This window comes from Pseudomonas lactucae (assembly GCF_036688725.1).
Classification (GTDB): Bacteria; Pseudomonadota; Gammaproteobacteria; order Pseudomonadales; family Pseudomonadaceae; genus Aquipseudomonas; species Aquipseudomonas lactucae.
The window spans coordinates 1-115,343 of sequence record NZ_JAQQPT010000017.1 but is presented as its reverse complement, the minus strand read 5'-3'; the positions used below and the strand labels follow the sequence as shown (position 1 = coordinate 115,343).

The 115,343-nt window shown below is 60.2% G+C and carries 90 protein-coding genes and 3 pseudogenes (1 of these 93 running past the window's edge); 49 read left to right on the top strand and 44 right to left on the bottom strand.

All coding sequences use genetic code 11. From position 1 onward, the window contains the following. Positions 1 to 627, bottom strand: partial view of an NAD(P)-binding domain-containing protein gene (locus tag V6M90_RS20050; RefSeq protein ID WP_223271419.1) — the start only. Its footprint begins 1,236 nt before the window's first position; the window shows 627 of its 1,863 coding nt (coding positions 1–627); the start codon lies at positions 625 to 627; its stop codon lies off the left edge, out of view. Between the two features lie 119 nt (positions 628 to 746). Between V6M90_RS20050 and V6M90_RS20045 the strand changes: the two genes are divergently transcribed. After that, positions 747 to 1,607, top strand: a complete 861-nt coding sequence (locus tag V6M90_RS20045; protein WP_056859940.1) for a LysR family transcriptional regulator — start codon at positions 747 to 749, stop codon at positions 1,605 to 1,607. A 1-nt stretch (position 1,608) separates the two neighbouring features. Here V6M90_RS20045 and V6M90_RS20040 read toward each other — a convergent pair whose 3' ends face one another. Continuing rightward, complete coding sequence (locus tag V6M90_RS20040; RefSeq protein WP_223271418.1) at positions 1,609 to 3,021, bottom strand: MFS transporter; 1,413 nt, start codon at positions 3,019 to 3,021, stop codon at positions 1,609 to 1,611. Positions 3,022 to 3,288: 267 nt separating this feature from the next. Here V6M90_RS20040 and V6M90_RS20035 point away from each other — a divergent pair, with 267 nt between their 5' ends. Beyond that, positions 3,289 to 4,047 (top strand): SDR family oxidoreductase, encoded by a 759-nt coding sequence (locus V6M90_RS20035; protein ID WP_056860326.1) that lies wholly within the window; start codon positions 3,289 to 3,291, stop codon positions 4,045 to 4,047. Positions 4,048 to 4,126: 79 nt separating this feature from the next. Next, a complete protein-coding gene (locus V6M90_RS20030) occupies positions 4,127 to 4,633 on the top strand; it encodes a nuclear transport factor 2 family protein (RefSeq protein WP_078828237.1) in 507 nt (168 codons plus the stop codon). Positions 4,634 to 4,693: 60 nt separating this feature from the next. Here V6M90_RS20030 and V6M90_RS20025 read toward each other — a convergent pair whose 3' ends face one another. Continuing rightward, the gene (locus tag V6M90_RS20025) at positions 4,694 to 6,088 is read right to left on the bottom strand and encodes a heavy metal sensor histidine kinase (RefSeq protein ID WP_056859942.1); all 1,395 of its coding nucleotides are present in this window, start codon (positions 6,086 to 6,088) and stop codon (positions 4,694 to 4,696) included. After that, complete coding sequence (locus tag V6M90_RS20020; RefSeq protein ID WP_056859943.1) at positions 6,061 to 6,756, bottom strand: heavy metal response regulator transcription factor; 696 nt, start codon at positions 6,754 to 6,756, stop codon at positions 6,061 to 6,063. Before V6M90_RS20020 ends, V6M90_RS20025 begins: the two co-directional genes overlap by 28 nt. A gap of 215 nt (positions 6,757 to 6,971) precedes the next feature. Between V6M90_RS20020 and V6M90_RS20015 the strand changes: the two genes are divergently transcribed. From V6M90_RS20015 to V6M90_RS20000, 4 genes are all read left to right on the top strand, one after another. Then, positions 6,972 to 7,583, top strand: a complete 612-nt coding sequence (locus tag V6M90_RS20015) for a hypothetical protein (protein WP_056859944.1) — start codon at positions 6,972 to 6,974, stop codon at positions 7,581 to 7,583. Between the two features lie 71 nt (positions 7,584 to 7,654). Continuing rightward, positions 7,655 to 8,278, top strand: coding sequence for a cytochrome b/b6 domain-containing protein (locus V6M90_RS20010; protein ID WP_056859945.1), 624 nt, complete (start codon positions 7,655 to 7,657; stop codon positions 8,276 to 8,278). Further along, positions 8,271 to 9,041 (top strand): molybdopterin-dependent oxidoreductase, encoded by a 771-nt coding sequence (locus V6M90_RS20005; RefSeq protein ID WP_056859946.1) that lies wholly within the window; start codon positions 8,271 to 8,273, stop codon positions 9,039 to 9,041. The genes V6M90_RS20010 and V6M90_RS20005 overlap by 8 nt, the downstream gene beginning before the upstream one ends. A 951-nt stretch (positions 9,042 to 9,992) precedes the next feature. Continuing rightward, positions 9,993 to 10,385, top strand: coding sequence for a RidA family protein (locus V6M90_RS20000; protein WP_332847019.1), 393 nt, complete (start codon positions 9,993 to 9,995; stop codon positions 10,383 to 10,385). A gap of 154 nt (positions 10,386 to 10,539) precedes the next feature. Here V6M90_RS20000 and V6M90_RS19995 read toward each other — a convergent pair whose 3' ends face one another. From V6M90_RS19995 to V6M90_RS19955, 9 genes are all read right to left on the bottom strand, one after another. Further along, positions 10,540 to 11,481, bottom strand: a complete 942-nt coding sequence (locus V6M90_RS19995) for an AraC family transcriptional regulator (RefSeq protein ID WP_056859947.1) — start codon at positions 11,479 to 11,481, stop codon at positions 10,540 to 10,542. A gap of 26 nt (positions 11,482 to 11,507) precedes the next feature. Further along, positions 11,508 to 12,341 carry an oxidoreductase gene (locus V6M90_RS19990; protein ID WP_332847018.1) on the bottom strand — a complete coding sequence of 278 codons (834 nt, stop codon included), beginning with the start codon at positions 12,339 to 12,341 and terminating at the stop codon, positions 11,508 to 11,510. Positions 12,342 to 13,547: 1,206 nt separating this feature from the next. Further along, positions 13,548 to 14,516, bottom strand: a complete 969-nt coding sequence (locus V6M90_RS19985) for a toll/interleukin-1 receptor domain-containing protein (RefSeq protein WP_408637328.1) — start codon at positions 14,514 to 14,516, stop codon at positions 13,548 to 13,550. A gap of 1,322 nt (positions 14,517 to 15,838) precedes the next feature. Further along, entirely contained in the window at positions 15,839 to 17,614 is a 1,776-nt protein-coding gene (locus tag V6M90_RS19980) for an SIR2 family protein (protein WP_332847017.1), read from the bottom strand. A 316-nt stretch (positions 17,615 to 17,930) separates the two neighbouring features. Then, positions 17,931 to 18,539 carry a His-Xaa-Ser repeat protein HxsA gene (gene hxsA, locus V6M90_RS19975; protein WP_332847016.1) on the bottom strand — a complete coding sequence of 203 codons (609 nt, stop codon included), beginning with the start codon at positions 18,537 to 18,539 and terminating at the stop codon, positions 17,931 to 17,933. Next, positions 18,536 to 19,765, bottom strand: a complete 1,230-nt coding sequence (gene hxsC / locus V6M90_RS19970) for a His-Xaa-Ser system radical SAM maturase HxsC (RefSeq protein ID WP_332847015.1) — start codon at positions 19,763 to 19,765, stop codon at positions 18,536 to 18,538. The genes hxsA and hxsC overlap by 4 nt, the downstream gene beginning before the upstream one ends. A gap of 4 nt (positions 19,766 to 19,769) precedes the next feature. Next, positions 19,770 to 21,257, bottom strand: coding sequence for a His-Xaa-Ser system radical SAM maturase HxsB (hxsB, locus tag V6M90_RS19965; protein ID WP_332847014.1), 1,488 nt, complete (start codon positions 21,255 to 21,257; stop codon positions 19,770 to 19,772). Next, entirely contained in the window at positions 21,254 to 21,553 is a 300-nt protein-coding gene (hxsD, locus tag V6M90_RS19960; protein ID WP_214918101.1) for a His-Xaa-Ser system protein HxsD, read from the bottom strand. The genes hxsB and hxsD overlap by 4 nt, the downstream gene beginning before the upstream one ends. Before the next feature lie 356 nt (positions 21,554 to 21,909). Next, positions 21,910 to 22,824 (bottom strand): LysR substrate-binding domain-containing protein, encoded by a 915-nt coding sequence (locus V6M90_RS19955; RefSeq protein WP_141064678.1) that lies wholly within the window; start codon positions 22,822 to 22,824, stop codon positions 21,910 to 21,912. A 247-nt stretch (positions 22,825 to 23,071) separates the two neighbouring features. Here V6M90_RS19955 and V6M90_RS19950 point away from each other — a divergent pair, with 247 nt between their 5' ends. The 4 genes from V6M90_RS19950 to pgm all read left to right on the top strand — a co-directional run bounded on the left by V6M90_RS19950 (position 23,072) and on the right by pgm (position 29,372). Then, complete coding sequence (locus tag V6M90_RS19950; RefSeq protein WP_003174024.1) at positions 23,072 to 24,094, top strand: zinc-dependent alcohol dehydrogenase family protein; 1,023 nt, start codon at positions 23,072 to 23,074, stop codon at positions 24,092 to 24,094. Positions 24,095 to 24,801: 707 nt separating this feature from the next. Further along, complete coding sequence (locus V6M90_RS19945; protein WP_332847013.1) at positions 24,802 to 26,226, top strand: hypothetical protein; 1,425 nt, start codon at positions 24,802 to 24,804, stop codon at positions 26,224 to 26,226. Next, positions 26,223 to 27,629, top strand: a complete 1,407-nt coding sequence (locus tag V6M90_RS19940) for an aminotransferase-like domain-containing protein (RefSeq protein WP_332847012.1) — start codon at positions 26,223 to 26,225, stop codon at positions 27,627 to 27,629. Before V6M90_RS19945 ends, V6M90_RS19940 begins: the two co-directional genes overlap by 4 nt. A gap of 96 nt (positions 27,630 to 27,725) precedes the next feature. Then, positions 27,726 to 29,372 (top strand): phosphoglucomutase (alpha-D-glucose-1,6-bisphosphate-dependent), encoded by a 1,647-nt coding sequence (pgm, locus tag V6M90_RS19935; RefSeq protein WP_332847011.1) that lies wholly within the window; start codon positions 27,726 to 27,728, stop codon positions 29,370 to 29,372. A gap of 63 nt (positions 29,373 to 29,435) precedes the next feature. On the opposite strand, the gene V6M90_RS19930 is transcribed toward pgm, so the two are convergent. Next, positions 29,436 to 30,131: a pirin family protein gene (locus tag V6M90_RS19930; RefSeq protein WP_332847010.1), complete on the bottom strand. Its 696-nt coding sequence runs from the start codon at positions 30,129 to 30,131 to the stop codon at positions 29,436 to 29,438. Positions 30,132 to 30,349: 218 nt separating this feature from the next. Here V6M90_RS19930 and V6M90_RS19925 point away from each other — a divergent pair, with 218 nt between their 5' ends. Continuing rightward, positions 30,350 to 32,797, top strand: a complete 2,448-nt coding sequence (locus V6M90_RS19925; protein WP_332847009.1) for a UvrD-helicase domain-containing protein — start codon at positions 30,350 to 30,352, stop codon at positions 32,795 to 32,797. Between the two features lie 56 nt (positions 32,798 to 32,853). Here V6M90_RS19925 and V6M90_RS19920 read toward each other — a convergent pair whose 3' ends face one another. Then, the gene (locus tag V6M90_RS19920) at positions 32,854 to 33,126 is read right to left on the bottom strand and encodes a DUF1652 domain-containing protein (RefSeq protein WP_003174017.1); all 273 of its coding nucleotides are present in this window, start codon (positions 33,124 to 33,126) and stop codon (positions 32,854 to 32,856) included. 335 nt (positions 33,127 to 33,461) lie between these two features. Further along, complete coding sequence (locus V6M90_RS19915; protein WP_141064684.1) at positions 33,462 to 34,247, bottom strand: helix-turn-helix transcriptional regulator; 786 nt, start codon at positions 34,245 to 34,247, stop codon at positions 33,462 to 33,464. A gap of 199 nt (positions 34,248 to 34,446) precedes the next feature. Here V6M90_RS19915 and V6M90_RS19910 point away from each other — a divergent pair, with 199 nt between their 5' ends. The 10 genes from V6M90_RS19910 (at position 34,447) to V6M90_RS19865 (ending at position 51,255) form a co-directional block, all read left to right on the top strand. Continuing rightward, positions 34,447 to 35,811, top strand: a complete 1,365-nt coding sequence (locus V6M90_RS19910) for an APC family permease (RefSeq protein ID WP_332847008.1) — start codon at positions 34,447 to 34,449, stop codon at positions 35,809 to 35,811. Positions 35,812 to 35,820: 9 nt separating this feature from the next. Beyond that, complete coding sequence (locus V6M90_RS19905; RefSeq protein WP_305427172.1) at positions 35,821 to 36,927, top strand: DmpA family aminopeptidase; 1,107 nt, start codon at positions 35,821 to 35,823, stop codon at positions 36,925 to 36,927. 361 nt (positions 36,928 to 37,288) lie between these two features. Then, entirely contained in the window at positions 37,289 to 38,722 is a 1,434-nt protein-coding gene (locus V6M90_RS19900; protein WP_003174012.1) for a serralysin family metalloprotease, read from the top strand. A gap of 49 nt (positions 38,723 to 38,771) precedes the next feature. After that, positions 38,772 to 39,140, top strand: coding sequence for an AprI/Inh family metalloprotease inhibitor (locus tag V6M90_RS19895; protein WP_003174011.1), 369 nt, complete (start codon positions 38,772 to 38,774; stop codon positions 39,138 to 39,140). A gap of 103 nt (positions 39,141 to 39,243) precedes the next feature. Continuing rightward, positions 39,244 to 40,995: a type I secretion system permease/ATPase gene (locus tag V6M90_RS19890; protein ID WP_332847007.1), complete on the top strand. Its 1,752-nt coding sequence runs from the start codon at positions 39,244 to 39,246 to the stop codon at positions 40,993 to 40,995. Next, the gene (locus V6M90_RS19885) at positions 40,992 to 42,293 is read left to right on the top strand and encodes an HlyD family type I secretion periplasmic adaptor subunit (RefSeq protein WP_141064689.1); all 1,302 of its coding nucleotides are present in this window, start codon (positions 40,992 to 40,994) and stop codon (positions 42,291 to 42,293) included. Before V6M90_RS19890 ends, V6M90_RS19885 begins: the two co-directional genes overlap by 4 nt. Before the next feature lie 2 nt (positions 42,294 to 42,295). After that, positions 42,296 to 43,639, top strand: a complete 1,344-nt coding sequence (locus V6M90_RS19880; protein ID WP_003174008.1) for a TolC family outer membrane protein — start codon at positions 42,296 to 42,298, stop codon at positions 43,637 to 43,639. 18 nt (positions 43,640 to 43,657) lie between these two features. Further along, positions 43,658 to 46,615: an autotransporter serine peptidase EprS gene (eprS, locus tag V6M90_RS19875; RefSeq protein WP_332847006.1), complete on the top strand. Its 2,958-nt coding sequence runs from the start codon at positions 43,658 to 43,660 to the stop codon at positions 46,613 to 46,615. A gap of 49 nt (positions 46,616 to 46,664) precedes the next feature. Beyond that, positions 46,665 to 49,775, top strand: a complete 3,111-nt coding sequence (locus tag V6M90_RS19870; RefSeq protein WP_332847005.1) for an autotransporter domain-containing protein — start codon at positions 46,665 to 46,667, stop codon at positions 49,773 to 49,775. 55 nt (positions 49,776 to 49,830) lie between these two features. Then, positions 49,831 to 51,255, top strand: a complete 1,425-nt coding sequence (locus tag V6M90_RS19865) for a polyurethane esterase (protein WP_332847004.1) — start codon at positions 49,831 to 49,833, stop codon at positions 51,253 to 51,255. A gap of 158 nt (positions 51,256 to 51,413) precedes the next feature. On the opposite strand, the gene V6M90_RS19860 is transcribed toward V6M90_RS19865, so the two are convergent. Beyond that, positions 51,414 to 51,638: a YgdI/YgdR family lipoprotein gene (locus V6M90_RS19860; protein ID WP_042944708.1), complete on the bottom strand. Its 225-nt coding sequence runs from the start codon at positions 51,636 to 51,638 to the stop codon at positions 51,414 to 51,416. Positions 51,639 to 51,825: 187 nt separating this feature from the next. Between V6M90_RS19860 and V6M90_RS19855 the strand changes: the two genes are divergently transcribed. Next, positions 51,826 to 53,475 (top strand): VRR-NUC domain-containing protein, encoded by a 1,650-nt coding sequence (locus V6M90_RS19855; protein ID WP_003174003.1) that lies wholly within the window; start codon positions 51,826 to 51,828, stop codon positions 53,473 to 53,475. Next, positions 53,472 to 55,724, top strand: a complete 2,253-nt coding sequence (locus V6M90_RS19850; protein WP_332847003.1) for an ATP-dependent DNA helicase — start codon at positions 53,472 to 53,474, stop codon at positions 55,722 to 55,724. Before V6M90_RS19855 ends, V6M90_RS19850 begins: the two co-directional genes overlap by 4 nt. An 80-nt stretch (positions 55,725 to 55,804) precedes the next feature. Here the strand turns inward: V6M90_RS19850 and V6M90_RS19845 are convergent, their stop codons facing one another. Both V6M90_RS19845 and V6M90_RS19840 read right to left on the bottom strand, forming a co-directional pair. Next, positions 55,805 to 56,755, bottom strand: a complete 951-nt coding sequence (locus V6M90_RS19845; protein ID WP_003174001.1) for an alpha-E domain-containing protein — start codon at positions 56,753 to 56,755, stop codon at positions 55,805 to 55,807. A gap of 3 nt (positions 56,756 to 56,758) precedes the next feature. Beyond that, complete coding sequence (locus V6M90_RS19840) at positions 56,759 to 58,168, bottom strand: circularly permuted type 2 ATP-grasp protein (protein WP_332847002.1); 1,410 nt, start codon at positions 58,166 to 58,168, stop codon at positions 56,759 to 56,761. A gap of 447 nt (positions 58,169 to 58,615) precedes the next feature. Here V6M90_RS19840 and V6M90_RS19835 point away from each other — a divergent pair, with 447 nt between their 5' ends. The 3 genes from V6M90_RS19835 to V6M90_RS19825 all read left to right on the top strand — a co-directional run bounded on the left by V6M90_RS19835 (position 58,616) and on the right by V6M90_RS19825 (position 59,588). Beyond that, positions 58,616 to 59,161: a hypothetical protein gene (locus tag V6M90_RS19835; RefSeq protein WP_141064696.1), complete on the top strand. Its 546-nt coding sequence runs from the start codon at positions 58,616 to 58,618 to the stop codon at positions 59,159 to 59,161. A 68-nt stretch (positions 59,162 to 59,229) separates the two neighbouring features. Further along, a complete protein-coding gene (locus V6M90_RS19830) occupies positions 59,230 to 59,442 on the top strand; it encodes a hypothetical protein (protein WP_003173998.1) in 213 nt (70 codons plus the stop codon). An 11-nt stretch (positions 59,443 to 59,453) separates the two neighbouring features. Next, entirely contained in the window at positions 59,454 to 59,588 is a 135-nt protein-coding gene (locus V6M90_RS19825; RefSeq protein ID WP_003173997.1) for a hypothetical protein, read from the top strand. A 47-nt stretch (positions 59,589 to 59,635) separates the two neighbouring features. Here V6M90_RS19825 and V6M90_RS19820 read toward each other — a convergent pair whose 3' ends face one another. The 4 genes from V6M90_RS19820 to V6M90_RS19805 all read right to left on the bottom strand — a co-directional run bounded on the left by V6M90_RS19820 (position 59,636) and on the right by V6M90_RS19805 (position 67,796). Beyond that, the gene (locus V6M90_RS19820; RefSeq protein WP_332847001.1) at positions 59,636 to 64,612 is read right to left on the bottom strand and encodes a glycosyltransferase family 32 protein; all 4,977 of its coding nucleotides are present in this window, start codon (positions 64,610 to 64,612) and stop codon (positions 59,636 to 59,638) included. Between the two features lie 218 nt (positions 64,613 to 64,830). After that, positions 64,831 to 66,072, bottom strand: coding sequence for an EAL domain-containing response regulator (locus V6M90_RS19815; RefSeq protein ID WP_332847000.1), 1,242 nt, complete (start codon positions 66,070 to 66,072; stop codon positions 64,831 to 64,833). Between the two features lie 9 nt (positions 66,073 to 66,081). Then, positions 66,082 to 66,465 carry a response regulator gene (locus V6M90_RS19810; RefSeq protein WP_332846999.1) on the bottom strand — a complete coding sequence of 128 codons (384 nt, stop codon included), beginning with the start codon at positions 66,463 to 66,465 and terminating at the stop codon, positions 66,082 to 66,084. Next, a complete protein-coding gene (locus V6M90_RS19805) occupies positions 66,450 to 67,796 on the bottom strand; it encodes a sensor histidine kinase (RefSeq protein ID WP_332846998.1) in 1,347 nt (448 codons plus the stop codon). The genes V6M90_RS19810 and V6M90_RS19805 overlap by 16 nt, the downstream gene beginning before the upstream one ends. Positions 67,797 to 68,136: 340 nt before the next feature. Between V6M90_RS19805 and V6M90_RS19800 the strand changes: the two genes are divergently transcribed. From V6M90_RS19800 to xylB, 5 genes are read left to right on the top strand one after another with little or no spacing between them, the layout of a single operon-like run. Then, positions 68,137 to 69,669, top strand: a complete 1,533-nt coding sequence (locus tag V6M90_RS19800) for a sugar ABC transporter ATP-binding protein (protein ID WP_078824680.1) — start codon at positions 68,137 to 68,139, stop codon at positions 69,667 to 69,669. After that, complete coding sequence (locus tag V6M90_RS19795) at positions 69,662 to 70,639, top strand: ABC transporter permease subunit (RefSeq protein WP_141064697.1); 978 nt, start codon at positions 69,662 to 69,664, stop codon at positions 70,637 to 70,639. Before V6M90_RS19800 ends, V6M90_RS19795 begins: the two co-directional genes overlap by 8 nt. A gap of 34 nt (positions 70,640 to 70,673) precedes the next feature. Continuing rightward, entirely contained in the window at positions 70,674 to 71,606 is a 933-nt protein-coding gene (locus V6M90_RS19790; RefSeq protein WP_332846997.1) for an ABC transporter substrate-binding protein, read from the top strand. A 29-nt stretch (positions 71,607 to 71,635) separates the two neighbouring features. Beyond that, on the top strand, positions 71,636 to 72,628 hold the full coding sequence (locus V6M90_RS19785; protein WP_003173989.1) for a LacI family DNA-binding transcriptional regulator: 993 nt from the start codon (positions 71,636 to 71,638) through the stop codon (positions 72,626 to 72,628). Between the two features lie 16 nt (positions 72,629 to 72,644). Further along, the gene (gene xylB / locus V6M90_RS19780; RefSeq protein WP_332846996.1) at positions 72,645 to 74,105 is read left to right on the top strand and encodes a xylulokinase; all 1,461 of its coding nucleotides are present in this window, start codon (positions 72,645 to 72,647) and stop codon (positions 74,103 to 74,105) included. 83 nt (positions 74,106 to 74,188) lie between these two features. On the opposite strand, the gene V6M90_RS19775 is transcribed toward xylB, so the two are convergent. Beyond that, entirely contained in the window at positions 74,189 to 74,632 is a 444-nt protein-coding gene (locus V6M90_RS19775; RefSeq protein WP_078824676.1) for an Lrp/AsnC family transcriptional regulator, read from the bottom strand. Between the two features lie 109 nt (positions 74,633 to 74,741). Here V6M90_RS19775 and V6M90_RS19770 point away from each other — a divergent pair, with 109 nt between their 5' ends. Further along, positions 74,742 to 75,647, top strand: coding sequence for a DMT family transporter (locus V6M90_RS19770; protein ID WP_305427156.1), 906 nt, complete (start codon positions 74,742 to 74,744; stop codon positions 75,645 to 75,647). Here the strand turns inward: V6M90_RS19770 and V6M90_RS19765 are convergent. Then, positions 75,625 to 77,604 (bottom strand): peptidase U32 family protein, encoded by a 1,980-nt coding sequence (locus V6M90_RS19765; protein WP_332846995.1) that lies wholly within the window; start codon positions 77,602 to 77,604, stop codon positions 75,625 to 75,627. The two genes, V6M90_RS19770 and V6M90_RS19765, sit on opposite strands and share 23 nt — an antisense overlap. Positions 77,605 to 77,754: 150 nt before the next feature. Here V6M90_RS19765 and V6M90_RS19760 point away from each other — a divergent pair, with 150 nt between their 5' ends. Both V6M90_RS19760 and V6M90_RS19755 read left to right on the top strand, forming a co-directional pair. Next, positions 77,755 to 78,402 (top strand): hypothetical protein, encoded by a 648-nt coding sequence (locus V6M90_RS19760; protein WP_141064700.1) that lies wholly within the window; start codon positions 77,755 to 77,757, stop codon positions 78,400 to 78,402. 59 nt (positions 78,403 to 78,461) lie between these two features. Next, on the top strand, positions 78,462 to 79,016 hold the full coding sequence (locus V6M90_RS19755) for a DUF6308 family protein (protein ID WP_332846994.1): 555 nt from the start codon (positions 78,462 to 78,464) through the stop codon (positions 79,014 to 79,016). Between the two features lie 16 nt (positions 79,017 to 79,032). Here V6M90_RS19755 and V6M90_RS19750 read toward each other — a convergent pair whose 3' ends face one another. Together V6M90_RS19750 and fabF are read right to left on the bottom strand one after the other, a co-directional pair. After that, positions 79,033 to 79,413 (bottom strand): RidA family protein, encoded by a 381-nt coding sequence (locus V6M90_RS19750; RefSeq protein WP_003173981.1) that lies wholly within the window; start codon positions 79,411 to 79,413, stop codon positions 79,033 to 79,035. Positions 79,414 to 79,484: 71 nt separating this feature from the next. Beyond that, on the bottom strand, positions 79,485 to 80,753 hold the full coding sequence (gene fabF, locus V6M90_RS19745) for a beta-ketoacyl-ACP synthase II (protein ID WP_332846993.1): 1,269 nt from the start codon (positions 80,751 to 80,753) through the stop codon (positions 79,485 to 79,487). A gap of 108 nt (positions 80,754 to 80,861) precedes the next feature. On the opposite strand from fabF, the gene V6M90_RS19740 reads away from it, so the two are divergent. The 3 genes and pseudogenes from V6M90_RS19740 to V6M90_RS30235 all read left to right on the top strand — a co-directional run bounded on the left by V6M90_RS19740 (position 80,862) and on the right by V6M90_RS30235 (position 82,840). Continuing rightward, positions 80,862 to 81,362 carry a winged helix-turn-helix transcriptional regulator gene (locus V6M90_RS19740; protein WP_305427153.1) on the top strand — a complete coding sequence of 167 codons (501 nt, stop codon included), beginning with the start codon at positions 80,862 to 80,864 and terminating at the stop codon, positions 81,360 to 81,362. Between the two features lie 122 nt (positions 81,363 to 81,484). Next, positions 81,485 to 82,252, top strand: a pseudogene (locus V6M90_RS30240) (PAS domain-containing protein); the annotation flags it as partial. 3 nt (positions 82,253 to 82,255) lie between these two features. After that, on the top strand, positions 82,256 to 82,840 hold the full coding sequence (locus tag V6M90_RS30235; RefSeq protein WP_232291326.1) for a methyl-accepting chemotaxis protein: 585 nt from the start codon (positions 82,256 to 82,258) through the stop codon (positions 82,838 to 82,840). Between the two features lie 48 nt (positions 82,841 to 82,888). Here the strand turns inward: V6M90_RS30235 and V6M90_RS19730 are convergent, their stop codons facing one another. Next, positions 82,889 to 84,211, bottom strand: coding sequence for an OprD family porin (locus tag V6M90_RS19730; RefSeq protein ID WP_003173976.1), 1,323 nt, complete (start codon positions 84,209 to 84,211; stop codon positions 82,889 to 82,891). Positions 84,212 to 84,551: 340 nt separating this feature from the next. Next, on the bottom strand, positions 84,552 to 85,421 hold the full coding sequence (locus V6M90_RS19725) for an isocitrate lyase/PEP mutase family protein (protein WP_003173975.1): 870 nt from the start codon (positions 85,419 to 85,421) through the stop codon (positions 84,552 to 84,554). 302 nt (positions 85,422 to 85,723) lie between these two features. Here V6M90_RS19725 and V6M90_RS19720 point away from each other — a divergent pair, with 302 nt between their 5' ends. Next, positions 85,724 to 86,680 carry an ABC transporter substrate-binding protein gene (locus V6M90_RS19720; RefSeq protein ID WP_332846992.1) on the top strand — a complete coding sequence of 319 codons (957 nt, stop codon included), beginning with the start codon at positions 85,724 to 85,726 and terminating at the stop codon, positions 86,678 to 86,680. Between the two features lie 23 nt (positions 86,681 to 86,703). Continuing rightward, the gene (locus V6M90_RS19715) at positions 86,704 to 88,023 is read left to right on the top strand and encodes an LLM class flavin-dependent oxidoreductase (protein WP_332846991.1); all 1,320 of its coding nucleotides are present in this window, start codon (positions 86,704 to 86,706) and stop codon (positions 88,021 to 88,023) included. Between the two features lie 68 nt (positions 88,024 to 88,091). Here V6M90_RS19715 and V6M90_RS19710 read toward each other — a convergent pair. From V6M90_RS19710 to V6M90_RS19650, 13 genes and pseudogenes are all read right to left on the bottom strand, one after another. Further along, positions 88,092 to 88,250 (bottom strand): annotated as a pseudogene (locus V6M90_RS19710) (SRPBCC family protein); the annotation flags it as partial. 29 nt (positions 88,251 to 88,279) lie between these two features. Further along, positions 88,280 to 89,332 carry a hypothetical protein gene (locus V6M90_RS19705; RefSeq protein ID WP_332846990.1) on the bottom strand — a complete coding sequence of 351 codons (1,053 nt, stop codon included), beginning with the start codon at positions 89,330 to 89,332 and terminating at the stop codon, positions 88,280 to 88,282. A 14-nt stretch (positions 89,333 to 89,346) separates the two neighbouring features. Beyond that, positions 89,347 to 91,173 (bottom strand): hypothetical protein, encoded by a 1,827-nt coding sequence (locus tag V6M90_RS19700; RefSeq protein ID WP_332846989.1) that lies wholly within the window; start codon positions 91,171 to 91,173, stop codon positions 89,347 to 89,349. Between the two features lie 3 nt (positions 91,174 to 91,176). Next, positions 91,177 to 92,463, bottom strand: a complete 1,287-nt coding sequence (locus V6M90_RS19695) for a hypothetical protein (protein WP_003173970.1) — start codon at positions 92,461 to 92,463, stop codon at positions 91,177 to 91,179. 13 nt (positions 92,464 to 92,476) lie between these two features. Then, complete coding sequence (locus V6M90_RS19690; RefSeq protein WP_003173969.1) at positions 92,477 to 93,418, bottom strand: hypothetical protein; 942 nt, start codon at positions 93,416 to 93,418, stop codon at positions 92,477 to 92,479. A 67-nt stretch (positions 93,419 to 93,485) separates the two neighbouring features. After that, positions 93,486 to 95,915 (bottom strand): hypothetical protein, encoded by a 2,430-nt coding sequence (locus V6M90_RS19685; RefSeq protein ID WP_141064709.1) that lies wholly within the window; start codon positions 95,913 to 95,915, stop codon positions 93,486 to 93,488. Positions 95,916 to 95,927: 12 nt separating this feature from the next. After that, positions 95,928 to 97,115 carry a hypothetical protein gene (locus V6M90_RS19680; RefSeq protein WP_332846988.1) on the bottom strand — a complete coding sequence of 396 codons (1,188 nt, stop codon included), beginning with the start codon at positions 97,113 to 97,115 and terminating at the stop codon, positions 95,928 to 95,930. Next, positions 97,094 to 98,533: an alkaline phosphatase family protein gene (locus V6M90_RS19675; protein WP_332846987.1), complete on the bottom strand. Its 1,440-nt coding sequence runs from the start codon at positions 98,531 to 98,533 to the stop codon at positions 97,094 to 97,096. Before V6M90_RS19675 ends, V6M90_RS19680 begins: the two co-directional genes overlap by 22 nt. Continuing rightward, complete coding sequence (gene eboE, locus V6M90_RS19670; protein WP_332846986.1) at positions 98,523 to 99,761, bottom strand: metabolite traffic protein EboE; 1,239 nt, start codon at positions 99,759 to 99,761, stop codon at positions 98,523 to 98,525. Before eboE ends, V6M90_RS19675 begins: the two co-directional genes overlap by 11 nt. Beyond that, a complete protein-coding gene (locus tag V6M90_RS19665) occupies positions 99,758 to 100,642 on the bottom strand; it encodes a TatD family hydrolase (protein ID WP_003173964.1) in 885 nt (294 codons plus the stop codon). Before V6M90_RS19665 ends, eboE begins: the two co-directional genes overlap by 4 nt. A 51-nt stretch (positions 100,643 to 100,693) precedes the next feature. Then, on the bottom strand, positions 100,694 to 101,455 hold the full coding sequence (locus V6M90_RS19660) for an EboA domain-containing protein (RefSeq protein WP_332846985.1): 762 nt from the start codon (positions 101,453 to 101,455) through the stop codon (positions 100,694 to 100,696). Continuing rightward, a complete protein-coding gene (locus V6M90_RS19655; RefSeq protein ID WP_078824657.1) occupies positions 101,452 to 102,336 on the bottom strand; it encodes a UbiA family prenyltransferase in 885 nt (294 codons plus the stop codon). Before V6M90_RS19655 ends, V6M90_RS19660 begins: the two co-directional genes overlap by 4 nt. Beyond that, positions 102,333 to 104,216 (bottom strand): 3-dehydroquinate synthase, encoded by a 1,884-nt coding sequence (locus tag V6M90_RS19650; protein WP_332846984.1) that lies wholly within the window; start codon positions 104,214 to 104,216, stop codon positions 102,333 to 102,335. Before V6M90_RS19650 ends, V6M90_RS19655 begins: the two co-directional genes overlap by 4 nt. Before the next feature lie 340 nt (positions 104,217 to 104,556). Between V6M90_RS19650 and V6M90_RS19645 the strand changes: the two genes are divergently transcribed. From V6M90_RS19645 to V6M90_RS19620, 6 genes and pseudogenes are all read left to right on the top strand, one after another. After that, on the top strand, positions 104,557 to 104,952 hold the full coding sequence (locus tag V6M90_RS19645) for a VOC family protein (protein WP_141064712.1): 396 nt from the start codon (positions 104,557 to 104,559) through the stop codon (positions 104,950 to 104,952). 356 nt (positions 104,953 to 105,308) lie between these two features. Beyond that, the gene (locus V6M90_RS19640; protein WP_141064713.1) at positions 105,309 to 106,676 is read left to right on the top strand and encodes an epoxide hydrolase family protein; all 1,368 of its coding nucleotides are present in this window, start codon (positions 105,309 to 105,311) and stop codon (positions 106,674 to 106,676) included. A gap of 62 nt (positions 106,677 to 106,738) precedes the next feature. Continuing rightward, positions 106,739 to 107,812 (top strand): alpha/beta fold hydrolase, encoded by a 1,074-nt coding sequence (locus V6M90_RS19635; protein ID WP_332846983.1) that lies wholly within the window; start codon positions 106,739 to 106,741, stop codon positions 107,810 to 107,812. 24 nt (positions 107,813 to 107,836) lie between these two features. After that, entirely contained in the window at positions 107,837 to 108,346 is a 510-nt protein-coding gene (locus V6M90_RS19630) for a cytochrome P460 family protein (protein WP_141064715.1), read from the top strand. A gap of 24 nt (positions 108,347 to 108,370) precedes the next feature. Beyond that, on the top strand, positions 108,371 to 109,147 hold the full coding sequence (locus V6M90_RS19625) for an alpha/beta fold hydrolase (RefSeq protein ID WP_003173956.1): 777 nt from the start codon (positions 108,371 to 108,373) through the stop codon (positions 109,145 to 109,147). A gap of 44 nt (positions 109,148 to 109,191) precedes the next feature. Further along, positions 109,192 to 109,449: pseudogene (locus tag V6M90_RS19620) on the top strand (aldehyde dehydrogenase family protein); the annotation flags it as partial. A gap of 239 nt (positions 109,450 to 109,688) precedes the next feature. On the opposite strand, the gene V6M90_RS19615 reads toward V6M90_RS19620, so the two are convergent. Both V6M90_RS19615 and V6M90_RS19610 read right to left on the bottom strand, forming a co-directional pair. Next, a complete protein-coding gene (locus V6M90_RS19615; protein ID WP_332846981.1) occupies positions 109,689 to 110,900 on the bottom strand; it encodes a cytochrome c biogenesis protein DipZ in 1,212 nt (403 codons plus the stop codon). A gap of 30 nt (positions 110,901 to 110,930) precedes the next feature. Continuing rightward, positions 110,931 to 111,191 carry a DUF2790 domain-containing protein gene (locus tag V6M90_RS19610; RefSeq protein ID WP_332846980.1) on the bottom strand — a complete coding sequence of 87 codons (261 nt, stop codon included), beginning with the start codon at positions 111,189 to 111,191 and terminating at the stop codon, positions 110,931 to 110,933. Positions 111,192 to 111,495: 304 nt separating this feature from the next. Between V6M90_RS19610 and V6M90_RS19605 the strand changes: the two genes are divergently transcribed. The 3 genes from V6M90_RS19605 to V6M90_RS19595 are packed head-to-tail and all read left to right on the top strand — an operon-like array spanning position 111,496 to position 113,984. After that, positions 111,496 to 112,236, top strand: coding sequence for a response regulator (locus tag V6M90_RS19605; protein WP_032897330.1), 741 nt, complete (start codon positions 111,496 to 111,498; stop codon positions 112,234 to 112,236). Next, positions 112,233 to 113,540, top strand: a complete 1,308-nt coding sequence (locus V6M90_RS19600) for an ATP-binding protein (protein ID WP_003173950.1) — start codon at positions 112,233 to 112,235, stop codon at positions 113,538 to 113,540. Before V6M90_RS19605 ends, V6M90_RS19600 begins: the two co-directional genes overlap by 4 nt. A gap of 12 nt (positions 113,541 to 113,552) precedes the next feature. After that, the gene (locus V6M90_RS19595) at positions 113,553 to 113,984 is read left to right on the top strand and encodes a DUF1810 domain-containing protein (RefSeq protein ID WP_332846979.1); all 432 of its coding nucleotides are present in this window, start codon (positions 113,553 to 113,555) and stop codon (positions 113,982 to 113,984) included. Positions 113,985 to 115,343: the final 1,359 nt, after the last annotated feature.

Sequence of the window (115,343 nt, the reverse complement as noted above, 5' to 3'; positions counted from 1 at the left end):
GCAGGCGAACAGGGTCTGGGTCATGAGGTTGACGAAAATCGAAGGTGTCAGTCCGTGGCGTTGAACGAGTCCGCTAGCTTCGCCCAGCGACTGGATGGCTTGAGTGATCATCATGTTGCCGGCGATTTTCGCGATACACGCGTGTTCAGGCTGATCGCCCAGATACCAGGTTTTTTTCCCGAGCAGGTCAAACAGCGGTTGAACCGTCGAGACAGCTAGCTGCGATCCGGCCGCCAGGATGTTCAACTCGCCGCTCGCGGCCACGGCGGGCACGCCGAAAACCGGTGCCGCGACCAATGCCATGCCGATTGCATCATGCATGCCCTGCAACTCGACCATGAGTGAAGGCGACAAAGTCGACATCACGACATGCACGCAGGCCTTGTCTGCATTTTCCAGAGCAGCGCTGGACAGCAGCACTTCCCTGACGGCGGCATCATCGGCCAGCAGGCTGATGACGACCTCTTGCTGAAAGGCCGAGGACGGGGATTCGAGAACGCTTACTCCCTCGAGATCCATAATCGCAGCGTGACTACGGTTCCATGCCGATACGTGATGGCCGGCCCGGATGAGCAACGGAATGATCGCTCTGGTCATGCTTCCCACACCGATAAAGCCAATCTTCATTTGCAGTCCCTCGGTTGGTGTTTCGACGAAGGTGTATGCAGAGAAGTATGTCGAGCCTGGGATTGCTACGGCACTGCCATTACTGCACTCTCACTGTTCATTTTTGTACGGGGTAGAGTATGGACTGGAGTGATGTGCGGATCTTTCTCGCGATTGCCCGCAGTGGGTCATTGGGCGCTGCTGCCAAGCTGTTGGGTGTTAGCCATCCGACCGTGGGGCGGCGCTTGCAGGTGCTTGAGCAGTCCAGTGGCCAGCCCATTTTCCTGCGTACCACCCAAGGTTTGGTACTGACCGACAGCGGAGAGAAGCTGCTCAGCCTAGCGCAGGAAATGGAGCAGAGTGCGTTGGCCATCGAAAGGCGCCTGGCGGGCGACAGCGCCCAGCCAGAAGGTGTGTTGCGCATTTCTTGCGCTGACTGGTTTGCCTGTTATGTGCTGGCCCCCGTCCTCAGTGAACTGGGGCGACGTTACCCTCTGATTGTGCCTGAGGTTATCGCCGGGCATCGATTGTTTGACCTGGCTCGTCGCGACGCCGATATCGCGTTTCGAATCGTCCCTTTCACCGAACCCGATATTGTTCACCGCAAGCTGATCTCCCTGAGCTATGGGTTATACACGGCCGTCGGATCTGCTGATCCCGAGCCACAGGGCGAGGGGGTTGGTTTGATTACCATGAGTGTTGCCCAGTCTCATTATCCCGATGTGCAGTGGCTGCAGCAGCGTTACCCTCTGGCGCGTACCTTGTTCACCAGTAGCAGCCGCACAGTCCAGGCGCAAATGTGCACGCAGGGGCAGGGCGTTGCCGTATTGCCCCGCGCCTTGGGTGACCAATTAACGGCGCTGCGGTTGATTGATCCGCACGAGCCGCCACCGGGTCGCGACATATGGATGGGCTACCACCAGGACATGCGCCAGATGGACAGCCTTCGTGCTCTTGCCGATCTTGCTTCCATCATGATCGGCAATCAGGCATGCGGTTGACTCACTCTGCTGGGTGCATGGCCGCCGTTTGCGGATCAGTAGCAGGTTGGCGCGTCAGGGTAAGGCTCAATCCCGCGCCTACCGCCAGGCATGCTGCGATGCAGAGTATGGAGACGGTGAAAGCGTGGGTGATGGCAGCCGCGTCCGTATCCGTGCCTAGAAGGGTGTAGAAAATGCCGCCTATTATTGCCACGCTCAGTGACGTGCTGATTTGCAGGGTGGAGCTGGTAATGCCTGCAATCATGCCGGAGTATGCGGGTGCCACACGTCCTGTGATCATGCGCATCAATGTCGGAAGGGCTAATCCTTGTCCGAAACCGATCAGAAACAGAATGACGGCAAGGGGCAGCGCAGCGGGGCTGGCGGACATCGGCGTGTGCGCCACGAGCCAGGCCAAGAGCACAAATCCCAACACTTCAAGCCCCATTCCGACGGGATTGACGTATGCCCCCAGAAAACGCCTGAACTGAGGGGTGGAAAGCGGTCCCAGCAAAAATCCCGCGCCGAAAGGAAGGAAGACGAGGCCTGCATTGAGTGGGCTCGTGTGCAGCGCTCCCTGTAGATAAATGGAAAGCAGCAGGAAAAACACGCCGATCGCGTAAAAGGTGAGGGCGACGAGCAGTGCCCGGGCAAGACCGGGCGCGCGCAGTGCGGCAGGATTCAGCAACGGAGCACCTTGCGCTTGATGCAGGCGGGCTTCGTAGCGCCAGAACAGCCAGGCCAGCAGCGGCACCGCTGCAAGCGACAGCCAGGCCCACAAAGGCCAACCCGATTCACGCCCCTCGATCAGAGGAATGATCAGAGCCGCAAGCGTCACCATCGACAATAGCGTTCCGCCCAGATCCAGCTTGCTTGTCTGTGGTGCGTGGGTTTCCTTGACCACTGGAATGGCGACAAGGATGACCAGTAACGCAATCGGTAAATTCACCAGAAATATCGCCCGCCAGCCCAGGTTCATCAGGTTGAGCGATATCAATATTCCGCCAAGTGCCTGGCCGACTACCGAAGCCAGACCAAAGACCGCGCCATACAGGCTCAGTGCCAAGGGCTTTTCGGAGTCGGGGAATATCGCCTGCACTGATGCGAGTGCCTGAGGTGCCATGATGGCTGCCGTCACGCCTTGCAGCGAACGTCCGGCGATCAACACCCAGGGTGACTCGGCTACACCGCAGATCAGTGAGGCAACGGCAAAGCCAACCAGACCAACGAAGAACATTCTCATGCGGCCATAGATGTCACCCAGCCGTCCACCGGTAATCAGTGTCACGGCATAAAGCGCCGCATACGAGGAGATGATCAACTGTTCGGCGGAGGAGGCCGTGCCTAGCGATTGCTGAATTGAAGGCAGCGCTACGTTGACGATGAAAAAATCCAGCGGCGGTAAAAATGCACCGACCAACAAGATGGTGAACATCAACCAACGCCGCGGTTCCGGGGGGGCGACTTTTGTCTTAGGCATAAGGTCTCCTTCCTGGAACCCTTCGGTTCCAGAATATTCTCGATTGCAGGTCATGCTCTGAATCAGCTGACTCCAATCTAAACGATCAAACCTTCCCTTACGCCTCACATAAATGAACGGCCAATGTTCATTTATGGTAGTGCCGCTCAGCCCCTGACTCCTCTCAAAATGGCCGCACTGTGGTTCCAGTCGAGCCACACAATCGAGACTGAGGAGTCAGATATGTCAGGCAAATTCGCTAATCAGGTTGCAGTCGTCACCGGGGCATCCACAGGGATCGGGTTTGCAATTGCGCAAGGTTTGATTGCCGAGGGAGCCAAGCGTGTTTACATCACGGGTCGTTCTGCAGCCACGCTGGAGGCGGCGGTGGCGAAGCTAGGCGACAGAGTCGTAGCGGTCATTTCCGATGTCGCCAGCCAGGCTGATCTCGATAAACTCAAAGCTACAATTGAGGCGCGCGACGATCAGCTGGACTCAGTGTTTGCCAACGCGGGTATTTGCGAAAAGAACCCGCTGGGCGAGACCACCGAGGCGGCTTATTTCAACATGTTCGACATTAACGTGAAGGGGGTTTTTTTTACCGTTCAAACGTTGATGCCATTGTTGAAAAACGGTGCGTCGATCGTGTTGACGGCCTCTATCTGTTCCAGCAATGGGATGGAAGGACTGAGCCTCTACAACGCATCCAAGGCCGCAGTACGGTCCTTCGCCAGGACTTGGGCCAACGAACTCAAAGGTCGCAAGATTCGAGCGAATGTCCTGAGCCCTGGCTTCACCCGCACGCCTCTGATGGATAACGGCTTGAAGATGAGCGAGAGCGACATTGCCGCGCTGCGCCAACACGTCGAGCAGATCACTCCGCTGGGGTATATGGCCCAACCTGAAGAAATCGCCTCGTCGGCGCTGTTCCTTGCATCTGCCGATGCGAAATATGTCAACGGTGTGGAGCTGATGGTCGACGGCGGCCTGTCGCAGATCTGAACACGTGCTCAACCGTAGCGCAGCCCTCGCGGAGGGCTGCCTTCGTCGCTTATGCGAAGCCTCAGCAGGAAACCCCATCATGAACATGGAACAACTGACCGCCCGACTGGACGCCCTGGAAAGTCGCGCCGCCATCGAGTCGCTGATAAACGCCTACGCCAATGCCTTCGACCGCATCGACGCCTCGCTCCTGAGCGGTATCTGGCACGAAGAATCAACACTGGATCTACCGGGTTTTGGCCAAGCCGGAAACCGTGACGAAATCCTCGCGATGGCGCAAAACAGCTGGCGCCAGATGCCACATATGCATCACTGGATGGCCAACCCGCTGATCGATATTAAGGGTGACAGCGCGGTGGGTACGGTGGCTGCGGATTGCCTGTTTCACGACATTGAAAAAGGCCCGGTGCAAGTCAGCGGGCTGTACCACGACAGGTTTGAACGTCGGGACGGAAGATGGGCGTTCTTGTCACGTCGTTTTGAACTGCACTTTCTTACACCTTTGAAGGACTGGGTACCCGTTGCTGGCGAAGAAAAGTATGCGCCGGTCGAGCACCAGAGCCTGGGCAAGCCCTCAGACAGTTGACCTGCGCGCATGAGTTTCAGTTGGGGGCAGCGAACGACAAGCACTGTCCGCCGACGTCGTTCAAGCTCCAGGGAATGACAGCGAAAAACAGATAACCCCGGGCTTTGGCTGTTCGACACGCACGTGACCTTCATGCAGTTGCATGATTGCCACGACGATGGCGAGGCCAAGGCCGTAGGAGTCAGAGTTCTGGTGGCGAGACGCATCGCCGCGGTAAAAGCGGTCGAAGAGTTTGCCCACGGTTTCATCACTCAGCACAGGCCCTTGGTTCTTCACTTCAATGCGGGCTCCGCCGGGGGTTTCCATCACCCGGATCTGAATCTCGGTGCCCTCGTAGGCATAGCGAACGGCGTTTGCCACCAGGTTGCTCAAGGCTCTGCGCAGCAGCAAAGGGTCAGCGAGCACGTTTCCATCGCCTGTTATCTGTACGGTCATTCGCCGCTCTTCAGCCAAGCCTTCAAAATAGTCGGCAATGCGCTGCGATTCGTCATGTAGCGATAGTTGCTGGCGCTCCACCAGTGCGTGCGCTTCATCGGCGCGCGCAAGGAACAGAATGCTTTCGACGATGCGCGAGATCCGTTCGAGCTCTTCAAGGTTCGAAGCGATCAGTGCCTGATAGTCATCCTCGCTGCGGCGCTGGCGAAGGGCGACCTGGCAATGCCCCATCAGCGACCCCACCGGCGTGCGGATTTCATGGGCAAGGTCAGCGGAAAATTGCGTCAATCGTTGATAACCCCGGGCAAGACGATCGAGCATCGCGTTATAGGCGTCACTCAGCTGTTGCAGTTCAACCGGCGTATCGGAGCTGTCCATACGGCTGTGCAGACGCTCGGGTGTTATCGCTGCCGCATGCGCGGCCATCTTGCGTAACGGACGCAGCCCTCGACGCAGTACCAGGTAACCCAGCAACGCGGTGGCCAGAAACGCAAGGGCAACGGCCAGGTAGATACGTTCGCGATACGCCGCGAGCATAGCCATTTCCTTGCCCATGAGGTGCGCGGCGGTCAGGCGCACTTCACGTCCCCCCGACGTCGTGACGACGGAGGCGGCGCGCAGCATTGTTCCCGAGTCGGTCACGCCGCTACGCAGGTCACTGACGCTCAGCTTTGTATCCTGGCCGATCACGGGCAGTTCAGGCAACGTGACGTTCAGTGGATTTACCTGGATTACCGGTTGCTGTCCGGGCTCTTCAATGATGAAGATGTCGTCTTCGCTGTCGAGCATGTTCTTGAAAATCTGCGGGCTGTCGCGCAGCTTTTCGATGGCGAGCTCGTAGTGCAGCAGCTTGCGAAAATGTTCCAGGCGGCCCATGACCGCATGATCGCTGTACACCAATACCGAGGCTTTCATCGTCTGATACAGATAAACGCCTGCACCGGCCACGGCCAGCATCGCTACCATGGAAAACGCCACGGTCGATCGCAGGGTCAGAGAGGGTTGGCGTCGGGACCGCATGGCCTCACCTCGCAGACATAGCCGATACCGCGAATGGTATGGATCAGCTTGATAGGGTAGGGCTGATCGACCTTGCTGCGCAGGCGCTTGACCGCTACGTCCACCACGTTGGTATCGCTGTCAAAATTCATGTCCCAGACTTCCGAAGCGATCTGTGTCCTGGACAGCACATCGCCTGCCCGGCGCAGAAATAGATGCAGCAGGGCGAACTCCTTGTTGGTCAGCACGATCACCTGCTGCTGGCGTGTAACGCGGCGCCGGACCAGATCCAGCTCGAGGTCGGCGAGGTGGAAATGGTCGGCTTCGCGCACGACACCACGACGCAAGATGGTGCGGATGCGTAACAGCAGTTCAGTAAACGAAAAAGGTTTGACCAAGTAGTCATCGGCGCCCAGTTCCAGGCCGCGAATGCGGTCCTGCAACTGGTCGCGCGCGGTCAGGAACAGCACGGGGACGTCTTGTCTGGCGCGCAAAAGCTCGATGATCTGAAACCCGTCAATCCCGGGCAACATCACGTCCAGCACGATCAGATCGTAGGTCGTATGCAAGGCCATGTGCAGGCCGTCGGCGCCGTGCTGGGTCCAGTCGACGTTGTAACCGGACTCGCCGAGCCCCTTTTTGAGGTACTCACCTGTTTTGGTGTCATCTTCGATTAGCAGGATATGCATCGTGAGGCGCGCTCGGGTCTCTTCATGACAGGATTCAGCCCGCGACATCGGTATCTCGGCTGTGCAGTGTAACGGGATGAGCGGGCGCAGTCGGTTACATTTCTGTCATTCATGGGCAGGGCTGACGAATGACAAAAATGTCATTCGGCGGTCATCGTGACGTCCCGGTCTGCGGTCGAGGATGGCGGCACATCACCCCATGAGGAATCGTCACCATGCAACTAAAAAACGCCTTGTCTACCACATTCGGTTTGTTGATGCTCAGTGCTGCCGTCATTGCTACCGCGGCTGACATGCCGGTGATCAAACCGCTGCGTGGCACGGTGGAAAGCGTCAGCAACAATACGCTGACATTCACTGTCCGCTCCGGCGCCCAACAGACTATCGGACTGACTGACAAGACCGGTATCAACCGGGTATCGAAGGCCAATATCGAATCGATCAAATCCGACAGCTTCATTGGCTCGGCGGCCATCCCGCAGGCCAACGGAACATTGAAGGCGCTGGAGGTGACGGTTTTTGACGCCAGCCTGAAGGGCAGCGGCGAAGGTCATTATGGCTGGCAGAACGCGGATGGCAGCACAGGCACCATGACCAACGGTACAGTGGGGAAACTGTCCAAAGCTGACGGCCGCACATTGACCGTCAACTACAAGGGTGGCGAGAAACAAATCGTCGTACCGGACGATGTGCCAATTGCCTACGTCGAGCCAGGCAAAGCCGATGAACTGGTCAAAGGTACGAAAATTGTCGTGTTCCCCGCCGCAGATGGAACCACCGCGCGCGGCATTGCAGTTGGCAAGGATGGCTTCCAGCCACCGATGTAATCACCTGAAAAGGCAGGGGCGCTGCCGCTTGGCAACGCTCCGCTACATGGCTGGTTTCGAGGGGGAAACACGTGAGACAGAAAAAGCTTCATCCCTGGCCGGTTCGCCTCACCCACTGGCTCAACGCCGCCTGCATGGTCTGCATGTTCATGAGCGGTTGGGCCATTTACAACGCCTCGCCACTGTTCGGCTTCAGGTTTCCAGTGTCGGTAACCGTGGGCGGGTGGTTGGGTGGGGCGCTGGCCTGGCACTTTGCATTCATGTGGCTGCTGCTGATCAACGGAGCAATCTATGTGCTGTATGGCGTCGTCAGTCGCCATTTCAAACGTGAGTTGCTGCCCATTGGGCTTGTCGCATTGAAGCGTGATTTTACGGACGCTTTGCGCTTCCGGCTCGTGCATGAAAAGGGTGTCTATAACGCTGTGCAGCGCCTGATGTACTGGATGGTGCTGGCAGCAGGCGCACTCGTCGTCATTTCGGGTGTGGCGATCTGGAAACCCATTCAACTTCAAGAGCTGGTCGCGCTACTGGGCGGCTATGACGTCGCTCGCTACGTACATTTTGCGGCGATGGCGGTAATTGCTGCATTCGTCGTGATTCATCTTGGGTTGGTAATGCTGGTACCCAAAACCCTGCTGCCAATGATTTCAGGTGGGGTGCGGTCGCTTGATATCAGGAGAAATGGCCATGACTGAATCCAGAAAAGGAACTGTTCAGCGCGTCAGGCTTGAACCTGCGCAACAGCTTGAGTTGGAGAATATCCAGCGCCGGCATTTCCTTCGTGCCGGCTTGACCGTGGGTGCGATGTCGATGCTGACCGGCTGCAACCTGCAGGACGGCGATCAGGTTGACAAGGTCCTTTGGGCCATGTCGCGCTGGAACGATAGGGTCCAGGCATGGCTGTTCAGCGGACAGAAACTGGCGCCGACCTTCACCCGCGCGCAGATCACTACGCCATTTCCGTTCAACGCATTCTATGGCCAGGACGATATCCCTGAAGTGGACCTCGCCAGTTACTCGCTCGCCGTCTCCGGCCGGGTCAGGGACAAGGCTCCATGGACACTCGAAAGCTTGCGCAAACTGCCGCAACGTAGCGATATCACCCGTTTGATCTGTGTTGAAGGTTGGAGCGCCATAGGACAATGGGGAGGTGTACCGCTCAAAACCTTTCTGGAACACATCGGTGCCGATACCACAGCGAAATTCGTCGGTTTCAAATGTGCTGATCGCTATTACTCCAGTCTGGACATGCCGACGGCCTTGCACCCACAGACACTGCTGGCGCTGGATTACGCTGATGTCGCGTTGCCGCCCGAGTACGGCTATCCGCTGCGGGTTCGAGTACCCACCAAATTGGGCTTCAAAAACCCCAAGCATGTTGTCGAGATTTTCGTGAGCAACGACAACCCGGGCGGGTATTGGGAAGACCAGGGATACAACTGGTTCAGCGGGATCTGATGGCGCAAAAACTGAACAGCCACGCCAGGAATGCTGGCGAGACTCATGACACCAGACCTGATATGAGGCGTCCCCATGACCTATATATCTGCGGTACCGCCAGCTTCATCAGTGTTACCGACTTCAGAAAACAAGAAGCGGGCAACGACCCATAGTGCAGATTTCCAATCCCAATTGCAGGCTCAGTCCAGATCACCTGTGCAGGAGCCGGATACAACCCGCGCTCATCTGTTATCGGAATCGACCACAAACCTGTCATGCCGGCCGGAGATGCGAGCGCTGCTTCAATTGTTGCCATGGCGAAGGAACGCCGACGGTTCTTTCAGCAGACCGGGCCGATCAGTGCCAGGTACGCGAGCCAGTGGCTTGGATATTGCGGACTTCAACTTCCCTGATCGAAACATTCTGGATAGCAGTGAGATTATCAAACACACCTGCGGAAATGAGGAGGGTAGACGGCCCTACTCAAAGTCCTTTGATGAGCGAATCGTGTGTACTTTCAATGGCGAGGAAAGCGAATTCTCTTCTGATGTGATCTGCAAAGAGGGATTGAATGCGTTCGCTACCGCAGTGGCTCTTTCCCCGATAACCCTCACCTGGTTACCGATTGAGATTGTTAGAGCACCGCTACGGTCGCCTGGCGTACGGATTTTTCGCCGTCGCAAGTCCTCTTCAGTCGAGAGCCACCTTCTCGACAAGTCAATTTCAGAGTAAGGGCGTTAAACGGGCGGATCTCGATAGCTCTTTCGCCGCGGGGCTAGTATTTCTATCGAGAAAGCAGCTACGCCAATGCGCGTCTTTATTTATTAGTGGTCTGTCGTTCGCTTACTGGCCAGGGTTTCTAGAGTGGCGAATGCGGTTTTATGAGGCTGAGTCCCAGTGACCCGATTGGACGCCGTTCTGGCACGTGAGTTAGCTTTCGTATCCGTTTATATTTTGGGCTCCACAACCATGACTGATCGTCAGATCATTGTTCCAGATGGCATGAGATTGCTCTGCGAGCATGCTGGTTATGCACCAGCTGTAAAGGTAGGAAAGACTCTTTACTGCGCTGGTCAGGTAGGCCGGACGCCGGAATTATCAGTTATCGAAGACCCAGAGCAGCAGTTTTTGGCAGCTTGGGACAATCTCTGGCTCGTCTTGGAAGCCGGCGGGTGCGAATTTGAAGATGTCGTCGAAATGACAACTTATCACGTCGATATGCACCGCCACATGCCAATTTTTAGACGCGTGAAGGATAAAGTCTTTCCTCGGAGTACTTGTGCATGGACATGCATAGGTGTCGGTGAACTGGCTCGCCCCGGCCTTCTCGTGGAGATCAAATGCATCGCCGTAGAGCGATAGCTTTTCTGATAGGCCCCTGAATATACAAATCCTGGATGGGTGTTTATCTATGCGGCAGCAGATGTGACACTTCACTCGCCCGTTGTGTCGGCAGGCACGCCATCCGCACGTTCCCACGCCTACTGGCGACGGGCAAGACAGGATTGTTTGAAACTCAGTGTGATGACACGAAGGGCGACGGGGTTGTCGGTGCCGGCAACGTATAAGCCTGCTTCATCCGCGCCACCTCCGCTATTGGCGTGCGTCCGAAGAGGCGCTTGAAATCGCGGCTAAATTGCGAAGCACTTTCATAACCCACCAGAAATGCCGACTTGGCCGCTGTCAGGTCGTTACGCAGCATCAGTAATCGCGCTTGATGCAACCGCGTCGACTTGAGGTACTGCATAGGCGAGGAATCGGTCACCTTGCGAAAATGCAGATGAAAGTTAGGCACGCTCATCTGCGCTTCCTGGGCGAGGATTTCTACATCCAGATGCTCGTGGTAACAGCGGTGGATTTTGTGAATGGCGCGCGTCACCTTGCCGAACTGACCCTGCTGGGCGATAGCCGCGCGTAGGGTACCGCCTTGTTCGCCAGTGAGAATGCGGTAGTAGAGTTCGCGCAACATCGCCGGTCCGAGGATTTGCGCGTCGGTGCAGTCGCCCATGACTTCCAGAAAACGCAGGGTCGACTGGCGCAGCGGTTCGTCCATGGGCGAGGCGTACATACCCATAGGCTGAGCCACGCGGATGTTCCATACCTCATCTACCTGCTGAATCAGCTCGCCGGCCAGATTGAAATCCAGACGTATGTACACCGCCAGCATTGGCTCCGCCTCGCTAGCGTCGGTCTCCATTGTAAAAGGCACTGGCACTGACACCACCAGATAATGCTGGGCGTCATAGATGTAAATTTCATCACCCAGATAGCCGCGTTTCTGCCCCTGACAGAGGATGACGATGCCCGGCTCATATAGAACCGGGGTGCGCTTCAGCGGCCGGTTGGAACGCAGAAAACGCACATCATCCAGCGGACTCAGGTTGTAACCCTCCAGCGGTGCAAGCTGGCCCATCAACTGCACCATACGCGCAGTGCTCGGGTCCTTGGATTTCGGCATCGATTGTACGTTCTCCACTTTTATGCTCAGCCGTCCGTGGAACAGCTCAGCGCTTCCCATTGCTCAATACTCTCCGCCGTCCGCTGCAGCTTGTCACGCACCAGAGCCAGGGCGTCGCTGCCCAGCAGCAGTTGAGCCGGCGGATTAGGGCTGGTGATAATAGTCATCATGGCGCGTGCGGCTTTCTGCGGGTGGCCCAGTTGAAGGCCGCTTTTTTCCTCACGGGCTTTTCGCACCGGGTCGAAAGTCGCATCGTAGTCACTGATGCTGCGCGGCGTACGCTGCATCGAACGACCTGCCCAGTCCGTTCGGAAAGACCCCGGCGCCACGGCCGTTACAAAAATCTTGAAGGGCGCAAGCTCTTTGTTCAACGTATCAGAGATGCCCTCCAGGGCAAATTTGCTGCCGCAGTAGTAAGCAATACCTGGCATGGTGATATAGCCACCCATGGACGTGATATTGAGGATACGTCCCGCCCGCCGCTGGCGAAAAAAGGGCACAAACGCCTTGGTCATCGCCACCGCGCCGAATACATTGACGTCGAACTGACGGCGCATTTCCTCCAGCGACGACTCCTCGAAAACCCCTTCGTGGCCATAACCCGCGTTGTTAACCAGCACGTCCACCGGGCCATACTGACCCTCAATAGCGGCGACGACGGCGTCGATGGCATTAAAGTGGGTAACGTCCAGCACCACGCCATGGGCTCTCTCAGGCAAGAGCGCCTGGAACGTTGCCAGAGAGGATTCGCTGCGAACAGTGCCGATCACTCGATGGCCCTGAGCGAGAGCTTCCTTAGCCAGGGCCTGGCCAAAGCCGCTACTAACGCCCGTGATAAAAATGGTTTTTTCTGCACGCATGGGGCGCACTCCTGAATATATAAGGTCAGGCTATGCTAGGGCGGAGAGTGGGTGGGAACTATGCCTGATTCGATTTTAGTATTGCCTGATTCTATCGGAGTGCTCGGTGAGCAACCTGAAATCTGCTGGCAAAAAACGAGGCCAAAGGAAGAAAAACGACGGGCTTATTTACCTGCTCTAATGTCTGCTTCGTGTCGCAAGTCGTTTTTCGGTAACGCTGATGTGCATGCGGTCTGGCCGAAGGTGTCGCACCTGCGCTCCAAGGTTTTCGCATTGGCAGTAAAGGCTGCGCGCGCAGTTAATCGCCGAACAGATCGAACATCAGGTGCCTGAACCATTTATTGACGGGGCGCGGTTGTATTTGCTGGGCCAGAATAAATTGATGGCGATTTCGGTGAGGCAACGGGACTGGCGGGCTTGCAAATGAATGGATCTCCATGCCCATGAAAAGCCAGAAATGCTCAGCTAAACAGCCTGCCAGACGAAGCCTAAAGGCTCTCAGGGGCGCCAAAAAACATTTTGACTGGGCTCTAGGGCGGTAGTTGCAGCCTGAAAAAATAGAATTGTGCCCCCAGTTTTGCCCCCATTTGCACCGGGTGTGCGAGCGATCGCGAATGGCGATTTCTGAAGCGGGGCGGGGTGGACGTGACTGGTATTCAGTGCGCCTCCGTATATTGGATGACCAACCAGAATCCGGCAAATCCTTGGTGGTTCGATGAGTCGATATGCGAACTACTTAGCCCGCCCAGATGAGACATATGGTGTGACGTCTCTGTCTTCTACCGCCTGAAGCTTGAAGTACTGCTCTTTGGCTTTCAGCGCATGGATGATGCGACATTGGGCATAAGCGGTGCCGTATGAGGTGCTCGGGCCTTGGATGTTGAGTACCAGTTCCCCTCCGTAGCTTCGCTCGTACCTCAATTCTCTCAAGGCTCCCGCCGCTTCACCATTTGCCTCGGCGATTTCGATCACCAATTCCCTTAAGGCCGATTGGTCGGTGTCTGGTAGCTCAGCGGAAAACTTGACCTGGCGTTGGCTTTGAAAGCCTCCGCCACTGGCCTAGCCTATTCGGTTAAATGTGATGTGGGCGAGCAGGACTACTTCCATGGTCTGAACCTTCTATGTGAGTCTTACTTCTTTGTCGTAGGGGGCAGCGTCAAGGCCAAGTGCCCCCTGGGTTCTTTCTAATTCGCACCCAACAATGATTTACCGATTGCGTTGTAGCGGTGCGATGAGAAGGCCCCAAAGCGTCTCGGCACCGCCTTCTTGGGAAAGCTTCTGGTCTTGCCGAGTGTGGAACGCCATGCCGAAGGTCTTCAGGTACATGGATTGGTCGTCCGTATTTACGGTGAGCGCCTCGTTGTACGAGCCGCCGCCAAACGAGTCTCCATGGCTGTAGTAGATACCGGCGCCCATCTGGCCGCCGGTGAACACTGCCGCTTTTGCAACGTCGTGGCCGTCCTTGTAGATATTCGCAGAAAAGCGATTTGCATCTATCCGACGGAACACCCCTTCATACCCTGAGTTGCGCGCTTGGAGCTCCAGCAACGAGTTCTCAAAATAGCGGGCGATGTACTCGAAGCTGTCGAGCAAGAAGCGGTCTTTGTCTAGCTGGGTGAAGCTTTTAGCCATTCGAAGGTTGCTAGACCTAGGGCCAGCCGGGGCGATAAGGGAGGGCGCTGAACCTCCATTGAAATCGTTGCGTTCGGCTCGCGGAGCAGTGTTCGGTTGGCCACGGCTGCGTCGCTCGGCGGCCTTCCGAACCTCCTTCGCAACCTGCAAGAATGCTTCGTCCCGATCAGGCCAAAGGGTCACTGGCTTACCATCTTGGGGCGTACCAAGCAGCTTGCCGAAGGGGGCATGATGCCAATCGCATGGGCGAAGAATCACAGGAATGACAGTCGCTTCTTTAGCGGCATGGCGCTCCATCGCGCGAGCCATCTCGATGTTGTAGCAATAGTCGGAAGCGATGAAATCCGGGCTTACCAGCAACAGGATAATTTCGTCGCTGTTGATGTGATCATCAATGGCAGCATCGATCTCTTGGCCTGCTCCGATTCTGCGGTCGTGCCAAGTCTCAATGACGCCTTGGCGCTTGAGCATCGAAAGCTGCTTTTCCAACTGGTCGCGCAGCGCCTCGTCAGCATGGCAATAAGAAAAGAACACGTTCGGCAAAAGGGTCACTCCTACTCGGATAGGTGCGATGTCGATCTTACGGGCAGCTTGGCTGCGAAGTACAGACGTGGGCTGGCTTGACTGCTGATAGGATGCCCTTCAGTTGAACCTGTCAGCCAAAAAACAACGGTGCTCGAGTCGTGACATGGTGGTAGATCATTTGGGCTCGCTCGTAATGAATGATGTGCTTGCCGTGAGGCGTTGGCCACACGAACTGACGGATCTCAAGTGGCGCAAATGTAAAAGAAGGTGGAAGGCCTAGGCGTCTCTTAACCGCGCCGTCAGCACTGTTGCATTGCTCGCAGATGATGACAGGAGCAAATGTGGTGATCCGATGAGGTTCTCCAAGAAGCGGTTTTCGTACGTAAAGGTCGGTTCCATGGTCATGGTGAGTATGGAGACCTACAGCCCAGCCTTCTCGCCTATGCGGTTTGTTCGGGTAAAGCATCGTCCAACGTAGCAATTGGTATCGTGTCCGTTCGCAGCACGGGCATCGCCAATGATCATCAAGCTTCGCCCATAGCTGGTGGCAATGGGCTCCATCAAAGCTCAGGTATTCCTCCCAGCTAGGAATGCGCCGGAGCAGATTGCTATTCAGCGTTTTCTCTCTGTTAGCATTCTTGATTTTGGTATCGTCGCAGGCCAAACAGTAGCCATTGGCCGAAAACTCGGGCTTGTAGGGACAGAGTTTTTTGGTCATCAGAGCGTCTCAGTCTGTCGTTGGGTTAACCCCCGTGATGGCCGCGCGCCAGGCATTTGTGCCGGAGTTACTGGCAGCCACCATCATTTGTAGCTGCTAACGGTATGCGGGTCTCTGAGGGTCTCATCTGTCCACGCAAGGCCAATGCAGAACTTCAGGGTCAAGGAGGCGTAGCTGATCACTGCATGTACTCCTCCTGCACTCACATCATCAACTGCTAGGTAGCACCATACAAGCAGATCACCAATCATCGTCCCCAACGCAGCCCTACAGGCAGTCAGCAAGCTACCTACTTCGTTGATGAAGAACGTGTGCACTTCCCGCGACCTTCCAATGAGATGAAAGGATCGAAACGTCACCCTAAGCGTGAAGATGCTGACGATAGCGAATGCTATGAGCAGGTACACGTAGTAAGCCATGAGCTCGGGGGGCAGTAGCGCGGTCACCAAAACGCTCACCTCTTCTGGTGAGGTGGTCAGGAGTGGCAGTGACCCGATGAAGAACGCATAAATCACCCTCCCTCGATGCCCGCTGCCAGAATCCAAACTTGCCCTAGGTTTTCAGCAGCAAACGCATGTACCCCATTTGAATCGTATTTGCATTAATTGGAATGCGTGAGGCGTCAGTACCTGGACAGCCGCTTCAGTCCTTCAAGCATTTGCTCCAGGTAGCTTTGCGACCCAAGTGCGAACCCTGCTGCCAGCAGCGGGGCCCTGTACTCTTCGGTCGCATATTCGTGAGCGAAGCGGTTGATGGTCTCTGAATGCCAGGAAAGCCGGCCCAATGCGATTCTCTTGAAATCGTGGTTTTTCACCGCATCCGCGAGCGATTCTTCACTGACTCCGCGTTGCTCGCAGAAGAACAGGAAACTGAAAAACTCAAACCGTTCGTAAAGCAGCCCGTGATCCTGTAGACCTGCGAAGTCAGGCGCCCACCGAGGCGCAAGACGGTCATGGAGTCGGTTGCACAAGGGGGTAAGAGCTCTACTTTGGTCTTCGAAGCTCCTCCATAATTCAAGCAGGCCATTGGCTCCCTCAACGTAGAACGGTGATAGATCAACTCCCACAGGGAAAGGCATTTCGCGCCGGTTGATAAGGGTCGTGTTAAACAGCTCGTTTAGCTCGCTCAGGCGATTGGCCCGTACAAGTCCCATGCCATACGCATAGGTAACAAGTGCTATCGGGTAACTCTTCAATGCAAGTCCAGCTACCCAGCCTGACGGCTCGACCTGCGACGCAGCGTGCAGGCCCTTGATCGCATCCAAAACGATCGAATGCTCAACACCTGCACCCCATCGTCCTAACACTGCACAAAGGCGTGCTAGTGGCTCGATGGCCGCTTCGTATACCTCAACCAGATCGGTAAAGTCCTTGGACGTGCTGCCCTGAGGTCGTTCTGTGAATAGAGGAGCCAGATGGCTGATCGCTTGATGAGCCTGGCTTGTCACTAAATCATCGAGCTGAATCCTGTGTTCGGGCCTGGCCATAAAGCGTTTGGCCATAGCGAGAGTCAGCTCGATGCCGGCTGGGTTCTGCAGGCGGGATTGCTGGATGGTTTCCAGTTTGAGGTTCAGCCCATCGAAGAAGGTGTCGGCATCCAGGCCCGTCACGACGTTGGCGCGCCGCTGAGTGATGAGCTCTTGGCCACGCTCGCTCAATTTTCCTCGCGAAAGCCAGTAGGTCGGGTAGCGACGGGAGGGCGCCCTCAAGAACGCCGCCCTCAGCGCATGATCCCACTCACCTGACCAGCCCGCGACGATCAGCCCAAACTCATCGATGACGCGGTCAAGCAACGTATTGAATGCTGGCGGATACTTGCCCAGCTCCCCATCGGTATTGAGGATCCTGGCATCCTTGTAATCACCATGGATCTTCAGGATGTAGCAGGACGCATGAGTGAGTGGCTCCGCTCCTCCGAGGGTGTCTTCTGAGCTGACGACAGTTGGCTCAACGCAGACATCGCGCAGTGCATTTTCCATGAGTCGGTCGAAGTTCGTCGTGATGATCACGCGCACATAACCCGCTTTGACCATCGCAGCGATCGCTCGATGTGCGGGGGTAGGCAGTTTAAGGCCATCCTCTAACTCGTCTTCGCTAGGTTCCAGAAAGCCTTGAATGATCGCTCGCCGTTCAGTCTGGGTTGTCGCTAGGCGTTCGAGCAGCGTGGAGTAATTGGGCTGCTCTCCTGTTTGACGTACGTACCACGCGAGCCAATCTTCCTGTTCGCCGGCACCAGACGCTATGCCCCATCGTTTCACCAGCTCCATGGTGATTTCCCAGCCGGTCGGTATTCCCGCCGAGCGTGATACCCCCGAGCCAAGAAGCACAGCGTAGACGCCTTTGTTTTCAAACATTGAAAACGCGATTTGGGCTGTTGAATCACTGATGGCAGCAGTCATGCACATTCCTAAATTTCAGCCGGGAGGTAAGGTTTCTGCGCGAGCATCGGCTTATCTAACAGTAGTCAGATCCGTGTCGGTCGGTGGCAGCGACGGTGGCTGGTGACGACTTGCTGCATCTCCAGCCAATCGACCTATTTGCGGTGCAAGATAAGCCCACGATTGTCGGCGCTGATGCGATTTTGACCCAGGTTGCTGATTTTGACTGACCCACACGCTGCCTCCGAAATCACCCGCAAGGTAATCATTTCTTGAGTACTCGGGTGGGTCAATGAATTCCGGTAGCCGGCATAAAAATCGCTTCAGCGCCAACAACTTATGGAATCTTGATACCCAACGCATTCAGCGATGGTGTATCCATCCGGCCATTCACGGTCAGCCCACTGTCCATCTGAAAGGCCATCAACGCACCACGTGTTGCTTTGCCCATCACCCCATCAATGGTGCCTTGGTAATACTGGCGCACCATCAGCGCGGTCTGCACACGGGTGACCAGGTTGCTTTTCTGCTCATTGGTCGCGCGGCTCTTAGAAGTGCTCGAACTTGTCCCGCTGCTAGTGCCAGACGACTGATAAAGGCTGTTGCTGCTTGGAGTACTGCTCGAAGTACTCGGCGCGCTGTAGCCTCGGGTACTAGTAGCGGGTGGGCTGTAGTAGCGAGGTGCGCTATAGCCACCCGAGCCGCTGTAGTGAGAACTGTGCGAGCTGTGGGACCGGTGAGAACTGTGCGAGCGATGCGCCGCATAGATGTTGACGGTGTTTGGCGCATTGAGCGTATCGGCAAATACCGGGGGCTGTAGCTTGTCGTTGGGTTGCCAGTTCGCATCGGCGAGCGACAGATGGCCCGCCTGTGCCAGGGTGGTACCTGCCATTGGCAGCAAGCTGATCCCACTGATCAGGACTTTCCAGCGGTCGAGCAATTTCACTGTGCGCTCCTTGCATAGGCGCTAAAGGCCTCGGTCGATAGTAGTTGTACGCCGCGGCTCTGCCAGCGGTCGGTGTGGGATTTGAAGAAGCCAGAGCAATGTTTGACGGCAGCGCATTGTTGGCAGGTATCGATGAACAGATTCTTCCAGTCCGAGATGCTCTGGCGGGCGAAACGCGAGAGGTGGGCCGGGACCAGGCACAGGGGTAAGTTGTAGATCGAAACCGGCACTCCGCGGTTGAACAGGAAATACACGGCCTGGCTTAACGACTCCTGATAGTCCAGCGGGTCAATCCACAGTTCTTCGTAGTTTTTCCTGGCCAGGCCGGTGCTTTCGATACCCATCAGCGCAACATGCCGCACGAAGGGCAGGTTCCTGAACACGTAGTGGGCGAGCTCGGGCAAGCGTGGCGTGGTCAGGCGATTGAGTACCACGCGTATCTCGATGATCTGGTTGGCGCGCGCCAGGTTGTAAAGACCTTGCAGGGTTTCGCTGAACGCGCCTGGAGCCTGCACCACATGGTCATGGTCTTCGGCATTGTCGGCATACAGGGGGATGCCCCAGCTCAACTGAGGGTGGCTGATGGCAGAGAGCGCTGCGATCCAGCTCGGGTCTTGGAACAGACGCCCGTTGCTGAGTACATGAATGGATTTCTGTGGCAAAACGGCTTTGCACTTGGCCAGCATTTCGAGCAGGCCGTCGCGATAAAGCGTGGGTTCTCCGCCGCTGATTCCCAGATTTTCCTCGCCCGAGTCCATCAGGTCGATCAGCCGTAGGTTCTCCTCGATGTGCCAACGGTCATCGATATCTTTGGGCGGCTGCGAGCACATCAGGCAGAGGCTATTGCAACGATCGGTCATGAACAGCAGGTTGCTGTCTGAGCCTCGTCGATAGAGCACTCGCACCAACGCGCTGCCTGGAGTGATGGCAATGACATCGCCGGGCTGCACGACATCCGCATCTTTGGGGGTGTGCAGGTATGGCCGCGCGCTGTCGAAGTCGCCGATCACTGGCTCCGGGATCAGGAATCCTCCCACTGGTAATGAGAGCAGATGCGGGTTCCGTAGCCGTTCTTCGTTTGGCAGCCAAAGCAGCAGGTCACCGAACTCAGCGCTTCCGGCACATACTGCCAGGCCTTGTTCGATGAACTCATCCAGAGTGATGACCTTGAGCAGTTTCGGCTCATTCAGGTGATGGATTTCGAAGCGGGTATCTTTGCGCAGCATCGCATCAGCCCCTGTAACCCGGAAATCGAACATCGTTGTAAGAGCGCCTGCTCAACCAAGACAGCAGCACTCTCTGCACGTTGTCGTCGCCATCGCAAAGCAGGCCGAAGAGATGCTTCAGCAACCCCATATTTTTCCTGCAGAAGCTGCTGAACACTCGGTGTCCTATCGGGTCAGCTTGGCGGGCATAGTGTTCGATGGGGTCAGCACCACAGTACGGGACAAGTGCGCAGTCGGAGCAGCCCGGCAGCGCCTCTGCTACACCACTGGCGAGCAACGCATCCATAACGGGCGATGTGAGTAATTCAGACAAGGGTTGCTGTACGGTGCCGAGCCTCAAGCCGTCTTCACCCATCTCCAGCAACATTCGGGCTTCGTCCGAAGGATAGACGTAACCGTCATAGTTGTAGACCACCGCCGCAGTGCCTGCGCCAGCGGGGGAGCGCAGGTCTACGTAGCCGGAGGAGAAGGGTGTCAGGATATTCTTCAGCAACAGGCTCGTATAACTCTCTGAGAGGTATACGCCCTGTTGGTTGATATGCAGCAAATAGGTCAGTGCCTTCTTGTAGAAGGCCAGGTATCGCTCAATAGGGTAATCAAGTCGATGGGCAATCTTGGTGGCAAACCCATAAGGGCTCAGAGGCCGAAGCGAGATGCTGGAAAAGCCCTGGCTTACATACTCATCGATGATCGCTTCTGGTTGTTCGAGGCTTCTTGAAGTCAGCGTGGTCAGCGCGGAAACTGCATCATGGCCAAGGCGTTCACGGACCCACTGGATGCCTTTTACAGTGCGTTCGTAGGAGTCTCGTGACGGGGTAGGGCGGTTGGCATTGTGCAAGGGCGCGGGCCCATCGAGCGAGGTCGAAAACTGGATGCGATTTTGTTCTGCGAAGTCGAGTATTTCCTCCGTCAGGTGGTGCAGCGTGGTGGTGATGACGAACTGGATATCCCGTTGTTCGACCACGTTTCGTTCAATGATCCATTCGACAATCTGGCGGACGCGCTCGAAGGCCAGAAGCGGCTCGCCACCCTGAAACTCCACAGTCAGGGCGGGAGCGTTCGATTCGAACAGGCGATCGACCGCCGCCTGTGCATCCGCTTCCGACAGGTCGTGGCCGGATCCTCCCAGAGGGGCACGCGACACCTGGCAGTACTGGCAGGTGTGGTTGCAACGCAATGTCACTACGAACAAGTGCAGTGCAGGGCCCTGGAAGAGGAAGTCCTTGCGACTGCGATACTGCGCGGCCATTTCCGGGAACGGGTCGTGGCGGCCTGGTTCGTAGATGAAGTGGCGAGCCAGCAGGTCCTTGTAAAAAGGTGTACTTGCTTGAACGTCGAAGTAACTGAGGGCTCGTAACTGCGCGTCGTTCACGTACATGTACTCACCGGTATCGGAGGTGAGCAGGATGTCACGATCACGTCCCGTGTTCATGCGCATGAATCGAAAAGGCAGCAAGTGGTAGTGCTTGGCGTCTGTCGCTATCAATGTCACTGCGAAACCCCACATCCAGCGAGCGCAGCTCGGGCCAGGATTTCACGTAACCCTGCTGTTTCGCGGTTGATATGGTCGCGTAGGGCGAAGTCGTTCAGATGCTGAAAGATCAGCGAGTGAGCCTGCGTCGGGGAAAGCGTTAGCTTTGCTTCAGCGGGGTGGGCCGTGAGGCTTATCTGATTGGCTTCAATACCGACCTGGATCGTGACAGTGTCGGCCAGGGAATAAGCGGCGCGTTGCACCACGCTGAGCGGGTAGGCTGCGCTGTCGAGCTTCAGCGTGACTGGCCATGTCATCGGAACCGCTCCTTCAAATCCGTTGGGAACGTGTGGATATTGCTGGTTTCCGGGGCATTGTGCCATCATAATTTTTTATATTTGCACGCATCTATCCAACTGATGGCGGAGAATCAGTCAAATGTTCATCGGCTGCATGTTCACCGTTCCGCTGCGGTATAGCGACTCGCGGAGAGTCCGGTCGGAGCTACCCTCATCAATAGCTTGCTTGGCCTTAGGCTGGGGGCATCCTTTTCAAACCATCCAAAGCATGCCCTCAGATGTGCCCCCAATGTAGCAATCCACTGGAAGTGAATGGAGCTCCATGGTTTGTGGAAAGGCAGAAATGATCAGATGAACAGCTCGCCCGGCGAAACCTAGAGACTCTCAGGATCCCCAAAGAACATCTGAATCCGCGACCTCAACCACCGCTCCCCAGGGTCGTTGTCCTGCGACCCGCGCCAGGCCATGTGCAGCTCGAACGAGCGCACCGGTAAGGGTGGATCTTCCGCTCGCAAGCCGCCCGCTGAGGTCAATGCCTCGGCCGCATAGTCCGGCACTGTTGCAAGAATATCGGTGCCCGCCAGCAAGGTGCCGAGGCCGTTGAACTGCGGCACGGCCAGTACGACGTGGCGTTTGCGATCGAGCTTTTCCAGTTCCTCATCGATAAACCCGCTCAGGTCGCCGGCAAAGGACACCAAGGCATGGGGGCGGGCGCAGAAGTCGTCCAGGCTCAGGGAGCCCGGTACGCTGTCGGCACGCAGCAATTTTGGCATGCTGCGGCGCAGCACTTTGCGTTTGGCGTTGGCCGGCAGGTCGGCGGTGTAGCTGACACCGATGGAGATTTCGCCGGAGGCCAGCAGGCCGGGCATCAGGATGTAGTTGACGCGGCGCACCACCAGCACGATGCCGGGGGCTTCGGCGCGCAGGCGTTTGAGCAGTTGCGGCAGCAAGGCGAATTCGACGTCGTCGGACAGGCCGATGCGGAACACGGCGGTGCTGGTCGCCGGGTCGAACTCGGCGGCGCGGCTGACCGCGGTGGAAATGGAATCCAGGGCCGGGGAGAGCAGGGCGAAGATCTCTACCGCACGGGCAGAGGGCTCCATGCTGCGACCGGTGCGCACGAACAGCGGGTCATCGAACAGCCCACGCAGGCGCGACAGCGCCGCGCTGATCGCAGGCTGGCCGAGGAACAGCTTCTCGGCGGCGCGGGTCACGCTGCGCTCGTGCATCAAGGTTTCGAATACGATCAAGAGGTTAAGGTCGACACGACGCAGGTCGTTACGGTTCATCTTGTGTCCTGGAAGAGTCAGCAAACTTGACGAGAGCGGTCATATGAGAACAATGCCCGGCATGAATCTTACGGGGAAAGGCTGGTACTCTGCACAGGATAATTGAGTTTTCCTACAAGACTTGGTGTCTGTTCCTCAGAAGCTGAATCAATGACAGGCATGTCGACTATTAACGGTGACCGGTGGTCTTACCCCTAAAGCCCAGATAGAGTTCAGGGCATTAGAAGTTACTTTGACGAGGTTTGCGATGTCCCGCACGATCCGTTTTCACAAGTTTGGTCCGGCCGAGGTGCTCAAATGCGAAGAGCATGCAGCCGCGCAGCCCGCACCGGGCGAAGTGCAGGTGCGTGTCGAGGCGATTGGCATCAGCTGGTACGACATTTTGTGGCGCCAGAACCTGGCGTCTTCCCATGCACGTCTGCCCTCGGGGCTGGGGCATGAGATGGCCGGCGTGGTCGTGGCCGTTGGCGACGGTGTGGATGATTTGGCCGTGGGCGACAAGGTGGCCAGTTTTCCGGCCGAGAGTCCCAACGATTATCCGGTATACGGCGAACGGATCGTATTGCCGCGTTCGGCCCTGACCCGTTACCCGGATGTCTTGAGCCCTATCGAAGCGAGTGTGCACTACACGCCGCTGCTGATCGCATATTTTGCCTACATGGACCTTGCGCGGGTCAAGCCTGGGCAATTTGCCCTGGTTACGGATGCCAGTCATTGCGCCGGTCCTTCTTTTGTACAATTGGGCAAGGCCCTGGGTGTGCGGGTGATCGCGGCGACCAAGGACAGTACCGAGCGTGAGTACTTGCTCTCCCTCGGCGCCGAGAAGGTCATCGTCACCGAAGAACAGGACCTGCTGATGCAGATCAACAAGATCACCGATAACCGCGGCGTCGATGTGGTGTTCGATGGCTTGGGCGGCCCGCAGATGTCATTGCTCGGTGATGTGCTGGCTCCCCGTGGCAGCCTGGTGCTGTATGGCCTGCAGGGCGGCAACCAGACGCCATTCCCGGCATGTGCGGCGTTCCAGAAGAACATCCAGTTCTTTGTGCACTGCATTGGCAACTTCACCGGCAAACCGGAACTGGGCATCATCCAGGACCATGTGGCCTTGCAGCGAGCGTTGCGCGATATCAACCAGCTGACCGCCGACCGCGTGCTCGTGCCATTGAAAACCACGGTGTTCCCGTTCAACCAGTTCGTGGAAGCGCACCGCTATATGGACGAATGCCCGTGCCGCGAGCGCGTGGCCTTGCAGGTTGAAGCTGTTTAAGATGTAGGAATATTCGCAAACAAGTCGTTATAGCCCTTGGCGCATGAGGCAAATGCGCCATTTCACAGGGCTTAAACCGCGCGCGCCTTGGCGCGTAGGCTGGGCGCCCGAGCCCCTGAAACCAGTACTTTTTCCCTGACGCCGCCCTGTATTGCAGTGCGGCGTCTTCGTGTGCGCGTCCTTTGCGCATCCCGCCGTCACCCATCTGCACTGCTTTCAGGCCAGGTTCTGTATCTATTAATCATTATTCCAGCACTGATAATTACCGCTTCAACTTTCATCTCAAGGAACGAGCAATGATTGATTCTATGACGCAGCTGCCAATAGTTGACTCTACCAAGCGCAAGGCCCTTTCAGGGGGGCAGGGATATAGGCTCTGGCATAAAAAGTCACTTTCCAATAAATGGGAAAGTTACTTAAGTTTATTTGTCAGATGCTTCCTTAAATGAGGGTTAAGAATGTGTAGGAGTATGTCGGAACCATCCTAGGGCCACTACCTTATCCCGTAATCCCAAGGGTTCAAGGGGGACGTGCATATTTTGTGGGCAGGATGCTCACCCCGCCGCCGCCTGTCATTTTGTTGCTCGATGCTAATGTCTATTTATCGACACAGAGCACCCCACGCAACTCTCCTGCACACGCAATAGGTCGAGCAAACGCTCTCGGCAGTTGCTTGAAACTGATATTTCAACTTAGGTAGTAGAACCATGAGCACTATTCACGAACAAGCTATGAATCACGTTTATCAGCAAGTTCTGCAGCGTTTAGTTGGGCACTTCAGCCGCTCGGGGCGTACGGCACTCCAGCTATTGATCCAGCGTATCGTCGTGGCGGCCGGGGGCATGGAGCAGGTGGGAGAATACAAAGTGCTGGTCACCCATGGTGGCGGTGAAGTCAGCAGCTATACCCTGGCGCTGCTGCGTGCTGCCCAATTGACGATTGCCGGGCGTGCGCCGCGTACCTTTCACCTGCGCGTGGCCACGCTGCGCTATGCGGGGATGACCGATGAGCAGCTCGACACCCTCGATCGCGGTTACAGCCGACTGTTTCTGCATGATGATCCGCGCGTCGAGTTGTTGATGGTAGAGAACCAGGAGATACAACCCTTCAATTACTTGCGTTCGTCGTCGCTGGTCGCTCGCGAAAAGAGCCAGCGCAACCGGCTGATGGTGGGTCACGTGACCTCCGGCGACTGTCGCGAAACACTCTGCAATGAAACATACCTGGCCCTGGGGGATTTCTACCAGCGTGTCACCACTTGCAACGGTGGTGTGCATGCGCTGGTCACCGGAGACTCACCGCGCAAGCAAAGCCAGTTTCTGGCCTGGGTCAAGAAAACCGCCCAGGGTGCTGGCATTCCTATCGCCAGGACCCGGCCGCTGATGCTGCACGAGTTGTTTGCGCGCATGGACGAATGGAGCGCCGGGTATTACCGCGATGTGTATGGCGAGCACTATGTGGCTGACGACAACCCCAGCAAGGTCGGCCATCGCCATCTGGCCTATATCGGCATCGCGGACCTGCTGGAAGATGTCGACCTCGCATCATCGTCCCTGCTGAGCGAGTTCATGGCCTATGCGCCCGATCCGCTGGGCTTTCACTTCAGCCACCCGGCGTACTCCTACCCGTTGCTGATGGCACACTTGCGCGGCCTGCAGGCCGAATGCCTGCGCGAGCTGGACTACGAAGACGGTGTCGATAGCTTTATCCAGCAAGCCAGCCAGTACCTGCATCACTTGCGGATGCCGGAAGAACTGCTCGCGCGGGCCACGACTCAGGAAGGGCGCATTCAGGCGAGTATCCAGGCCCAGCAGTTTTTTGGCCTGGATGAAACACAGTTGACCTGCCTGTTGTTTTCGCCGTTTATCCACCATGGCGAACGACTCGAAGGCTTTTTGCGCCAATGCCACCCAGGCATGCTGGTGGCCTTGCCCGAATTGCACAAGGCGCTGCAGGGCAAGCCCTCGGCCGAGATGCTGCAGCAGTGGGTGATGGACATCAGCGGTCTGTCGATGCCGTTACTCCAGCACTTGTACAAGCGGCGGCCGGTGCTGCCGCGCCGCGCCAGGCTGCGCACGGCCTGCGCCGCGGACGACGGTGCCGCACAGGCCTTTCAATTGTCCGAGCGATGACCCTGCGCGGCGAGCGGCAGGCGGACTTTGCGTATCAGGCGGTCTATCGCTACATGATCTGCCTGATCAATGAAGTCAGTACCGACACTCGGGTAAAGCTGCCGTCCTTGCGCCAGTTGGCCGAGCGCCTGAATGTATCGATCTCGACGATCCAGTACGCCTATTCGTTGCTGGAAAAGGAGGGCCGGGTCTATTCAGTCGCCAAGTCGGGTTATTACGCCTGGCCGGTCTCGACCAACGCACTGGCGTGGAGCGGCGGCGATCTGCTCGATCGGCTCTATGCCGCGGCGCGACGTCCCGGCATGGTGGTACTCAGTGGTGACGAGCCGGCGTTACTGGCCTCCCTGGACAGCACCTTATTGCGACTGGAGCGTGAACTGGTGCGCCAGTATCCCGGGCATCTCCAACCCTGGTCGCAGCCTTGCGGCGTGTGGGAGCTGCGTACGGCGCTGGCGGCACGCTATACCTCATCGCCTACGCGCTGCTGGCATGCGGATGATGTGTATGTCGGCGCCGACTTGCGCGGCGTGCTGGACATTCTGATCGACGTGCTCGCCCTCAGAGGGACCACGATGATCGTCGAGTCGCCCTGCGACTGGTTGATCCTGCGCTTGTTGCAGGACGTCGGAGTGCGCATTCTCGAACTGCCCTGGACAGCGGAAGGCGGCCTGGACCGCGACAGCCTGGAGCGGCTGTTGCGTGATGAGCCCGTGCGCCTGGTCTTGCTGTCATCGGCGGTGAGTTTGCCGGCGGGCGTATGCATGTCGGCCCACGAGCGCCTGGAGGTGGCGCGCCTGCTGGAACGCTACGGCTGCTGGCTGCTGGAAAACGACACCTTTGGCGACTTGAGTTTCGAGGCCACGCACGCTGCGTTGCGCGAACTGGTGAATCCGGAACGGCTGGTAGTGTTTTCATCGTTCGAGAAAATACTGGGACAGGAAGCGCCCTATGGCTACCTGCTGTGCCGGCGCATGAGTGGTGAACTGCAGCGTCAGTTCCTGCTGCGTTCATTCCGTCTGTCATCGATTCGCCAACGCGCCATCGCGCGGTTGTACCAGAGCGGCCGGGTTGACCAGCACCTGCACGCGCTGCGCGATCAGTTAAGTGAACAAGCGGCGCGCATGGACCAGCGTCTGGCCCGGCACCTGGAGGGGCAGGTGACGTATCGAATGCCGGCGGCCGGAGCGACATTCTGGCTCAGGTCCACGCACGCAGTGGATATGCGCCAGGCTTTCCAGCGTTTGCTGGCGCGCCAGATAGTGGTGGCACCGGGTGAGTTGTTCAGTGCCAGTGGCTTGCATCACCAGAACCTGCGCTTGAGCCATACCTTTCATGGGCAACCCAACCTGGACGTCGCGCTCGCAGCCCTGAGCGAGGCATTGCGTCAGGCTGAGACCGGATGAGATTTCTCTTAATGTTGTAGGATTTATAACGTCGCGCGGTAGTCCAACTCCCAGTAAACTGACACTTTTCCGAATCCTTCTTCTCGAGGTTTATGCATGACAATCAGTCCTTTTGCGGGCAAACCGGCCCCGGCACACCTGCTGGTGGATATCCCGCGACTGGTCACGGCCTATTACACCGGCCAGCCTGATGCAGCGATCTCCACCCAGCGCGTGGCCTTCGGTACCTCCGGTCACCGTGGCAGTTCGTTCGAGCTGAGTTTCAACGAATGGCACGTGCTCGCCATCAGCCAGGCCATCTGCCTGTACCGCGAAGCCAAAGGCATCGACGGTCCGCTGTTTGTCGGCCTGGACACCCATGCACTGTCGACGCCTGCCGGCGCCAGCGCCCTGGAAGTGCTGGCCGCCAATGGCGTGCATGTCATGCTTGCCGAAGGCGATGAGTACACGCCAACCCCGGCGATTTCCCACGCCATCATCTGCTACAACCGCGGTCGCACCAGCGGCCTGGCCGACGGTATCGTCATCACGCCGTCCCACAACCCACCGCAAAGCGGCGGCTATAAATACAACCCGCCCAACGGCGGCCCGGCCGACACCGATGTCACCAAGTGGATCGAAGCCAAGGCCAACGAACTGCTGACCAACAAACTGGCCGGGGTCAAGCGCATCAGCCATGCCCAGGCCCTCAAGGCTGACACTACACACCGTCACGACTATATGAACACCTATGTGGCCGACCTGATCAATGTGATCGACATGGACGCCATCCGCAGCGCAGGCCTGCGCCTGGGCGTTGATCCGCTGGGTGGAGCAGGGGTGCGCTACTGGTCGGCGATTGCCGAGCACTATCGCCTGAACCTGGACGTGGTGAACACCGAAGTCGATTCCACCTTTCGCTTCATGAGCGTCGACTGGGATGGCCAGATCCGCATGGACCCGTCCTCCAGCTACGCCATGCAAGGCTTGATCGGCCTCAAGGAACGCTTCGATGTGGCCTTCGCCTGCGACCCGGACCACGACCGCCACGGCATCGTCACCCCGTCCGGCGGCCTGTTGGCGCCGAATAACTACCTGGCGGTGTCGATCGATTACCTGTTCCAGAACCGTCCCGAGTGGCGCGCCGATGCGGCCGTGGGCAAGACCGTTGTCAGCAGCGGCCTGATTGACCGCGTCGCCGCGCGCATTGGCCGTCGCCTGTACGAAGTACCGGTGGGGTTCAAGTGGTTTGCCGATGGCCTGTTCGAAGGCTCGCTGGGCTTCGGCGGCGAAGAGAGCGCCGGCGCCTCGTTCCTGCGCAAGGACGGCAGCGTATGGAGCACCGACAAGGATGGCCTGATCCCGGCCTTGCTGGCGGCGGAAATGACTTCGCGCAAAGGCCGGGACCCAAGCCAGCTCTACCGTGGCCTCACCGAGGTGCTGGGCGAACCGTTCGCCATCCGTGTCGATGCCAAGGCCACGCCGGCGCAGAAGGCATTGCTGGGCAAACTGTCGCCGCAGCAGGTGACCTCCACGGAACTTGCCGGTGAGCGCATCCAGCAGGTCCTCAGCCACGCGCCGGGCAACAACCAGGCGATCGGCGGGCTCAAGGTCATGACCGAAAACGGCTGGTTCGCCGCGCGGCCATCGGGCACCGAGGACATCTACAAGATCTACGCCGAGAGCTTTATCGGTGAAGACCACCTCAAGCAGTTGGTGGAAGAGGCGCAAGTGCTGGTGGACGGCGCAATCAGCTCCAACTGACACTGCTGTAAAAATGTGGGAGGGAGCAAGTCGAATCGTCGCACCGCCCCTCCCACATTTCGATCAGGCTAAATCGACCAACACGATCTCGCTGTCCTCAACGGCCGTGACCCGCAACACCTGCTCATCCTCAACCGCCACACCGTCTCGCACCTGCGCACGCAGGCCATTGACTTCAATCACCCCCGTGGCCGGCACCAGATACGCCCGGCGTCCGTGATCCAGCCGATATTCGGCACTCTCCCCGGCTTTCAGGTTGGCCGCTACCAGACGTGCATCGGCGCGAATGCGCAGGCTTTCGCTGTCGCCGGCCTTGCCGCTGGCCAGGGTCACAAAGCCCTCGCGGTTGCCCTGAGGAAACGGTTTGGCGCCCCAGGAAGGCGGCAGGCCGGCTTCATTCGGGATGATCCAGATCTGAAAAATCTTCGTCGGCGTGGCTTCCAGGTTGTACTCGCTGTGGGCGATCCCGGTGCCGGCGCTCATCACCTGGACATCGCCCGCCTCGGTGCGGCCTTTGTTGCCCAGGTTATCGGCATGGCTGATCGCACCTTCGCGCACATAGGTGATGATTTCCATATCGCGGTGCGGGTGCTGCGGGAAGCCCGTGCCCGGCGCGATGATGTCGTCGTTCCACACCCGCAGGTTGCCCCAGTGCATACGTTTGGGGTCGTGGTACTCGGCGAACGAGAAGTGGTGGTGAGCGTCAAGCCAGCCATGATGGGCGCCGCCCAGGGAATTGAAAGGTCGAAGTTCAAGCATGATTGCCTCCTGTTGATGGCCCTATCATCCGACAGCCCATCATCGATAAAAAGCGTAAAAAATGCCTGATTCCTATCGGTTAAATTGATGTTTTATTGAGGTTTTAACTTTCACTTCATCGCCTAACCGCATGACTGCGCAGCAATTGGCTGGAACTGAGGGGCGTTTCCGGCGACCATGGCGCACTTGTCAAAGCCAAGCTCATCGCAGGAGTCCGCGTGCCGCAACAAAAGCCTGATCTGCCCCCTGAACTGCGCCCATTGGCCGAGATGCCGCTGTTGAAACGCCTGGCTGCGCGCCTGTTTGGCCACGGGTTGACCCGCCTGCGTGCGCAGCACCGGTTTTCCTGGTTGCACGGGCAAGCCGATGGCTTTCGCAGCGGGCATGAGGCGGGCGTGGAGTACGGTTACCGCGAAGGCAAGGCCGAGGGTATCGAAGAAGGGCGTCAGGTCCTGTTGATTCGCGATGTCCGTGCGGATGAACACCGTGCTCCCGGCGTTGACGACAGCCTGTTCGACGACTGGCGGCTGCCCCTGACCGCCGACCTGAAAAAGCGTATCAAGGCCGATGTCGCCCGTTTGCTGCCGGCCCATGCCCAGCCGAGTGCGGCGCAATGGAAGATGATCTTCAGCGATACGCCGTCAACGTCCGTGATTGCAGGTGCCGGGGCGGGTAAATCCACCTCGCTGGTGCTGCGCATTTTGCTGCTCACCCATTACCTGGGCTTTGAACTGAGCTCGATGACGGTGGTGACGTTCACCCGTGAATCGCGCAAAGACTTCATCAGCAAGCTCATGGAAATCCTCAACCTGTGGGGCCAACCCCTTGCTCTTAAAGAGGCTGAGGCGGTGGTGCGAACCTTCCATTCGCGCATCCTGCCGATGGTGCGCAGCCTGCCGGGTTTTGAGCGCCTGCAAGCGTTCGAGAACCTGAACTCGGGTTTTGAAGGTGCCGACAGCAACCCGTTCGACCTGCGTATCAATGACGCCCAGCGCCAGCAGATGAATGCGTGCTATCACCGACTGCACGGCCGTCATCCACGCTTTCGCGAGTTGATCGCGCCATTGGCCCGTCATGGCTTGCAGCTCAAGGAGCTGGAACGTGACCACCCGGATGTGCAGAAACGTATGGCGGTCACCGAATTGGCCGCCAAACGCGATGAAGAGCTGTGCGATGTGATTGAAGACCTGTGGTTTCGCGCAGGCGCCTGGCCGATCAAGGGCATCGAGCCCAACCGTCAGACTGTGGAGATCAACGGCGCGCTGTTTCATTGCCACGGCTATATCGCCGAACTGGATGCCTGGGTAGTGCTCGGCTTCGACCCGCGGGAAAATGCCCAGCTCAGCCGGCCCAACGCCAAGTTGTCGGTCCGGGCGGAATGGGCGGTGAAGCGCACACTGTTTCAAGCTTTTTGTCGTAAACCATTGATTTGGCTGGATAGCTATGAGTCCTCCACGCGTCTCCTGAGCAGCCTGGCGGGTGATGCTACAGCCGGTCCCGGCTTTGATTACAAGGTCAAGGGTGAGCTGGCCTCGGCGCCGCTGCTGGACAGTTTTGTCATGGCGGCGGGCTTTATCGAGAACCTCGGCCTGGATGTACCGGCCGCCGTGGGCCAGATGAGCTTTGCCAAGGATGATCCGGACCGTTTCTTCTTTGAAGCCTTGAGCATTTTCTGGAGGGCCCTGGAAGACCACCTGCTCGAACAATCGCCTCCGATCATGACGTATAACCGTATGTTTTCGTTGTTTGGCGAAAATACCCCGGAAAACCTCAAATTACTCAGCGATCCTTTGCTGCGCCCCCTGTCGCACCTGATGATCGATGAATTCCAGGACGTTTCGCCGCAAATCGTCTCGTGGATCCGCGCCAGCCTGCGCGAAATCCGCAGCCGAGGCCCGGCCATGCACGTCGGGCGTGGTGCACAGCGTTCTTCGCTGTTATGTGTGGGAGATGACTGGCAGTCGATCTATGGCTGGCGCGGCAGCTCGCCGAAGTACTTCATGGCGTTCAACAAGGAATTCCCTTCACCGAGCACCACCCGAGTCATGCTGGGCGAGAACTACCGCAGCCACCAGCACATCATCGACGCGGCCGAACACATCGTGCGCGCCGCGCCGGCGATCCCCGGCAAGAAGGCCAAGGCCAACGGCGCGCCCAAGGTACTGGAGCCGGTCAAGGTGTTGGCACGCGACGATGCCGCGCTGGGACGTCAATTGGCAGCGCACTACCAGAAAGGCGATTCAGTATTAATGCTTTATCGAAAAAGTAGCGATAAGCTACTGATTCAAGAGCATATTCAGTCGATAGTTAATGTGGATTCTAGCTTGCCGTCAGCAGCTCGCCGACTGAAGCAACTGACCTATCACAGTGCCAAGGGCCTGCAGGCCGATGCGGTATTTCTGCTCGGCGATTGCCAGCATGTGACCAGCTCGCCCTACAAGAACCAGGTATATCGCATGGCGGGTCTGGGCAAGGACGGTGATAGCGAACCCTATGACACCGCGCAAAAGGACGAGGTGCTGCGCCTGGCCTACGTCGGCATTACCCGGGCCATCAGCCATTGCTACTGGTATGTGGAAAAGCCCGAAGGCCAGGCCGTGAATGTGCCCCGGGCCTCGGAACGGGTGGATGGGAAAAAGGCTTTTTTTGACGACCAGCGCAATTAGGCCGGTGAATGCAAATTCAAAGGTGCGATGGGCCGTACCAGGCGAAAGATCGCGATTCAGGCCCGCAACGACAGCGGCGGCACAAAAGACGCCAGTTCATCCTCCACGGCCTCGATAATCCGTTCCACATCGGCGGCATTCATCACCGTGGCGCACGGGATGCCGGCAATGGCGATCAGGGTTTCGCCGCTGGCGCGATCGAACAGGCGGGCGACCATACTGCCAGGCGCGTCCATGCTGCCCTCGAAGCCCATCGGATGGAAATGCCAGCGCATCAACTGGCAGGCGTTGGGGAACGTCACTTTATTCATGTTGCCCACCTTGTTCATTGAGCGCTTCCTTTAGCTCGCGGCAGGGGCCATGACCGTCACTGGGCATGGCGTCGGAGCATTAAAAATAGCATTCGTTCGCAACGGCAAAGTGAATTTTTTCGCTCCGTTCGGCGGTTGTTTCGCATCGGGTTGACGCAGGTCATGTCTTGCGCAAATTATGGCGAATTGCCATTAGTCAGGCGCTGCGACTGCGGTCTGGAGGCGTTCCCGTATGCATAGGGCGCTGATCTTCGGCGATCGGCGCCTTGGACGACGCGTGGCCTGCGTCCCGCGTAGCAGCTGCCGAGCGCAAGCGAGGCTGCGTCAGCCGCACCGCCGATCTCGAAGAACGCTTACGGTTTTTCCAAATCATGCCCCAACGACTGGATAAACAACGAGAACAGCTCCGGCTGTGACGATATGTCCAGCTTCGCGTACAGATGCCGACGGTGCACTTTCACGGTGTCCGGCGATATGTTCAGGCGCTCGGCCATGGCTTTTGAGGAAAACCCGCGCAGCACCAGGCGGGCAATTTCCAGTTCGCGCTCCGACAGCACGCCGCTGCCGAATTGGCTCAGCGCATCGCGGATCTGGCTGTCCATGGCCGGTACGCGTTGAGTGCTCTGTTGCCAATGCTGCTGCATCAGCGGCAACACCCAGGCCGCCAGCAGGGTCATCAGCCCGGTCTCTTCTCCGCTGAAGCGCCGCTGCATGCCCAGCGACAGTGACAACGTGCCCGCACCCGGCAGTTGCAGGATGAACTGCACTTCGTCTTCCAGTACGTTGTCGTGGAAATAGTTGAGGAAGTATTCGCTCTGGCGAAAATGGTCCGGCGCGACTTCCTCCAGGCGGTACACGCCGCTGGCATAACCTTCGCGACAGGCCTGGAAAAACGGGTCGAGCAGGTACAGACCATTGAGGTACGCCAGCATCGAGGCCGGTTTGCTGCTGGGCTGGGCGTCGTATTCCTCCAGGGCTTGGGGTGGCCCCTCCAAAGGATAGAAAATCGCCAGGGCGTTATCGAAAGGCAGGCACTGGTGCAGCAACAGCACCAACTGTTTCCAGAACCGCTCGGTGCCGAGGTGTGCGACGGCGCGGCCCAGGCCGGCGTGCATGGCAACTTCGCGAAACAGGCGCATAGGGCAGGCTCCCGCCATCCAAAGATCGGCCAAGGGTTTGGTTTTTGCCGGATGCCGTCAAGGGGAGTACGCCAATAGGGGAATAGTCCGACAACCGCGGCTTCGATAACGTCGCCTTCATCCAACGGGAAACATATCCCGAAAAAACATCATTTTTCGTTTCTGCCTCACACCAAGAACAACGACAGAGGATAACGATATGAGCACTTCCCCCACGCCCGATGGCGTGTTGAAACCCACCCTGAGCGTGTTCGATGTGGTGGCCATCACCGTCTCCGCCGTGACGCCCGCAAGCTCCGTGTTCGTGATCGCGCCCTTTGCCATCCAGCAAGCCGGCAGCGGTGTGTTCCTGGCGTTTGTGATGGCCGGCCTGCTCGCGCTGATGTTCGCCTTCTGCTACGCCGAACTGGGCCGTGCCCACAACAGCGCCGGCGGCGAGTATGTGTACGCCAAGCGTGTGTTCGGCGGCATGGCCGGCTACGCGACCTTCCTCACGGTGCTGGTGATGTTGCTGTTTATCCCGCCGGTACTGGCGACCGGTGCCGCGACCTACCTCAATAACGCCTTGGGCACGACGTTCGATTCGCAAACCGTCGCCCTGGTGATCGTGGTCTGCAGCTACGCCCTGGGCATCCTCAATATCAAGCTCAACGCCTGGATCACCGGCACCTGCCTGCTCCTTGAAGTGGCGGCCTTGCTGGTGATCGTGTTTATCGGTTTCGGCCATCCAGTGCAGCCCGCCAGCGTGCTGTTCCAGCCGCAGATCGTCGAAAACGGCGAGCTGCACCTGGCGCCCTGGGCCTTGGTGATCGGCGCGGTGGGTATCGGGTTGTTTTCCTACAACGGCTATGGTCCGGCGGTGTTGCTCGCCGAAGACATGAAATGCGGCGGCAAGGGTGTGCACAAGGCGGTGCTGTGGTCCCTGGGACTGGTGGTCATTATCGAACTGGTGCCGATCACCGCGCTGTTGATCGGCGCACCGTCCCTGAGCGCGATGATCAGCAGCCCCGACCCCATCGGCTACCTGCTGACCAGCCACGGCAATGAAACCCTGTCACGCCTGGTCAGCGCGGGGATTTTCCTGTCGGTGTTCAATGCCATCGTCGCCATCGTCATCCAGATCGGCCGCGTCGTGTTCAGCAGCGGGCGCGATGCGCTGTGGACGCCGGGCATCAACACACTGTTCACGCGCATTCACCCACGCTGGGATTCCCCCTGGTTGGCTACGCTGTTCCTGGCCGTCCCTTCGGCGTTGCTGAGCTTCAGCTCCAACCTGGCCGACCTGACGTCGTTCAGCGTGCTGTTGATCATTCTGGTGTACCTGATGGTGGCATTGAGTGCGTTGATGAGCCGCGTGCGGCTGCGCGACCGCGAACATCCCTACCGCATGCCGCTGTGGCCGTTGCCGGCGTTGCTGGCGGTACTGGGCGCGGGGTACCTGTTGATCACGTTGATCATTGCGGCCTCGGTGCGCGACATCCTGGTAATCCTCGGCTTGCTGGCTCTGTCGGTGATTTTCTATTGCGTCAGCGGCCGGTCGAGTCCGGTCTTCCAGAAACTATAAGGAGAGGTTATGCGCGCACGTCAATTGGGTATTACGTTGGGGCTGGGCACGCCCGGCGAGTTGAACGCCATCACCGATGTGCCCGGTGTTCGGGTCGGTCACAGCACACTCAAGGCGCGCATCGGCGGCAAACAGGTGCGCACCGGCGTCAGCGTGATCCAGCCGCGCGCGGTTGAAGCGCGCCAGCAACCGTGTTTCGCCGGTTACCACGTGCTTAACGGCAACGGCGATGCCACGGGCCTGGAGTGGATCAACGAGTCGGGATTGTTGACCACGCCGCTGGCGATCACCAATACCCACAGTATCGGTATCGTGCGCGATACCTTGATTGCCCTGGAGCGCGAGCGCCTGGCCGACCCGGCGGTGTATTGGTGCATGCCGGTGGTGATGGAAACCTATGACGGCCTGCTCAACGATATCTGGGGCCAGCATGTGCGCCCTGAACATGTGCGCGAAGCCGTCGACACTGCGCAAACCGGCCCGGTGCAGGAAGGTGCGGTAGGCGGCGGCACCGGGATGATCTGCCATGAGTTCAAAGGTGGTATCGGCACCGCGTCGCGGCGTCTGCCGGCGGAGCAGGGCGCTTGGACCGTGGGTGTACTGGTGCAGGCCAACCACGGCAAGCGCCAGGAACTGCGGGTCGACGGCTACCCGGTGGGCCGTCGGCTCATGGACATTCCCTCGCCATTCGCCGAGCGCGGCACGCCGGGGATGGGCTCGATCGTGGTGATCCTGGCCACGGATGCGCCGTTGTTGCCGCACCAATGCCAACGCCTGGCGCAACGTGCCTCCATCGGCATCGCCCGCACCGGCGGCGGTACCGAGGACTCCAGCGGTGACCTGTTCCTGGCCTTCGCCACTGGCAACCAGGACCTGCCACCCGCGGATTACGGGCGCAAGGGCCTGCCGTTTTGCAGCACGTTGCGGATGGTCAACAACGATCATATTTCGCCACTGTTCAGCGCAGCTGCGGAAGCGGTGGAAGAGGCGATCATCAACGCAATCCTGGCCGGGGAGGACATGGCCACCGACGACGGTGTGCAGGTGCCGGGTCTGGCCGGCGAAACCCTGGTGCAGGCGTTGCAGGGTACGGGCTGGCGGGTGTGCCGGGAGTGAGGCGAGGTTAATGCTTAGTTGAAGTAGTGGCTGTTTAATGTCGCCAATGCCACCGTGGCAATATATTGGATCCATTTATCAAGTGCGCCGCTGAAGTTGAGCGGCGTTAGCGCTATTTAATATTTAAATAAGAGCGGCCTGCTTTTTGTCCGACAAACTCACACCACCCCAATAAATACGGTATGAACTAGCGTTAGTTGCCAAGTCGAAGATTTTCCACCCTGGAAATAGAGGTAGACGAAAGATTTCAAGTTGTGTCAGTTTCATGACGCCTTCAAAAGAGGCGAGTGATAGGACGATCTCGCCAGCGGGGTTCCTATCGAACAAAGACTGATGCACTTGCACACAAGGAAGTACGTTTATGTCCAAAGTAAAAGACAAGGCTATCGTGTCGGCGGCGCAAGCCAGCACCGCTTACTCGCAAATCGATAGCTTCAGCCATCTGTATGACCGTGGCGGCAACCTCACGGTCAATGGCAAACCCTCCTACACCGTTGACCAGGCAGCCACCCAGTTGCTGCGCGACGGCGCCGCGTACCGGGACTTTGACGGCAACGGCAAGATCGATCTGACTTACACCTTCCTCACCTCGGCTTCCTCGGCCACCCTGAACAAACATGGCATCTCCGGGTTCAGCCAGTTCAACGCACAGCAGAAAGCACAGGCCGTACTGGCCATGCAATCCTGGGCGGACGTAGCCAACGTGGCGTTCACCGAGAAAGCCTCCGGCGGTGATGGCCACATGACCTTCGGCAACTACAGCAGCGGCCAGGACGGCGCCGCGGCCTTCGCCTACCTGCCCGGCACCGGTGCAGGCTACGACGGCACCTCCTGGTACCTGACCAACAACAGCTACACACCGAACAAGACCCCGGACCTGAACAACTATGGCCGGCAGACCCTCACCCACGAAATCGGCCACACCCTGGGCCTGGCTCACCCCGGCGACTACAACGCCGGCGAAGGCGCGCCCACCTACAATGACGCGACCTATGGACAGGACACGCGCGGCTACAGCCTCATGAGTTACTGGAGCGAGAGCAACACCAACCAGAACTTCAGCAAAGGCGGGGTCGAAGCCTATGCCTCCGGTCCGCTGATCGACGACATCGCCGCGATCCAGAAGCTCTACGGCGCCAACTACAACACCCGCGCCGGCGACACCACCTACGGTTTCAACTCCAACACCGGGCGTGATTTCCTCAGCGCCGGTTCCAATGCCGACAAGCTGGTGTTTTCGGTATGGGACGGTGGCGGCAACGACACCCTGGACTTCTCCGGTTTCACCCAGAACCAGAAGATCAACCTCAATGAGACCTCGTTCTCCGACGTAGGCGGCCTGGTGGGCAACGTGTCCATCGCCAAGGGCGTGACCGTCGAGAACGCGTTCGGCGGCGCCGGTAACGACCTGATCATCGGCAACAACGCCGCCAACGTCATCAAGGGTGGGGCCGGCAACGACCTGATCTATGGCGGCGGCGGGGCGGACCAACTGTGGGGCGGCGCGGGCAGTGACACCTTTGTGTTCGGCGCCAGTTCCGACTCCAGGCCAGGGGCGGCGGACAAGCTCTTGGACTTTACGTCGGGCTCGGACAAGATCGACCTCAGCGGCATCACCAAAGGCGCCGGCCTGAGCTTCGTTAACGCATTTACCGGGCATGCCGGCGATGCGGTGTTGAGCTACGCCGCGGGCACCAACCTGGGCACCTTGGCGGTAGACTTCTCCGGGCACGGCGTGGCGGATTTCCTCGTCACCACGGTCGGCCAGGCAGCGGTCAGTGACATCGTAGCGTGATACAAGGGCGCGGCGTTTCGACGTCGCGCCTGCACGAGGGAGCGTGAAGATGCAGCGTTTTTTCAATGTGATCGCCTGCGGGTTGCAGGTGATGTTCGTGTCGGCAGGAGCCCACGCAATGGCGAGCAGTCTTGTATTACCCACCACGGCCCAGTTGGCCGGGCATTGGCAGTTGCACCGGCAGGATCAGGTATGTGCCTTGGACCTGTTTGAACAGGCGAATGCGCTGGGCGGCGATGTGGCCTGTGCCGAGCAATGGCTGGGAGAAAAACCCCTGACCTGGTCGCCGACACCTGACGGCATCTGGCTGTTCAATGCCGAGGGCAGCGGCATTGCACACTTGAATCGCCAGAAGAGTGGCGACTATCAGGCCCGCGCCAAAACCGGCGCCGTCATTGAACTAAAACGAATGCCTTAGTTATCGCTATAAGCTTATTACTGGATTTTATTAGTTGTTCGGCCTGTATCAGGGGCTCGGGCAGCTTATGCGCGCAATTTGGTTCAAGGAAGATAAAAAACATATGGCCAAGCCCCCTGTTGTTGCGCCGTTATTCAAAGCGCTGGGTGAATACAAGAGCATCTTGATCAGTATTGGCTGCTTCACCGCCTTGATTAACCTGTTGATGCTGGTGCCGTCGATTTACATGCTGCAAGTGTATGACCGTGTGCTGTCCTCCCAGAACGAAACCACCCTGGTGATGTTGACGCTGATGGTCGTGGGCTTCTTTGCGTTTATTGGCACCCTGGAAGCGATCCGCAGTTTTATCGTGATCCGTATCGGCAGCCAGCTGGAACGGCGTTTCAACCTGCGCGTGTACAAGGCCGCTTTCGAACGCAACCTGCAACGCGGCGAGGGGCATGCCGGGCAATCCCTGGGCGACCTGACCCATATCCGCCAATTCATCACCGGGCCGGCGCTGTTCGCGTTCTGCGATGCGCCGTGGTTTCCCATCTACCTGTTGGTGATTTTCCTGTTCAACCTGTGGCTCGGCGTACTGGCCAGCGCCGGCGCGCTGCTGCTGATCGGCCTGGCCTGCCTGAACGAATACCTGACCAAAAAGCCTCTGGGTGAGGCCAGCGGTTTCTCCCAGCAATCGACCCAGCTGGCCACCAGTCATTTGCACAACGCCGAAACCATCCAGGCCATGGGCATGCTCGGTGCGTTGCGCAAACGCTGGTTTGCCGTGCATACGCAGTTCCTGGGCTTACAGAACACCGCCAGTGACACCGGTTCGGTGGTCACCTCATTGAGCAAATCCCTGCGTCTGTGCCTGCAGTCCCTGGTCCTGGGCCTGGGCGCGTTGTTGGTGATCCGTGGCGAGATGACGGCGGGGATGATGATCGCCGGTTCAATCCTGATGGGCCGGGTACTCAGCCCTATCGACCAACTGATCGCCGTATGGAAGCAATGGAATTCGGCCAAGCTGGCCTACCAGCGCCTGGATGACTTGCTGCGCGAATTCCCGCCGCACGTGGAGCAGATGGCCTTGCCCGCGCCCAAGGGCCAGGTGAGTTTCGAGCAGGTGAGCGCAGGCCCGCCGGGGCGGCGTCTGGCGACCTTGCAGCAGGTCAGCTTCAACCTCGCCGCCGGCGAAGTGCTCGGCGTGCTCGGCGCCTCGGGGTCCGGCAAATCCACCCTGGCCCGCGTGCTGGTGGGGGTATGGCCAACGCTGGCCGGCACCGTGCGCCTGGACGGTGCGGATATCCATCGCTGGGACCGCGACGACCTTGGCCCGCACATCGGCTATCTGCCCCAGGACATCGAACTGTTCAGCGGCAGCATCGCCGACAACATTGCGCGCTTTCGCGAGGCCGACCCGGAGCAGGTGGTGAAGGCCGCTCGGCAGGCCGGCGTGCACGAGCTGATCCTGCGTTTGCCCCAAGGCTACGACACCGTCTTGGGCGACAACGGCGGCGGTCTGTCCGGCGGCCAGAAACAACGCGTGGCCCTGGCCCGTGCACTGTACGGCGGGCCGCGCTTGATCGTGCTGGATGAACCCAACTCCAATCTCGACACCGTCGGCGAAGCCGCGCTGGCCGGTGCCATCGTGCAGATGAAAGCCCAGGGCAGCAGCGTGGTGCTGGTCACCCATCGCTCCTCGGCGCTGGCCCAGGCCGACAAGTTGCTGGTGTTGAGCGATGGGCATTTGCAAGCCTTCGGGCCGAGCCAGGAAGTGCTGCGTGCGTTGTCCGGCCAGCAGCAAGCGCCCAAGGAAAAACCGGGCGTCAGTTTCAGTCGTCAGTATCAAGCCGGAAGGAATCCAGGCGCATGAGCAGCCTTACATTTGCACAACGTGACGCGCGGTTTTTCGTACGCGTAGGCTGGTGGCTGACCGTGGTCGGCGCCGGCGGTTTTTTCCTCTGGGCCAGCCTGGCGCCCCTGGACCAGGGCATTCCGGTCCAGGGCACAGTGGTGGTGTCCGGCAAGCGCAAGGCTGTGCAAACCCTCAGCCCCGGCGTGGTCAGCCGCATTCTGGTGCGCGAGGGTGAGCGGGTGAAGCAGGGCCAGCCGCTGTTTCGTCTTGACCAGACCCAGAACCAGGCCGACGTGCAGTCGTTGCAGGCCCAGTACCGTATGGCCTGGGCCAGTGTGGCACGCTGGCAGAGTGAGCGTGACAACCAGGCCGGCGTGACCTTTCCGGCCGAGCTGAGCGCCAATCCCGATCCGGCCCTGGCGTTGGTGCTGGAAGGCCAGCGCCAACTGTTCAGCAGCCGCCGCGAAGCCTTTGCCCGTGAACAAGCCGGTATTCGCGCGAATATCGACGGCGCTTCGGCGCAGTTGAATGGCATGCGCCGCGCCCGCAGTGACCTGACCGCCCAGGCGCAATCCCTGCGTGACCAATTGAATAACCTGCAACCCTTGGCCGACAACGGCTACATCCCGCGCAATCGCTTGATGGAATACCAGCGCCAGTTGTCCCAGGTGCAACAGGACTTGGCACAGAACACCGGCGAAAGCGGCCGGGTAGAGCAGGGCATCCTCGAGTCGCGGCTCAAGTTGCAGCAGCACAGCGAGGAATATCAGAAGGAAGTGCGCAGCCAACTGGCCGATGCACAACTGCGCAGCCTGACCCTGGAGCAGCAACTGACCTCGGCCGGGTTCGACCTGCAGCACAGTGAAATCAACGCCCCGGCCGACGGTATCGCCGTCAACCTCGGTGTGCACACCGAAGGCGCCGTGGTGCGTGCCGGCGAAACCCTGCTGGAAATCGTACCCCAGGGCACACGCCTGGAAGTCGAAGGGCACCTGCCGGTGCATCTGGTGGACAAGGTCGGCACCCACCTGCCGGTCGACATCCTCTTCACCGCCTTCAACCAGAGCCGCACACCAAGGGTGCCAGGGGAGGTCAGCCTGATTTCCGCCGACCAGATGCTCGACGAGAAAACCGGCGCGCCGTACTACGTGCTGCGCACCACGGTCAGCGAAGCCGCCCTGGAGAAACTCCACGGCCTGGTGATCAAGCCCGGCATGCCCGCCGAGATGTTCGTGCGTACCGGCGAGCGCTCGCTGCTCAATTACCTGTTCAAGCCGCTGCTCGACCGCGCCGGCTCCGCGTTGACCGAGGAATGAGCATGAAACCTGTGTTCATTGCCCTGCTGTTCAGTTGTGCCAGCGCCCAGGCGGCCATGGGCCCATTCGATGTGTACGAGCAAGCCCTGCGCAACGATCCGGTGTTCCTTGGGGCCATCAAGGAGCGCGATGCCGGTCTGGAAAACCGCACCATCGGCCGCGCCGGCCTGCTGCCCAAGCTGTCGTACAACTACAACAAGGGTCGTAACAACTCCGAGGCGCACTTGCCGGACGGGCGCGGCGGCAGCTACCGCGACGACCGCAACTACAACAGCTACGGCTCTACCTTCAGCCTGCAACAGCCGTTGTTCGACTACGAAGCCTACGCCAACTACCGCAAGGGCTTGGCCCAGGCGCTGTTTGCCGACGAAAGTTTTCGCGACAAGAGCCAGGCGCTGCTGGTGCGCGTGCTGACCTATTACACCCAGGCGCTGTTTGCCCAGGACCAGATCGACATCGCCCGCGCCAAGAAGAAAGCCTTCGAGCAGCAATTCCAGCAGAACCAGCACCTGTTCCAGCAAGGCGAGGGCACCCGCACCGATATTCTCGAAGCCGAGTCGCGCTATGAGCTGGCCACCGCCGAAGAGATCCAGGCGCTGGATGAGCAGGACGCATCGTTAAGAGAGCTGGGCGCGTTGATCGGCGTGCAGAGCGTCAACATCCACGACCTGGCACCGCTCAACCAGGGCTTTGCGGCGTTTACGCTGAGCCCGGCCAACTACGACAGCTGGCATGAACTGGCGCTCAGCAGCAACCCCACGCTTGCGTCCCAACGCCAGGCCCTGGAAGTGGCGCGCTATGAGGTGGAACGCAATCGCGCCGGGCACCTGCCCAAGGTCACGGCCTACGCCAGTTCGCGCCAGCAGGAGTCCGACAGCGGCAACACCTACAACCAGCGCTACGACACCAACACCATCGGCGTGGAAGTGAGTGTGCCGCTGTATGCCGGTGGTGGCGTCTCGGCCGCAACCCGTCAGGCCAGCCGCGCCATGGAGCAGGCCGAATATGAGCTGGAGGGCAAGACCCGCGAAACCCTGATCGAATTGCGTCGGCAGTTCAGCGCTTGCCTGTCCGGCGTGAGCAAGTTGCGCGCTTACCAGAAGGCCCTGGCCTCGGCCGAAGCGCTGGTGGTGTCGACCCAGCAAAGCATCCTCGGCGGCGAGCGGGTCAACCTCGATGCGCTCAACGCCGAGCAGCAGCTGTACAGCACCCGTCGCGACCTCGCCCAGGCGCGTTATGACTACCTGATGGCCTGGACCAAATTGCATTACTACGCGGGCAACCTGCGTGAGACCGACCTGGCAAAGGTGGACGAGGCCTTTGGCCCCGTGAGCACACGCCCATAACAACAAACGGAGGTTCTGATGAGCACTGATGTGTCGCGTTTCAAGCCGTTTACCGCAGGTTCCTTGTTGCTCTTGTCCGTGACGGCACAGGCGCAATACACCGAGACCGGTCAACTCGGTAACCCCGCCAGTTGGCGCTCCACCGAGTACCTGAGCGACTGGGGCCTGGACCGCATGCAGGCCAACCAGGCCTACGCCGCCGGGATCAGCGGCAGTGGGGTCAACATCGGTGCGCTGGACTCGGGCTTCGATGCCAGCCACCCCGAGGCGTCCAGGGACCGCTTCCACCCGGTCACCGCCAGCGGCACTTACCTGGACGGCAGCCCGTTCAGTACCACGGGCGCACTCAACCCGAATAACGACTCCCACGGCACCCACGTCACCGGCACCCTGGGCGCCGCGCGTGATGGCGTCGGCATGCACGGCGTGGCTTATAACGCGCAGGTCTACGTGGGCAACACCAACGCCAACGACAGCTTCCTGTTCGGTCCCACCCCGGACCCCAAGTATTTCCAGGCGGTGTACGGCGCCCTGGTGGATTCCGGCGTGCGCGCCATCAACAACAGCTGGGGCAGCCAGCCCAAGGATGTCAGCTACCAGACCCTCGGCGACCTGCATGCCGCCTATGCCCAGCACTACAACCGTGGCACCTGGCTGGACGCAGCGGCGCAAGTGGCCAAGGCCGGTGTGATCAATGTGTTCAGCGCTGGCAACAGTGGCTATGCGAATGCCAGCGTACGTTCGACGCTGCCGTATTTCCAGCCGGAGCTGGAAGGGCACTGGCTGGCGGTGTCGGGGCTGGATAAAGCCAATAACCAGAAATATAACAAGTGCGGTATCGCCAAGTACTGGTGCATTTCCACCCCAGGTGCGTTGATCAACAGCACCGTTCCCAATGGCGGTTATGGAGTGAAATCCGGCACCTCGATGTCGGCGCCCCATGCCACGGGGGCCTTGGCGCTGGTCATGGAACGCTACCCCTATATGACCAACGAGCAGGCCTTGCAGGTGCTGCTGACCACCGCCACCCAGCTCGACGGCTCGACCACCCTGGCCCCCAACGCAAGCGTGGGCTGGGGCGTGCCCGACCTGGGTCGGGCGATGCACGGGCCGGGGCAATTGCTCGGCGCGATGAACGTGAATCTGGCTGCCGGGAGCGGCGATCTGTGGAGCAACGGCATTTCTGACCAGGCCCTGATCCAACGCCAGGCCGAGGATACGGCCGAGCACGCCGCCTGGCAGCAAACCCTGATCGACAAAGGCTGGCAAAACGGCGTGAGCGCTAGCGCCAGCCAGCAGGACCAGACGGACTATGCCGTGGGGACGGCCCGTGACCGCGCTGCAGCGAATCGGGTCTATGTCGGCAGCCTGGTCAAGTCCGGCGCGGGCACCCTGGTACTCAGCGGCGACAGCACCTATCGCGGCGCCACCACCGTCAACGGCGGGTTGCTGGCCGTCAACGGTTCGCTGACCTCGGCGGTAACCGTGAACGACAGCGGCACCTTAGGCGGTTCCGGGCGGATTGCTGCGTTGTCGGTCAACAGTGGCGGGCGCGTCGCACCGGGCAATTCCGTGGGCACCTTGCAGGTGGCGGGGGATGTGAACCTCGGCGCGGGCTCGACCTACGCCGTGGAACTCACGCCCACTGGCAGCGACCGGATTGTCGCCGGCGGCCAGGCCATCCTCGGCGGCGGCAACGTCACCCTGGCCCTGGAAAACAGCCCGACGTTGCTCAGCGCGGCGCAGGCGCACAGTCTGATCGGTCGCCAGTACAGCATTCTTCAGGCGGCGGGCGGCATCCAGGGGCAATTTGGCCAGGTACTGCCCGATTACCTGTTCCTGGGCGGCCGCCTCGATTACGCAGGTAATGCCGTGCAACTGGACGTGGTGCGCAATGAGGCGAGTTTCGCCAGCGTCGCGGCCAACCGCAATCAGCGTGCGGTGGCCGATGCCGCCGAACAACTCGGCGCGGGCAACCCGGTGTATGAAAGCCTGCTGCGCTCCGACTCCCTGGGCACTGCGCGGCAAGGCTTGCAGCAACTGTCCGGCGAGATCTACCCGGCACTGGGTGCCCAACTGATCAACGACAGCCGCCAACTGCGCGATGCGCTGGGTGAGCGGCTGCATGACGAAGCGGCGACGGCGCAGAGCAACCTGTGGCTCAAGGCGCTCGGCGCCTGGGGCAAGACCGACAGCCGCAGCGAAACCGCCGGTTCCACCGCCGCCCTCGGCGGCCTGCTGCTGGGCGTGGACGGTGCGTTGGATGAGCAGACCCGCGTCGGCGTAGTCGCAGGCTACAGCGACAGTTCGCTGAACATGGGCAGCAGCACCCATTCCCGGGCCGCCGTCGACAGCTACCACTTCGGCGCCTATGCCGGGCGCGAAATCGGCGCCTGGCGTCTGAGCGGCGGCGCCACTTATAGCTGGCACCGCGCCGACGTTAAGCGCGACCTGCAATACGGCGAGGTCAGCGGCAAGCAAAAGGCCAAGCTGGACGCGCGCAGTGCCCAGCTGTTTACCGAAGCCGCTTACCGCCTCGCGCTGCAACCCCTGACGCTGGAGCCGTTCGCCAACTTGGCCTACGTGCACCTGGACACTGATGCATTCCACGAAAAGGGCGATGCCGCCGCCCTGCAACGCGGCAGTGACCAACGCGATACCGTGCTCGGCACCCTCGGCCTGCGCGCGCTGAAGACCCTGGCGCTCAACGATCACCAGCAACTGGAACTGTCCGGTTCGCTGGGCTGGCAACACAGCCTGAGCGCCGTCGAGTCCGAAGAGCACCTGGCGTTTGTCGCCGGCGGCCCGTCATTCGCGGTGCGCAGCGCGCCGTTGCTGCGGGATGCGGCGCTGGTGGGCGTGCAGGCGAGCCTGGCGCTGAGCCCGGCGACGCGGGTCAACCTTGATTACAACGGGCAGTTGGGCGAGCGCGCGAAAACCCAAGGCGTGGGCTTGAGCCTGAACTGGCAGTTCTAGTGTGGGAAGTGTTTACACACCGGCAATAAGAAAACTAAGGAAGGTCACCGTGAATAAATGCAAGTCAGGGTTAACTACCGCCATCCACACCGCCTTGGGCTACCCGCTCAAGGCCAAACGCAGCGCGCCATACGGTGCGTTGTTGTGTTGCCTGGCAAGCCTGGGTACCGCCCAGGCCGCACCCTACGTGGAAACCGGCAAGCTGGGCGATGCGGCCAGTTGGCGCAGCGCCGAGTTCAAGGCCGACTGGGGCCTGGGCGCCGTGCGGGCGGACACCGCGTACGCCGCCGGCTATACCGGCAAGGGCGTCAAACTGGGGATCTTCGACCAGCCGGTGTACGCCCAGCACCCGGAATTCGCCAGCCCTGGCAAAGTGGTGACGGTTGTCACCGAGGGCATTCGCCAGTACACCGACCCCTATATTCCGGTCAAAGCCGGTGATGCGTTTCGTTATGACGGTACGCCGTCGCTGGGTTCCAACGGCAAGCTGGGTAACCACGGCACCCACGTCGGTGGTATTGCCGCCGGCAACCGCGATGGCGGGCCGATGCACGGCGTGGCCTTCAACGCGCAGATCATCAGCGCCGAGAACGGCGATCCGGGGCCCGAGGACGGGATCATCCTCGGCAACGACGGGGCGGTGTACAAGGCGGGCTGGGATGGCTTGGTCGCCAGCGGCGCGCGGATCATCAACAACAGCTGGGGCATCGGCATTGGTGACCAGTACGCCAAGGGCGGTCGCGACCCGGCCTTTCCAAACTTCACCGTCAATGAAGCGCAGGCGCAGTTCGATAACATCCGGCCGATCCTCGGTACGCTGGCAGGCGGCGCTTATCAAGGCGCCATCGACGCCGCCCGCAGTGGCGTGCTGACCATCTTCGCCGCCGGTAACGACTACAACCGCAACAATCCCGATGCCATCTCGGGGCTGGCGTATTTTGTACCGCAGATCGCCCCCAACTGGCTGTCGGTCGCGGCATTGCAGCAGAACCCGGACACCGCCAGCGCCAATCCTTACGTGATCAGCACGTTTTCCTCACGCTGCGGGTATGCCGCGAGTTTTTGTGTGGCGGCGCCGGGAACCAGAATCTATAGCTCGGTGATCAACGGCACCAGCCTTGAGAACCTCACCACCGACTGGGCCAACTTCAACGGCACCTCCATGGCCGCGCCGCATGTGGCCGGCAGTGCGGCGGTGTTGATGGAGCGCTTTCCCTATATGAGCGGCGAGCAGATTTCCACCTTGCTCAAAACCACCGCCACCGACCTGGGCGCGCCGGGCATCGACTCGCTGTATGGCTGGGGCATGATCAACCTGGGCAAGGCCGTCAACGGCCCTGGGATGTTTATCACCGCTGAGGATATTCCCGCCGAGTTCCGCATCGATGGCGCGTATGGCAGTGGGCAGTTCGTCGCCGACCTGCCGGGCATCGGCGCGGTGGTGGATGCCGGCAAGCCGACCCAACGCCTGTGCAACGACGTGCACTGTGGCCTGGATGTGTGGAGCAACGACATCTCGGGGCATGGCGGCCTGACCAAGCTGGGCGTCGGCGCGTTGGTACTGACCGGCAGCAACACCTACAGCGGCCCGACCCTGGTCAACCAGGGCCTGCTGGCGGTCAATGGCTCGATCACCTCCGACGTCACCGTCAGCCAGAGCGGCGTGCTGGGTGGCTCGGGGCGCATCGGTTCGCTGCTGGCACAACGCGGCGGCACGGTGGCGCCGGGTAATTCGATCGGCACGCTCAACGTGGCAGGGGACGTAACGTTCGAAGCAGGCTCCACCTATGCGGTAGAACTGTCGCCCACCAGCAGCGACCGCATCGTCGCCGGGGGAACCGCGACGCTCAACGGCAACACCGTAACCCTCGCGCTGGAAAACAGCCCGACGTTATTGAGCACGGCACAGGCCCAAAGCCTGATCGGCCGCCAGTACACCATTCTGCAAGCCGCGGGCGGCATCAACGGTGGTTTTGGTGCGGTATTGCCCAACTACCTGTTTATCGGTGGTGACCTGGACTATGCGGCCAACGGCGTGCAACTGGCTGTGGCGCGTACGGCCAACAGCTTCGCCAGCGCGGGTGCCACCGACAACCAACGCGCCGTGGCCGCCGCCGCCGAGCAACTGGGCGCGGGCAATGCGGTGTATGAAAGCCTGCTGCTGGCACCGAATGTCGCCACGGCGCAGGGTGCGTTCCAGCAACTGACCGGGGAAATCTACCCGGCGCTGCAAAGTGCGCTGGTCAACGACAGCCGCTACCTGCGCGAAGCGGTGGGCGAACGCCTGCAAAACGGCGAAATGGGTGCCAGCAGCCAGACCGTCGACACGCGCGGCAACGTCTGGGTCAAGGCGCTGGGTGCCTGGGGCAAATCCGATGGGCGCAGCGATACGGCAGCCTACACCACCTCGATTGGCGGCCTGCTGGCCGGGGTCGACGGTGCGCTGGACGACGACACCCGCCTGGGCCTGGTCGCGGGCTACAGCGATACCTCGCTGAATATGGGCAGCGGCACGCATTCACGGGCAGCCGTCGACAGCTACCACTTCGGCGCCTACGCCGGACACGAAATCGGCGCCTGGCGCTTGAGCGGTGGCGCCACCTACAGCTGGCACCGCGCGGACGTCAAACGTGACCTGCAATACGGTGACGTCAGCGGCAAACAAAAAGCCAAGGTGGACGCACGCAGCACCCAGGTATTCGGCGAAGCGGCGTACCGCGTGAACCTGCAGCCCCTGGCCCTGGAGCCGTTCGCCAACCTGGCCTACGTGCATCTGGACACCGACGGTGTGACCGAAAAGGGCGATGCCGCTGCCTTGAAAAGCCGCGATGACCGCCGCGATCTGGTGCTGAGCACCTTGGGCGTGCGTGGCCTGAAGACCTTCAACGTCAATGACCACCAGCAACTGCAACTGTCGGGCACCCTGGGCTGGCAACACAACCTGAGCAGCACCGCGTCGCAGCAGCCCCTGGCGTTCGCGTCGGGCGGCCCCTCGTTTGCGGTCGAGAGTACGCCAATGACGCGCGATGCCGCGTTGGTCGGCGCACGCGCCAGCCTGGCGCTGAGCAAGGAGGCACGGGTTAATTTCGACTACAACGGCTTGCTGTCCGGCAAGGAGAAGGTCCACGGCGTGGGCTTGAGCCTCGACTGGGCGTTCTGAAGGTTCAAACGCCCCGCAAGGGGCGGTATCCAACAATAAGAAAAGAGGATGCAGCATGGCTGTCTTTGACTATAAAAACCTCGGGGTCGAGGGTTCCAAAGCGCTGTTCGCCGATGCCATGGCGATTACGTTGTATAGCTACCACAACCTGGATAACGGCTTTGCCGTGGGCTACCAGCACAACGGTTTGGGCCTTGGCTTGCTCGCCACACTGGTCGGTGCGTTACTGGGCGGCAGCGATTCCCAAGGCGTGATTCCCGGTGTGCCCTGGAACCCCGACTCGGAAAAAGCCGCGTTGGAGGCCGTGCAAAAGGCCGGTTGGACGCCCATCAGCGCCAGCACCCTGGGCTACTCGGGCAATGTCGACGCCAGGGGCACCTTCTTTGGCGAAAAGGCCGGTTACACCACGGCCCAGGTCGAGGTGCTGGGCAAGTACGATGACGCGGGTAAATTGCTCGAAATCGGCATTGGCTTTCGCGGCACATCCGGCCCCAGGGAAAGCCTGATCAGCGACTCCATTGGCGACCTGGTCAGTGATCTGCTCGCCGCGTTCGGCCCCAAGGATTATGCAAAAAACTACGCCGGCGAGGCCTTTGGCGGCTTGCTCAAGCACGTTGCCGACTACGCCGGCGCCCAGGGCCTGAGCGGCCACGACGTGGTGGTCAGTGGCCACAGCCTGGGCGGCCTGGCGGTCAACAGCATGGCCGACCTGAGCGCGGGTAAATGGGCGGGGTTCTACCAGGACGCCAAGTACGTGGCCTATGCCTCGCCGACCCAGAGCAGCGGTGACAAGGTGCTCAATGTCGGCTACGAAAACGACCCGGTCTTCCGTGCGCTGAATGGCTCGTCCGTCAACGGGTCGTCGCTGGGCGTGCATGACCAGCCCCACGCGTCGACCACCGACAACATCGTCAGCTTCAACGACCACTACGCCTCGACGCTGTGGAACGTGCTGCCGTCTTCCATCGTCAACCTGCCGACCTGGGTCTCGCACTTGCCCACCGGGTATGGCGACGGCATGACGCGCATCCTCGATTCCGGGTTCTATGAGCAAATGAATCGCGACTCGACGATTATCGTCGCCAACCTCTCCGACCCGGCCCGCGCCACCACTTGGGTGCAGGACCTCAACCGCAACGCCGAACCGCACAAGGGCGATACCTTCATCATTGGCAGCGACGGCAATGACCTGATCCAGGGCGGTAAAGGCGCCGACTTTATCGAGGGCGGCAAGGGCAACGACACGCTGCGTGACAGCAGTGGGCATAACACTTTTTTATTCAGCGGGCAGTTTGGCCAGGACCGGGTCATCGGCTATCAACCGACGGATAAGCTGGTGTTCACCGACATCGCGGGCAGTGCCGATTATCGTGACCACGCCAGGGTGGTGGGCGGCGATACGGTAATCAGCTTTGGCGAGGATTCGGTGACATTGGTGGGGGTGAATGGTTTGTCGGGGGAGGGGATTGTGATCAGTTAAACGGGCTGCTGTGGCGAGGGAGCTTGCTCCCGTTGACTGCGCAGCAGTCTCCGGCTTTAAAGGGGCGCTTCGCACCCCAGCGGGAGCAAGCTCCCTCGCCACAAAGTCGAATCGTCGCACCGCCCCTCCCACATTTGATCGGTGTTGATTGAAAGAAATCAGTTTTCCTTGCGCACGGTGGCCACGTCATCAGCCTTGACGCGGATACGCTTGCCGGCGATATCGGTGAACTCGTAAAAACCGTCGACGGTTTTGGCGTTCGGTGTGTCCTTGGTCAAATACTGTGTTCCATTTTGCAGCGTCACCACGGTTTGCGTGGCGCAACCGGCCAATACCAGAAAAGTGAGTGCAACCAGCGGCAGACCCAAATTCTTCATGTTCATAACCCTTACCGTTAACCCTGGAAAGTCCCGCGCCAAAGGCGGCGGGGTATAAATGTTACGCCATCGACTCCACTATCTGATCACTTTTATACAAAAAGTTGCGTGCGCCATTTATCTATTACCGATTGCAACACGGCATTGGCAACGGCACTCTGTATGCATAACCAGTATTTGATCAGCGCGCACCATGGCCAACCCCCTCGAAGATCCGCTCTATTACCTGCATAACTTCCGCCAGGTCCTGCATTGGCTGGGGGAGCGCTATGCCGATCTGCTCGATCCTGATGAACAGCATTTCATTCAGCAATTTGACAGGTTGCCGCAGGCATCCCAGGCGCTGTTGGTGCGCATGGTGATGCGCAAGGGCGTGCATTTTCGCGCGGGTAAGCTCAACTATGTCGAGATCGGTTGTACCCATGCCGCCGCCGCGCCGCTGCTGGCACTGGGCTGGGTCGATGACCAACCGCTACTGGACGTCGCAGAACTGTTCGCACTGCTGCAAAAAGCCGAAATCCTGAGCGCCTTCGCGCCTTGGATTGACCAGCCAAGAGCCAGGAAAGTCGATTGGCTGGAAGGGTTGTCGCTGCAGTTCACCGACCGCCGCCGCTTTGCCCACTGGTGCCCCGGGCTTGCCGATACGCTGTACAGCCTCACCGTGATGGAGTTGTGCGAGCGCCTGCGCTTGATGTTTTTTGGCAACCTGCACCAGGACTGGTCCGAGTTCGTGCTGGCCGACCTTGGCATCTACACCTATGAAAAAGTCCAGTTCTGCGCCGAGTCCCGTGGCCTGCGCAGCCGTGACGATGTGCACGGCTATCTGTTCCTGCAGCAGTGCCAGCGCGCCTTTGAAAGCGGTACGGCGTTGGAAGAGGTGCTCGCCGACATTGCAACCCTGGGCACTGACAACCCCTGGCTGGAGAAACGCCGCGCCAAGCTGTTGTTCCAGATCGGCCAGTCTTGCGAGCGCAGCGCCGAACTGGCTCTGGCGCAGCAGATCTACCGCACCTGTGCCTACCCCGGCGCGCGCTCGCGACTGATCCGCGTGCTGGAGCGCCAAGCCGACTACGTCCAGGCCATGGCCCTGGCGAGCGCCGCGCAACAGGCACCGGAAAGTGCGGCGGAACACCAACACCTGTTGCGTGTAATACCGCGCCTGCAACGCAAATTGGGCGGGCCTGCCGTCCCCAGGAGCAAGCCTCGCGAAGTCACGCGCCTGGACCTGGAGCTGGCGCTACCCGAGCCGTTGATGTCGGTGGAGTATTGCGTGCAGGCCCACCTGAGCGAACCCGATGCGCCGGTGCATTACGTCGAGAACGGGCTGATCAATTCGCTGTTCGGCCTGCTGTGCTGGGACGTGATCTTCGCACCGTTGCCGGGCTCGTTTTTCCACCCGTTCCAGCGCGGTCCGGCGGACCTGCACAGCGAAGACTTCCAGCATCGCCGCGCGCCGCTGTTCGCCGCGTGTTTCGAGCAACTGTGCGATGACCGTTATAAAACCAGCATCCGCCGGCGCTACACGGAGAAATGGGGGATCCAGTCACCGTTCGTGTTCTGGAACCTGCTCAGCGAGGAGCTACTGGAACAGGCGCTGGAATGTCTGCCCGCCGCGCACCTGCGCTGCTGGTTCGAGCGCCTGCTGCTGGATATTCGCGCCAACCGCGCCGGCATGCCGGACTTGATCCAGTTCTGGCCGGCGCAAAAGACCTACCGCATGATCGAGGTCAAGGGCCCTGGCGATCGCCTGCAAGACAACCAACTGCGTTGGCTGGAGTTCTGCGCGCAGTACCAGATGCCGGTCACCGTCTGCTACGTGCGCTGGGCGGAGCAACCCGCTTGAGCTACAGCGTGGCCGTGCGGGCGCTGTGTGAGTTCACGGCCAAGGTCGGTGACCTGGACCTGCGCTTTACCCCGTCGCCCAGTGCCCAGGAAGGGATTGTCGGGCACCGCACCGTGGCGTCGAGGCGCAGCGCGCACTACCAGAATGAAGTGGCCCTTGAGGGCGAGTACCAGCAACTCAACGTGCGGGGCCGGGCCGATGGCTATGACCCGGACGCCAATCGTCTGGAAGAGGTGAAAACCTATCGTGGCGACCTCGATGCCCAACCCGCCAACCATCGGCAATTGCATTGGGCCCAGGTCAAGGTGTACGGCTGGCTGATGTGCCAGAAACTCGGACTCGCGCAAATCGATCTGGCGCTGGTGTACTTCGATATCGTCGGCGAAGGGGAGACGCTGCTCAACCAGCGCTGCCGGGCGGACGAGCTGCAAGCCTTCTTCAACACGCAGTGTGCGCTGTTTCTACGCTGGGCCGACCAGGAGATGGCGCACCGCGCCGCGCGCAACCGTGCGGCGCAAAGCCTGGCGTTCCCGCATGCCGATTTTCGTCCCGGCCAGCGCGCGTTGGCCGAGTCGGTGTACAAGGCCGCCAGTACCGGCCGTTGCCTGATGGCCCAGGCGCCTACCGGCATTGGCAAGACCATCGGCACAATCTTCCCGCTGATCAAGGCCCTGGCCCCCCAGCAACTCGACAAAATCCTTTTTCTCACGGCCAAGACCCCAGGTCGCAAACTCGCCCTCGATGCGGCCCGGGTGCTGCACGCCGGCGAGTTGCCGTTGCGCGTACTGGAACTGGTCGCCCGCGATAAAGCCTGCGAGCACCTGGATAAAGCCTGTCACGGCGAGTCCTGCCCGTTGGCCAAGGGTTTCTACGACCGTCTGCCGGCCGCGCGCGAGGCCGCCGCCCAAGTTCGCCTGCTGGACCAGCGTACGCTGCGCGAGGTCGCCCTGGCACACAGCGTCTGCCCGTATTACCTGAGCCAGGAAATGGCGCGCTGGGCCGATCTGGTGGTCGCCGACTACAACTACTATTTCGACTTCGGTGCCCTGTTGTTCGGCCTGGGCCAGCTCAACGGCTGGCGTGCTGCGGTGCTGGTGGACGAAGCCCACAACCTGGTGGAGCGGGCGCGCGCCATGTACAGCGCCAGTCTCGACCAGTACAGCCTCAAGACCCTGCGCGATACGGCGCCCGAACCGCTGAAAAAACCCTTGCAACGCCTGAACCGTGAATGGAATGCGTTGCACAAGGACCAGATCGCGCCGTATCAAGCCTACGCCGCCAGGCCCGAAAAGCTGGTGCAGGCCCTGAGCCTGTGCACCAGCGCCATGGGCGACTATTTCAACGATCACCCCGAATCACTCAGCGGCGAGCTGCAAGCGTTCTACTTCGAGGCCCTGCAGTTTGCGAAGGTTGCCGAGTTGTTCAACGAACACTTTATCTTCGATATCAGCAAGCGTCAGCTCAATGCCAGACGCAGCAGCTCCACCCTGTGCCTGCGTAACGTGGTGCCCGCCGAGTTCATCCGCCCCCGGCTCACCGCCGCCCGCAGCAGCGTGCTGTTTTCGGCCACGTTGAGCCCACGCCACTATTATGCGGATTTGCTCGGCTTGCCCGCTGACACAGCCTGGATCGATGTGGAATCACCGTTCAAGGCCGAACAACTGCAGGTGCGTATCATCGACCGGATCTCCACCCGGTTTGTGCACCGCCAGGCATCACTGGCGCCGATCGTCGAGCTGATTGCGCGCCAGTTCGCGCAACGACCGGGTAATTACCTGGCGTTTTTTTCCAGCTTCGATTACCTGCAGCACGTGGCGCAGTTGCTGGTCGAACGACACCCGCAGATCCCGCTGTGGCAGCAATCGCGGGGCATGGCCGAAGCCGAGCGCCAGGCGTTTCTCGACCAGTTCACCGAACACAGCCTGGGCATCGGCTTTGCCGTGCTCGGCGGCGCGTTCGGCGAGGGCATCGACTTGCCCGGCGCGCGCTTGATCGGTGCGTTTGTCGCCACCTTGGGCCTGCCGCAACTGAACCCGGTCAATGAACACATGAAGGCGCGCATGGGCGCGATCTTCGGCGCCGGTTATGACTACACCTATTTGTATCCCGGCATTCAGAAAGTCGTGCAGGCAGCGGGGAGGGTGATCCGCAGTCAGCAGGACCAGGGAGTGGTGCTGTTGATCGATGACCGGTTTGGCGAGGCGCGGGTACGTCAATTGTTGCCGAAGTGGTGGTCAATCGATAGTTGAGAGGGACGGCGCTCCAAATGTGGGAGGGAGCAAGTCGAATCGTCGCACCGCCCCTCCCACAGTTTTTATCGGTGGGGTGCTTAGACCACCTCCAGATAAGAGCTGTGAATCGACCGCGCCAACTCACGCACGGTGTCGATAAAGTCCGTCAGGCGGGCATGCAGGCCGTCCTCCAGAATTTCGTCGATCCCCGTGTAGCGCAGGCGCGCTTCAAATTCCGCTGCGAGGCGTTGCGCGGTGCGCCCATAACTGCCGGGCAGGTCGGCGAGGATATGGCTCAGTTCCTCGATACAGGCATGCAACGAGCGCGGCACGTCGCTGCGCAACAGCAGCAGCTCCGATACCGACCGTGCATTCAGCGCATTCGGGTACAGCTCGGTGTACGCCTCGAACGATGACAATGCCCGCAGCAGGGCGCTCCACTGGTAATAACCGCGTGCCGACAAATCGCTGACTTCTTCCGATTCCTCGCCGAACATTTCGTAGCGCGCATCCAGCAGGCGCAAGGTGTTGTCGGCACGCTCGACAAAAGTGCCCAGGCGAATGAACCGATAGGCGTCATTGCGCATAATGGTGCCCGAGGTCGCGCCACGGAACAGGTGCGAACGCTGCTTGACCCAGTCACAGAAGTGGCTGATGCCATGCCGTGCCAGGCCGCCGGCGGCGATGCTGCGCATTTCCAGCCAGGTGGCGTTGAGGTTTTCCCACATATCGGCGGTGATACGCCCGCGTACCGCGTGGGCATTGCCGCGGGCGGCGCGCAGGCAGTTGTAGATGCTCGCGGGGTTTTCTTCGTCGAGGGCGAAGAAGTGCAGCATGCGTTCGGCATCCAGCGTCTGGTGGCGTTCGAGGTAGCTGTCCAGGGTGCCGCTGCTGAGCAGCGACATGGCCAGTTCATCGAGGCCGTCGGTATGCCCGGCCTGGGGCATCAACGACAGCGAGTAACTGACTTCCAGCATGCGCGCCAGGTTCTCGGCGCGTTCCAGGTAGCGGGACATCCAGTACAGATCTGCGGCGGTTCTACTCAACATGATTCAGCCCTCCACCACCCAGGTGTCCTTGGTTCCGCCGCCTTGCGACGAGTTGACGATCAATGAGCCTTCACGCAGGGCCACCCGCGTCAGGCCACCCGGCACCAGGCGCGTTTCCTTGCCCGACAGCACGAAGGGACGCAGGTCGATATGCCGGGGGGCGATGCCGTTCTCGACAAAAGTAGGGCAGGTGGACAGGCTCAGGGTCGGTTGGGCGATATACGCATCGGGACGGGCCTTGATGCGCTGGCGGAAGTCTTCGATCTCGGCGGCGCTGGCGGCAGGGCCCACCAGCATGCCGTAGCCACCGGAGCCCTGGGTTTCCTTGACGACCAGTTCCGGCAGGTGGGCCAGCACGTGGGACAGCTCATCGGGCTTGCGGCACTGGAAGGTCGGTACGTTTTGCAGGATAGGTTCTTCGTCCAGGTAGAAGCGGATCATTTCCGGCACATAGGGGTAGATCGACTTGTCATCCGCTACGCCGGTGCCGATGGCATTGGCCAGCACCACGTTACCCGCACAGTAAGCCGCCACCAGGCCGGGCGCACCGAGCATCGAGTCGGGGTTGAACGCCTGCGGGTCGAGGAAGGCGTCGTCAATGCGCCGGTAGATCACATCCACGGCCTTGGGGCCGTCGGTGGTGCGCATGAACACCTTGAGGTCGTGCACGAACAGGTCGGCGCCTTCGACCAGTTCCACGCCCATTTCCCGGGCCAGGAACGCGTGTTCGAAGAACGCACTGTTGAAACGCCCAGGGGTCAGCACCACCACGTTGGGGTTGTCCAGGCGGCTGGAGCTTTTCAGGGTCTTGAGCAGCAGGTTGGGGTAGTGGTCCACCGGCGCGATGCGCTGCTTGGCGAACACTTCGGGGAACAGGCGCATCATCATCTTGCGGTCTTCGAGCATGTAGCTCACGCCGCTGGGGGTGCGCAGGTTGTCTTCGAGTACGTAGTAGGTGCCATCGCCGTCGCGCACCAGGTCGACGCCGGAAATATGCGAGTAGATGCCGCGATGCAGGTCCAGGCCCACCATGGCCTTCTGGTAACCCTCGTTGCCCAGCACCTGATCCGCCGGAATGATGCCGGCCTTGATGATGCGCTGGTCGTGGTAGATGTCGGCAAGGAACATGTTCAACGCGTTGACCCGCTGGATACAACCGCGTTCGATCACGCTCCATTCACTGGCGGGGATGCTGCGGGGAATGATGTCGAAGGGGATCAGGCGCTCGGTGTCCTGCTCGTCGCCATAGAGGGTGAAGGTGATCCCGGCGCGGTGAAACAGCAGATCGGCTTCGCGGCGACGCTGGGCCAGCAGTTCCGGCGGCGTATTGGCCAGCCAGCGGGAGAATTCCTGATAGTGCGCACGGCATACGCCCTGTGCGTCATTCATTTCATCAAAGAAAGATCGAGCCATTCCAGTACCTTGTCAGTGCCCAGTGTTACGCGGATGGCACTGCCGCTTAAAAAAACGCATGTTTTTATGAGCCCGTGGCTATGGGTGCCAACAGACCTGGTCCTTACTTTCTTATGGGGTCGGCTCTGGGTCGGGGGGTAACGAATGCTCCTTTATTCGGGCAGATGAATGGTTTAAGCAATGCCTGTGCCGAAACCGCTCTGGCCTGACGATTACCTTGTGGTGAGCGGGCTTGTAGTGAGCAGGCTTGCCCCGCGCCGGGCCGCGCAGCTGCCCCAAAAACGGGAGCGCTACGCACTCCAGCACGGGGCAAGCCCGCTCACTACAGGTCGTGTCGCTCATCCCCACAATAAGGCAGGGCGCGCACAGCTTTGGTGCACCAACAAACTTGAACTTCACCTACCCCTGATTCTTCTAAACAGTTTCGCCACTGTGTGGAGCATCGCTGTGCCCAGAATCATCGCCCCCGATACCCCAGAAGCGGTCCTGACCGATCACAGCGAACACAATGCCAAGATTTTCGGCTCGCCCAAGGACCGCCTGGACTTCTACCGCCGCGAGATCCAGTACGAAACCTCGATCCTGGCCAACCGCACCGACGCCTACCTGACGGCGCAGTCATTCCTGGTGATCGCTTTTGTGTCCGGCATGGGCAACGTCAACCCGGAGTGGGGCAAGTTGTTCACGCTGGTGGTGCCGATGTTCCTGGCACTGCTGGGCATTCTCAGCTCACTCAATGCCTGGCCGGGTATCCGCGCGGCCTACGAAATCATCGACCACTGGCACTACAAGCAAAGCGAACTGCTGCGCAGCGAGCCGGTGATGGGCATGGCCTATGACGAGTCGCCGTTGTTCTCGGAAGTGGAGTCGTCCCACAAGGGCTATCGCAAGTCACTGCTGTTCTCGATGCGCGCGCCGTGGTTGTTCATGGTGTTCTGGTTGCTGCTGGGGATCTATGCGTTCTACATCCAGATCGATAACCCCATCCGATGATCCATCGCATGGAACTTCAACCTGCGTCGCAGCGCCTTAACTTTACCCAGCACAGGCAGAGGTGCACCATGAGCACAGATAACGATCCACAAGTGAGTAACCGTAACGACCCGGCCATCGACGGCTCGCAGCCGACTCCCGGCACTGCCGCCGATGCACCGAAAGACCCCAGGCCCGCCAGCGATCCCAAGGCCAGGGACAACGACTACAGCCCTGACTTCAAGCCTGAGCCCGAGCACAAGCCTGAAACCGATGCCGATATCGATACCCAGGGCGGTTAGAGGAACAGGTCATGTCAACAGAACCGGATGAAGAGCCCAACGACCCTGGCAATGAAGACCCAGGCTCGTTGATGGACGAGGCACAAGTGCCGCTGATCGATCCAGAGGACGCGGCCGAGGGAGGCGATCCCCACCCGTCCGGCTAACCCGCAACCGTGGCGGCCGCCCCGGTTGCGGCTTCAACCTGGCGCGATCAGGTCTGGGCCCAGGAATGATCAGCGCCTACTTGAACCCTGAATTTGTATCTCAGCGGGAAATAATGTTCCTTCATCCGTTTTATCTGATTATCCAGCAGGTCTGGAGGAACAATGCCTTGGCTTGTGTAATGGTCGAGCACGTCGTCTTTAATGTTGACGATCGGACCCGAAGATACAAGTTGGCCATCGACCAATTTCGAGTCTTTGGCAACACCATCCAGTCCAAAGTCATACATGTCGGGCTTTTTCAGCTTAAGCCTGTCATTGAATAAGTTAGGCCCTACGGTATCGAATATCTTTCGTTCATAGGCGTTGAATTCAGGGGTGTATTGCAGCTTGCCGTCGGCGCCTCGACTGATGTTGGGGCGTGTGGTGGGGAAGGTCGCCTTGTTGGTGGTAAAGCGTTTGTGCATTTCGCCGATGATATCGTCGATCACTGGATTGCCAGGCCGAGTTGCAAAGTTGCTGGTGTTATAGAAGGGTTTGTAGTCAGTCAGACTGTGCACGACCGCAGCGCCAAGCAGGACATCGTCAGCACTGGCTTGTAAGGCAACATCATCGACTTTTGCCGCAATCAAATCATCGGTGTCGAGATAGATGCCGCCGTGTTTATTCATGATCGGGTAACGGGCTACATCCGAAGCGGCGGCCAGGTTTTTCGTGGGTCCGTTGCGAAAATAATCATACATTCCGCCTTTTTTCAGGGTTTTGAAGACCTCCTCCTCCTGCAGATTCATGACCGTCAGGCCAGGGGCTCTTTTTTGCAGATCGTCTTTTATCTTTTGCAGGATCTCCGGCGAATCGGCATCCACGTGAATAATCGATTTGTAGCCTGGCGTCTGGCTGGCATTTCTGGTCATGTTCTCGATCAGGTGCGAGGGAATTTCACGACCCGCCCAAAAGTAATGCAATGCTTTGGGGAGTGGTTTTACGTCGTTGGGGATTTTCAGCGCAATCGAGGGGGTAATGTCTACAAAGCGGTAATGATGGGCGTCCAGTATCTTGGCCTTTTTAAGTTCTTCGAGCGTCCCGCGTTGCCATTCGACCTTATCTTTGCCGGTTCTCCAGAAATAGGTGCGGGGGGCATCATCGGCACCGCTGGCAACTTTGCTGTCTGTCCACGCGCCGGCCAGACTATTGAACCTGACGTCTTGGTCCGTGCCCTTATAGTTGAGCGTAAAGGGCGCGGACGCGTTTCCCGTAACCTTGATGTCGTCCATCGGCACGACATGGGTCGTGTCTCCGAGCCGCCACCGGATGGGCGTTGAGCTTGCGCCGCCGAGCAAGCGCGGAGTCCGAGCGGCGGGTTCCCACCCCAGGGCGCCCAGGTCTCTGACAGGGATATCAACACCCGTGCCTGCTGGATGCAGGATGACGCGTTGACCCTCCTTCAACTGGGACTCATAAAGCATCCCATCGACTTTCACGTATTCTTTTTTACTGCGACCCACATAGATATTGCCCTGCAGGCCCTTGGGACTCAGCTGGTCAGGCGCAATGTATTTAGCCTCGTACCCCAGAAGCGTGGCATCCACCGGCCTTAACTCACCGCTGGCCGCTACATGGGTGGGGCTGAAATCTTTCAGTGGCGGGCCAAACGCCCGTTTTTTCAGGGTGTCGTATTGATGCCAATTGCCCTGAAACATCACGGCGTTACCCGTGACCGTCTCCTGCCCGACCTTGAACGTACCGGTTGCCGCCAGACCGTGTTGCTGGCTGGCCGCCTGGGCCGGATTGGCACTGCCGATGCCTTGCAGGCCCTCGGCGCCGCGCACGCCGGGCGTATCGGCGACGAAGTGTTCCAGCGGTTTGCCGTAGGCCTGCTTCGTCTGAAGATCAAAGGCGTACCACTTGCCCCTGGCCTCATCGTACTGGGCCAGGACTTTGCCGCTGTGCGCGCTATTGACCGCCTTGAAAGTACCTTCTGCGATATCGGGTCGCTGGGCCAATTCCAGCAAATTGACATTCCGATAAGATCCGCGCAGTTGTTTGACCCCTTTGTAGGCTGCTCCCGCGACTGAGCGCACACCCCTGGCAACGCCACGAACCAGGTCATCCACTCCGCTCAATGGGTTAAGCGCGCCTACCGTTGCCCGGCCAACCACCTTGCCGACCTGGCCAATCTTTGAAAGCACCGAGGTGCCCGCGAATGCGCCTTTCGCGCCTTTTGCCGCAGCACCGAGGCCGACCGCGAAACCAAAGATATCGAAAGCCAGGTCAACGACGCCGTCTAACACCTTGCCATTTTTGAAGTTCTGGATGGCGGACCTGAGCGGTATCAGGTTGAGCGCAATCTGTTCAACGATCTTGTACGTCGGCAGTTCGGTATCGAAGGTTGTCGCGCCCTGGGCGTACTTTTTCACCGCAGGCAGTTGCATATCGTCGATCACCGTATCAACGATGTACTGGGTTCTGGCACTGCTGAAGCTATTGGGCACGCCCGATGCGCCCGTGTTTTCCCGAGTGATCCCGGCAGGGTGCTCGCCTGCGGGTTTCACCCGGTCGTAGCGCTTGCCTGGGGACGGATACAAACCGTCTCTTGGAGAGCGCTCCTTATACGTTGCGTCCGGCCGCCGGGTGATCGTGCCCTTCAAACGATCGATTTCATACGTCATGACGTTGCCGTTGCGCTCGGTTTCAACCAGCAGAACGCCCTCTGCCGCTCGACGGTCATCCCGGTGGTATTCGATTTCCTTGCGGATGGTTATTTTGCCGAACTCCAGGTTCTTGCGGTCTTCCATCGGCAGTCGGGAAACAAGGTATTTGAGGTGTGCCGCGGTCGTTTTCTTGACGGCGCCGGCGTAGTTCGTGAAGGCCTCATCAAAGATTTTTTGCGGTCGCGGCAAGTGTTTGATCGCTGCCAGTACTTCGTTGACAGGGATTGCATCAGTGCTTGAGACCCATGTCCCGGGCTTCCCGTCAGGCGGTATGTTGACTTGCCCAAGCGTGATCCCTTTTACAAATCCGCGACCCCATGTGCCCCAGTCATCCGCCGAGTCGGGTGCTTGATGCAGTCCGCGACCGTCTATGAACAGATCCAGAATCGAGTAAGGCCCAGGATAAAACCGGTTGGAGGGCTGCGAACGGATGACGTTTTTTTCGAACAGTTGCGGGTCCATGTCCGGCAGCGCTTTTTTCAACTGTTCGAGAGCGATAGTGCGGGTCATCGGCAGTTCAATGTCGGGTGTTGCAGCAGCTTCGGCGAGTTCTTTGACCTGCGTATCGAACGCCTGACGCACGTCGGCCACCTGCTTATCGGTCGTTGGGTAGCCCATACCCGCGGCGGTGCCCCAGTTCTTGATCGCCTGGTTCTGGGCGGCATATTCAACCTGGCGTTCTTCATCGCTGATGGGGGCGATGCTGGCCTGGAGCATGACTTGCGCATAACTCATCGTCGCCGTCGCCCCAGGGGCTTTCGCTTCGATGCGTGCGACCGCCGTGGCAAAGCTGACCCAGCTGTGGGTGCCCACCGCCACTTGCTCCGGGATGTCCCTGACCAGGAATTCCGGCGCGCGAAGGGCGAGTGCGAGGTGAGCGCGTACCGCTGCGATTTCCGGGGACGCGGCACTGCCGGTCGCCAACAGATAACCCTCAATGCCCTTGATTATCGCCGAAGCGGACTTGTTGGCATTGTGCGCGGCGAACAGTTGATAGCCCTCAACATTGGTTTCGCCGCGGTCGTCCGGTGTGGTCCCGACAGTCAACGCCGCCAGCAGCCAGTCGGTGGCACTGCCTTTTACATCCCGAGCCTCGAATGTGTCACGGATGGCCTTGCCCAGCGCCTGGCCTCTGGGCGAGTCGAGCAGGGTGGCGATCAACCGCCGTGGGTTGTGCTGCTTATCAGCAGAGATGGGCCTGCCGTCCAGCAGATACTCGAGCACCTTGCGAAAGGGGCTCAGCGTTATGTCGGCGAATTTCCCCGCGCGTATGGATTTTCTCAACGCTTCCAGGCTGCCTGGGTCAAGCCAGGCCAGCGCGCCAACGAGGTTGCCATGGGTGGGGGACTGAGGTTGCACGGTGGACAGCGCGTTCGCCAGATTCAACAGTTGTTCGCGATCGGTGGGAATGTCCCAGCCACGATCCTGCAGGAACTGCCCAAGGCTGCCCCCGTTCCACTTGTCGTTACTGACGGGGGCATAGGGGACACGGGTATCCTGCGTAATTATCTCCCGCAACGTATCCCGGAGTTTTTCGGAGAAATCGGGGCCATCCTCTGCGGTTGTCGCCAGGTGTCGAAGCAGGTCGATGGCCGTATGGCGATCGTGGATATCGCGCAGCGCCGCTCTATGTTCCTGGAGCGCATTTTCACTGCGCGACCGGACCAACTCGGCGCAGGTGTGTGGATCGAGGGGTTTAAAGCTCCGGTCCCGGCCAGGATCATCCGAACGGTTGCGCGGGGCCGTCGGCTCTTGATAGAACCGCCCGATCAGCCAGGCAGGAACGGGGTTATTCAGACTGTTTGCCGGCGGCTTGAACGGGGCGTGCGGATTGATGACTCGCGCAGCGTGAAGAACCGGCCCGCTGATCGCCGCCCAATGGCTGTCGTCTTGCCCGACGGTGTGGCGCTTTTGTTGCGGGTCAAGGCGGCGCGTCAGCGTGAAGGAGATTTCGCCTGACCGTGGGTCGAGCGTTATCGATGAAGTATCGATGCCTTTATCCCGCAGCCACTGAGCAACATCAGCGGACTGGAAGGCGCTGCGCAACTGTTCCCACCACTGGCCGAACGTGGAGTGTGGCGGTATCGGCCACAGTTCGCGATTCGTTTCGCGATCTCCGCTCGGTGGACTCAGTTGGGCGTGGTACATCGCGCCCAGCTCATGATCACCTTCGGCGCGAGAGGTACTCCGCGTCTCCTCCATTTCTCCTGTGGCCGAGAGGTCGCGCTTTTGCCTGGGCTGCGGCTGCGGGATATGCAACGGTGACATCGGTAAAGGTTGGGAGGGCGCGCGCGTGCCATGGAGAGCGTTGTTCATGATATCTACCACCGTCGTCAGAGGTTCGCTTGAGGCTCATCAGTCCTCGAAGCAGTAACCGTATGTAGTGACGACGACCGGATTGATTCCATGACGATCCGGTTCAGTGGTTGCGTTTTATTGCAAAGTTTAGGAAAACGTCTCTTGTGCCGTCAGGGCGCCGGCCTGATGTCGGCCGACAACCCGCTTGGGCGATTGCTCTTGACCGTCTGAATGTCTCACTGCTGGCGCAACAGCCGCTCCAGGTTGTCCACCGGCAGCGGTCGGCTGAACAGATACCCTTGAATCTGATCGCACCCGGCTTCTTTCAGAAATGCCATCTGGTCCTGGGTCTCTACGCCTTCGGCAACCACGCGCAGTTTCAGGCTGTGGGCCAGTTCGATGATCGTGCGGGTAATCGCCGCGTCCTGGGGGTTGGTGGTGACTTCGCGGATAAACGCGATATCGATCTTGAGCGTGTCGATGGGAAAGCGGCGCAGATACGCCAGGCTTGAATAGCCGGTGCCGAAGTCGTCGATGGCGACCTTCACGCCCCTGGCGCGCAGGCGTTGCAGGCTGGCGATGGTGTGCTGGGTATTTTCCATCAGCGAACCTTCGGTCAGTTCCACCTCCAGGCAATGGGCTTGAACGCCGGTCTGGTCGAGGATCAGCCCGATATCGGCAATCAGGTCGCCCTCGATCAGTTGATGGCCGGAGACGTTGACCGCGACTTCAACCACGCCGATGTCGCACTGCTGCCACCTGGCGATCTGTCGGCAGACCGCCTCGATCACCCAGCGCCCCACGGGCACGATCAGGCCCAGGCTTTCCAACACCGGCACGAACACCGCGGGCGAAACCGCACCGTACCCCGGTCGATCCCAGCGCAGCAAGGCTTCCAGAGCGCAGATGCGTCCGCTGGCCACCTCGACCTTGGGCTGGTAATGCAGCGTGAACTCATCGCGCTCAACGGCCGCGCGCAAGGCGGTTTCCAGATCCTGTCGAGCCAGGTCGTGCACGTTCATACGGGTGGTGTCATCGCGCTGGCGTTGCAGTTGCTGCTCCAGCATTGCGCTGTGTTTTTTCAACTGGTCGCCATGGCTCTTCAGCCGCAGCAAGTTGCGCACCCGCAGCCACAGTTCGATGTGCTCCACCGGCTTGTTGATGAACTCTTCGGCACCGGTGTGCAGGCCGCTGACCCGCGCGCCGGGTTCGTTGAGGGCCGAGAGCATGATGATCGGGATATTCGACGTCGCCGGGTTACTCTTGAGCCGGTTGGCCACCTCAAAGCCGTCCATGCCCGGCATCATGACGTCCAGCAGGATCAGGTCGGGTGGCTGCTGTGCCACCAGTGTCAAGGCTTCTTCCCCGCTACTTGCACTGCGTGTCTGGTAACCCTCGTGTTGCAGCAGGGTTTCCAACAGCTTGCGAGCCTGGGGTTCGTCGTCAACGATCAACAGCGTTGCGGGTGAGCTGGCCATGGAGAAGACTCATACGGGGGGTGTGAGGGTTGGGTTCAGCAGGGTGTCGATCACTTGGTACAGTTCTTTGTAGCGCAGGGGTTTGATCACATACGCGTCACAACCGGCCAGGCGGGTTTTTTCGCGGTCTTCCTTCATCGCCATGGCGGTAAGGGCAATCACCGGAATGTGCGCGGTGTGCGGGTCCTGCTTGAGCAGGCGCGTCGCCGCCAGGCCGTCCATGCCCGGCAGCTGGATGTCCATGAGGATCAACGCTGGTTTCTGCTCGCGTGCCATGGCCAGTCCGGTTTCGGCATCGGCGGCCCACAGCACGCCATGCCCGGCAGTGACCAGCAGCAGGCGCGCCAGGCGCATATTGGCTTCGTTGTCCTCGACGATCAGGATTGTGGCCATACCGCCTCCGTAGGCTTGGCGCGGTGCAGCGGCAGCCACACCACAAAACGTGCACCCAGGCCCTCGCGACTGGCCACGGCCACGCTGCCGCCATGCAGGTCGGTGAGTTGCTTGACCATCGCCAGGCCCAGGCCGGTGCCTTCGAATTTGCGCGCCAGGCTGCTATCGATCTGGCTGAACGCCTTGAACAGCTTGCCCATGTCGTCGGCGGCAATGCCGATGCCGGTGTCGCTCACGCTCAACTCAAGAAAGCGCTGGTGCACGCTGGGCTGCAGGGCGAAGCCATACACGGGCCAGTCACCTGGTACCAGGCCGACCTGGTCGCGATCTACCTCGCACACCGCCAGGTGTACAAAGCCTGCGTGTGCGCTGAACTTCACCGCGTTGGCCAGCAGGTTGTAGACGATCTGTTTGGTCTTGCGCTGGTCGAGCATCAGGGTGCCCAGGTCGCCCTGGCTGTCCAGTTTCAACTGGATACGCTGCTGGGCGGCCTTTTCCCGCACGATCAGCAGGCTGTTGGCCAACAGACCCGCGAGTTCCACCGGTTCCAGCTCCAGGTCCATCATCCCGGCCTCGACCTTGGACAGGTCGAGAATGTCGTTGATCAGCGACAGCAAATGCTGCCCACTGGTGAAGATGTCGCCGATGTATTCACGCTGGGTATCGCTCATGGCGCCCACCAGTCCATCCTTTAACGCCTCGGAAAAACCAATCACCGCGTTCAACGGTGTGCGCAGTTCATGGGACATGGTGGCGAGAAATTCAGACTTCATGCGGCTGGCGTGTTCCAGCTCCAGGTTCTTTTCCTCCAGCGCGCGTTCAAAGCGTTTGCGCTGGGCCTCTTCCTGTTTTCGCGCGGTGTTGTCGGTGCCAATCAACAGATACCCGATGATCATATCGCTGCGGTTGCGCAACGCCGTCACCGAGACTATGGCCGACAGGCGACTGCCATCCTGGCGGATATAGGTCAGCTCGTAAATGTCCTCAATCCCACGTGAGGCCTTGAATACCAGGGCTTCAAAGCCGGGAGTGATGGGGGTGTCCAGCTCCAGGCTCAGGGCGGCGGCGCGGATGATCAGCTCGGCGGGGTCAGAAATGTCGGCGGGGGTGATGCGGTTGACCACATCGGCGGCGGCATAGCCGAGCATGCGTTCGGCACCGACGTTGAAGATCTGGATCACGCCTTTTTCGTCGGTGGCGATGCTGGAGAAATACGCGCTGTTGAAAATCGCATCTTGCAGCGCACCGGCCTTGAGCAGGGTTCTCTGGCGCTTGAACTCAACGAGCTTTTCGGCCCGCGATTGCGGCAGGGAGGGGGGCGTCGTGTCCATCGCTTGAGCATTCCATGATTGTGAGGCCCGCCATCGGCAATCGGCGATGGCGCAGAGCATGCTCACAGAAAATCGCGGAAGGCGATGAGGAGGAGATGAGTGCTGTGACAATAGCAGAACCGTGCACAACTGACCTGTGGCAGGGGAACGAGCGCCCTTGCAACGAAAATGTTAGAAATGTGGAAATTGCGGTTTATGTGCCTGGTGAAACGTTTCTTCTAGCGACAAACGGACAACGCAAGCGCTTGCGTAAGCAAATGTATCTGGCTAGAGTCGGTGGCAATCGGCTCTGATCCAAAGAGGGCTGAACAACAAAAATAATAAATCCAGGAGCTCATCCATGAGCCTTGAACCCTTGCTCGAGATGCAGGGCATCAGCAAAACCTTCAACGGGTTGCGCGTGCTCAAAAGTGTCGGCCTGAAGGTCTATCCCGGCGAAATCCACGCCTTGATGGGAGAGAACGGCGCCGGCAAATCGACGCTGATGAAAATTCTCTCCGGCGCCTACCAGGCCGACCCCGGTGGCGAAATCCGCATTGGCGGTCAGCCCATCGCCACCTACAACCCCGCAACCGCCAAAGCCCTCGGCATCGCTGTGATTTATCAGGAATTGAGCCTGTGCCCGAACCTGAGCGTGGCCGAGAACATCTACCTGGGCCGTGAACTGCGGCGTGGCTGGACCATCGACCGCAAGGGCATGCGGGACGGCTGCAAGGAAGTGCTGCAGCGCCTGGGCGCCGAATTCACCGCGGCAACCCAGGTCAGCAGCCTGTCGATTGCCGAGCGCCAGTTGGTGGAAATCGCCCGCGCCCTGCATGCCCACGCCAGGATCCTGGTGATGGACGAACCCACCACGCCGCTGTCGTCCCGCGAGACCGACCGCCTGTTCGCGCTGATCAAACAGCTGCGCAGCCAGGGCCTGGCGATCATCTATATCAGTCACCGCATGGCGGAGATCTACGAGTTGTCCGACCGGGTATCGGTGCTGCGTGACGGCCAATACATCGGCGAGCTGACCCGCGACGCGTTGTCGGCCGAGGTGCTGGTCAAGATGATGGTGGGCCGCGACCTGTCAGGCTTCTACAAGAAGGAACACGCCGCCTACGACCCCGGCGCGGTGGTGATGCGTGTGCGCGACATGGCCGATGGCAAGCGGGTGCGCAATTGCAGCTTCGACCTGCACGCCGGTGAAGTGCTGGGCATCGCCGGCCTGGTGGGGGCAGGGCGCACGGAACTGGCGCGTTTGATCTTCGCCGCCGACCCGCGCACCAGCGGCACCCTGGAAGTGGTGGGCAAGACCGTCACCCAACTGCGTAACCCCGCGGATGCGATACGCGCAGGCGTGGTGTACCTCACCGAAGACCGCAAGGCCCAGGGCCTGTTCCTGGACATGAGCGTGGCCGACAACATCAACGTCTGCGCCTGTGTGCCGGACGCCCGTGCCGGTGGTGTGCTCGACCGTGGCCACGCGGCGCAACGCGCGAATGACGCGATCAAGTCGCTGTCGATCCGCGTGGCGTCGGGCAAGGTCAATGTGGGCGCGTTGTCCGGCGGCAACCAGCAGAAGGTGTTGCTGGCGCGGCTGCTGGAGGTCAAGCCGCATGTGCTGATTCTCGACGAACCCACGCGGGGCGTGGACATCGGCTCCAAGTCCGAGATCTACCGCATCATCAATCAACTGGCCCAGGCCGGTGTCGGCATCGTGGTGATCTCCAGCGAGCTGCCGGAGATCATCGGCACCTGCGACCGGGTGCTGATCATGCGCGAAGGCCAGTTGGTGGCCGAAGTCGGCGGGGCCTCGGGCCACGCTATTTCCCAGGAACGTATTATTGACCTCGCCACCGGTGGCGATCAGGTGGTTGCCAATGGCTGATTCGATGATTGCACCAATAGGCAAGGCAGAGCGCGCACGTGAACTGATGCGCACGGTGGGCATGTTGCCGGTGCTGGTATTGCTGCTGGTGGGCTTTGCCCTGGCCAGCGAAAACTTCCTGACCATGCAGAACCTGTCGATCATTACCCAGCAGGCCTCGGTCAACGTGGTGCTGGCGGCGGGCATGACCTTTGTGATCCTCACGGCGGGCATCGACCTGTCGGTGGGGGCGATTCTGGCGGCGTCGGCGGTCGTGGCGTTGCAGGCCTCTATGTCGCCGCAATTCGGTATGTTCGGGATCGCCGCCGGGATTGGCTTTGGCCTGTTGCTGGGCTTGGTCAACGGCGGGTTGATCGCCTTTATGCGGCTGCCGCCGTTTATCGTCACCCTCGGCGCCCTTACCGCCATGCGTGGCTTGGCGCGCCTGTTGGCGGACGACAAGACGGTGTTCAACCCCGATCTGCCGTTTGCCTTTATCGGCAATGACTCGATCCTCGGCGTGCCATGGTTGGTGGTGATCGCCGTGGCGGTGGTGGCGCTGTCATGGTTCATCCTGCGGCGCACGGTGATGGGCGTGCAGATCTATTCGGTGGGCGGCAACCCGGAAGCGGCGCGACTGTCGGGCATCAAGGTGTGGAAAGTGCTGCTGTTCGTCTACGCCATGTCCGGTGCTTTGGCCGGGCTCGGCGCGGTAATGAGCGCCTCGCGCCTGTTCGCCGCCAATGGCCTGCAACTGGGGCAATCCTATGAGCTGGACGCGATTGCCGCGGTGATCCTCGGCGGCACCAGTTTTACCGGCGGCGTCGGCACCATCGGTGGCACGCTGATCGGCGCACTGATTATCGCGGTACTCACCAATGGCCTGGTGCTGCTGGGGGTGTCGGATATCTGGCAATACATCATCAAGGGCATCGTGATCATTGGCGCGGTGGCGCTGGATCGTTATCGCCAGTCCGGTGCGCGCACCTGATCTCACTCATACAACAATCACAAGAGAGACCCGCATGAACTTCAAACGCATATTCCCCGTCATTGCTCTGGCTGCGCTCATGTCCCAAGCCGTCGAAGCGCGTGAACTCAAGGCCCTCGGCATCAGCATGGGTTCCCTGGGTAACCCGTACTTTGTGACCCTGGCCGACGGCGCGACCGCACGCGCCAAAGAGCTGAACCCCAACGTCAAAGTCACTTCAGTGTCGGCCGACTATGACCTGAGCAAGCAGTTCTCGCAGATCGACAATTTCATCTCGTCCAAGGTCGACCTGATCCTGATCAACGCCGTCGACCCGTCCGCCATGGCCTCGGCGATCAAGAAAGCCCGTAACGCCGGCATCGTGGTCGTGGCGGTGGACGTGGACGCCAAGGGCGTGAATGCCACGGTGCAGACCGACAACGTCGAAGCCGGCAAGCTCGCCTGCCAATTCCTGGTGGACAAACTCTCGGGCAAAGGCAATGTGATTATCCAGAACGGCCCGCAGGTGACCGCTGTGACCGACCGGGTCAAAGGCTGCAAAGCCGCACTGGCGGGAGCACCGGATATCAAGGTGCTGTCCGACGACCAGGACGGCAAGGGCTCGCGTGAAGGCGGCTTGAACGTGATGCAGGGTTACCTCACGCGCTTCCCGAAAATCGACGGCCTGTTTGCGATCAACGATCCGCAAGCCATCGGCAGCGACCTGGCGGCCAAGCAGCTCAAGCGCAGCGGCATCATCATTACCTCGGTGGATGGCGCGCCGGATATCGAAAACGCGCTGAAGACCGACACGCTGATCCAGGCCTCCGCCAGCCAGGATCCATGGGCCATGGCCCAGACCGCCGTGAACGTGGGCAATGACCTGCTCAATGACAAAGCCCCGGCCGACGCGGTGACCCTGCTTACACCGAAACTGATCACCCGCGACAACGTCGGCACGTACAGCGGCTGGTCGAGCAAGCATTGATCCAGCGGCATTGATGGAGGAACAGCGCCATGGTCACCATGGACGATGTGGCAAGCCGGGCGGGGGTGTCGACGTCGACCGTGTCCCATGTGCTCAACGGCACCCGCAAAGTCAGCCCGGCCACGGTGCTGGCGGTGCAGCAGGCGATCCAGGCGTTGGGGTATATCCCCAATACCCTGGCGCGCTCGCTGGCCCGTTCCAGCACCAGCACCATTGGCGTGGCGATCTCGGCGTTGTCCAACCACTATTTCAGCGAAACCGTGCACGCGATTGAAACCGAGTGCGCCAAACACGGTTACATGATGTTGTTCGTCGACACCCATGACGACCCGGAGCAGGAGCTGCGGGTGGTCACGGCGCTGCATCATCGGCGGGTCGACGGCATTGTGTTGGCGCCGTCGAACGGCTCATTGGCCCTGGAATACCTGCGGGCCAACGAGATTCCGGCGGTGTTGGTGGACCGGATGATGAGCGAGCGGTTCGATCAGGTCGGGGTGGAGAATAGCCAGCCCACCCAGGCCCTGATCGAGCACCTGATCGCCCATGGGCACCGGCGCATCGGCTTTATCGCCGGGCGCAGCGGGTTCAGCACGACGGATGAGCGGGTGGCCGGTTATCGCGCGGCGTTGCAGGCGCAGGGGCTGGCGTTCGACGCGCAGTTGCTGGTCAACGGCGGCTCCAATACCGAACCGGCACGCCAGGCCACGGTGCAGCTGTTGGGCCTGGCGTCGCCGCCCACCGCGATCATGGCCGGTAATAACCTGATGACCCTCGGCGCGATGCATGCCCTGCGGGACGCGCATATCGAGGTGCCGGGGCAGATGGCCCTGGTGGGGTTTGATGATTTTGAATGGGCCGACTTCTTCGTGCCGCGCCTGAGCCTGATCGCACAGCCGGTCAAGGCGCTGGGCGCCCGCGCGGTCGACCTGTTGCTGCAACGCATGGCCGCGCCCGACGCGCCGCCGCAGAGTGTGCGCCTGGCACCGACTCTGCAATTGCGTAACTCCTGTGGCTGTTCTTGATTGGAATAACACGTATATGAGCAGTCCTGTTTCCCTTGGCATTGACCTGGGTACTTCCGAACTCAAAGCCATTCTCATGGGCCTGGACGGAACGGTGCTGGCCCACACCGGCGTACGCTTGAACGTGTCGCGACGCCACAGCGGCTGGTCCGAGCAGGCCCCTGAAGATTGGTGGCAGGCCTGTCTGCAAGCGCTTGACCTATTGCGCGCCCATGAAGCGTTTGCCCGCGTGGCGTGTATCGGCCTGTCCGGGCAAATGCACGGTGCGGTGTTGTTGGGCGCTGACGACCGCGTGTTGTACCCGGCGATCCTGTGGGACGACTCGCGCGCTGTCGCCGAGGCCGAACAACTGGGGCCGGGCTTTGCCCAGGTGACCGGCAGCCTGCCCATGGCCGGGCTCACCGCGCCCAAGTTGCGGTGGCTGCAACGCCACGAACCCGAGGTGTTCAAGGCCATCGATTGCGTGCTCTCACCCAAGGATTACCTGCGCCTGCGGCTGTGTGGCGAGCGCATCAGCGAGATGTCGGACGCCGCCGGCACGCTGTGGCTGGATGTGGCGCGGCGCGAGTGGTTCACGCCGATGCTGCGTGCTACGGGCCTTGAACCTGCGCAGATGCCCAGGCTGGTTGAGGGCGGTGCGGCGAGTGCCCGTGTGACCCTGACGGGCTTGGGGCTGCCCGCCGACGTGGTGATTGCCGGTGGCGGCGGCGACAACCCGGTGGCCGCCGTGGGGATCGGCGCGATCAACCCCGGGGACGGTTTCATCACCCTGGGCACCAGCGCGGCGATTGTCGCGATTACCGACCACGCCGCCGGCAACCCGGCCAGTGCGGTGCACAGCTTCTGCCACGCATTGCCCGAGCGCTGGTACACCATGGGCGCCATGCTCGCCGGCGCCAGTTGCCTGCGCTGGGTCACGCGACTCACGGGCATGGCCGATGAACAGACGCTGCTGGAGCAGGTGCAGGCGCAGTTGCCGATCGGGCAACCGGTGCCGCTGGGCACACCGTTGTTTCTGCCCTACCTGGCCGGTGAGCGCACGCCGCATAACGATCCGTTGTTGCGGGGTGGTTTTATGCACCTGGGCCATGACTGCACCCCGGCGATGCTGGGGTATGCGGTGATGGAAGGGGTGGGCTTCGGTTTGCTGGATGCGCTGCGCGCGGTGCAATCGGCCGGCGCCGACGTGACGTCCTGCGCCCTGGTGGGCGGCGGCGCGCGCAGTGAGTATTGGGCGCAGTTGCTGGCCAATATCCTGCAGCGGGAGATCTTTACCTTGCACGGCAGTGAGTTGAGCGCCTGCATCGGTGCGGCGAAGCTGGGGTTTATGGCGATCGGGGAGGGTGCGGGTTTGCTGGCGGCGGGGATGCCGGTCAAGGCGCGGTATCAGCCTGACCGCACGCAGAAGCCGGTGTTGGAGGCGCGCTATCGCAAGTTCCAGGGGTTGCTGACCGCCGCAAAGGCCCTTCATGACTAACCTCTGTGGTGAGCGGGCTTGCCCCGCTCACCACAGTAGGCCTGCTCATCACAGCAAGTCCGTTTGCCACGGTTTGTTGTCGTTCAGCCGCTGGTCAACGGTGGCAAACGCCGCTTCACCGGGGTTTTCTTGACGATCGCCGTATTGGTCTCGGCATAGCCGTTGAGCCGGTCGAGCAGGCTGTCGAGGTGGTCCATGGTGCGTACATGCAGGCGCGCGATGAAGCAGTCGTCGCCTGTCACTTTGTCGCACTCGGTGAACTCGGGAATTGCCTGGATCTGGCGCTCCACTTCCTGCAATTGGCCTGGCAGGGGGCGGATGCGCACGATGGCTTGCAACAGGTAACCGAAATGTTTGGGGTCGATGTCGACGGTGTAATGGGTCAGTACGCCGCGCTCTTCCAGGCGGCGCAGGCGTTCGCCAACGCTGGGCGAGGACAGCCCCGTAATGCCCGCCAGCGCCTTGAGGGACAAACGTGAGTCGTCCATCAAGGCGGCGATCAGTTGCTGGTCGATGGTGTCGATCATGGTTTACGCCTAATAAGAAAAGGTGATTATGTGACTTTGCCTTTTTTAGTCACTGGAGCCGCTGCCGAGCAGATTGCCATAATTGAGCCTCACTTGAGGAGCATCAATCATGGACTCATCCATTCGTCGCGGTTCGTGGGAAATGATCGCCGCCATGCTGATCTCGGGCACCATCGGCTGGTTTGTGCTGGTGTCGGGCGTGTCGGTGATCGAAGTGGTGTTCTGGCGCTGCGTGATCGGCGGCCTCACGCTGCTGCTGGTGTGTGCGGTGCTGGGTTATCTGCGCCTGGACCTGCTCAGTTGGGCCAAACTCGGACTGGCGATGCTCAGTGGTGTCGCCATCGTCGGTAACTGGCTGTTGTTGTTTGAATCCTACTCTCGCGCGTCCATCGCCATCAGTACGGCGGTGTACAACGTGCAGCCGTTCATCTTGGTGATGCTGGCGGCGCTGTTCCTGGGTGAAAAGATCACCGTGCAAAAGCTGGCGTGGCTGAGCGTGGCGTTTCTCGGGATGCTGGCGATCGTCACTGCCCATGGCGAGCAACAGAGCGGGGGCGGGGATTACCTGACGGGGATTGCACTGGCCCTGGGCGCGGCGTTTCTCTATGCGGTGGCGGCACTGATCATCAAGCGCTTGAAGCAAGTGCCGCCGCACTTGATGGCGCTGATCCAGGTCATCACCGGCGCGTTGCTGCTGGCGCCGCTGGTGCCCTGGAACAGCCTGCCGGCGGCGAGCAATGCCTGGGCGGCATTGGTCACGCTGGGGATGGTGCATACCGGCTTGATGTATGTGCTGCTGTACGGCGCGATCCAGAAACTGCCCACGGCAATCACCGGCGCGCTGTCGTTCATCTACCCGATTGCCGCGATTTTCGTGGACTGGATTGCCTTCGGCCATCGCCTGGGCTGGCTGCAATGGCTGGGGGTGGCGGCGATTCTGCTGGCGGCGGCGGGGTTGCAGCGGGGCTGGTGGTTGCCCCGCGCTCGCCGGGTCAGTGCGTGCCCTGAAAGATGATGTTTTGCGGGTTGAAATGCTCCACGGCACTGCCCGGTTGCGGCAACCCAAGGATATGCCCCTTGATCTTGCCCACCACGTGCATCTCGCACGGCTTGCAGTCGAACTTCAGCGTCAATACTTCATCGCCATGGATCAACTGCATCGGCGCCACCTTGGTCTTCACCCCGGTCACCCCCTTGGCCTGTTTAGGGCACAGGTTGAACGAGAAACGCAGGCAGTGCTTGGTGATCATCACCGGCACTTCGCCGGTTTCTTCATGGGCTTCGAACGCGGCGTCGATCAGCTTGACGCCGTGACGGTGGTAGAAGTCGCGGGCCTTCTGGTTGTAGACGTTGGCCAGAAACGACAGATGCGCGTCCGGGTACACCGGCGGCGGCGTGGTCTCGGCCTTGCGTCCTCCGCGTGGATGCGCGGCAACACGGGCGGCGGTCAGCGCTTCGATCACTTCACGGCGCAGTGCCTTGAGCTGCGAGTTGGGAATGAAGAACGCCTGTGGCGCATCCAGCTCGATGCGAGTGGCGTGGTACTCGGTGGTGCCGAGTTGGCCAAGCAGGTCACGCAACGTATCCAGTGCCTGTTCCGGCTTGTTGGCCACGCCGAACGGGCCGGGCAGGGCCACGCCGGCGCTGATGCCTTCTTCGCTGGTCGCGGTGATTTGCAACTGGTCTTCGCGCAGGCGCGCCACCCACGACAGGCCGATACGCCGCTCGGCGGAGGTCTTGAGCAGCGCCTGTTGCCAGTTGTGGTCCAGGTTGCGATTGAGCGGGTGATGCGCACGCAATTGATGCAGGCCGGCGGGCATTTCGTTCGGCTCGACGCGGTAGCGGTAACGCTTCTGGCCGTCTTCTTCGAATTCACCCTTGGGTTCGGCGATGTTGGCGCGGAAACCCACCACCTCACGCTTGATCAGCACATTGAGGCCGTCGCCGTTGGACAGCGGCTCATGGGTGACCACTTGCAGGTCACGCTTGCCGGCTTTTTCCACGGTGCCCACCGGCAGGCCGGTAAAGGTCGGGGTGTCGAACGCGCCGATGTCGATCTTGCGATCACTGACAAAGTAGTCGGTGCTGCCACGGTGGAAGGTTTTTTCCGGGTCGGGCAGGAAGAAGTGCGCGGTACGGCCGCTGGAAGCACGGGCCAGGTCCGGGCGGTCTTCGAGGATCTCGTCGAGACGCTGGCGGTAATAGGCGGTGATGTTCTTCACGTAGCCCATGTCCTTGTAGCGGCCTTCGATCTTGAACGAACGCACACCGGCTTCCACCAAGGCACGCAGGTTGGCGCTCTGGTTGTTGTCTTTCATCGACAGCAGGTGTTTTTCGAAGGCCACGACGCGGCCCTGGTCATCCTTCAAGGTGTACGGCAGGCGGCAGGCCTGGGAGCAGTCGCCACGGTTGGCGCTGCGGCCATTTTGCGCGTGGGAGATGTTGCACTGCCCGGAGAACGCCACGCACAGAGCGCCGTGGATAAAGAACTCGATGGCGGCATCGGTTTCGTCGGCGATGGCGCGGATCTCTTGCAGGTTCAGCTCACGGGCCAACACCAATTGCGAGAAACCGGCCTGGTCGAGGAACTTGGCGCGGCCCAGGGTACGAATGTCGGTCTGGGTGCTGGCGTGCAGCTCGATGGGCGGAATATCCAGCTCCATCACGCCCAGGTCTTGCACGATCAACGCGTCGACACCGGCGTCGTAAAGCTGATGGATCAGCTTGCGCGCGGGCTCCAGTTCGTTGTCGTGCAGGATGGTATTGATCGTAGTGAACACGCGCACATGGTAACGGCGGGCAAATTCGACCAGTTGAGCGATATCGCTCACCTCATTACAGGCGTTATGGCGTGCGCCGAAGCTCGGGCCGCCGATGTAGATGGCGTCGGCGCCATGCAGGATGGCCTCCCGCGCAATGGCAACATCGCGGGCAGGGCTGAGCAATTCCAGGTGATGCTTGGGCAAGGACATAGTTTTTTTAGTCAGGCTTGTCACGGGTGAGGCGCGCATTGTAGCTGTGAAATGCGTGGCGGGCATCTATTGCCGGGCTAAACCACTTTCATTGAAGGAGTGATGGCCATATGATGTCGCACTATTAAAAACACACCATTAGGAACACGGATGTTACGGCTGCTCAAAAAATACCTCGAACTGGCTGATCAGCCGGTTCTCAAATCATTTATTTTCACCCTTATCTCGTTTTTGTTATGCATTCTTCCAGTTTTATTCATTATCGCTGGTGAAATGATCTTGTTCGCAATCCAGTGCTTATTGGCGCGTCTACCAAGCTTTGATTTTGGTGTGATCCAATGGGTGCTGAGAGCGATTGCATGGGTCATCGAAAACATAACGTTATTGGCGGTGCCTGGGTTGATCGCGGCGCTTGGGGCGCTGTATCTCTCCTATTTCACTCGCCGTGCATCGATCCGGTTGATGATTGCTACTTATATATTCAAACGTGCAACCGAACCACTGTTGGCTTTTCACTTCGCCGCGCTGATGGTGAAGTGGCTCATCAGTTTTGAAGCCCTGTATGCACTGGACAGTTTGCTGAATAAATTGGGCGTGCAGTTCACCGTCGGAAGCGGCCAGATGGTCACCGTCACCCTCGTGATGTGGTTCCTGCTGACTCTCGGTCTTCACTTGCAACTCAAGATCATTCGCAATGAAAAAGCCAAGGCAGGTCAGCCGGATATCCTGGAGAGCATTCGCTTGCTGTTATTGGATCGAATAAACGATGCGTTGCCTGATAAAAAAAGCCGGTCATGAACAAGCCGATGCCTACTTGTGAATGCTGTTCAAACTTCACTGCAAAGAGAGCCTTTCAAATGAAGGATATCTTTGATCTGGAGACAACACTGCGGATAGACCCTGATAACGCCTATATTCGCGCCTATCCGCACATGCTTTCTTCGCTGGCCGGCCAGACCTCGTTTACCGAGCGCGACTTCATCTGCGCGGCTCATATGGTGTATGGCTGGATGCCGACTATCTTGGAGATTCATGCGACTAAGATGGTGAGCGTCGCCATGGGCGCACAGATATTGACTGAGGCCAAGCAGAACGGTGCATTGAGTCATGCCCAATTGATTAACTTGGCTCAGTTGGTGAATCACTCTGTGGTCGGGGCCTCCAAATTGCTTCATTTCGTCAATCCAGATGCATTTCCCATTTGGGACTCGCGGATCTATGCGTTCGTCCATGGGGTCAAGGCTCATCAATACCGAGTCAACAATGCCGCAGCTTATGAACATTACATAGCGTTGCTTCGCGACCTCCAAAAGGATAAGCGTCTTGCGACGTTGCGCGCATCGATCGACAAAAAAATGGGATATCCGGTCAGTGCGTTACGGGCATTGGAGGTCGTGATGTTTCTCAGCTGATACGCGTTGTTTGCTTTCAGGCCTTGGCCGCCATCGCCGTAACCTCCACACGCATGCCTTCCACCGCCAGCGCAGCGACGCCAACCGCCGCGCGTACGGGCCAGGGCTTGGCAAAGAAGCGTTTGTAGACCTCGTTGAAGGCGGCGCGATCGGCCATATCGGTCAGATAAATGGTCAGGTGCATGACGCGGTCCATGGCGCTGCCGGCTTTTTCCAGGGCCACTTTCAGCGCTTGCAGGGTGCATTCGCTTTGCACGGTGATATCGCCCAGCTCCAGGCTGCCGTCGGCGCGGGTCGGGATCTGGGTGGAGACCAGGATGCCGTTGAAGCCGATCACGTCCGAGGAAATCGAATCAGCATCGGGATCGGGGGTGTAGGACAGGTCGTGGTTGGCCATGGGCGCCTCTCATTGGCAGAAACAGAAAGGCGCCATGGTCCCTGAAATCAACCGCAGGGGCAAACCGCCGCTTATGCCCAGCGGCGGAACAGCACGCTGGCGTTTACGCCGCCAAAACCGAAGCCATTGGACAGCGCGTATTCAATCGCCATAGAGCGCGCCGTGCCGTGCAGCAGATCGAGGCCCTCGGCGAGGGCGTCTGGGTTTTCCAGGTTGAGGGTTACCGGCGCGACCTGATCGCGCAAGGCGAGCACGGTGAAAATCGCCTCGATCCCGCCGGCAGCCCCCAAGAGGTGACCGGTCGCGGATTTGGTCGAGCTGATCGCCGGGCTGCCCGTGGTACCGAACACCGTGCGGATCGCGGCCAATTCGCCCTTGTCACCCACTGGCGTCGAGGTGGCGTGGGCGTTCAGGTACTGCACTTGGGACGCGTCGATACCCGCCTGGCGCAGCGCTTGCGTCATCGCCCGACGTGCGCCGTCGCCGTCTTCGGGCCCTGCCGTCATGTGATAGGCGTCGGCACTGGTGCCGTAGCCGACCAGCTCGGCGATAGGCTGCGCACCCCGTGCGAGGGCGTGCTCCAGTTCCTCGATGACCAGGATGCCAGCACCTTCACCCATGACAAACCCGTCACGCGCCTGGTCGAACGGCCGCGAGGCGCGTTCGGGCGTGTCGTTGCAGTCAACGGACAAGGCCCGCGCCGCGGCAAAGCCGGCGAGGCTGACCCGATGAATCGCTGCCTCCGCGCCGCCGCACACGGCCACGTCGACGTCGCCGGCGCGGATCATGCGCGCAGCGTCGCCGATCGCTTGCACGCCCGCTGCGCATGCGGTGACCGGTGCGCCCAGCGGGCCTTTCAAGCCGTAATTGATCGAGACATGCCCGGCCGCCATGTTGCTCAGGAAGGACGGAATGGTGAACGGCGAAAGGCGCCGCGGGCCCTTGCTGTCGGTCGTGCGGACCGCCTCGGCGATCGCCGGAAAGCCGCCCACGCCGGAAGCAATGATGGTCGCGGTGCGTTCCTGCTCTTCAGGCGTTTTGGGCGCCCAGCCGGCCTGTTTCAACGCTTCATCGGCCGCCGCAAGGGCAAACAGGATAAACCGGTCCATCTTGCGCTGCTCTTTGGCGGCCAGCAGGCGATCAGGATCAAACCCTGCTTCAGGGTCTTGCTCGAGGGTTTGCACCTGGCCACCGATGCTGACCGTCAGGTCGCCAATCAGTGTTTCCGGCAGGCGGCGAATGCCCGATTGCCCGTCCAGCAGGCGTTGCCAGGTTGGCTCCACGCCGTAGCCCAGCGGCGTCAGCGCGCCCATGCCCGTCACAACGATTCGTTTACTCATGATTCATCGACTCCGCTTGCATTGAGGGATACAGACTCAGTGGACGTCACTATCATCATGAAAGTAACATGGCGACCTACAACTTTGTACCCGCACACAGGAACCGCCATGCAGCGCACGTCTCTCACCCGCAACGAATGCCCCATCGCCCGTAGCCTCGATCAGGTCGGTGAATGGTGGAGCATCTTGATCATGCGCGACGCCGTGCAGGGCCTGCGTCGCTTCGATGAGTTTTCCCGTAGCCTGGGGATTGCGCCCAATATGTTGACGCGGCGCCTTAACGCGTTGGTGGAGGCCGGGATGCTGGAACGCCGGCCCTACAGTGAGCGCCCGCCGCGTTACGAATACGTGCCGACGGCCAAGGGCGAGGACTTCCGCATCGTGCTGATGTCACTGGTGGCGTGGGGTAACCGGCATTACGCCGAGGAGGGCGCGAGTGTGCAGGTGGTCGAGCGTGGCAGCGCACGTGTGCTGGAGCCGATGATGGTGGATGTCGTCGATGGCCGAGTGGTTCCTTGGGAAGCTTGTACCTTGCAGGCAGGGCCGGCAGCGAGCAGCGGCATGCGCGAGCGATTGACGTCGCTGGCGCAGCCGCGGAAATCGCCTTGAACAGCTACTTTCATAGCGCTTATTTGACGCCAGAAAATAAACATTAAAATTGCGTAAAGTCGCGTATTCCGCCGCCGATAGCCCGATTAGAGATGGGTTCTTCGCACGGCTGAGGGTACGTCATGTTCAACAAAACGCTCAAAACAGAACTGGCGGCCAGGACGGCCGAAGTTAGTGAATACAAAGGACTGATCGCTGCCCTTGAACGCTCCATGGCCGTGGTCGAATTCGACCTCAATGGCAAGGTGTTGCGTGCCAACGATAATTTTCTGAAAACCATGGGCTACAGCCGCGAACAGTTGGCCGGCAAATCCCACCGTGACTTCTGTTTGCCGGCGCTGACCAGCAGCCCGGCCTACGGTCAGTTCTGGAGTGAGCTCAAGTCCGGCAAGTTTGTGTCGGGTACGTTCAAGCGCGTGGACGCTCATGGCCGCACGGTGTGGCTGGAAGCCAGCTACAACCCGGTGCTGGATGAGCGAGGCCAGGTGTTGAAGGTGGTCAAGTACGCCCTCGACGTCACTGCCAAAGTCGAGCTGGAAGCCGCGACCCGCAGCAAGCTGACCGCGCTTGACCGGGCCATGGCGGTGATTGAATTCGATCTGAACGGCCAGGTACTGGATGCCAACGAAAACTTCCTGAACGTCATGGGCTATTCACTGGCCGAACTCAAAGGCAAACATCACCGCATGTTTTGCGAGCCGGCGCTGATCAACAGCAGTGAATATTCGGACTTCTGGCGCCGCTTGAACAACGGCGAATTCTTCACCGGGCAATTCAAGCGCATCGGCAAACACGGCCGTGTGGTATGGCTGGAAGCCAGTTATAACCCGGTCTACGACGGCGACGGCAAGCTGATCAAGATCGTCAAGTTCGCCAGCGACATCACTGAACGCGTGGAAAAATTCGAGGAAGACTCACGCGGCGCCTCGCGGGCCTACCATATTTCTTCCGAAACCGAGCGTTTCGCCGAGCACGGCACCCAGGTGATCCAGGAAACCGCCACGGAAATGCGCCGGATTGCCGAAAATATCGGCGCTTCGGCGCGTCTGGTTGGGCAGTTGGGTGACCGTTCCGAGCAAATCACCGCGATCGTCAACACCATTCGCGGCATCGCCGACCAGACCAACCTGTTGGCGCTCAACGCGGCCATCGAGGCGGCGCGGGCGGGTGACCAGGGGCGTGGTTTTGCGGTGGTGGCCGACGAAGTCCGGCAACTGGCCGGGCGCACCAGCCGTTCTACCGCGGAAATCGCCGAGATGATCGGCATGATCCTCTCGGAAACCCGCGATGCGGTGGCCAGCATGAGCGCCACCCAGGAGGGCGCGCAACGCGGTGTCAGCCTGGCGGACCAGGCGGGCTCGGTGATCCTGCAGATCCGCACCAGCACCAGCGATGCGGTGCAGGCGGTGAGCATGTTCGCGTCGAAACTGGATGAGTCGGAAGTGATTCCCAAGACTGCCGTCGGCTGGGTAGGCTGATGCCAATGGTCCGGCCAGCCGCAACGCTGGCCGGACCGCACGGCTGCCCTAGAGCAAGGTAAACGGATAGTCGACAATCAAGCGCAGTTCATTCAAATCCCCATCACGCTGATCGGCGTTCGACGCCACGATCGCATCGCGCACCCGCAACGACAGGTTCTTCGCCGGTCCACTCTGAATCACATACTTGGCTTCAACATCCGTCTCGTGCTGCGCGCCGTCCGCGCCGAAGTCACCGGCGTAGGCACTGTGCTGTGGCGTGTGGGTGCCATCGATGTCGGAGCCGTTGATATAGCGCGCCATGAAACTCAGCCCCGGCACGCCGTAACTGGCCATGTTCAGGTCATAACGTATCCCCCACGACTGCTCGCCCGGGCCATTGAAGTCCGACCATTGCACCGAGTTGGCCAGCAGGATCGAGTCGCCACCTTCGCCCGCGCCGTTATTACCGGTGCCGATGTAGTCAAAGGGCGTGTCGCCATGCACCTTCTGAAATGACAGCGTCAAGGTGTGCGCCTGCAGGAAAGTGTAGGCCGCCGCCAACGAATACGTGGTGTTGTTGATTGCACCGGCTTTGGCGCTACCGGTGTCGAGGGTGCGGTACAGGTTGCCGTCCAGGGCCAATGACTGGTCGTGGGGCAGGGCGATGACGTAATTGAGGTTGGTGTAGTACTGGCGCCAGATATCCTCAAGCTCGCCGGCGTACAACGTGGCGCTCAAGGACGGCGTGAAGCTGTATTTGCCGCCGACGAAGCTCGCGCTGTTGGCCGCGACATTGGCGTACGTGGCGTAGATATCGTGGTCGTGGCTGCTGGTCATGCCACTGTTGGTGCTGGTGAAATGCCCGGCTTCCAGATCCAGGCCGGTGATTTCGCTGCTGGTGAGGTCAAAACCGGTGGCCGTCTGCGGTAACAGGCGCGTACCACCGGTGGCGAATACAGGCGCGGTAGGTTGCATATCGCCAAATTTGAGCTGGGTCCTGGAGATTTTCACTTTCACTGCTGCGCCCACGGAGCCGTAGGCATTTTCGGGATCGCCGTGGCGGTCGGTGGGCAGGTTGCCGGTGCCGGCGTCGGCGTGCGTGGCATCGAGCTTCAACCCGCCATAGGCGTAGGCATCCACACCAAAACCGAGCGTGCCCTGGGTGAAGCCCGAGGCATAGTTGAGCATTGCGCCTTGGGTCCAGTCGCGGTTGTCGGCCCGGCCGCCTTCACGGTTGCGGTTCATGTAGAAGTTACGCAACAGCCCGGTCACGCTGCTGCCCTCGATAAAACCCTTGGACTCGGCCTGGTCCGTGACGGACTCGGCAAACGCCACAGGGCTGACACTGGCACACACGGCCAGCGCTAACAGACTCCACTGTTTAAGCATGTTCTGACTTCCCCGGAATAATGAACGCGCGCGTAAACATTGCGCTTTTTGGATGGCGCATAAACGCTGTAAGGGCAGGTGTGTTTTCAGCTAAGCGTTAACAGTTTTTGGTTGTCGGATGTGTTGTCGAGGCCGATTCTAAGCACAGTCTGCGCGGGCTGCAGCCCTGTAGCGGATTAAACTCGATTAATTAAACTTCACTCTTTTTAATCGGCGGGGAGGTGTAGCGTGAGGACTGTCTTAGCCGCTCTGCTTCGACAAAATCCTTTGGTTGCCGCCGCAGATAATGCGGCGGATTTTTTCGTGGGAAAGGGGAGAATCGTCCCTGCTTCGCGCTGTTTTATTCTTCCACGTCCATGAATTCCTTGGCCCACGCCACATAACTCTCCGGCAGCGTATAGGTATGGGTCAGCTCGGTAGCACTCAGGTTCGAGGTGCTGTGAGTCAACTGACGCTGGGCACGCAAGCTGTCATAGGTGGCCTTGATCGCCGCGAAGTAAGCGCCATGGCCTGCGACCACCACGCGTACGCCGAGGTCGGCCAAACGCTGGGCGTCATTGAGCTTGGGATTGCCGTAGGTCACCAGCATCAGCGGCACCGTAAGGTTTTCCGCGATTTTCTCCAGATGCTCGAAATCGCTGACGCCCACCATGCAGATCCCGTCGGCACCGGCTTTCTGGTAAGCCTGGGTGCGCTCGATAACGGCTTCGGTCGACAACACACCGGCGTTGGTTCGGGCAATGATCGACAGCTCGGGATCGACACGCGCTTCCAGGGCCGCGCGGACCTTGCCGATGCCTTCCTCGATGGAAATCAAGTCGGTGGATTTGCGCCCGAATTGCGCCGGCAGCAGCGTGTCTTCAATGGTCAGCGCAGCCACGCCGGCGCGCTCAAGTTCTTCGACCGTGCGCATCACGTTGAGGGCATTGCCGTAGCCGTGGTCGGCGTCGGCGATAAAAGGCAACTGCGCTACCCGGCCGATGCGAGTGGCCTGTTCAACGAACTCACTCAGCGTGATCAATGCAAAATCGGGCGCCGCAAGCACCTGCAACGAGGCGACCGAGCCACCCAGGATGCCCACCTCGAAACCCAGGTCGGCGGCGATACGCGCCGACATCGGATCAAATACGGAGGCGGTTTCAACGCACGCAGGCGTTGCAAGCAGTTCACGGAAGTTGCGGCGCAACGCTGAGTGAGATTTTTTTGGCATGTTCTTTCCTGGCTCTGGTCATCGTCATGTGACGATCTTTGTCTATTCGTGGTGGCGCGAGATTACCATGCAGGCGAACCGGGGATTATGACGTTTGAGCATGGGGCATACGGATGACACATGGACCCCACTGCGATAAAAATACGTAAAAGACATTATTATAGAATTACGTTATGCGTTATCAGTATTTTACATGCCCGGTACCTGGCTTCATCGTACGCCGCTGACTATCCCTTTGAGTATTGGCGAGACCGCACGCGCGGATCGACTTGAAATGCCTGACAAGGCATCTGGAGACGAGCGTGCGTTACCTCACAACACTGGCAGCCGGGTTGGCCGCTGTACTGCTTTGCCTGGGCGCGAATGCGCAAACCCTGGTGGTCGGCGATCAAAGCTACAACGCCCAGGCGGTGATGGACGTCGCGGGCGTGCTGGACGACCTGCCGTATACCCTTGAATGGAAGCAATTCACCGCAGGCTCGCCGGTTGCCGAAGCGCTCAACGTCGGCAGCCTCGACATTGGTTTGCTGGGGGATGCGCCGGTGCTGTTCCTGGGCGCATTGGGCGCACCGATCAAGGTGATCGCCGTCAGCCGGCAAAACCTTGACGGCGTGGCCATCCTGGTCAAAAAGGATTCCCCCATCCACAGCCTTGCGGACCTCGCAGGCAAGCGCGCCGCCATCTGGAAAGGCTCCTGGAGCCAGCAATTGTTGCTCACCGCGCTGGATAAAGCGGGCGTGCCCCGCGACTCGCTGGAGCTGCGCTATCTCAGCGCATTGGATGCTTCCCATGCGCTCGAAGGTGGCTCGGTGGACGTGATTGCTACGTGGGAGCCTTACGTCACACAACAGGAACGCCAAGGCGCACGGGTGCTCGCGACGGCTGAAGGGTTGATTCCGGCCCAGAGTTTCATAGCGGCCAATGCCAAGGCCGTCGAGACCAAACGCGCGCCCATCAGTGATTTCCTCCAGCGCCTGAAGAAAGCCCGCGACTGGGCGCGTCAGAATCCCGCCAACACTGACGCGTATGCAGATGCCTGGGCCAAACGCACAAGGGCGGATGCGGACATCGCCCGAGTCTGGTTTGCCCGCGCCCGCACCACGGTCGAGCCGCTGACGGCCCAGTCGCCGGTAGAGGCGCAGAAAACCGTGGACTTTTTTGCAGGCGAAGGGCTGGTCAAGGCTTACGCGGCGACCCGCTTATTCGACGATTCATTCGCCGCATCCTTGCAACCCGCCGTCGCCAAGACCCAGCCCTGAAGGCACCCAGGAAGACGCCACACATGACTAAAAGACAGCTGAAACTCGGGGCCCTGACCATGGGCTGTGGTGGTCCGGGTCGCCATAACCTGTGGCTTGACCCTCAATTGCCGGCCGATGCCAGCGTCAACGTCGACTGGTACATCGCTATTGCGCGCCAGGCTGAAGCGGCACTGTTCGACCTGATATTTATCGTCGACAGCCAGTTCATCACGCCGGGGTCACCGTCCCACTACCTGAACCGCCTGGAACCGCTGACCCTGTTATCCGCGCTCGCCGTGAGTACACGGCATATCGGCCTGGTCGGTACGCTGACCACGTCCTACAACGCGCCGTATAACGTCGCACGGCGTCTGGCGTCCCTGGACCTGATCAGCAAGGGCCGTGCGGGGTGGAACGTGGTGACCAGCGGCGATGCCGGCACGGCGGGTAATTACAGTCGGGACGAACATTATGATTACGACACGCGCTACGGTCGCGCCGCCGAGCACGTTCAGGTGGTGCAGGGGTTGTGGCACTCCTATGAGGACGATGCATTCGTGCGCAACCGCGCGACGGGGCAGTTCCTCGACCCGAGCAAGCTGCATAGCCTGAACCACCAGGGTGAGCACTTTTCGGTGGTCGGCCCGCTGAATATCCAGCGCTCGCCTCAAGGCCAGCCGGTGATATTCCAGGCCGGTGACTCACCGCAAGGTCGCGACCTGGGCGCCGCCACCGCCGATGTGATCTTCACCCACGCCGCCAGCATCGAGCAGGGCCAGGCGTTCTACAGGGATGTAAAGGGCAGGGCAGTGCAACGCGGTCGCGACCCGGAACAACTGCTGGTCATGCCCGGTGCCGAAATCTACATCGGCGACACGGACGAGCATGCCCGTGAAATCGAGCAGCACTACCATCAGGCCGATCACAGCTTTGACCTTGCGCTGAAGGAGTTCGGGCGTAATTTCGGCTGGCACGATTTCAGCCAGTACGACCTCGATGCACCGTTTCCACAGCAAAGCCTGGAGGCTGCCCGCAGCAGCTTTTTTACCGCCGCCAAACGTATTGCGGACCAGGCGCGTGAAAAAGGCTTCACCTTGCGCCAGGCGGTTGAATTCGGCCGACAACTGCGTCCGGGCGCCTTTGTGGGTTCGGCTGAGACGGTCGCGCAAAAAATGACGGATTGGTTCCAAGCGCGGGCGGTGGATGGGTTCAACATCTATATCGGGCACCCGGAGCAATTCAATCGGCTTACCGAACACGTCATACCGTTGTTGCAGGCGCGTGGGGTGTATCGCACGGCGTATGAGGGGACGACGTTGCGCGAGAGCTTGGGGTTGGATATTCCAACGTTCATCCGCTGAAACGGTCGCGACAGCGCAAGCCTTCCATTGCACCCGTGTGCTGAAAGGCTTACGCGTCAGCCGCGCACTCAGCCGACCGACTTCAAGGGCATGGGCCCTTTGATCCGCTCCAGCATAGTGGCGCAATACCAATCATCGAACTGGCAAACCCCGGTCTCGGCAGTTTCGGAATACGGGCCTGGCTCATAAGAGGGCGAGGTCACACCACGCTGTGTACCTTCGACCACCGCACATCACTCTTGTCGAATGGGCTGGTTCAAAGTCGGACCCGCCGCAATCGTCCGCTCAGCGCAACCACCTGCTGATCGGCGGTGGGAATCGGCCGTCCGCTCAGCCCCATGCCTTCGCTCACCAACACCGCGCCCTCGATGCAGCAAAGGTTGGACGGCGTATCCAGGCCTTTGGCGAGCACTTGGACATTGCGTTGCTGCACGTCGCAGCGCAGCAGGCGGCCACTGAAGCGGGCGAAGCCGCCGTGCAAGACTTCGCCGGACCAGTCGAGCGGCAGGGGTTGCAACAGCCGATCGCACAGTTCCAGCACCAGAATCCGTCCCTGCGGATCCAGCGCCAATCCGGTGGGCAGTTGCAGCCCGCGAATCAACACCTCGATCCTGCCGCTGGCAGGCCAGACACGGATGACCTTGCCGGCGTTGTCGGCGAAGTCGATGCCCTTGCGCGTCGGGTCGCGATGCAGTTCCCCGGAGAACAGGCTGATCAGCACCGCATCGGTTTGCGGCTCGTATACCAGGGTTACAGGGACCGCTTCCTGGCCCTGATCCTGGTCGGGCAACAGGGCCAGGATCTGCTCGCCGTCCGGGGTGAACTCCACCAGTTGGTTGGTATCGGGCTTGACGGCGAGCCAGCTTTGGCGCGAAGGGTGATAGCACAGCGAGTTGAGGTTGCCGCGACTATGGAACAGCGGTTCGGGCGGGCTGTATTGCAGGTCCAGGAGCTTCGAACCGGCGACGTAGTCGGTCTGGCTGACCACGTAGCGCCCGGCACCGAAGGCGATGTCCGACAGGCCCATGATTTCGTCCCGAAGCATCCGCGCCTGCATGTTCATCGAGCGAAAGCCCTGGGCCAGGACCTCGGGCGGCAGGTAGCCGTCCTGGGCGCGTGCGTCTGGTCGCAGGCGACTGATACGGCCACTGAACGTCTGGTCAGGCAGGCCTGAGCCGGCTTCCACCAGCAGTAGGCTGCCATCGTCTTCGACGCAGACGCCGCGAGGGTTGAAGAGGCCCTCGGCGATGATATCGCTTGGGCGCAGCGTCTCTTGCGGCTCGGCGGGTATGTGTAGAGCAACGGTCATGGTCTTCTCCTTGTTCAAGGCTGCCAGGGGGTGCCGTTGAGATAGGTCGTCAGCAGGGAGCATTGGCTCGGCGACATCGAGCGCACCACTGACATGTACAAGGTGGTGTTCTGGTACTCGGGAGAGATCCGGGCCAGGATCGCCTGCTTGTAGCTCATCACCGCGTCAGGTTGGTTGAGCTGGATGTAGCGCGACATGGCAGGAAAGGCCAGGTAATGGAAGCGCAGCACGTTCTGGTACACCTGTTCCCAGGTCACGATGCTGCCCGTGGGAATGCCGAAGTCGCTCCAGGCGTATTTGCGAAAGTTACTGAAGCTCTGGGTCAGGGGGTTGTTGTCGAGGGTGTAGGTCAGGGTGGTGAAGCCGGCCTGGGTTCTGGAGCCGGCGACGGGGACGACATTGAAACTCACCGAGGGCTGACCGGCCGGAACCGTCAGCGAGTTCGGTAGCGCCAGGAAGTCCCAGTAGCGGTTGGCCTCATAGACGGCGGTCGCCGAGGCCGCGATATCGATTGGCGTATCTGCTTGCACCACGGCGCCCAGGTAACGGACTTGCAAGGTGATCTGCACGCCTGTGCTGTCAGGATCGAGGTAGGTGTTGCGCTGATCGCTGTAGACTCGATACGCGCATTCGGGTGCCGATAGCGCTGGGTTAAGGGCGTTCCCTGGAGCACTGATGCACAAGGGCGTGCTCTGCACCTGCTGGATCTGGGTGGTGTCGAGCGGCACGTCGATGATGCCACCGAACCGGTAGTAGTCCTGCAGCAGCGGGTCGCTGGGTTCAAAACTAGCCAGGACCGTTGCCGCGCTCGCGATGGTGACGGTCCCGTAGTCGGCGTTGGGACCAATAGGGCTGGTGATGTCGTCGCGCACGGCCCTGAAGGTCTGCTTGGGGATCAGGTTGACCATATCGATGCTCAGTTGCCCATTGGCGACCTCGGCATAGGCAACGCTGCTGATGTTCAGGTCCTTGTCGGCATTGATGAGTTGACGGCCCGGCGGGCAGATCTGCGGCTCATCGGCATACGCCGTGGCCAGGGTGCCGATGACCCGGCCGATGCTCGGGTTAGGGTTGAACTGGTTGGCGGCGTAGTCCGCGTTCAGTTGCTCGGTGGTCAGGGTGGGGCACATTTCGAACATCACGAAACGCAGCACGATCCCGGTGGCGTTGGGCGCTTCGATCAGGGCCTTTAGTCCGGCACTGCCCTTGTTGTAGCTGACGATGCTGCTCAGTGGAAAGGTCAGCTGAAAGGTGCCGCTTGCATGGAAAGAGCCGGGTGAGTCCATGCTTCCAGGCTCAAGCACACGGGTATTGAGGTCGAAACTGCTGCACACGGTATTACAGCGAATCAAGAGCTCGGGAGCTGTACTGCTGCCGATCTGCAGGCCGCCGACAAATATCTGGGTCGTGGTGCTCGCTGTGGGGTCCAGGTCGACCATCATCGGGCCGGAATTGGGGCCTTGCCCGGTGCCGGGGGTAACGGAGCCGAGCAGGTACACCGGCTGGCCGACCATGTCTCCTTCCAGCGAGATGTTGCCCGGTGTGCCTTGGGAACTGATCAGCGCATTGTGCATCGTCACCACGTGGTCTCCGTAGTGGTTCCAGCCGCCGGCCGTGTATCGGCTGTTGGGACCGATTCTGGGGTCCGGGGCGTTGATCAATTCATATAGGCGGTCATCGCTGTAGGTCCGGGCCGGTTCCGACACCGTTGAGGTGGTCAGGTCATACAGATCAAGGGACGTGGCGATGCCATTGGGCAAGGTCGGCGAGTTGTTGGACACGCTGACGTCGGTGGAGATGCCACCCCAGAAGTTCAGCCGGGGTCCGTTCAATATGCTCATGATCTATTCCTTATCCTGGGTGGCATGGGTGACCGGGGCGTGGGCGAATCTGAACAGGAAGGAGAAGTCGCTCTTGTATTGGCTATGCAGCGGTGTCGCCATGGAGTGGCAGTTCATGCAACTGCTGTTGTTCTGGATGTAGCTTTCCATGGTGACGTTGGCCGACAGCGACGGTGTTGGCTGACCCAGCGGATTGCCCGGATTGTCCGGCGACTGGGGGTGCTGCGTGGTGATCAACTGGTAGTACTTGAACACGCTCTGTTGCACCTGCGGATTGCCCTGGTACTGGGTATTGACCTGCTGGGTGACGTCGGTGATCGGGGTGACCCGGTTCAGCGGATCCGGCGTGCTGAACCGGGTGCCGGGCTTTGGGGTACAGACCATCTGTGTGCCTTGCTGCTGCCACAGGCAGGGAGACTGATTGAGGCTGCCGGCGGGAGCCTTGGCGTTGAAGTAGGAGTAGAAAATCCCCGAGACCGGTTGATCCACCCACTTGCCCCCCAGGTTGACCTTGGGTGGCACGTTGTCGATCTGCTCGAAGGTCGACCAGATCCACTGCGGGTAGCCCTCGACCTTGCTGATGATGTGCAGCCCCACCAGCCCGATGTTGGCCGGTTCGGCGCCGTTGGGCCGTCCCTGGCTGTCGAATGTTGTCACCAGGGCCTTCGTCGTCAGGTAGCGGCTGCTGTCGTCGGCCGTGGTGAGGATGCGCCAGCTGGCCTTGATCTCGCTGGCATTGTTGGGAAAGTTGATGTTCTTCGCGGCGTCGACGATCGCTGCGTTGTAGAAGTCGTTGGCGACGATGTAGTTGTAGGACACCTGGTTGGCGGCAATGTCGTAGTAGGTCGGGTTACCGCGCTGATCAATCAGCCAGCCCCCGACCGCCTGGTTGTCCGCCTGCACCACTTGGGTGTTCTTGATCGCGGCGATGTTGATCAGGTTGAGACTCCTGCGCGGCAGTTTCGAGTTCCAGGGGCCTGGATTCGTGGCCCCGGGAAGGAAGGTCTCGCTGACGCTCTTGTAGGTCTGCCACACGGTATCGCCGGGGCTGCCCAAAGGCTTGGTGCAATCGGCCACCCCGCGCTGGCCCGCCTGTGCGGGCCAGTTCAGGTTGATGAACGTCTGCCAGCTGTACTGATCGAAAGCCTGCTGGGAGGCTCCGGCAGCGGGTACCACGGCGTTGGGCGGGCAAGTGGTCTGCGACCCAGGCGTGCCGGGCTGCAACGCGCTGGCCTGCTGGCTGCCCAGGCCCAGCAACAGCAAGGCAGTGAAACGGCTCCAATGGTTCATGAGACAGCTCCTGTCACTGCGAAGGGGGCATGAGTTGGTTCCACTGCGGCCGCGCACCGTTTTTCAACGATGGCGGTGGGGTGAAGAGCTGGCAGTCCGGCGGGTTGGCCGGGCACATCTTGGCGACTTGGTCCCAGGTCTTGGCCGGATCCGGTTTGTCGGTGCGCCAGTTCAGATAGTTCTGGCTGACGATCGGGGCGTTGGCGACGCTGACATCCCCGGAGAAGTAGAACGACTGCGGGTGCTGGTAGGCCGGTTGGCCCGGAGCATCGCTGGTGGGCTGCTTGTAGAACGCGTAGCCGAACAGGATCGGGCTCGGTTTGACCGGGATTTCCAGCGCGTAGGCCTGCACGCTGCCGTTCAGGTTCTGGCTGCGGGCGGCGCTGTACGGCAGGTGTTTGATGAAGTCCCGGCGCGGCGGGTGGTTCATTGGCGAGAACATGCAGCAGGCAGGCATGTCCTTGGGCCGGTCCTCGGGGTAGGTGAGGAAGTAGGCCTTGTTGCCCAGGGACACGAAGGAGCAGGTGTAGTTGTTGTCCTTGATCGGGAAGATCGGCAGGCAGTACTTCTCGTAGTGCTCCATCATCGCGCCGGAACCGTCGCCGTCGGCCGGGACATAGTCGTTGTCGTAGTAGCTGGTGCCACGGGACACGGTGTAGTCGGCTGGTTGCAGGGTGCTCGGCGGGCTGCTGTAGGGCGGCGGGTTCTTCGCGTAGTTGGCGGTGACCCGGTACATGATCCAGTCGCTGACCCAGGTGGCCGGGTAGAGCGGATCGGCCGGATCGTTGGCTGTGCGCTTGGCAATGCAGTTATGGGTCTTGGCGTCGCAGCCCTTGTCGTTGTGCACGCCCATATTGAAGTAGACGTTGTCGGGGTAGGTCTGGGCCCACGGCGCCTGGCTGGCGCCCAGCAGGCCGGCGGCCAACAGCAGTTGCTTGAAGAGACTGGCGTTCATCTGACACTCCTTTGCAAAAGCTGGGCGCCACGGTGCGCCCAGGGTTCCGTTGCATGACGGTTGCGGATCAGCCTTGCTGGTAGTCCGTAAGGTTCAGTGGGCGCGGCGGGTAGCCCGTGCTCACCAGGTCCTTGGCCCAGATTTCCAGCACCTGGCGACGGCTTTGCGGCAGGTCTCGGGTGATGGGCATGGCCAGGGTGCTGGCCTCCTGATACTCCTTGCTGATCAGCTTGATGAACTGCTCGATCGCGCCCTCGATGCGTTGCAGGGAGTTGAGCGGCATGAACTTGTTCATGATCGGGTAGAGGTAATAGAAGGGTTGGAGAATCTGCGGATAGATGAACTCGTTCCAGATCCGTACGTTGGCGTCGTCGGCCGTACACATCTGGTTCCAGCTGTCGATGAAGTCCTTGAGCATCTGCGGCTCTTGCGGCAGTACCCGCAGCGGCGACAGGAAGTCGGTGAAGGCGTCGGTGTAGGAAAAGCTGAACGGAACGCCCGTCGGATCATCCTGAATGAAAAAGCGCAGGGTAGGGAAGCCCGGCGCCACGGCGTGCACGGTCACCTGGGCAATGCCGTCGTCATTGGTCTGGATGCGGGTCAGGCTGTAGTCCACGGTGGCGCCCAGGCCGGCCTCATCATCCAGTTTCCCGCTCATCGCTTGTGGCTTGTCGAACCTCAGGCATGGCCTCAGATCGATAGCGGCCGGTGTTTTCAGGAATTGCTGATAGGTGATGGCGTTGCTTACCGGCACATCGCACCCGGGAGCCGTGACGATCATGGCGCTCAGGCGCCTGCCACTGCCTTCCCTCAACAGGCTCGGATGCTGCGAGGCGTCGGCGAACTGAGGCATGCCCGGCTCGTTCTTCGCGCGCACTTCGGGAAAGTCGGTAATCAGCACGAAATCCGCCGGGTTGCTGAACGCCAGGTAGTAGTTGCTGGTGGTCAGCATGAAGGCGTTGTTGTATTCGGCCACCCACAACGAGGTTCCGGCGGGCGCGGGCTTACCGTTGTGCTGCACCATGATGCTCAGCGTCCGGCTGTCCCCGACGTCGATGAAGCTGGCGCTCTCGATGACTTCCGCGGTCCACATCTGCTGTTGGGCGGCGATGGTGTCGGTGCCCTTGAGCCGCAGCGCCAGGTTGCCGTTTTTCAGCGCGGCCTGGGCGCTGGTGTCGAGGGGCAGGTCCAACAGGCCGGAACGCTTGTCGAAGGCCGATTGCCGATACTGGTCGAAGCCGATGCTGGCCAGGAAGGAGAAGTCCTTGCCCTGCAGCACCCCCAGCTCATAGTCGCCGACGTTGAACTTGGCGGCGACCGGAATGCCGTTGTTGCGTCCATCAAGCTCGGGGGCGGCCGGGCCCTCATGCACGGCTGGGTAGATCGGAAAGGTATTGCCCAAGTCCAGCGACAGCGTGCCGCCATTGAGCTCGGCACTGAGCACGCCCAGGTTCACCACCTGTTGTTGGGCGTGGATCTGCGCATCTCCCGGTACGCTCTTGTAGAACGGTACCCCGGCGTTGGGCACCAGGCGTTGGCCGGCCGGCGCGGTAGGGAACTCGTTGCGCAGCCAAAGCCCAAGGGTGCCTGCGCTGCGGCTGTAGGCGGGGTTGAAGAAGAGCTCGGTCGGGTTGTCCAGGCCTATCTGATAGAGCATCTGCAGCCTGGACATGTCCCAGGGCGCGTGGGAATGGGTGTTGACGTTCTTGAAGTCATTGAACAAGCCGTTCTTGTCGTAGACGGTCAAGTAGGTGGTGAACCTGAGCATCAGGCCTTGGGCGTCGGTATTGCGCTCCATTTCATCTTTCAGCTCCTGCAGCAGTTGCGAACCGCCGATGACCCAGTCCACCTGATCCTTGGTAAAGCAGGTTTGCCAGGTGCATGTCACATAGACCAGGCCGCCAAATGCTCCCCAGTTGAAATCGAGGAAGCGGTTGAGCATGCGGCAGCCTTGTTTCAGGGTCACGCCGCAGGTGGCATCGCCCAGCATGATCTTTTCGAAGTACAGGGCAGTGAAGGTGTTCTGCCAGGGGCTGACGTCGACAAAGCGTGCCGCGGTCGGGGTTGGGCTGCCGAACGAGTTGCCCTGCAGTTGGTACGTCTTGTTGATCAGTGGGTCGGTGTCGATGTAGCTGTCGACCTTGGTTTCACCGCCGATGATCACCGAGCGAAATTGCTGGTAGTCCACGGTGCCGCAGGCGTTGTCACCGAACAGGTCCCACTCGGCGGGAATCATCGGGTAGTTGCTGGGGTCGCCGTTGGTGGGCACCTGCAACACGTAGTCCGGAACGTCCTTGTACGCCAGCGGGGTAATGGCCCAGGGCATCAGCGTTCGCGGAGCATTCTCGGCATTGATCCCGTACGTGCTCAAGAAGGGCCAGTTCATCTGCATCTTCACGGCGTCGTACAGCGGTAGCACATCATTGTTATTGAGGGTTGGGGGGTTCCAGAACATGAAACCGTTGAGGTAGATCCGGGGAAAGTTCAAGACACTCATGGGCTGCTCTCCTTAGCGTTTCCACTGGGCGCGTTTGAGCGACCAGACATAGTCCAGTTTTTGATAACCGTCGAAGTCCTTGTCCGGCAGTACGCTGGTGGGGTAGAGAATTCCGCCGCTATGGTCGATGTTGAAGGAGAAGAAGGTGTTCTTCTGTGTCGAATAGGCTGCGGTGCTGTGGCACGCCAGGCATGAGGAGCTGCCCTGGAAGGCCGATTCCAGCTGGGAGTTGGCAAGTAGCTTAGGCTCGGCCTGGTGGCGGTCGTATTGCACGCCGATCAGTTCGTACTGGGCCAGGTTCGGGTACTGCTGCTGGTAGCTGCTGTTCACCGGCTTGGCCGCCTCGGTGGGGCCGGTGCTATTGATCATGGGCTTGGGCGGCGCGTCGTTGGTGACGGTGTACTTGGGATTGTTGCGGTTTTCGAAGGTGGTCCAGACCCAGTCCGGGGTCAACTTGTTGATCACGTGCATGCCGCTCAGGGCGGCGTAGCCCACCTGATACTGGCCGATGCTGTTCACGTAGTAAGCCTGGGAAATGTAGTACCCGTCCTTGGCCAATTGGGACATGAAGTCCTTGTTGCCGCCGATCCAGAACCACGCCGTCTTCAGCTCCCAGGCGGTGGTCGGGAAGTTCAGGTTATTGGTCAACTTGGCCAGGCCGTCGCGGTTGTAGATCTGGTTGGCGACGATGTAGTTGAAGGTGTCCTCGCCCATCAACAGGTGAAAGCGCACCAGCTGTTCTGTCTTCGAGGGGGGAACCGGCGGGTTGGGGCTCATCTTCAAGGCCAGGCCATCGACCTGCTGCGTGCCGTTCTGTGGGCTGCCGGCGGTGTCATTGCCAAGAAACTGGAACAGTCCCTTGGGGTCCATGCCCTGCTGTTGCGCCAGTTGCGTTACCTGGCTTGGCAGGGTTTCGCGGGAGCTGTAGGGCTGTGGAGTGGCGCCCTTCAACAGGTAGACCTGATCGGCTGGCTTGAACGTCTCCCAGACCCGATAGGCGCCTTGCTGGGCATCCTGCCGGTTGAGGCAGGCGAACCAGTTCCAGGCCATGGTTTCCGGGCTCTGCTTGAACGTGGTCAGGGTGCCGCTGGGGTCATTTGCGAAGGTGAGGAAATTATTGCACTCAACGGTGTTCGTGCCCTGTGCTTGAGCAAAGCCGCTCAACACACTCAGCACGACTATAGGGATGGTTCGCCGCATGGAATCTCCTTGGCCTGAGCCTTATCGTCATAGGGGCGCCCCAGGAAATGTTCTAGGAGCAGGTGTTTTACCGCAGTCGCCGGCAGATGCTCCGGCAGTGGTAAATCGCAATCGGTGATCAGCAGTGGCCCGACCTCATCGTCGCTCGGCAAGCGTCCGTGGCTGCCGCGAACCAATGAGGTGTCCAGGGGAATCAGGTCCATGTAATAACGAAAGCCGAGCTTCTTCTGCAGCAGCCGGCGCGCGACCCGCAGCTTGGGAAAACGGATCGCCGGGTCGATGAACAGCTCCAGCGGGTCGTAGCCCGGCTTGCGGTGGATATCCACGGTGCGGGCGAAATCCGGGGCCAGGCGGTCGTCAAACCAGTAGTAGTAATCGAACCAGAAACCCGGGGCCGCCACCGCCACCAGCTCACCGCTGCGTGGGTGGTCGAGCTGGTAAGCCTGTTGCTCGCGTTTGTCCAGCACCTGCTCGATACCGGGCTGGCTCAGCAGCAGGGCCTTGACCCGGGCAATGTTCTCGGGCTGGCGCACGTAGACGTGAGCGATCTGGTGGTCCACCACGGCAAAGGCCGCGCTCGCACCAGGGTCCAGCAGCTCCCAGCTCAGAGAGCGGCGCACGTGCAGCAGGCCCTGCTCGCGCAGCACGCGGTTGATCGAGACCGACTGCTGCACCGCCTCGATCCCGTATTCAGAGAACAGCATCACCGCCGCACCTTTCTGCCGGGCAAAATCCAGCAGGCGCCCGACTTCATGGTCGATGGCCCGCACTTCGTCACTGATGGCCGGATGCTCCGGTCCCAGGCGTTGCAGGCTATAGTCCAGGTGCGGCAGGTAGATCAATTGCAGATCGGGACGGCTGATCTGGAATTCGGCCATGGCGCAGTCGACGATCCAGCGGCTGGAGGCGATCCCCGCCGCCGGGCCCCAGAAGCTCGGAAAGGGAAACTCGCCGATCTGCTGTTCGATGCGTTCGTGCAGACCCGATGGTGAAGAATAGAGGCCGAACATCTTGCGCCCGTCGGCGGGGTAGTGCGGCCTTGGCGTAATGGCCGCATCCACCTGGGCATACATATTGAACCACCAGAACAGCTGGCTGCAGCGCAGGTCGGGGATTGCCCGTTGCAGGGTCTGCCAGACCTTCTCGCCCTGGATCAGCGCATTGGGTTGCAGCCAGAAACGCACTTCGGCCTGATCACGGAAATACCAGCCGTTGCCGACGATGCCGTGTTCCGAAGGCGGTAGCCCGGTGAGGATCGAGGCCTGCACCGTCGAGGTCACGGCGGGGAATACCGGCCGCAGTTTGGCCATTTGTGCCCGTTGCAGCAGGCTATTGATCCGGGGCGTGGCCGGGCCCAACAGGCTCGGGGTCAGGCCCACCACATTGATCAGTAGCAAGGGTTGGCGTTCAGAAGGCATGGGCCGCGGCCTCCCTGGACGAGAATCGACTACGCAGCAGCTGCCGTTTGTGCAGTTGGCTCTCGACCCATTGCAGTTCTGCGGCGATGCCTTGCAGCAAGGCCTGCTCGCTGCCCGGACGCAGGGCGACGGGCAACACGTTCCAGCTGTAGGTTTCCACCTCCAATACCGGCTGGAAGTGCGGATGCGCGGCGAGGAAGTCGAAGGTGCGCATCAGGGCCTGCTGGCTGCCACTGAGCTCGCTCAAGAGAAACTGCTCGCTGAACAACGGCACATGAAAATGAATGCGCAGCTCTGGGCATTGCCCTTGGGTCGGTTCGGCGGCGCTCAGTGCCCCGGGCAGGTCGGACCAGGCCAGCATTTGACCGGCGCCATCCCTGGCCTTGACCTGATGCAGGTAAGTGGCCTCCACGAAGTTGCCCAGGGCCTGCAGCACCTGCTCGCGGCGCTGACGATCGGCCAACGGCAACTGGCAGATCAGTGCATTGGACAGCTGGATCTTCCCCACCGTGATGTGTGCGTCCAGCAGCCGTTGCAGGGATTGGTAGCAGTCCTCGAAGACCACTGCCTGGTGGCAGACATCGAAGCACAGCGCCAGGTAACCATGGTGAGGGTCGGTAGCTTGCCAGTGCTTGAAAAAGGCCAGCGCCTGGTCGGTGTTCTCCAGTACGCAGTCCGGCTCCATTTCCAGGCACAGCAGGATTTTTTTGCCGCTGCTGCGATGCAGGCTTGCCAGTTCGGCGGTCAGTTGTCTCAGGTGTGCCTCGGCCTGTTGCTGCCTGGCCTCGTCCCAGGTGGCGGCATACCCGAGGGGCACGCTGGAAATCACCCCCTGCGGGCAATCCAGGGGCAGGGCGGCGGCCAGCAGGTGCGCCAGTTGCAGGCTGTATTCCAGGCGCTGTGGCTCGGCCCAGGTCGGCCGGTAGACCTCGGCTTTCACCGCGCCCTCATGGAACTGACCATAGGGAAAACCGTTGAGCGAAGTCAGGCGCAGGCCGCTGTCGTGCAGCAGTTCGAGGAAGGCTTCACGTACCTCGGGCTGCTGCAGTTCGGCCGCAGCCTGGGCGCTGATCCACAGGCCACTGTCCTGTACCGCCAGCCCGCGCTGGCGCCGTACCTCCTGGAAGTGTTGCTGGATCGATGCCCGCAGGCCGGCCACGTCACGGGCCGGATGCACGTTACTGCAATACCCGATCTGCGCGGCGCTCCAGCCGGCCCGGGCACTCATTTGACCACCGGTTCCTGGCCGCGCAGCGCCGAGTTCTCTTGCCATTGGCGGCGCTGATCGATCGGCAGCGGAGTGCTGACCAGCGTCTTGTCCAACTGCCCGCTCTGGGCGAAGAAATCCACCGGGTTATGGAACAGCACCTGTTCGACCTGCGCTTCGCTGAAGCCGGCGGCGAGCATCGCCGCGCCGGTTTTCGGCACCTTGAGCGGGTCGCTGATGCCCCAGTCGGCGGCGCTGTTGACCACCATTTTCTCGGTGCCGTACTCCTTCAACAGGGCGACCATACGTTGCTCGGACATCTTGGTGTTGGGATAGATGGAATGACCGCGCCAGCAGTCGCTGTCCAGCACCAGGGGCAGGGTCAGTTCGTTGAGGTGGTCGATGATCACCAGGTGCTCAGCAATGCCGACTTCGCGAATCACCGCCAGGGTGCGCTTGGTGCCGCCAATCTTGTCGCGGTGCGGGGTGTGCACCAGCACTGGCAGGTTGAACTGCTTGGCCAGCTCCAGTTGCGCGGCGAGAAAGCGGTCTTCTTCCGGGGTGATGTCGTCATAGCCGATTTCCCCTACCGCCACTACGCCGTCCTTGACCAGATACCGCGGAAGGATCTCCAGCACTTCGTTGGCCACAGACAGGTCGTTGGCTTCCTTGGGGTTGAGGCCGATGGTGCAGAAGTGGTGGATGCCGAACATGCTTGCACGAAATCGCTCCCAGCCGAGCAGAGTGTCGAAGTAGTCGACGAAGCTGCCGACACTGGTCCTGGCCTGGCCCTGCCAGAAGGCCGGCTCGATAACCCCGGTGATCCCGGCGGCCGCCATGTTCTGGTAGTCATCAGTGGTGCGGCTGACCATATGAATGTGCGGATCGAAGTACTTCGCCATGGTGGCTCCTTGATTGGGTGCTACAGAATTCGTTGCCTGACCTGGAAGGATTCAGGTGCCGGCGGGAAAATGTTCGAGCCAGTGCCGGGGCAACCGTCCCTGCTGGTATAAGTTGCGCAGGCGCTGTCGCTGGGCCTGGCTCAATAGGTCGAAGGCGATGACCTGGGGCAAGCCGTGGGAAACCTCACGCTCGGCGGCCAGCTGTTCTTCCATAAGATCCAGGGCCAGTTGGTTGAGGTCGACGCTGCGACGCTCCGCCAGGCCGTGGATGCGGCGGCTGTCCAGGCCCATGCCCAGGGTCTTGAGCACCAGTTGATGGAAGGTCCTGTCCTGGTAGTGACGCGCGGCAAAGGGGTTGTCCAAGGCGATGGCGGCGAACACGTCGCGGTTGTTGGTGCGCCCGGCCTGGAGCGCCAGGTCGAGGCTGGCACCCTGGCTGTCGAGGTCATCCAGGGCGTTGAGCAGGGCAGCCTTTTCCTGGTCGTCGCCCCACAGAAACAGCTGGCGTAGCAAAGCCAGTTGATCGGTGTCGGCCTGCTGCTCCAGCAACTGGGCCAGGAGCAGCGCCCGGGCCAGTTGGAGGCCGTTGCCGTCCGGGCCGGCGGTCACGGGGCCGAGGCGGCGCCGGCACTGGCTGCTGAGCAGTATCAGTGTATTGGCCGAAGGCTCCCGGGCCAGTTGCTCCCGGGCTTCTTGCCACCAGCGGCGGCTTTCGTCGTCCAGTTGCCGGTCCAGCCGTTGCTGGCGCTCGGCGAAGGCTGCATGACGAATGGTCAGCGCAGTCTGCGCGAGAGAGAAGGCATCCATGCTCATGTCGGCTTGATCCAGCGTTGAAGGTGGGGAAGCAGAAAGAACACCAGCACACACAGCAGGCTGCCCAGGGGCTGGTTGGCCAGGGCCAGCACCAGCGCATCGAACAACGGCAGGGCGGCCAGCCCGGCACCGATGAAAGCGCGGATCTGCCGTTGCTGCGGGTTGGCCAGGTGGCGTTGGTAATGCCAGCCCAGCCAGCCCAGCCACAGCAGCATGACCAGCCAGAACACGCTGTTATCGGCGTAGGCGGCCAGGAGCAGGGGGCTGAGCATGAGCAGCAGCGGCAGGCGACTGAGCAACTGGTTGCGATGTTCCAGCCGGGCCAGGTAGGTCAACCCGGCGATGTAGGTGCCCAGCAGCGCAGCGCACAGCCACAGCGGCTGGGGCGGCATCGCCAGGCTGGCGGCGGCGGTCAGGTACAGGGCCGAGCGGCAGCCGCCCATCAACCAAACGCTGTGCGGGTATTTCTTATGCAGCAGGTTGTAGCCGAGGATGAACAACAGCAGCAAACCGGCGCTGGCCAGCATCCAATGGGGCTGGGCGATCAACCGGCTCAGGCCGAAGATCGCCAGCGCCGCCAGCAGTAACAGGGCCGCGGTGGCCAGGCTGACCTGGGTGCGGCTGACCAGGCCCAGGACGATCGGCCGAGGGTTGTGATGCTGCTGGTCCCAGTCGGCATCCAGCAGGTCGTTGAGCAACATGCCCGCCAGGTACAGCGCCGAGAGCGCCACCAGCAGCAAGCTCCAGACCAGTGGCGTGGGCGGCGCCAGGGTACTGGCGCTGCTGACCAGCAAGGCGGCGGCCAGGGCGTTGGTCCACACGGTCGGCAGGTTGGACACCCGCCCCAAGGTGAGCCAGGTGGTCAGCGACGAGTGAGTCATTGCGCGCACCCCGCGCCCCAGGCGAAATCCGGCCCGCCGAACGCCGACAGGCGCGACAGGGCCTGCTCCATCAGCAGCATGTCGATGTGATGTACATCCACCGACTGGCCCAGGCGGCAGAGCATCGGGATCGACAATTGCCCCCCCAGGTGCTGGCGGAACTCTTCCAGGCCGAGCAGGATCGGCGAGCGCCCCTGTGCATCGCGCAGGCTCAGTTCCGGCGGGCACAGGTTAAAGCCGAGTTTGTCCAGCAGTTGCAGCAGGCGTTGGCAGTCGGCGTCCGACAACAGGCCGCTGGCGTTGGCATACAGCGCATCCAGGGCCATGCCCACGGCCACCGCTTCACCGTGGCGCAAGCGGTGCTGGCTGAGGTTTTCCAGCTTGTGGGCCGCCCAGTGTCCGTAGTCCAGGGGCCGACCATTGCCGCGCTCGAACGGGTCGCCAGCACCGGTGATATGGTCCAGGTGCAACTGCGCGCAGCGGTGGATGGCGTAGCGGCTGGCACTGTGCTCGAAACCGGCCAGGGCCTCGGCCTGCAGCTCCATCCACTGGAAGAAGGCCGCGTCCTTGATCACTGCGACTTTCACTGCCTCGGCCAGGCCGGCGATCTGATCTCGCTGGGAAAGGCTGAGCAGCAACTGGAAGTCATTGATCACCGCCGTGGCCGGGTAGAAGGCCCCCAACAGGTTCTTCTGGGCAAAGGCGTTGATGCCATTCTTCACGCCGATGCCGGCATCGTTCTGCGCCAGCACGGTGGACGGGATGCGGATCAGGCGCATGCCCCGGTGGAAGGTGGCGCAGGCGTAGCCCACCGCATCCAGTACCGCGCCGCCGCCCAGGGCCAGCACATAGCAGTGGCGATCCAGGCCGTGTTGCAGCATGTGCGCATACAGATGCTGGAGCACGTCCGGGGTTTTGCTCAACTCACCGGCCGGCACCGCGATCGGCGCGGCTTGCAGATGCAGGTCGGCCGCATGGGCGCTGAAATAGCTGTTGATCTGCTGCGGCAACTGCGGCGAACACAGCAGCAATTGTTCATCGACAAACACCAGCACCGTGATCGGTCCGGGCCCCTGCCGAGTCAGTTGCTGGTACAGGCAGGGGTTGTCCGCCTGGAAAATGTGGTCGGTGAACAGCACTGGGTAGTGGTAGCTCACCTCGAAGCGGCCTTGCAGAGGTTGATCCGTGTCGAGAGTTGGTTGCGCCAGGCGCTGTTTGAAAAGGCTGCGGGCGCCCAGGAACAGCCCGGGCAGCACCATGCTGGCCAGAATGGTTGCCAGCAGCGCGTGCTGCTCCACCAGCAGGCTGCCTATCGCGGCGTAGGCCAGGGCCAGGCCGGCGTTGGCCAGGGTGGTGACCAGCAGGAACTGGCGCAGTGGATAGCCTTGCATGCCGGCTGCCAGCACCGAGGTTTCCGCCAGCACCGGCACGCCACGCAGGCACACCAGCGAAAGCGTGCTGAGGCGATAGGCCAGTTGCCCGGGTTGCCAGCTTCTGAGTCCCAGCCAATTGGACAGCAGGCGAAAGTAGCCGGCCCCAAGCCAGTAGCCGAGGCTGGCTCCCAGGCACAGTCCGATGAGGATCACCAGATAACCGCCAATGGCGCCCAGGGCCGCCACGGCCAGCAAGGCCACGAGGCTGGAAGGCACGGGCAGCAGCACATCCAGGGCCAGTAGCGTTACCAGCAGCACGGCCAGGCTCAGGCGTTGTACCGGGTCGGTGGGGAGGAGGGCGCTCAGGTGATTCAGCAGCTGTTGGATCTGCTGTTCAAACAACAGAAAGCTGGCAACAACCAGGATCGAAAACACTGATAACGAAAGCCAGTAGTTTTCGGCCGCACCCTTGAGTGAAAAAACTCTAGGCAACACGCTACGCTTCATCAAGCATCCCTCTTGATTGATATGACTGAATTCCGTGTCAGTGTCAGTTGGGTACGATGTAAGGGCGTCTGGTTATTGAATTCCTCGACGAGGTTTATGGGATTTCTGGCCGCTGAAGGGCACTCGGGTGGCCAGTAGCTATCAACTTAGTCAAAGCCGGGGATTTTGCAAGGAAGGGGAGCCTACAGAATTTGGAAAACGTCCTGCGCTAAGGTTTACCGTAGAGGTGTGAGTTTGGCGTTTTACGGCGTGCGGCTCCGCCGCCGGATATCGTCCAGGCAGACTGCGATATAAGATGCATGCCGGGCTAGTCGGCCTGGCAATTGGCAGGAGTCATGAAATGCAGCTAGCCAACTATCTGTTCTTCACCACGCAGTGCGAGGCTGCGCTTACATTCTATGCAGAATGTGGCCTTGGTCGGGTAACAACGCTGATGCGCCATGGAGATCACGGCATTCCAATCGCAAGCGAAGCGATGAAGGGCAAGGTAATGCATGCCCGCTTCGAAGGGCCCGGCGTTCTATTCTTCGCCTCGGACAATCACGATGCTGAGCCAATGAGAGGCTCATCCCACATGCTCATCATGGACAATCGCGACAGCACCGACAGTTTGTTTACGAAACTCGCTGTCGGCGCAAAGGTAACCACGCCCGTCGCGATGCAACCGTGGGGGAGCTACTATGGCAAGCTCACCGATCGGTACGGGGTTCAATGGATGCTTGACTGCGAAGTCTAGATTCTTCAGTACGTTGTCGCTGCATGATGGTGGTGGCGGTATTTGTAAGGGGCGGCTGACATGGTCGCGCAGAAAATGACGGAGTGATACGTCCCAGAAAAGCCAATGCCCCGACAAGTCGGGGCATTGGCTTTCTAATGAGCGAGTGGTCGGTTTGTATCGTTTTGTATCTGCGCTTTGGATAGATACACAGCGATTCTTTTAAGTCGGTTGATGACACATACGGGATACCCGCGGGGATTTAAATGAACCCATCGAGAAGGCGCAAACCTTCTCCAATGGATGACTCATTTAACTCGCGGCTATCTCTGCGCGTTTCGCGACGTTGTCGACCAATGACTTATAGGAAATTCAAAATGCCTGCAGCTACGTTCGGTTTCACCTGGCGCCATTGTCTGGCTTCTTCCGTGAGAATGGGCGTTTTGGGGTTGGCCCTGATAGCCAGCAGCGGTGGTGCCTGGGCTGCTGGCCCGGCCGCCGATGCGTCAGTTGCCAGCTCGGCCTCGACCAATCCCGAATCGATTCGACCTTATCGAATTCACGTCGATGAGGCTCAATTGTCCGATCTGAAAAAGCGCATTGCGGCGACCCGCTGGCCGGACAAAGAGACCGTCAATGACGTTTCCCAAGGCGTGCAGTTGGCCCAGGTCCAGGCGCTGATGAAGTATTGGAGCAGCGGCTATGACTGGCGCAAGGCCGAAGCAAAGCTCAATGCGCTGCCTGAATTCATCACGACTATCGACGGCGTCGATATTCAATTCATCCATGTTCGCTCGCGAAACCCCAACGCGATGCCGCTGCTTTTGACACACGGTTGGCCTGGCTCACAGTTTGAGTTCCTGAAGACTATCGGCCCGCTGACGGATCCCGTTGCTTACGGCGGTAAGGTTGAAGATTCGTTCGACGTGATCATTCCATCGATTCCGGGACACGGTTTTTCCGGTAAGCCAACTGAATTGGGCTGGGGGCCGGATCGAGTCGCGAAGGCTTGGGATGTGCTCATCAAGCGTCTGGGTTATACCCACTATGTTTCCCAGGGCGGAGATCACGGTTCGGTCATATCCGATGCATTGGGCCGCCTGAATCCGCCGGGGTTGTTGGGCATTCACTTGAACATGCCGGCCACCATCCCGCCCGAATTGGTCAAACCGATCAATAGTGGTGACCCGGCCCCTGTCGGGCTCACTGAGCCTGAACGCAAGGCGTTTGATTCCTTGAGCACCTTCTTCGGCCGCAATGCAGCATACGGCGCGATGATGGTTACGCGCCCGCAAACTATCGGTTACCTGCTGGCCGATTCGCCTACCGGTACTGCGGCGTGGATGTACGAAAAAATCGCCGCGTGGACGGACAGTGATGGTCAGCCTGAACGGGTATTGACCCGTGACGAGATGCTGGACGATATCAGCCTGTACTGGCTGACGAACGCAGGCGCATCGTCATCGCGTTTCTACTGGGAAAACAACAACAACAATTTCAGCGCTGCCGCGCAGAACACCGCAAGCATCAAGGTGCCGGTGGCGATCACGGTCTTCCCGCACGAGATCTATCAGGCGCCAAAAAGCTGGGCGCAACGCGCTTACCCATCACTTTCCTACTACAGCCAGGTTAACAAGGGCGGCCACTTCGCTTCCTGGGAGCAACCTCAATTGTTCAGCGAAGAGTTGCGGGAGGCCTTCCGGCCGCTGCGCGCCAAACTGAGCGCAACGAAGACAGCCCAGTAGCTCACACGCAATCCAGTCAACACACCGGGCCGCTATTCGGCGGCTCGCTACGGAGAAACACCATGGAGATCACCTTGCTGACCAATCAAAATAAATCCAGCCGCCTGCGGGGTCTTGCCCCATCGCTGTTGGCAGCAGCGGTGCTGCAATTCGCAGCGGTTGCTTTAGGTTTTTCCCAAGCCAGCGCGGCTGATGTACCCGCGTCCACCCTTGGGGCTATCACGCCGGGAGCTCACACCTCTCTCGGTGCTCTTAAGCATGTGAAAGCGGGGCTGCTGGACGTTTCTTACGCGGAACTCGGCCCAGCCGATGGCCCTGTGGTCATTTTGTTGCACGGCTGGCCCTACGATATCAATGCATACGCTGATGTCGCTCCTGCTTTGGCGGACAAGGGATATCGAGTGTTGATCCCTTCTGCGCGTGGTTATGGCGATACGCATTTTCTCTCGGCCAAGGCAGTTCGCAATGGTCAACCTGCTGCGCTGGCGACCGACCTGATCGACTTCATGGACGCGCTGAAGATCAAGACGGCGGTGCTGGGTGGGTTTGACTGGGGCGCCCGCACTGCAGATATCGTTGCCGCACTGTGGCCGGAAAGAGTGAAAGCCCTGGTCGCTGTGAGCGGTTACCTGATAGGCAGCCAAGAGGCGGGCAAGGCGCCATTGCCGCCAGCCGCCGAACTGCAGTGGTGGTACCAGTTCTACTTCGCGACCGAGCGCGGGCGCCTGGGCTACGAGAAAAACACCCATGACTTCGCCAAGCTCATCTGGAAGCTGGCGTCGCCACAGTGGAATTTCGACGACGCCACTTATGAGCGCAGCGCGGCGTCCTTGCAAAACCCTGATCACGTGGCCGTGTCGATTTTCAACTATCGCTGGCGCCTGGGGTTGGTCAAGGGCGAGGCCAGATACGACGCGCTGGAGAAGAAACTCGCGGCATTTCCATTCATCAGCGTGCCCACCATCACCCTGGAAGGTGATGCGAACGGCGCACCGCACCCACCTGCCGAAGCGTACGCCAAACGCTTCACTGGCAAGTATGAGTACCGATTGATCACCGGTGGTGTAGGTCACAACTTGCCGCAGGAAGCGCCGAAAGCCTTCGCCCAGGCGGTGATCGACGCCGATCATCTTTGAAAACCGGCTGAAAGGATGGCGATGATGAAGCTGAAATTTCTTGCCGCGATGTCGGCTGCCATTGCAATCGCGACGTTGACCGCTACCGGTGTTGCCTCGGGCGACGCCAGTACTGGGGACGCCTCACCGATCTATGGCGTGAAATTGCCTGAAAACTACCGCCTATGGCCGCTGATTGCGCCGGCGCAGGAAGCAGCACCCCTGAATGAACTGCGAGCCGTGCTGGGCAATGACTCGGCCATCAAGGCTTATCAGGACTCAACGCTGCCATTCCCCGATGGCACGGTGCTGGTAAAGCTGGCCTGGAAACAGGTGCAGTCCCCGGAATTCGAGCCGGCGTCCATCCCGGGGCCTGCCACGACCGTGCAGGTGATGGTCAAGGACTCGAAAAGATATGCAGCAACCGGTGGCTGGGGATTCGGGCGGTTTATCAACGGTAAACCGGCCGATGAAGCCCAACACGAAACCTGCTTCGCCTGTCACCAGGCGCGAGTGCGTAATCACGACTTTGTCTTCACTCGCTTCGCTCCCTGATTCCCGTCAAACCCGGAGTTAACAATGAAAAAGGTATTAACCGCATTGGCCGTTGCCGTCAGCCTGAGCATGGCGACACACGCCTGGTCGCAAACTGAAAAACCCACGATTGTGCTCGTACATGGCGCCTTTGCCGATGCGTCGAGTTGGAATGGCGTCGTGAAGATTCTCGAGAAGGACGGTTACCCGGTGGTTGCCGCTGCCAACCCATTGCGCGGTGTAAAGAGCGATGGTTCGGCAATCTCGGCATTGCTGACGAGCATTCATTCGCCGGTGGTGTTGGTCGGCCATTCCTATGGCGGCAACGTTATCAGTGATGCGGCCAACGATCATGTCAACGTCAAAGCCCTGGTTTACGTCAGTGCGTTTGCACCAGAGGCCGGGGAAACCGTCGCCGGTCTGGCCGGCAAATTCCCGGGCAGCACGCTGGGCCCAACGCTGGCTGCGCCTGTACCGCTGGCCGATGGGGGCAAGGACTTGTACATCCAGCAGGACAAATTTCACAACCAGTTCGCCGCTGACGTCCCCGCGAAAGAGGCGGCATTGATGGCCGCCACCCAACGCCCGGTAACGGAAGCGGCGCTCAACGAAGCGTCCGGCAGCCCCGCCTGGAAGCATATTCCGTCCTGGTACATCTACGGCGACCAGGACAAAAACATTCCCCCGCAAGCCATGGCATTCATGGCCAAGCGCGCCGCTGCCAAAGCCGTGGAAGTGGTCAAGGGCGCTTCACATGTCGTGATGGTTTCGAACCCGGAACCGGTTGCCCGCCTAATCGAAAAAGCCGCCACGGCGAAGTAACACGCCAAGGGCGAAGCGGCGTTAGTCGCTACGCTTGGCAGTCATTTACCAATGCGGCGCAGGTGTTGAAACACTTCGACCTGAGTCGCTTGGTCGGTGACGCTACGGAGGTGATGGAGCCGGTCGGAGTCGCGGCGCTGTTTGCCCCCTGGAACAGCACCGCCGGGACAATATGCAGCAAACTGGCATCGGCCATTGCGGCTGGCTGTGCCTCGGTCATCAAACCGAGCGAGTTGAGCCCCTTGCAGACCATCGTGCTCGCCCAAGCATCCGCCGCGGGCAGGCGCAAGGCGCGACGTTGATTATTGGCGGGGAGGGCAGACCGACCTCGCCAGAGCTGCTGGCGCCGTTCGGCGTGGTAAAGCAGTCCGGTGTCGGCCGGGAGTTTGGAGTCTTGGGGCTGGAAGCATTTCTTGAGGCCAAAAGCATCGTGTCAGATTAGCCTGGGGTTGGCGGGAGAGGGTGGTCGCGCAACCCAGGCCGCAGGAGAAAAAGCTAATGGCCCACAGCACGTTGCCTGTGGGCCATGGGTTTTCAAGGGTTACGCGGCTGGAGCTTTCGCCTCCTGCAGCAGTTGCTGAATCATCTTTTCCTGCGTCTCGTAGCGACCTTCTCCGAAGTGGGTGAAGCGCACTTGCCCTTTGGCGTCGATCAGGTAGTGCGCGGGCCAGTACTGGTTATCGAAGTTGCGCCAGATCGCGTAGTTGTTGTCGATGGCCACCGGGTAAGTGATGCCGAGCTTTTTCACCTCATCCTTCACATTATCGATGATGCGTTCAAAGCCGTATTCCGGGGTGTGGACGCCGATTACCACCAAACCATCCTTCTCGTACTTCTGCGCCCAGTCCTTCACATACGGCAGGGTGTGCTGGCAATTGATGCAGTCGTAAGTCCAGAAATCGACGAGCACCACTTTGCCTCTGAGCGACTCACTGGTCAGCGCGGGCGAATTGAGCCATTCCACCGCGCCGGACAGCGACGGCATCGGGCCTTGGGCGTTGTCGAGGGTGGGTTCGGCCTTGGCCTTGCTTACCAGGTATTCGACGACTTTGGGGACGCTTTGCAGCACGCCTTTTTCCAGCACGCTGACGCCTTCGGACGACGCCCCGGCCAACAGCGTCTTGTCGGCACCGGTAGAAATCACCAGCGCTGCGGCCAGGACCGCAAAACCGGTGACGCGCCGCAGCCAACCAGTGACCGGAATCGAGGCCTTCAGGCGATTGACTAAACCGCGTCCGGCAAAAATCAGCGTACCCAACGACAGTGCACTGCCCAGACCATAGGCTGCCAGCAGCAGGCTGGTTTGCGCATTGGCGCCTTGCAGCATGGCGCCGGTAAGGATCACCCCGAGGATAGGCCCGGCGCACGGCGCCCAGAGCAGGCCGGTGGCGACGCCGATCATCAGCGAACCCAGCGGCCCGGACATTTTGCGCGTCTCGGGGTCGAGGCGATTGCCCAGTAACACGAACGGGCTGGCCAGCCAGCCACTGATTCGCGCCGAGATCAGCGACAAGGCAAACAGCGCCATCACCACCAGTGCCACATGACGCCCGGTGTTGTTGGCCTGAATCACCCACTCACTGCTGACCACGGCCAGACTGGAAATCAGCGCGAAGGTCAGGACCATGCCGCCAAGGGTAAGCAGGATCGATGAGCGTGTACGGTCGATACCGGCGAACAGAAATGGCACGACCGGCAGGATACAAGGACTGAGGACGGTCAATAAGCCGCCCAGGAATGCGATGAGGAACATAAGGGTCACCTGATGAAATGTGGGCCGAACTCAGTTATCGCTGTGGCAATCGGCAAATTTGCGGTAGTTCAGGATCTCGGTCTTGCCCTGCGAATTCAGGTAGGTCAGTTGAGCATCGACAATGCCGCAGGAAACCCCGGCATCCTGTGTCAATGCCACCACTTTCTGGATGTCCAGGTGCGTGCCGAAGGCGTAGGTTTGCGGCGTGACGTCGGCTTCGGCGCGGGCCGAGAAGGTGCAGATATTCAGGGCGGCAAACAGGCAAGTGGCATAGAGGGTATTGGTGTTCATGGTCGTTTTCTCATGGCTTCAATGGTTGGGTCGTTCAGTTGAGCCGAGGCGCTTGGGTTGGCCTCGATGTGGCTCATTAGAAGCCCGCGAGGTATCTCGTCTGTGTCAAAAACAGGCGCGGAGAAATCGGTTCGTATCAGGACCCCGTCCCGATACACAGCCATACAAAACCCCGGAAATTGTTGTTTTTGCCTCTGCATGTATCCTTCGCCACAGCAGATACACTGCAATACAAACCGCCGCGGGCGAACGGGCTCAGTCTCTATAGACTGAGCCGCAATTCCCATTGACAGAGGCTTGGCCCATGGAACACGTTGATCACATCCTCATCGTGGACGATGACCGTGAGATTCGAGAGATGGTAGGCAACTACCTGAAGAAGAACGGCCTGCGCACTACCGTGGTTGCGGATGGCCGCCAGATGCGCTCGTTTCTCGAGGCCACGCCGGTGGACCTGATCGTGCTGGACATCATGATGCCCGGCGACGATGGCCTGGTGCTCTGCCGCGACATTCGCGCCGGTAAACACAAGGCCACGCCGGTGCTGATGCTGACCGCCCGCAACGACGAAACCGATCGCATCATCGGCTTGGAAATGGGCGCCGACGACTACCTGGTCAAGCCGTTCGCCGCCCGTGAATTGCTGGCGCGCATCAACGCTGTGCTGCGCCGCACGCGCATGCTGCCGCCCAACCTGGTCGTTACCGAAACCGGAAGGTTGCTGGGGTTCGGGCGCTGGCGCCTGGACACCTCCGCCCGCCATCTGCTTGATGAAGACGGTACCATGGTCGCCCTCAGCGGCGCTGAATATCGCCTGCTGCGGGTGTTCCTCGACCATCCGCAACGGGTACTCAATCGCGACCAGTTGCTCAACCTGACCCAGGGCCGTGACGCCGACCTGTTCGACCGTTCCATTGATCTGCTGGTCAGCCGCCTGCGCCAACGCCTGCTTGACGATGCCCGCGAACCGGCTTACATCAAAACCGTGCGCAGCGAAGGGTATGTCTTCTCGCTGCCGGTGCAAGTGCTTGGAGCACCGGCATGAAGCCTTCGCTGCATTGGCCTCGTACCCTCGTCTCGCGGTTGTCGCTGATCTTTCTGGTAGGGCTGACCCTGGCGCAGGCCTTGTCCTTCGGCGCGCAGTATTACGAGCGTTACGAAACCGCGAAAAACACCATGCTTGGCAATCTGGAGACCGATGTGTCGACGTCCATTGCCATCCTTGACCGCTTGCCCGCCGAGGAACGCATGAGTTGGTTGAAACAACTGGATCGACGCAATTACCGCTATTTGCTCCATGAAGGCTCGCCAGGCGCCGCCCTGCGTGACACGCCGATTGCAGTGACCTCGATCAAGGAGGCCATCGGCAAGGATTACCCGATGACCGTGACAGACATTCCCGGGCCTATCAAACACTTCCAGGTCCATCTGAAACTGGCCGACGGCAGCCCAGTGACCATCGACGTGCGCCCCTCAATGGTGCCGTTGTCGCCGTGGCTGCCGGTGGTTTTGCTGGGCCAGCTGGCCTTGATGATTCTGTGCGCGTGGCTGGCCGTGCGCATTGCCATACGCCCGCTGACCCGCCTGGCCCAGGCCGTGGAAAACCTCGATCCCAATACTCACCCGGTGCATCTGGATGAACAAGGCCCGACCGAAGTCGCACACGCTGCCATCGCCTTCAACGCCATGCAGGCGCGCATTGCGGCCTATCTGAAAGAGCGCATGCAACTGCTGGCGGCGATTTCCCACGACCTGCAAACCCCGATCACGCGCATGAAGCTGCGTGCCGAATTGATGGACGACTGCGGCGACAAAGACAAATTGTGGAATGACCTCGGCGAGATGGAGCATCTGGTGCGTGAAGGCGTTGCCTATGCCCGCAGCGTGCATGGTGCCACCGAGGAAAGCCGCCGTACCGATCTTGATTCATTCCTCGACAGCCTCGTGTTCGACTACCAGGACATGGGCAAGGACGTGCAGCTCAGCGGCAAAAGCAACGCAGTGATTCACACGCGGCCCCACGCGCTGCGCCGAGTGCTGGTAAACCTCACGGATAACGCGCTCAAATTCGCCGGTGCAGCGCAGCTGCGGGTCGAGCCGAAGGACGGCGACAGCCTCTCGGTGACCGTGATGGATCGTGGTCCCGGCATCGCCGAAGAGGAGCTGGCCCGTGTGATTGAGCCATTTTACCGCGTGGAAAATTCGCGCAACCGCAGCACCGGCGGCACGGGCCTGGGCCTGGCTATCGCCCAGCAACTGGCACAAGCCCTCGGCGGCTCCCTGACCTTGAGAAATCGCGAAGGCGGCGGACTGTGCGCTGAACTGAGATTACCGACGCGCTTATCGTAGGAGGAGCGAATCATGCAGGATACGTTCAATCTGTCCCGTTTCGTCGAGGCTCAGCGCCCGGTGTTCAGTCGAGTCATGGACGAGCTGCGCGCGGGCCGCAAGACGAGCCATTGGATGTGGTTCGTCTTTCCGCAATTGCAGGGGCTGGGTCGCTCCGATATGGCCGGACGCTTCGCGATTTCCGGCCTTGCCGAGGCTCGTGCCTATCTCCAACATGAGTTGCTGGGGCCACGACTGGAGGCGTGCGTCGCGGCCGTTTTGCAGCACCGAGGGGTGAGTGCCGAGCGGATATTCGGCTTGCCCGATGACCTGAAATTTCGCTCCTGTCTTACGCTGTTCAAGAGTGTCCCGTCCGGCCCCGCGGTGTATCAGCAGGCGCTCGAGCAGTTTTATTCGGGTGAGCCGGACCGCAAGACACTGCTCTTGCTTGAGCAATCGGCGTGAGTGCTAAACCCTGAAAGGATCCTTACTGCTCGCCAGGACTCAACTTTCCTTATCAATTGCTGACGTTGATGTGTATCTGGAGCGGCTCAAGGAGGAGGGTGGTGAGTTGCGCCAGCTGCAGATGTACTCATTTGCAAGCCACCACCTGAAGGCGCGCGCTCAAGGCTCGCTGCGTACGTCTTTATCCTGCGCTTCCATGACGAGCCGTGCGGTCTCGGGCAGCACCATCCGCGCCGTGACCCGTTAGTGTGCCGCTCTGCGAACGGCAGCCACAGCAGCCTCAAAATCGGCAATCAGTCTTGCATCCTGTAGATGCATGGTGAGGAATGACCAAGTCGGCCATCTGTGACTGATCTGCATAGGCGATCGAACTGGATATCACTCCTTTTGTGGCGCATCACTGATGATCCATTTGATTGCAGATCCTTACAGAAACATCAGGGGGCGAGTGACAGGGTTCCTTCAGAATATCATATTTAACAGAGCAGGTCGTTTCGCTGGGTGTTGCGTTTCAGTTCATACCTTTGACACCCGCTTTTCCTAGGCCTGTGAGTTTAATTCGTCGCCTCCAATGAAAAAGCTATGTTGCTAGTCTTAGTCCGCACCCTGTTGCAAATAATTTGTTACACATTGAGCGATCCAATCAAGCCGGAGATCTGTTTTTCACCTTTGAAGCAAACTCAATTAAGCTCAGCAGCAAAATTGAAAGAGACGCCAAAAAATGGAATTTCCTGGGTTAACTCGGCAGTTGCTAATTGACCCTGAGCTTTGGAGTATGACTCGATCAGGTGCACGGGCTGGTCGGGGTTTTCGGTATCAAGACGCAGTAACCGCTTGGCTTGCCTCATTGGCGTGGAGTGGCGAAGCCACTTGGACGCGGCTCATTCCGGAAGGGGTCGACGACCTTACCTTGCACGGACCTGAGCTTGAGTTTAGAGCCCAGCTCAAGGCCAGGCATGATCCTCAGGGTGTCTTCTCCCAATCTGAGACGGCAAAACACCTTGCCAAAAGCGCTAAGGATCTCCCGCTCGACTGGCGTGAATCCAATCGGGTGAGACTAGCACTGGTGCTAGAGCGACCGCTTGAGGGTATTCAACCTACAGGTTGGATCGTAACGCTTGCGGAAAGTGGCCAAGATCTGACGAAATTCGGAAAGCTTTTGGCAGAGGCATTAGGGCAACCCGAGAGTGGTATCGTCGAGGCTTTACTAGCACGCACCCACTTGGTGATTGAGCCCGACCCGCTAGATCGTGGCTGCACTGCTCTCTCCAGTACATCACTATGTTGCCGCTGACCGAAAACTGACCCAGTAAAGGCTGTTCCGCCGACTGAAAACTGACCCAGGTGTTCAACTGCTTC

Bases quoted from the DNA above. Each gene is read 5' to 3' on its own strand.
- V6M90_RS20045 (WP_056859940.1), top strand. From the start codon at position 747: ATGGACTGGAGTGATGTGCGGATCTTTCTCGCGATTGCCCGCAGTGGG.
- V6M90_RS20040 (WP_223271418.1), bottom strand. From the start codon at position 3,021: ATGTTCACCATCTTGTTGGTCGGTGCATTTTTACCGCCGCTGGATTTT.
- V6M90_RS20035 (WP_056860326.1), top strand. From the start codon at position 3,289: ATGTCAGGCAAATTCGCTAATCAGGTTGCAGTCGTCACCGGGGCATCC.
- V6M90_RS20030 (WP_078828237.1), top strand. From the start codon at position 4,127: ATGAACATGGAACAACTGACCGCCCGACTGGACGCCCTGGAAAGTCGC.
- V6M90_RS20025 (WP_056859942.1), bottom strand. From the start codon at position 6,088: ATGCGGTCCCGACGCCAACCCTCTCTGACCCTGCGATCGACCGTGGCG.
- V6M90_RS20020 (WP_056859943.1), bottom strand. From the start codon at position 6,756: ATGCATATCCTGCTAATCGAAGATGACACCAAAACAGGTGAGTACCTC.
- V6M90_RS20015 (WP_056859944.1), top strand. From the start codon at position 6,972: ATGCAACTAAAAAACGCCTTGTCTACCACATTCGGTTTGTTGATGCTC.
- V6M90_RS20005 (WP_056859946.1), top strand. From the start codon at position 8,271: ATGACTGAATCCAGAAAAGGAACTGTTCAGCGCGTCAGGCTTGAACCT.
- V6M90_RS20000 (WP_332847019.1), top strand. From the start codon at position 9,993: ATGACTGATCGTCAGATCATTGTTCCAGATGGCATGAGATTGCTCTGC.
- V6M90_RS19995 (WP_056859947.1), bottom strand. From the start codon at position 11,481: ATGCCGAAATCCAAGGACCCGAGCACTGCGCGTATGGTGCAGTTGATG.
- V6M90_RS19990 (WP_332847018.1), bottom strand. From the start codon at position 12,341: ATGCGTGCAGAAAAAACCATTTTTATCACGGGCGTTAGTAGCGGCTTT.
- V6M90_RS19980 (WP_332847017.1), bottom strand. From the start codon at position 17,614: ATGACTGCTGCCATCAGTGATTCAACAGCCCAAATCGCGTTTTCAATG.
- hxsC (WP_332847015.1), bottom strand. From the start codon at position 19,765: ATGCTGCGCAAAGATACCCGCTTCGAAATCCATCACCTGAATGAGCCG.
- hxsD (WP_214918101.1), bottom strand. From the start codon at position 21,553: ATGACATGGCCAGTCACGCTGAAGCTCGACAGCGCAGCCTACCCGCTC.
- V6M90_RS19955 (WP_141064678.1), bottom strand. From the start codon at position 22,824: ATGAACCGTAACGACCTGCGTCGTGTCGACCTTAACCTCTTGATCGTA.
- V6M90_RS19950 (WP_003174024.1), top strand. From the start codon at position 23,072: ATGTCCCGCACGATCCGTTTTCACAAGTTTGGTCCGGCCGAGGTGCTC.
- V6M90_RS19945 (WP_332847013.1), top strand. From the start codon at position 24,802: ATGAGCACTATTCACGAACAAGCTATGAATCACGTTTATCAGCAAGTT.
- V6M90_RS19940 (WP_332847012.1), top strand. From the start codon at position 26,223: ATGACCCTGCGCGGCGAGCGGCAGGCGGACTTTGCGTATCAGGCGGTC.
- pgm (WP_332847011.1), top strand. From the start codon at position 27,726: ATGACAATCAGTCCTTTTGCGGGCAAACCGGCCCCGGCACACCTGCTG.
- V6M90_RS19930 (WP_332847010.1), bottom strand. From the start codon at position 30,131: ATGCTTGAACTTCGACCTTTCAATTCCCTGGGCGGCGCCCATCATGGC.
- V6M90_RS19920 (WP_003174017.1), bottom strand. From the start codon at position 33,126: ATGAACAAGGTGGGCAACATGAATAAAGTGACGTTCCCCAACGCCTGC.
- V6M90_RS19915 (WP_141064684.1), bottom strand. From the start codon at position 34,247: ATGCGCCTGTTTCGCGAAGTTGCCATGCACGCCGGCCTGGGCCGCGCC.
- V6M90_RS19910 (WP_332847008.1), top strand. From the start codon at position 34,447: ATGAGCACTTCCCCCACGCCCGATGGCGTGTTGAAACCCACCCTGAGC.
- V6M90_RS19905 (WP_305427172.1), top strand. From the start codon at position 35,821: ATGCGCGCACGTCAATTGGGTATTACGTTGGGGCTGGGCACGCCCGGC.
- V6M90_RS19900 (WP_003174012.1), top strand. From the start codon at position 37,289: ATGTCCAAAGTAAAAGACAAGGCTATCGTGTCGGCGGCGCAAGCCAGC.
- V6M90_RS19895 (WP_003174011.1), top strand. From the start codon at position 38,772: ATGCAGCGTTTTTTCAATGTGATCGCCTGCGGGTTGCAGGTGATGTTC.
- V6M90_RS19890 (WP_332847007.1), top strand. From the start codon at position 39,244: ATGGCCAAGCCCCCTGTTGTTGCGCCGTTATTCAAAGCGCTGGGTGAA.
- V6M90_RS19885 (WP_141064689.1), top strand. From the start codon at position 40,992: ATGAGCAGCCTTACATTTGCACAACGTGACGCGCGGTTTTTCGTACGC.
- V6M90_RS19880 (WP_003174008.1), top strand. From the start codon at position 42,296: ATGAAACCTGTGTTCATTGCCCTGCTGTTCAGTTGTGCCAGCGCCCAG.
- eprS (WP_332847006.1), top strand. From the start codon at position 43,658: ATGAGCACTGATGTGTCGCGTTTCAAGCCGTTTACCGCAGGTTCCTTG.
- V6M90_RS19865 (WP_332847004.1), top strand. From the start codon at position 49,831: ATGGCTGTCTTTGACTATAAAAACCTCGGGGTCGAGGGTTCCAAAGCG.
- V6M90_RS19860 (WP_042944708.1), bottom strand. From the start codon at position 51,638: ATGAACATGAAGAATTTGGGTCTGCCGCTGGTTGCACTCACTTTTCTG.
- V6M90_RS19855 (WP_003174003.1), top strand. From the start codon at position 51,826: ATGGCCAACCCCCTCGAAGATCCGCTCTATTACCTGCATAACTTCCGC.
- V6M90_RS19845 (WP_003174001.1), bottom strand. From the start codon at position 56,755: ATGTTGAGTAGAACCGCCGCAGATCTGTACTGGATGTCCCGCTACCTG.
- V6M90_RS19840 (WP_332847002.1), bottom strand. From the start codon at position 58,168: ATGGCTCGATCTTTCTTTGATGAAATGAATGACGCACAGGGCGTATGC.
- V6M90_RS19830 (WP_003173998.1), top strand. From the start codon at position 59,230: ATGAGCACAGATAACGATCCACAAGTGAGTAACCGTAACGACCCGGCC.
- V6M90_RS19825 (WP_003173997.1), top strand. From the start codon at position 59,454: ATGTCAACAGAACCGGATGAAGAGCCCAACGACCCTGGCAATGAAGAC.
- V6M90_RS19820 (WP_332847001.1), bottom strand. From the start codon at position 64,612: ATGAACAACGCTCTCCATGGCACGCGCGCGCCCTCCCAACCTTTACCG.
- V6M90_RS19815 (WP_332847000.1), bottom strand. From the start codon at position 66,072: ATGGCCAGCTCACCCGCAACGCTGTTGATCGTTGACGACGAACCCCAG.
- V6M90_RS19810 (WP_332846999.1), bottom strand. From the start codon at position 66,465: ATGGCCACAATCCTGATCGTCGAGGACAACGAAGCCAATATGCGCCTG.
- V6M90_RS19805 (WP_332846998.1), bottom strand. From the start codon at position 67,796: ATGGACACGACGCCCCCCTCCCTGCCGCAATCGCGGGCCGAAAAGCTC.
- V6M90_RS19800 (WP_078824680.1), top strand. From the start codon at position 68,137: ATGAGCCTTGAACCCTTGCTCGAGATGCAGGGCATCAGCAAAACCTTC.
- V6M90_RS19795 (WP_141064697.1), top strand. From the start codon at position 69,662: ATGGCTGATTCGATGATTGCACCAATAGGCAAGGCAGAGCGCGCACGT.
- V6M90_RS19790 (WP_332846997.1), top strand. From the start codon at position 70,674: ATGAACTTCAAACGCATATTCCCCGTCATTGCTCTGGCTGCGCTCATG.
- V6M90_RS19785 (WP_003173989.1), top strand. From the start codon at position 71,636: ATGGTCACCATGGACGATGTGGCAAGCCGGGCGGGGGTGTCGACGTCG.
- xylB (WP_332846996.1), top strand. From the start codon at position 72,645: ATGAGCAGTCCTGTTTCCCTTGGCATTGACCTGGGTACTTCCGAACTC.
- V6M90_RS19775 (WP_078824676.1), bottom strand. From the start codon at position 74,632: ATGATCGACACCATCGACCAGCAACTGATCGCCGCCTTGATGGACGAC.
- V6M90_RS19770 (WP_305427156.1), top strand. From the start codon at position 74,742: ATGGACTCATCCATTCGTCGCGGTTCGTGGGAAATGATCGCCGCCATG.
- V6M90_RS19765 (WP_332846995.1), bottom strand. From the start codon at position 77,604: ATGTCCTTGCCCAAGCATCACCTGGAATTGCTCAGCCCTGCCCGCGAT.
- V6M90_RS19760 (WP_141064700.1), top strand. From the start codon at position 77,755: ATGTTACGGCTGCTCAAAAAATACCTCGAACTGGCTGATCAGCCGGTT.
- V6M90_RS19755 (WP_332846994.1), top strand. From the start codon at position 78,462: ATGAAGGATATCTTTGATCTGGAGACAACACTGCGGATAGACCCTGAT.
- V6M90_RS19750 (WP_003173981.1), bottom strand. From the start codon at position 79,413: ATGGCCAACCACGACCTGTCCTACACCCCCGATCCCGATGCTGATTCG.
- fabF (WP_332846993.1), bottom strand. From the start codon at position 80,753: ATGAGTAAACGAATCGTTGTGACGGGCATGGGCGCGCTGACGCCGCTG.
- V6M90_RS19740 (WP_305427153.1), top strand. From the start codon at position 80,862: ATGCAGCGCACGTCTCTCACCCGCAACGAATGCCCCATCGCCCGTAGC.
- V6M90_RS19730 (WP_003173976.1), bottom strand. From the start codon at position 84,211: ATGCTTAAACAGTGGAGTCTGTTAGCGCTGGCCGTGTGTGCCAGTGTC.
- V6M90_RS19725 (WP_003173975.1), bottom strand. From the start codon at position 85,421: ATGCCAAAAAAATCTCACTCAGCGTTGCGCCGCAACTTCCGTGAACTG.
- V6M90_RS19715 (WP_332846991.1), top strand. From the start codon at position 86,704: ATGACTAAAAGACAGCTGAAACTCGGGGCCCTGACCATGGGCTGTGGT.
- V6M90_RS19705 (WP_332846990.1), bottom strand. From the start codon at position 89,332: ATGACCGTTGCTCTACACATACCCGCCGAGCCGCAAGAGACGCTGCGC.
- V6M90_RS19700 (WP_332846989.1), bottom strand. From the start codon at position 91,173: ATGAGCATATTGAACGGACCCCGGCTGAACTTCTGGGGTGGCATCTCC.
- V6M90_RS19695 (WP_003173970.1), bottom strand. From the start codon at position 92,463: ATGAACCATTGGAGCCGTTTCACTGCCTTGCTGTTGCTGGGCCTGGGC.
- V6M90_RS19690 (WP_003173969.1), bottom strand. From the start codon at position 93,418: ATGAACGCCAGTCTCTTCAAGCAACTGCTGTTGGCCGCCGGCCTGCTG.
- V6M90_RS19685 (WP_141064709.1), bottom strand. From the start codon at position 95,915: ATGAGTGTCTTGAACTTTCCCCGGATCTACCTCAACGGTTTCATGTTC.
- V6M90_RS19680 (WP_332846988.1), bottom strand. From the start codon at position 97,115: ATGCGGCGAACCATCCCTATAGTCGTGCTGAGTGTGTTGAGCGGCTTT.
- V6M90_RS19675 (WP_332846987.1), bottom strand. From the start codon at position 98,533: ATGCCTTCTGAACGCCAACCCTTGCTACTGATCAATGTGGTGGGCCTG.
- eboE (WP_332846986.1), bottom strand. From the start codon at position 99,761: ATGAGTGCCCGGGCCGGCTGGAGCGCCGCGCAGATCGGGTATTGCAGT.
- V6M90_RS19665 (WP_003173964.1), bottom strand. From the start codon at position 100,642: ATGGCGAAGTACTTCGATCCGCACATTCATATGGTCAGCCGCACCACT.
- V6M90_RS19660 (WP_332846985.1), bottom strand. From the start codon at position 101,455: ATGAGCATGGATGCCTTCTCTCTCGCGCAGACTGCGCTGACCATTCGT.
- V6M90_RS19655 (WP_078824657.1), bottom strand. From the start codon at position 102,336: ATGACTCACTCGTCGCTGACCACCTGGCTCACCTTGGGGCGGGTGTCC.
- V6M90_RS19650 (WP_332846984.1), bottom strand. From the start codon at position 104,216: ATGAAGCGTAGCGTGTTGCCTAGAGTTTTTTCACTCAAGGGTGCGGCC.
- V6M90_RS19645 (WP_141064712.1), top strand. From the start codon at position 104,557: ATGCAGCTAGCCAACTATCTGTTCTTCACCACGCAGTGCGAGGCTGCG.
- V6M90_RS19640 (WP_141064713.1), top strand. From the start codon at position 105,309: ATGCCTGCAGCTACGTTCGGTTTCACCTGGCGCCATTGTCTGGCTTCT.
- V6M90_RS19635 (WP_332846983.1), top strand. From the start codon at position 106,739: ATGGAGATCACCTTGCTGACCAATCAAAATAAATCCAGCCGCCTGCGG.
- V6M90_RS19630 (WP_141064715.1), top strand. From the start codon at position 107,837: ATGAAGCTGAAATTTCTTGCCGCGATGTCGGCTGCCATTGCAATCGCG.
- V6M90_RS19625 (WP_003173956.1), top strand. From the start codon at position 108,371: ATGAAAAAGGTATTAACCGCATTGGCCGTTGCCGTCAGCCTGAGCATG.
- V6M90_RS19615 (WP_332846981.1), bottom strand. From the start codon at position 110,900: ATGTTCCTCATCGCATTCCTGGGCGGCTTATTGACCGTCCTCAGTCCT.
- V6M90_RS19610 (WP_332846980.1), bottom strand. From the start codon at position 111,191: ATGAACACCAATACCCTCTATGCCACTTGCCTGTTTGCCGCCCTGAAT.
- V6M90_RS19605 (WP_032897330.1), top strand. From the start codon at position 111,496: ATGGAACACGTTGATCACATCCTCATCGTGGACGATGACCGTGAGATT.
- V6M90_RS19600 (WP_003173950.1), top strand. From the start codon at position 112,233: ATGAAGCCTTCGCTGCATTGGCCTCGTACCCTCGTCTCGCGGTTGTCG.
- V6M90_RS19595 (WP_332846979.1), top strand. From the start codon at position 113,553: ATGCAGGATACGTTCAATCTGTCCCGTTTCGTCGAGGCTCAGCGCCCG.